We start from the raw sequence: 112,743 nt of genomic DNA on the forward strand, positions 1-112,743 counted from the left end.
CCGGTGCGCGCCTTCCGCGCCGTCGGCGGCACCCCCCGTTTCATGGTCTCCGGCAAGGGGGCCTACCTGACGGACGCGGACGGGCGCGAGTACGTCGACCTCGTCTGTTCCTGGGGGCCCATGATCCTCGGGCACTCGCACCCCGAGGTCATCGCCGCCGTCCAGGAAGCCGTCTCGCGCGGTACCTCCTTCGGCACCCCCGGTGAGGGCGAGGTCGCCCTCGCGGAGGAGATGGTCGCCCGGATCGAGCCGCTGGAGCAGGTGCGGCTGGTCAGCAGCGGGACGGAGGCGACCATGTCCGCCATCCGGCTCGCCCGCGGGTTCACCCGGCGCACCAAGGTGATCAAGTTCGCCGGGTGCTACCACGGACACGTCGACAGCCTCCTGGCCGCCGCCGGGTCCGGCGTCGCCACCTTCGCGCTGCCCGACACCCCCGGTGTCACCGGCGCGCAGGCCGGCGACACGATCGTGCTGCCGTACAACGACCTCGAAGCGGTGCAGGAGGCCTTCCACCGGCATCCCGGGGAGATCGCCTGCGTGATCACCGAGGCCTCGCCGGGCAACATGGGCGTCGTGCCGCCCGGGCCCGGGTTCAACCAGGGGCTCAAGAACGCCTGCCGCGAGAACGGCGCCCTGTACATCTCCGACGAGGTCATGACCGGGTTCCGGACCAGCCGGGCCGGCTGGTTCGGCATCGACGGGGTGGTGCCCGACCTGATGACCTTCGGGAAGGTGATGGGCGGCGGGTTCCCCGCGGCCGCCTTCGGTGGGCGGGCGGACGTCATGGCGCACCTCGCCCCGGCCGGCCCCGTCTACCAGGCCGGCACCCTCTCCGGCAATCCCGTCGCCACCGCCGCCGGCCTCGCCCAGCTGCGGCTGCTCGACGACGCGGCGTACGACAAGGTCAACGCCGTCTCCGCGCAGATCCAGGGGCTCGTCAGCGAGGCGCTGAACAAGGAGGGCGTCGCGCACCAGGTGCAGACCGCCTCCAACATGTTCTCCGTCTTCTTCACCAACCGCCCGGTGCGCGACTACGAGGACGCGCGGGGCCAGGAGTCCTTCCGGTTCACCGCCTTCTTCCACTCCCTCCTCTCCGGCGGGGTGTACCTGCCGCCGTCGTCCTTCGAGTCCTGGTTCGTGTCCACGGCCCATGACGAGCGGGCCATCCAGAAGATCGCCGACGCCCTCCCGGCGGCGGCCCGAGCGGCCGCGGAGGCCACGGCAGCATGAGCGAGCAGCAGGACATCACCGTCGTCCACGTGATGCGGCACGGGGAGGTGGCCAATCCGGAGGGGGTGCTGTACGGGAGACTGCCCGGCTACCACCTCTCCGAGCTCGGCCGGCAGATGGCCGACCGGGTCGCCGAGCACCTCGCCGCCCGCGACGTCGCCTACGTCGTCGCCTCCCCGCTGGAGCGCGCGCAGGAGACCGCGACCCCCATCGCCAAGGCGCACGGGCTCGACCTCGCCACCGACGAACGGCTCCTGGAGGCCGAGAACATCTTCCAGGGCAAGACCTTCGGCGTCGGCGACGGCGCGCTGAAGAACCCCGCCAACTGGAAGTACCTGGTCAACCCGTTCCGGCCGTCCTGGGGCGAGCCGTACGTCGACCAGGTCGTCCGGATGAAGGGCGCGCTGGACACGGCCAAGGACCGGGCGCGCGGGCACGAGGCCGTGCTGGTCAGCCACCAGCTGCCGATCTGGATCCTGCGGTCGTACGTCGAGAAGCGCCGGCTCTGGCACGACCCGCGCAAGCGGCAGTGCACTCTCGCCTCCCTGACGACTTTCACATACGAGGGTGACAGGATCGTTTCCGTCGGGTACAGCGAGCCGGCCCTCGACCTCGTCCCGGCCCACCTCCGCGCCGGCGCCAGGCCGACGAAGGGGAAGGACAAGGCCTTCGGGGCCTGAACGGCCGTGAACAGGCCTGCGTGAAGCTGCGTAATTCGCAAGTGATGTACGCCACTTGAACTAACCGTCACCATATGTGTTACGAAACATCCCAGACGTGAAGGAACCTGTCCGTTCGTCATGTCCTCTGATTAGGTGACCACCAGAGGACATGACGAATCGGGGAACCATGCGGACCATCACGCGACGGGGAATGCTCGGCGTCGGCGCGGGCGCCACGGCCGGACTCGCGTTCGGCCTCACCGGCTGCGGCGCGTCCGCCGGTTCGGACGACGCGCCGCATGCCGCCGGTTCCACCAAGGGGCCGTCGAAAAACCCGTCGAAGACGCCCAACGCCCGCCCCCTCGGCGACGGCTCCACCTCCCGCACCGGCAGGCAGCCGCACCAGCCCGCCGCCCCCGAGCCCCTGGAGTCCGGCCAGACCCCGCCGCAGTTCGTGATCTTCTCCTGGGACGGCGCCGGCGAGGTCGGCACCGGCCTCTTCCCGCGCTTCCTCGACCTCGCCAAGGAGCACGGCGCGTCCATGACCTTCTTCCTCTCGGGGCTGTACCTCCTCCCCGAGTCGAAGAAGCGGCTCTACAACCCCCCGAACAACCCCCGCGGCGCCTCCGACATCGGCTACCTCACCGACGAGCACATCAAGGCGACGCTCACCAACGTCCGCCGGGCCTGGCTCGAAGGCCACGAGATAGGCACCCACTTCAACGGGCACTTCTGCAGCGGCCACGGCACCGTCGGCAACTGGACGCCCAAGCAGTGGCGCAGCGAGATAGACCAGGCCAAGGCGTTCGTGAAGGAGTGGCGGACCAACACCGGCTGGACCGACCTGCCCTCGCTCCCCTTCGACTACGACAAGGAACTGGTCGGCAGCCGCACCCCCTGCCTCCTCGGCCAGAACAACCTGCTGCCCACCGCCCGCGAGCTCGGCTGGCGCTACGACGCCTCCTCGCCCGGCGGCCGCCAGGTCTGGCCGGAGAAGAAGCTGGGCGTCTGGGACCTGCCGCTGCAGCAGATACCGTTCCCGGGCCGCTCCTTCGAGGTCCTCTCCATGGACTACAACATGCTCGCCAACCAGTCGGTCAACTCGACCAAGGCGCCCGCCTACAACTACCCGGGCTGGCGGAAGCAGTCGGCCCAGGCGTACATACAGGGATTCGAACGGGCATACACGACAAACCGGGCGCCGTTCTTCGTGGGCAACCACTTCGAGCATTGGAACGGCGGTATCTACATGGACTCCGTCGAGGAGGCCTTCAAGCACATCGCCCGGGAGAAGGAGAAGGGCGCCGACGTCCGGCTGGTCTCCTTCCGGCAGTTCGTGGACTGGATGGACGTACAGAAGCCGGAGGTCCTGGCGAAGCTGCGCACGCTGGACGTGGGGCAGCGGCCGGCCGGGGGCTGGAAGACCTTCCTGAAGCAGGGCGCGGCCGCCTGAAAACGGGCGCGTCCCGGACGGAGGGGGGTGCGCAAGATCCCCAGAACGGGCATGCGAAACTTTTCACATGAGTACCCGTAGCCGCGCCCTCCTGATCGGCGCCACGGCCGCCGCGGCGGCCCTGACCCTGTCCGCGTGCGGCAACGGCGGCACCTCCGGCGGAGGCGGCAACACCAACTTCATCACCGGCAGGGACGGCATCGACACGGTCGCTCAGGGCCACCGCGCGGCGGCCCCCGACCTGTCCGGCAAGACCATCGACGGCGGCACCCTGGACGTCGCCGACTACAAGGGTAAGGTCGTCGTCGTCAACGTCTGGGGCTCCTGGTGCAGCCCCTGCCGGGCCGAGGCGCCCAACTTCGCCACCGTCTCCAAGGAGTACGCGAGCAAGGGCGTCCAGTTCGTCGGCATCAACACCCGCGACACCAGCACCGCTTCGGCGGTCGCCTTCGAGAAGCAGAACGGCATCGACTACCCGAGCCTGTACGACCCGATGGGCAAGCTGATGCTCCGCTTCAAGAAGGGCACGCTCAACCCGCAGGCCATCCCCTCCACCCTGGTACTCGACCGGCAGGGGAAGATCGCGGCGCGCTCGCTGGCGGCGCTCAGCGAGGAGAACCTGCTCAAGATGATCAAGCCGGTTGTCGCGGAGAAGTGACGTGAGCGCACTCGTCACACTCGCGGCCGACGGCAACAACGCGACCGTCCTCAACGGCGCCCTGGTGCTCGCCCTGCCGATCGCGCTGCTCGGCGGACTCGTCTCCTTCTTCTCCCCGTGCGTGCTGCCCCTCGTACCCGGCTACCTCTCGTACGTCACCGGGGTCGCCGGCACCGACCTTGCCGACGCGCGGCGGGGCCGGATGGCCACGGGCGCCGCGCTGTTCGTGCTCGGCTTCACCGCCGTGTTCGTGTCGGGCGGTGCGCTCTTCGGCTACTTCGGCTCGACGCTCCTGGAACACTCCAGCGAGCTCAGCAAGGTGCTGGGCGTGCTGATGATCGCCATGGGCGTGTTCTTCATGGGCCTGATGCCCTGGTTCACCCAGCGCGAGTTCCGCTTCCACAAGCGGCCGGTGGCCGGACTGATAGGGGCACCTGTGCTCGGTGCGCTGTTCGGCATCGGCTGGACCCCGTGCATCGGCCCGACGCTCTCCTCCGTGATCGTCCTGTCCTCCCAGCAGGGCAGCGCCGGTCGCGGCGCCATACTGACCGTCGCCTACTGCCTCGGACTCGGCGTCCCCTTCGTCATCACCGCCGTCGCCTTCCGCAAGGCGCTCGGCGCCTTCGGCTGGGTCAAGCGCCACTACGTCTGGGTGATGCGCATCGGCGGCACGATGATGATCGTGACCGGTGTGCTGCTGCTGACCGGCGCCTGGGACAGTCTCGTGCAGGACATGCAGTCCTGGTCCGCCGGCTTCACTGTGGGGATCTGATCCATGAGCAAGACCGAAACCGACAACAGCGAGCAGGACCGGCGGGAACTCGGCGCGGCGGGCTCCCAGCTCTCCACCGCCCCCGTCGAGGAGCCGCCGATCGCCCCCGGCCTCGGGGTCGTCGGCTGGGCCCGCTGGTTCTGGCGGCAGCTCACCTCGATGCGGGTCGCGCTGCTGCTGCTCCTGCTGCTGTCGCTGGGCGCGATCCCCGGCTCACTGATCCCGCAGAGCGGCGCCGACATCAACAAGGTCGCCGCGTTCCAGAAGACCCACAAGACGCTGGCGCCGATCTACGACAAGCTCGGCCTGTTCCACGTCTACAGCTCGGTGTGGTTCTCGGCGGTCTACATCCTGCTCTTCGTCTCGCTCATCGGCTGCATCATCCCGCGTGCCTGGCAGTTCGTGGGCCAGCTGCGCGGCCGTCCGCCGGGCGCCCCGAAGCGCCTGGACCGGCTTCCCGCGTACACGACCTGGCGGACCACGGCCGAGCCGGAGGAGGTCCGCGAGGCGGCGCTGAAGCTGCTGAAGAAGCGGCGCTTCCGGTCGCACATCGCCCAGGACGCGGTCGCCGCCGAGAAGGGCTACGTCCGCGAGTTCGGCAACCTGGTCTTCCACATCGCGCTGATCGTGCTGCTGATCGCCTTCGCCTCCGGCCAGATGTACAAGTCGGACGGCACCAAGCTGGTCGTCGAGGGCGACGGGTTCGCCAACTCGATCCTCCAGTACGACGACTTCAAGTCCGGCTCCATGTTCAGCACCGACGACCTGGTGCCGTTCAGCTTCGACCTGAAGAACTTCCACGCCACCTACCAGACCAGCGGCCCCAGCAGGGGCACCCCGGTCACCTTCGCCGCGGACGTCGACTACAGCGTGGGGGCCTACGGCAAGTCGAAGCGGACCACCATCAAGGTGAACGAGCCGCTGGAGATCGACGACGCCAAGGTCTACCTCGTCAGCCACGGCTACGCGCCCGTCATCACCGTCCGCGACGGCTCGGGCAAGGTCGTCTACCACGACGCCGTCCCGCTGCTCCCGCTCGACAGCAACGTCAGTTCCCAGGGCGTGCTGAAGGTGATGGACGGCTACCGCAACGCCGAGGGGGTCAGCGAGCAGCTCGGCATCTCGCTGTTCTTCCTGCCGACGTACGCCGGCGGTGCCTCGGTGCTCTCCAGCTTCCCGGCGCTGGACAACCCGGTGCTGAACCTGGCGCCGTACCACGGCGACCTCGGCGTCGACTCGGGCATCCCGCAGAGCGTGTACCAGCTCGACAAGACCCACATGAAGGAGTTCAAGGACTCCAAGGGCCAGCAGTTCCGGGACAACCTGAAGCCTGGCGAGACCATGCAGCTGCCGAACGGCGCCGGGTCCGTGACCTTCGAGAAGGGGGTCAAGGAATGGGCCGGCTTCGAGATCGTCCAGGAGCCCGGCAGCGGCTGGGCGCTGGCCGGTGCCCTCGCCGCGATCTTCGGCCTGGCCGCCTCGCTGTTCATCCAGCGCCGCCGCGTCTGGGTGCGCGCGGTGCGCGGTGCGGACGGCGTCACGGTGGTCGAGATGGCGGGGCTGGGCCGCAGCGAGTCCGCGAAGGTGCCCGAGGAGTTGGGCGACCTCGCCGGAATCCTCTATGACCAGGCACCGGGTGCCCCCGACTCCGGCGACACCACCGACCACGACCCCGCACAATCCCCCGACCCCGAAGTCGTACCTGCCGAAGGGGCTGAGAAGCGATGACTTCCGCCGCCGCAACCGCGCTCGACGCGACCACCCTCGCCGCGACCAACGAACATCTGGCGAGTATGAGCAACACGCTCATCTACTCGTCGATGGCCGTCTACACGCTGGCGTTCTTCGCCTACATCTTCGAATGGCTGCTCGGCAGCCGCAGCCGGGTGGCGCGCACCGCGAACGCGCTCACCGCCACGAACGCCGTGGCGGCGAAGGCGCCCGCCGTCGCGGTCAAGAAGGCCGGCGGCGGTACCGCCGTGCTGGAGCGACCGCGGGTCGTCGTCCGCTCCGCGGCGGGCTCGCGTGACGTGCCGGACGGCCCCGGCGCGCACGGCGGCGACGAGCAGGGCGACCTCTACGGCCGGATCGCGATCTCCCTCACGGTCCTCGCCTTCCTGGTGGAGCTGGCGGGCGTGGTCGCCCGCGCGGCCTCCGTGCAGCGGGCGCCGTGGGGCAACATGTACGAGTTCAACATCACGTTCTCCACGGTCGCGGTCGCCGTCTACCTGACCCTGCTGGCCCTGAAGAAGAACGTCCGCTGGCTCGGCCTCTTCCTGATCACCACGGTCCTCCTCGACCTCGGCCTCGCGGTCACCGTCCTCTACACGGCGAGCGAGCCGCTGGTCCCGGCCCTGCACTCGTACTGGCTGTACATCCACGTCTCCACCGCGATCTTCTGCGGCGCGGTCTTCTACGTCGGCGCGGTGGCGACCATCCTCTACCTCTTCAAGGACGCGTACGAGAGCAAGCTGGAGAACGGCGGCAAGCCCGGCGGCTTCGCCACCTCGGTCCTGGAACGCCTGCCCGCCTCCGCGTCCCTGGACAAGTTCGCCTACCGCGTCAACGCGGCCGTCTTCCCGCTGTGGACCTTCACGATCATTGCGGGTGCGATCTGGGCGGGCAGCGCCTGGGGCCGCTACTGGAACTGGGACCCCAAGGAGACCTGGTCCTTCATCACCTGGGTCGCCTACGCCTGCTACCTGCACGCCCGCGCCACCGCCGGCTGGAAGGGCCGCAAGGCCGCCTACCTGGCGATGATCGCCTTCGGCTGCTGGCTCTTCAACTACTACGGCGTCAACATCTTCGTCACCGGCAAGCACTCCTACGCGGGCGTCTGACCCGGCCAGGGGCGACACTGGTGCCATGGCCGGTTCCACAGAACCCAGAGAACACGGCACCAGTCAGGCCCACGGGAGAACGCACATCCTCCACTTCCTGGTGCGGCTCGCGAAACCGACGGAACAGGTCTGGCCGAGGCTCTCCACAGCGGAGGGCCTGGCCGCCTGGTTCACCCCCGTCGACGTCCTGCAACCGAGACTGGGCGGCACGGTCACCCTCGGTGATCTGGGCACGGGCAGTGTGACCGCCTGGGACGTCGACCGGGTCGCGGAGTACACCGTGGAGGGCGGCGGCAGGTTCCGCTTCCACCTGGAGCGCGACGGGGAGTCCGGCAGCGCCCTGCGCTTCACGCACGAGTTCAGGGGCGAGGTGGAGACGGAAGAACGCTGGCGCACCCGATTCGAACGATTGATCCACTCCATGGAGTGAGGCGCGGAGCGCCCAGTCCCGCCCTCCCCCCTCCCGCACCCGCCTACGACGGCGGCAGACACTCCCCGCTCGGCGGCTTCCCCTCCGGCCAGGCGATGGTCACGAACCGTGACCCACCCTCCGGCCGCAGCTCAACGATCGGCACCGCCTTGTCGTACGGATTCCCGTGCGCGTCCAGGCAGATCCACCCGCTCGCCCCGTCCACCCGCAGCGACCCCTTCACCTGCGGCCACTGCAGCCCCACGTCGGCCAGCGCCGGCACGGACCTCCCCGCCGGCACCGCCTCGCGGATCCCGTGCACCGCGAGCCGCGTCGCGTCGTAGGCGATGATCAGCTGGCCGTCCTCCAGGGCCACCGGCCCGATCGGCCCCACCGGCGCCTTCCCGGCGCTCGTCAGCAGCCCGGTCAGCGTCGCCATGTCCGCCGCCGAACCGCCCGTTCCCGGGCTGCCCCTGCCCCACGCGTCCGGGTGGGCGAGGGCGGTGTAGCGGACGGAGAGGTTGTGCCGCAGGGCGCTGCGGTCGAGATCCTTCTCGCCGGTCAGATACGACCCCTCGTCCCCGGTCAGCACCGTGAACCTCCGGTCCTGGCAGCCCCGTCCGCCCAGTGCGTTGATGAACTGCCGCAGCTGGGTGTGGCGGCCGGCGAAGAGAATCGTGTCCGTCGACCGCGAGGTGTCGCAGACCAGGTTGGTGATCTGCCGGAACGTGTTCGCGGTCGTCCCCTCCTGACTGCGGTCGGCCGGCGGCGTGAACGGCTGGGGCTCGTAGGGCGAGCCCTTGATCAGCGCCGCGAACGACCTCTGGAGTGTCCGCGTGTACGGGTCGCCCGGCTTGTCGTAGACGAGCAGTGCCCGGCCCGCGCTCACCTTGGCGAAGGAGGCCAGGGCACGGGCCTCGTCGGTGTTGGTGGGGGAGACCCGGGCCAGGCCGGGGAAGGGGTCCGTTCCGTTCTGCCCGTTGGCGAGGTCGTCGGCGGTGATCGACGACCCCACCACCGGAATGCCCAGCCGGGTCAGCTCCTTGACGGCCTTCTTGTTGTTGTCGGTGCTCTGCCCGACCCCGGCGACCGCCCGCAGCCGGTCCGCGCCCCCGGTCATGCCCGCCAGTCGCGTGACCATCCGCTCCCAGTACTGGCTGGTCGACCCGGGGTTGGCCAGGACCAGCCGGATCGCCGGGGACTGTCCGTTGGAGTCGTGGTTGGCCTGGTACTGGGCGAGGTAGGCCCCCTGGAGCTCGTGCTGGATGTCGGTGACGCTGGCCGCCGCCGTCGAGGTGTACGGCAGCATCACCGCGACCGTCACATAACTCCCGGCTCTCAGACGGGCGTTCTCGCGGGCGATCGCCCGGACGGTGCTCCGCAGCCGCGGCTGCCCGAAGTCGTAGGCGGTCGTCGCCACGCCCACGCACTCGTCGCTGCCCTCGGGCCGGGCCACCCCCGGCGCGCAGGACCGGTCGTCATGGACGGCCGCCCGCACCCCCACGACCGCCCCGGCGATCACTGCGGCCGTCACCAGCAGGGCGATGTAGCGGCGCAGCGGAATCTCCCAGACGCCCTCACGCAACCACGTGCCCAGGCCCCGCCCTGCCGCCATCACGCCACCCCGTTCCGCTCGTCGTCGCCCTCGTCGCCCTCGTCGTCGTCCTCCGGATCCGTCGGCGGGCGTCCCGCCAGCGCGGCCGCGGGCCAGTCCCGGGAGGCCCGCCACAGCAGCGCGTTGCCGGCCGGCCGCAGGTTGGACAGCTGTTCCAGTTCGAAGCGCAGCCGGTCGCCCACCTTCGGGTCGGGCAGCACCAGCGGGTCGGTCAGCAGCCACACCGCGTGCAGCAGCCGTCGTATCCGCAGGTGCAGCACGCCGTCCACGCCGTCCGGCACCCGCTGCTGGGCGTCCGTGCGGCCGAGCGCCACCGCCGCCCGCCGGTCGCCGGGGCCGGTGAAGTCGCGGCCCTCGGCGTCGTGGGCGTGGAAGTAGGGGGCGGAGGCGATGAACCGCAGGGTGCGCAGCCAGCCGCGGGTGTCCAGGACCGGGAAGCTGTCGCGCAGGTGGGCGACGGCCGGTCCGGTCCGGCCCAGGGCCAGCTGGTGGTGCAGCCGGAACCGGGCCTGCCCGTCCGGCCGGTCCCGCGTGTAGTGCGCGATCAGCGTCTCGTGGGCGGTGCGCCAGCCGCTGTGGTCGGCGTCCCGCAGATGCAGCCGGAGCAGCAGCAGAGTCCGTACGAAGGGGTCCCCGACGAACTGGCCGGGCACGGCGGGCAGTCCCTCCCGGGCGAGCCGGTTCTGCAGGGCGCGTACATCGGCCGGGCCGAAGTCGTCCGGGAGCAGCGCGGCGGCCAGCGCGCACGCCGAGTCGTGGTCGTGGGCGGCGGCGAGGACCGTCAGCTCGTCGAGGCGGTCGGGGGGGACCAGCCGGTCGAGGAGCTGGCGGTAGGCGGGGGCGGCGGGGCCGTCCTCGACGGGCCGTACGTCGGCGGTGAGCAGGTCGCCCAGCGAGCCGGCCCGCTCCGGATGCTGTGCCGCGGACTCGGCGAGCAGGGCGATGCCCAGCGGGTTGCCGCCGGTCAGCCGGTGGAGGGCGTGCGGGAGCTGGGGTGCGGCCGGGGCGCCGACCAGGTGCAGGGTGTCGTCGGGGGTCAGCGGCGGGAGCGCGACCAGCAGTGCCCGCGAGGAGGGCACGGCCGGGTCCGGCGTCCACTCGCTGCGCCGGGCGACCCCGGCCAGCTCCCGCCGTGTCCCGCCGCGCAGCAGCTCGCGGCCGTCGCCGCGCAGTCCGGCGACGAAGGCCACCTGGTCGGCGATGCCCTCGGCGCGGTCCCTGAGCACCGCCTCCACCAGGCCGGGCCCCGGCCCGGTCTGGACGTTGTCGACCAGCACCAGCGGCCGGCCGAGCCGCTGCATCCGCGGCAGCACGCCCGCGTACGCCTCGGTCAGGTCGGCGAGCAGGGCCCGTACGAGGTACCGCTCGGCGTGCTCGCGGGAGGTGCCACCGGCGCGGAAGTGCCCGGAGAGCAGGATCAGCCCGCGCTGGGCGTGGCCGCCGGCGTTGGGATAGGCCCGGTACCAGACCGACGCCTTCTGGTGGCGGCGGCTGGCGAAGCCCTCGGCGATCGACTCCAGGGTGGCCTCGATGGCCCCGGAGACCAGCGGCCCGGTGCCGGTCGCGGCGGCGACCACCTTCGCCGCCACCTTCCCGGCCCACCGCCCGGCGAACCCGCTGATCCACGAACCGCTCTCGTTCAGCAGCAGGATCCGCTCCACCTCGCGCCGGATCCGCTCCGAGTCCGCGTCGCCCCAGCCGCCGGCGGCCACCGCGACCAGGCCGGACATCAGCCGGGGAAACGTGATCCGCCCGGCGCCGGTGACCGGTTCGGCGAGCTGCTCGGCGACGACCAGCAGCGCCTGCGCGACCGGCGACCAGGACTCGGCGGGCCGCTCCGGCGGCGGGCCCGCGAACTGCGCGTCCGCACAGTCGACGAGCGCGACCGGGGTGTGCCCCTTGTAGGCGTCCCGCAACTCGCCGAGCACCGCGCTCTTGCCGAGCCCCCGCGCCCCGGTCAGCACGACGAACGGCAGTTCGCCGGGGTGTTCGAGGGTAAGGGCACGATGCTGGTACGGCCGTAGCCCGACGACTCTCGGCACGAGCCCGGCCGGCTCGACGTCGAACAGCGCCCCACGCCCGTGCAACCGTCTGTGCAAGGCAGTCCCCCCTCAACGCAAGTGTAAGAAGGGGGAGTTGCTTCGGGCCAGGTCGCGTGATGACTGTTGGGTCACGAATCCTGACTCTGTGAGATCAGCCGACGGTGATGGCGTCCAGTTTCTCCCGCAGGTAGACGTGCGAGTCGACCGGCGGGTACCCGACCCTGCCGACCGGTGCCGGGACGGACTCGACGGTCGTGCCCGGGGTGCACTCGCCGAAGTAGACCAGGGACATCAGCTCCTCGGCGGGCGCGTCCGTGGGCGGCGGCAGCACCCGGTGCCGGCCGGAGCGCCACCGGTCTCCGGTCCAACGGGCCATCAGGTCACCGATGTTGATGGTGAACGCGGCCGGGTCGAAGGGCGCGTCCTGCCAGCCGCCCTCGTCCGTGTACACCTGTAGCCCGCCCTTGCCGGCCTGCCGGTCCAGGATGGTCACCGTCCCGAAGTCGGTGTGCGGCCCGATCCGGAACTGCCCCGGCTCGGGCTCGCCGAGCACCTCGGTACCCGGATACCAGTTGATGTTGAAGCCGTACGTCGGATGGTCCATGTGCCGGGAGAAGAAGTCCTGTTCGAGCCCGAGCGCGTACCCGAGGAGGGACAGCAGCTCCTTCTCCAGGTCGGCCATCCGGGCGAGGTACTCCTCGCAGAGGGTGCGCAGTTCGGGCACTTCGGCCGGCCACACGTTGGGCGCGTACCACTCGGCGTTGACCACCGGGTCGTCGAACGGCTCGTGTGTCGCGAAGGTCAGCGACTCCTTCAGGTCGGGCGGGGTCTCGGTGCCCTCCGAGTAGCCGTTGGCCTCCGCGCCGGGCCCGAGCCAGCCGCGTCCGCCGACCTTCGCCTCGTACGCCCGCTTCACGCCCGCGGGCAGTGCGAAGAACCGGCGGGCGGCCTCCCGGACCCCGCCGCGCAGCTCCGCGTCGACCCCGTGCCCGGTGACGAGCAGGAAACCGGCGGTCTGCAGGGCGCTGTCGACGGTCCGGGCGATCGCCCGCCGCTCGTCCTCGCCGCCGTCCAGCCAGGGGCGCAGGTCGACGGTGGGGATCCGGGGGCTGCTGCTCATGTCATTCACCGATGTCCTCGTTCCACAGGGCCGGGTTGTCCTTGATGAAGCCGCGCATCATCGCGACGCACTCCGGGTCGTCCAGGAGCACGATCCGCACGCCGTGGCCGGCGAGCCAGTCGTGGCCGCCGTGGAAGGTGGCCGCCTCACCGATCACGACCCGGGAGATACCGAACTGGCGGACCAGGCCGGAGCAGTACCAGCACGGTGACAGGGTGGTCACCATGGTGGTGCCGCGGTAGGTCCGCTGCCGGCCCGCCGCGCGGAAGGCGGCCGTCTCCGCGTGCATGGAGGGGTCGTCGTCCTGCACGCGCCGGTTGTGACCGCGGCCGAGCAGGGTGCCGTCGGCGCCGTAGAGCGCGGCGCCGATCGGGATGCCCCCCTCGGCGAGTCCGGCGCGGGCCTCGGCGACGGCGGTGGCGAGCCAGGACCGGGCCTGTGTCCGGTCCAGGGGGTCCAGAGGGGCCAGGGGGTCCGGCGGATCCATGGGCGTGGGCTGCATGACTTCACTCTCCTGTGGCCGAAACACGAGGGCAACGTGCGGAAAGTACCCTCCGGGCAACCCCCGGCCGGACGAAATGTCAGCGGCCGTGCCCGTCCCCTGGAGGCCGCCGTGCCCGCACTCACCCTCCGCGAAGTCCTCGCCCTCGACCCGGTGCGGGCGGCCCGCCCCGAACTCCTCGCCGGCGAGGGCGCCCTCGACCGTCCCGTCCGCTGGGTCCACTCCAGCGAGGTCTACGAGGGCGCCAACTTCCTCGACGGCGGCGAGCTGCTCCTCACCAACGGCTTCGGGCTGACCGACACCGGCGACGAGGTCCGCCGCCGGTACGTGCGGGAACTGGCGGCGCGCGGCGCGGCCGGGCTCGCGGTGGAGGTCGGGCGGGCGCTGCCCAGCATGCCGCCCGAGGTGACCGACGAGGCCTGCCGTCTCGGCCTGCCGCTGCTCGCCCTGCACCGGGTGGTGCCGTTCGTGCGGATCACCGAGGCCGCCAACCGGGCGATCGTGGCCCGGGGCCTGTCCGGCCGCCGTACGGTGGTCCGGCCCTGGGGCGACGACCACGCGGCGGCGCTGCTCGCCGACCTGGCCGACGGGCAGGCCCTCAACCAGCCCGAGGTGGAGGCGCGGGCCGCCCTCGCCGGGTTCCACCCCGGCCCCGGCCCCGGCGCCCGGCTCCTCGGCGTCTCGCTGCACGGCAGCCGCGGCGTGGGCGCGGTGGACCGGGCGGTACGGGCGCTGGGCGGGGCCGGGGTGCTGCGGGCCGTGTTCCCGGGGGACGTCCTCGCGCTGCTCGCGGTGCCGGCCGCGGTCCCCGGCGATCCCGTGCGGGCCGTGCAGGAGGCGTTCCGGGGCGCCGCCGAGCCGGGGGCCACGGTCGCCGTCGGCCACGCGGTCGGTCCCGGCGGCTGGCTGCACTGGAGCGAGACCCTGCGGGCGGCCCGGACCACCCTGGAACTCGCGCTGACCGTGCCGCCCGCCGAACCGGCCGTGCCCGAGGGCCCGGCGGTGACCTCGGCCCGCGCCCTCGCCCTGGAGCGCGAGCTGACCCGGGGCGGGGTCGCCGCCAACCGCGACCGCCTCGCCGCCCGCGTCCAGCACACTCTCGGCCCGCTGCTCGCCTGGGAGGCGGCCCACCCCAGCGATCTGGTCCGCACCCTGGAGGTGCACCTGCGGCACGGCTGCTCCCCGACCCGCACCGCCGCCCTCCTGCACATCGGCCGCCAGTCCCTCTACCAGCGCCTGGAACGCATCGAGTCCCTGCTCGGACTGGAGATCGACGACCCCGACCTGCTCGGCGACCTCCTGACGGCGGCCTGCGCACACCGGGTGGTACGGGGGACGGGGACGGCTCGGGCCCGGGGGCTGCGGACGGTGGCCTAGGGGCGCCCCCCGCATCCGGGGCGGCGCGGCCCCGGGCACCATGCCCTACCGGGCCGCCCCCTCGCCCGGACGGCCCGCACCTGGTCGGCGGCAGCGGGTGCGCGCGCGGCGGGCCGCACGCACGCTGGGAGCGTGGTGATGATCGTGACGGTGGTGTCGGTGCCGGACGGGGGCACGAGGCGGGTCTCCGTGCGGGAGGCGCGTCGGCGGCTGGCCACGGACACCTTCCTGCTCCTCGATGTCGAATTGCAGGAGCGGCAGAGCCCGGAAGAGGAGCCGGTGGCCCGCAGTCTCGGCCTCCCGGAGGAGGAACTCGAATGGTTCGGCAGCCCGGACGAGTCCGCGCGCGCCGACTACCTGGGGCAGGTCGCCGGATTCGTCGTGCCGCTGGTCCACGACGGCGAGATCGCCCATGTGCACGCCCTGGCGGGCGACCGCTTCCTGGTGCTCGCCCACTGGGGCCTGCGGGCCGCTCTGGAGCATGACATCACGGCGCAGGTGCGGCGGGAGCGGCCCGCCGACGCCGTGGCCATGCTGTTCCTGCTGCTCCAGGACGCGCTCGCGACGTTCCGCCGCGCCGCGGTGGCCGCGCTGATCCAGGTGGAGGAGCTGGAGGACGACATGTTCGAGAGGCGGCGGCCCGAGCAGTTCTACCTGCTGTCCCGGCTGCGCCGCCACTCCGCCGTCCTGCACCACTCGCTGCTGCCCTACCTCCAGGCGGTCGAAGAGGTGATCACCCGCAGGATGATGAGCCGCGACTTCCCGGAGGAACGGCAGCGGCTCGCCCGGGAGTTCCAGCGCGCGGCGCGCGTGGTCCTCGCGGACATCGAGTCCCTCCAGGACGCCACCCGCCGGGCCTTCGCCAGCTACGGCTCCCTGGTCGCGGGCGAACAGAACGGCGTCATCAACCGGTTGGCCATCGTCTCGGTGATCTTCCTGCCGCTGTCGTTCCTCACCGGGTTCTTCGGCATGAACTTCTCCTTCCTGACGAACCGGCTGGAGACCAGGGACGAGTTCTGGCTGCTCGCCGTGGGACTCCAGCTGGTCGCCGTGGCCGCCTCGCTCTTCCTGCTGCACCGCACCGGTGTCTGGCGCAGGCTGCGGGACGAGGACTAGCAGGAGGGGGGACTAGGAGGTTCGCCGGCGCATCCGCAGCGCCGCGTACAGCAGGGCGCTCACCGCGAAGCCGACCAGCGGGGTGATGTCGCCGAAGGCGGGGTGGTGCTCGGGTACCCAGCCCACGTAGTCCTCCTGGTTGGAGAAGAGCGGGACGGAGACCGCGACGCCGATCAACAGGGCGGCGAGCCCGGGCCAGTTGGTGAAGGAGCGGTCGGCGAGGCGGGCGGCGAGCTCCTCGTCGGTGGCGGTACGGCCCTGGAGCCACCGCTCCACCAGCACGACCCCCAGCCAGGGCGCCACCCAGTACGCGATGACCAGCAGGAACGCCTCGTAGGCCGCGCCCGCGTCGTCCAGCGAGGCCCAGGCGGCCGCTGTCCCGGCGAGGCCCGACACCACGACCAGGGCGCTGCGGCTCAGCCAGGTGGGGAGCTTCAGGCCGAAGGAGGCGATGGAGATCGCGCCGGAGTACACGTTGAGGGCGTTCGCCGAGACCCCGCCGAGCATGATGGCGAGCAGGACGAGGTCACCGAGCCAGCCGGGGAGGTGACCGGTGAAGGCGGCCGTCGGGGTGGCGTCCTTCGGGGCGATGATCGTGGCCGAGGCCGCGCCGATGACGGCGACGATCGAGACCGACACGAACAGGCCGACGGCCGGCCACAGGACCGTCTTCACCTTGTTCGCGGTGCGCGGCAGGTAGCGGGAGTAGTCGGTGGCGTACGGGTTCCAGCCGGCCGCGTAGCCCCAGGCGGCGCTGAAGGCGAGCAGGAAGCCGCCGACGCCGCCGCCCGAGCCGCCCCCGCCGAGGTCCGCGTCCTTGAACGTCCACACCCCGGCCAGCAGGAAGACCACCGCGAGTGCCGGGAACGCGTACTTCTCGAAGGTGTGCACGAAGTTGTGGCCGATGAAGCCGATCAGGATCTCGGCGACGACCACGAGAAGGAGGGAGGGCAGGGGCCGCAGACCGGTCAGCGTGTTCAGGGCGAAGGCCGCGCTCACGCTGTTCACGGCGAACCAGCCGACGCCCGCGAGCAGGCCGTTGGCGGCGGAGGGCAGGATGTTGCCGAGGAAGCCGAAGGAGAAGCGGCCGATCACCATCTGCGGGACGCCGAACCGCGGGCCGTCCAGCGACAGCACGCCCTGGGTGACCGCGCCGAGCGCGGTGCCCAGCAGGATCGCGGCGGTCGCCGTCCAGAAGTCCAGGCCGAAGAAGAGGACCGCGATCACGCCGATGTAGACGGTCGCGAACTCGATGTTGGGGGACGCCCAGGTCCACAGCAACTGGAGCGGGCTGCCGTGGCGTTCGGCGTCGGGGATCGGTTCCGAGCCCGCCGCCTCCACGGCGATGACCCGGTCGCCGTACTCGGGCGCGATACTGGTGGTGGAACCGGCGGGAGCAGTCGTCATACGAGGTAAGTGTCGGGATCGCTCCCGGTGCGGCCCAGGGGCGCACTGTCCGCTTCGGGCGGCTCACCGGCGTACAACCTGCACGTACGGGGGAACTTCCGAGGGCCCGGAGCCCTCGGAAGCTCCCCGCGTCAGCGCGCATGACGGCCTCCGGCGTGCCGGGAAGCCAGAACGCGTCCGTCACCACCACCACCGCCCGCCGCCAGAGCCGCATGTGCCGGGGCCGAGCGGCGCAACCCGCCCCGCGCGAGGGGACCGCGGGCCGGTGCGTACGTTACGCGGCGAGACGGTCCGCCAGTTCCTTCGCCTTGCTGGCCGCGTCCTGGAGGGCGCGGTCGCGGGAGGCCTCGTAGAGCGGCACGAGCTCGGCCATCGCCGGGTTCTGCGGGGCCATGGTCAGCTCCGGCACGATGAAGTCGACGTCCAGGCCGAGACCTTCGGACAGCAGCGCGGTCAGGTAGTTCTGGACGTACTCGAACTGCTCCCGCGGGGTGCCCGGCGCGTACGAGCCGCCGCGGCTGGCCACCACGGTGACCGGGGTGCCCTTGGCGGAGGGGTTCTCGCCCATCGTGCGGTTGAACAGGACCACGTTGTCCAGCCACGCCTTGAGCGTCGACGGGATCGTGAAGTTGTACATCGGGGCGCCTATGAGCACCGCGTCCGCCTGCTCCAGCTCCTCGATCAGCTTCAGCCGCGCCGCGAAGGCGTCCGCCTGCTCGGGGGTGTGGGTGGCGGGGTCGGCGAAACCGGCCGTGTGGGCGGCCGCGGTGAGGTGCGGCACCGGGTCCGCCGCCAGGTCGCGGTAGACCACCGTGCCGTCGGGGTGCTGCGCCAGCCAGGCGGTGCGGAAGGCGTCCGTGACGGCACGGGAGGAGGAAGCCCCGCCGGGGAGGAGGGACGAGTCGATGTGGAGAAGAGTGGCCATGAGAGGTCTCCGGATACACGGGCCCGAGGCAGGGCCGCAGCAACTAAGAATTCGTACTCGACTATAGATAGCACAGGTGCTTACTTTTTTTCAGTCCCCCTCCCGGAGGGCTGTATCCTGATCCCATGGCGGTGGAGCAGGCGCATGACCCGGAAGCGTGCAAAGGCGTCGACGCCGGCATCACGCGCGTCTTCCATGTGCTCGGCAAGCGCTGGAACGGCCCGATCCTGTCCGTCCTGCTGGACCGGCCGACGCACTTCGCCAGCCTGCGCCGCGCCATCCCCGGCATCAGCGAACGCATGCTGTCCGACCGGCTCGCCGAACTCGGGGCGGCGGGACTCGTGGTCCGCGAGGTCGACGAGGGCCCGCCACTGCGGGTCTCCTACCGGCTGACCGCGGCGGGGGCGGCGCTGGAGCCGTCGCTGAAGGCGCTCGGGGACTGGGCGCGGGACCACTTGCCGGACTCGCCCTGCTGAGCACTGCTCAGTCGGGGAGCCGGTCCAGGACCCAGCTGCCGAGTTCCTCGGTCATGAGGGCGTGCGCCTCGTTGGCGGAGGAGAGCAGGAAGTCGTCGGCCTCCGAGTCCTCCGGCGGGAGTTCGCCGATGTCCGCGTAGAGGTCGGCCTGCTGGTCGAGGTCGCGGATGGCGACGGCGCTGACGGAGGGGACGAAGCACACGCTGCGGTGGGCGGCCTCGGTGTTCTCGCCGGCGGCGGCGAGCGCGTCGGCGAGGAGGCCGAAGGACTCGAGGGTGCCGCCCGGTGCGCCGTCGAGTTCCGGGAAGCCGTCGGTGGTGATCGCATGGGGGCCGCCGAGGACGCCGTGCACCGCGGCCACCTCGGCCTGCCGGCCCTGCGCCTGGGCGAGGAAACGGGTGCCGTCGAAGAGCGGGCCGGCGCAGCTCAGGGTCTTCGCCCCGGCGCGGACACCGTTGCCGGTGCCGTCGCCGCGGCCGCTGGAGACGGCGAGGACGCGGGGAAGGCAGGGCCAGCCGCCGACGTCGTGGAGCTTCCGCTTGAACTCGGTCCGCAGCGGGCTCTCCTGGGGGGTGGCGCCGATGCCGTCCAGGTGGCGCCAGAGGAGTTGCCGGGCGGCGGGGCTGCTGATCTGCCGGAGGTAGGTGTCGTCGTACGGGGCGAGGTGGTGGGCGAAGGCCTGGAGGCCGATCGGCAGCCAGGCGCCCCGGTGCGGGCTGTCGAACGAGAGGTAGACGCCGGTCCGGTGATCGAGGCGCTGTGTCTCCATCCTGGCCAGCGCGTACCGGGCGACCAGGCCGCCCGTGCCGAACCCGCCGACGAGCAGCCGGGCGCCGCCCAGTTGCTCGGCGACGGTCCGCATGACCGCGGCGGTCATGGTCTCGGCGTTCTGGAGGACGGACGCGCCGCGCTCGGCGAACCCGACGAGGACCAGCGTGCGTCCACGGCGCCGCAGTTCGCTCACGAACGGGAACGGGCCGTCCTCCATCCTGTTCCAGAGCCAGTCGAAGTCGGTCGGCCCGAGGCCCAGTCCGTCGGCCAGGACGACCGGCCGCACCATGCCCTTGGGGCCCGCCCCGTAGTACACCCGGGCTCTGCCGCCGGGCAGTTCCCACTCCTCGTCGGCCGAGGGCGCCGGCGCGGCCGCCCGTGCGCCCATCGGGGTCACGAGTCCGAACGACCCGGCGGCCCGCCTCGCCCTCTCGACCATGCTGTCGGCCACAGACATCCCTCTCCACGCTGCCGGCAACGGTTCAGGGAGCATCCTCCGCGTGCGAACCCGGCAGCATGCGCTTTCGCCGTGTTTTCACCAATGCGTGTTAAATGGTGCGATTTGTGCGCGGTGGAGTGTCAGGACGTCGGCTTGTCCAGCGGCAGGCCGAGGCGCTCGGGCGATCAGTCGGTGCGTGGATCGTCCGGCTTCAGGGACTTCAGGAACTCCGGGTTGTCGTCCGGTGCGACCCATCGTCCGTGTGGTTGCCGGGACCGGCCCGCGATCAGCCAGGCGACCGGGCCGACCAGGACCTCGCCGAAGAGCAGGATGACGAACACCCACGCCAGTTTCGGCAGCGCGCGGATCTCGTCCTCGGGGGTGTTCAGGCAGTCCACGAAGGCGTAGATCCACAGCGCGAGGACCAGCAAGTAGGGCAGATACCTGAGCATGGCGGCCAGACTAGCGGGTGGCCGAGGCCGCGGATCGGCACCCGGGCATCATGGTTCCCCGCTGACGGGAGGGGAAGCGGTGCGGGTGCGCGGGTGGTCTCGCAGGGGCCGGGTGGCGGCCGGGCTGGCCGGGGTGGGGCTGGTGGTCGGGGGCGGGCTGGTGGCCGGTGAGCTGGACTCGCCGGTGTTCGGCCTGGCGCAGGGGCCGTTCGCGCCGGACCCGGCCTGTGCGCGGCTCGCCGACCGGTACCCCGGCCGGCTCGGGGGCAGCACGCGGGACCGGGTCACCTTCGAGGGCCTCGCGGTGTGGGGGCACGGAGCGGTGGAGCTGCGGTGCGGTGTGAATCCGCCGGCACCGACCACGCAGGCGTGCGTCAGCGTGGACGGCGTGGACTGGGTGTGGCGCGAGACGGCGACGGGCGGCCGCAAGAAGCTGGTCACCTACGGCCGCAGCCCCGCCGTGGAGGTCTCGATCGCCGGCTCCGTTTCGAGCCCGGACGCCGTCCTGGTGGACCTGAGCCGCCTGGTGGCGCCGATCCGGGAGGGGGACAAGTGCCTCGCCGGCGGCGCGAGGTGACGACGCCCGCTACTCCGCCAGCAGCGGCCGGGTGATGGTGCGGACGTCGGCCTCCGTCAGGGGGCTCAGGTACTTCGCGGCGATCTTCCCGTCCCGGTCGATGAAGAGGGTGTACGGCAGCGCCTGCGGCAGGTACCCCTTGGGCAGCCGGACGAGCTTGCGGCTGCCGGCGTCGTGCAGGCTCGGGTACGTCAGGTGATGCTCGTCCTGGAACGCCCGCCCCTTGTCCTGCCGGGCGTCCGTGTCCACCCCGAACACCTGGACCCCCTGCGCCGCCAGCGCCTGCTGCGCCCTGGACAGTTCGGGCGCCTCGGCCCGGCAGGGCCCGCACCAGGACGCCCAGACGTTCAGGACGACGACCCTGCCCCGGTAGGCGGCGAGGCTGACCGGCCTGCCGTCGAGGCTGCTGCCGGCGAGGTCGGGTGCCGTCCTGCGGTCGGCGGCCGGCACGCGGGTCAGCGGGGAGACCGGCGAGGCGCCGGCCTCCCGCGGCGGCGCACAGGCCGCGGCGAGCACGAGCAGCGGCACGAGCAGCGGGGCGAGCAGCGGTAACCGGCGATGACTTTTCACGGCCGACCAGTATGCAGGGGGCGGTGACCGGCCCCGGACCCCGGGTGGCCGATACTGGGACCCATGGCTTACGACGATCTTCGCTCCCTGCTCCGGGCACTGGAGCGCGAGGGTGACCTCAAGCGTGTCAAGGCCGAGGTCGACCCGTATCTGGAGGTCGGGGAGATCGTCGACCGGGTGCAGAAGTCCGGCGGACCGGCCCTGCTCTTCGAGAACGTGAAGGGGTCGGGCATGCCCCTCGCGATGAACGTGTTCGGCACCGACCGGCGGCTGCTGAAGGCCCTGGGCCTGAAGTCGTACGGCGAGATCTCCGAGAAGATCGGCGGACTGCTGCGCCCCGAACTTCCGCACGGCTTCGTCGGTGTGCGCGAGGCGTTCGGGAAGCTCGGCGCGATGGCGCACGTGCCGCCGAAGAAGGTCAAGTCCGACCACGCGCCCGTCCAGGAAGTGGTCCTGACCGGGGACGACGTCGACCTCGACCAGCTCCCGGCGCTGTTCACCTGGCCGCAGGACGGCGGCTCCTTCTTCAACCTGGGCCTCACCCACACCAAGGACCCCGAGACCGGCATCCGCAACCTCGGCCTGTACCGCTTGCAGCGCCACGACCGGCGCACCATCGGCATGCACTGGCAGATCCACAAGGACAGCCGCAACCACTACCAGGTGGCCGCCCGGCGCGGGGAACGCCTCCCGGTCGCGATCGCCTTCGGCTGCCCCCCGGCGGTCACCTACGCCTCCACGGCCCCGCTCCCCGGAGACATCGACGAGTACCTGTTCGCCGGGTTCATCGCGGGCAGGCGGATCGAGATGGTCGACTGCAAGACGGTCCCGCTCCAGGTGCCCGCGCAGGCCGAGGTCGTCCTCGAGGGCTGGCTGGAGCCGGGCGAGATGCTGCCCGAGGGCCCGTTCGGCGACCACACCGGCTTCTACACCCCCCAGGAGCCGTTCCCGGCCCTGACCATCGACTGCGTGACGATGCGGAGGCGCCCGCTGCTCCAGTCGATCGTGGTGGGCAGGCCGCCGACGGAGGACGGCCCCCTCGGCCGCGCCACCGAACGCTTCTTCCTGCCCCTGCTGAAGATCATCGTCCCGGACATCGTGGACTACCACCTTCCCGAGGCCGGCGGCTTCCACAACTGCGCGATCGTCTCGATCGACAAGAAGTACCCGAAGCACGCGCAGAAGGTCATGCACGCGATCTGGGGGGCGCACATGATGTCCCTCACCAAGCTGATCGTGGTCGTCGACTCCGACTGCGACGTCCACGACCTGCACGAGGTCGCCTGGCGGGCCCTCGGCAACACCGACTACGCCCGTGACCTCACGGTCGTCGAAGGCCCCGTCGACCACCTCGACCACGCTTCCTACCAGCAGTTCTGGGGCGGCAAGGCGGGCATCGACGCGACGAAGAAGTGGCCCGAGGAGGGCTACACCCGCGACGGCGGGTGGCCGGACATGGTCCTGTCGGACCCCGATACGGCGGAACGGGTGACGCGGCGTTGGAAGGAATACGGACTGTGAGGGCCAGGGCGATGACGATGCGTGGCAGCGCGGCGGCGGACCTGCTCCGCCGCGGCGGAGCAGGTCCGGTCGATCACCGGCGGACGGAGTCCGTCCTGTGAGCGCCTCTGCCGCCGCGGTGCCCCAGCCGGGCAGGACCCGCGCCTTCCTGCGCCTGGTGATGATCGAGCACTCGGTCTTCGCGCTGCCCTTCGCGTACATCGCCGCGCTGACCGCGATGTTCGAGCTGGACAAGAACATCCACTGGGGACGGCTGCTCCTGGTCACCGTCTGCATGGTCGGCCTGCGCACGTTCGCCATGGCGGTGAACCGGATCATCGACCGCGAGATCGACGCCCGGAACCCGCGCACCGCCCACCGTGAGCTGGTCACCGGCGCGATGAGCGTCAAGCACGCCTGGACGGGCGCGCTGATCGCGGTGGCGGTCTTCCTGGGCTCGGCGGCCCTCCTGAACCCCCTCTGCCTGGCACTCGCCCCCGTCGCCGTGATCCCGATGGTGGTCTACCCCTACGGCAAGCGGTTCACGAACTTCCCCCAGGCCATCCTCGGCCTCGCCCAGGCCATGGGGCCGATCGGCGGCTGGCTGGCGATCAGCGGTGAGTGGTCCTGGGACGCGGTGATCCTCGGTCTCGCCGTCGGCATCTGGATCGGCGGCTTCGACCTGATCTACGCCTGCCAGGACATCGAGACCGACCGAGAGATCGGCGTCCTGTCGGTCCCGGCCCGCTTCGGCGTCCCGGCGGCGATCTGGGGCGCGCGGGTGTGCCACGCGGTGACGACGGGGCTGTTCGTCTGGTACGCGGTCCTCACCGGTGCGGGCGCGTTCTTCTGGCTGGGGCTGGTGATCGTGGCGGGCGCGTTCGTGTACGAGCACACCATCGTCCGCCCGCACGACCTCTCCCGCCTGAACCGCGCCTTCTTCAGCGTCAACGGGTTCATCGGGATTGCCCTGTTCGTGTGCGCGCTCCTCGATCTCGTGGTGCGGGGGCTCACCGTCTGAATACGGTGCGGCCTGCCATCGTGCGCAGAAAGAGGGAGGCCGACGTGACCGTCTCGGACAGCGACCGCCTGCACTCGCAGCTCGCCCGGTACGAGGACATGTTCCGCGGGTACCGGACGGATACCTCGGCCGGGACACGCTCCCCTACGGGGGCAGGCTGACCGTGGAGACGAAGCTCGGCAGCCTCACGGTGGACACCTCCCGCCTCCGCGTCGGCCCCAAGGCCCCCCACCCGGCCTGAACCTCGGTCGGCGCGCCGGTACGCTCAAGATGTGAACGCAGGAGAAACGCAGCGCGTGCCTTGGATCGTGGGGGTGTCCGGGGCGTCCGGAACGCCGTATGCCGCTGCTGTGCTGCGTGCCCTGCTGGACGCGGGGGAGAGCGTCGACCTGGTGGTCAGCCGGGCCTCGCGGCTCACCCTGCTGGACGAGACCGGGATCTCCTTCCGGGACGCGCACTGGAGGGACGACCTGGGGGAATGGCTGGCACGGGGGGCCGACGGCAAGCCGGTGGCCTTCCAGGGCGACCTCGCCCGGGTGCGGTACTGGAGCGCCGGGGACCTGGCCGCCGGGCCGTCCTCCGGGTCGTATCCGACGAAGGGCATGCTGATCGTGCCGGCGTCCACCGCCGCCGTCGCCGGGGTCGCGATCGGCCTCTCCAAGGACCTGCTCCAGCGGGCCGCCGGCGTCACCCTGAAGGAGCGCCGGCCGCTCGTCGTCGCCGTCCGCGAGACCCCGCTGAACGGCCAGACCCTGCGCCACCTGGTGACCCTGGACGACCTGGGGGCGGTCGTCGTCCCCGCCTCACCCGCCTTCTACGCGGGCGCGACCCACATCCAGGACCTCGTCGACTTCGTCGCCGGGCGGGTGCTGGACGCGGCCGGTGTGGGGCACCGGCTCTACCGCCGCTGGGAAGGGGAGCTCGGCGGCGCGAGCGCGCACGACGCGAACGAGTAGCACCCACCCCCGGCACCACCTCTGCATCACCTCTGCATCACCTCTATCTACTTCGGGAATCTTCAGCGGAAGGCTTCGATCGCATGGACGCCGTGGACAGGCAGCTCATCCAGGCCCTGAGGGAGAACGGCCGGGCCTCGTACGCGGAGCTGGGCCGCCTCGTCGGACTGTCGGGACCCAGCGTCACCGACCGCATCAACCGGCTGGAGGCGGCCGGGGTCATCACCGGCTACCGCGCCACCGTCGACGCGGCCTCGCTCGGCCTCGGCGTCACCGCCCTGATCGGTATCTCGCTCTCCGACGCGGCCGACCACGAGGACGTGGCACAGCGGCTGCGGGACCTGCCGGAGATCGAGGACTGCTGGTTCATCGCCGGTGACGACTCCTTCATGCTCAAGGTGCGTTCGACGGATGTGGACGGCCTGGAGAAGACCATCCGGCGGCTCTCCGGGACGAAGGGCGTCTCCCGGACCCGTACCACGATCGTGCTGTCCACGAAGTGGGAGAACCGGGTGGGGGAACTCCCGGAAGAGGTGTAGGCGCGAAGCACCGTTCGGGGGCGCCGTCCGCCCGAAGGGCGGGGGAGTAGTCTCGGTCAGGCTGTCGTAGAAAGGTTGAGGCATGGACGTCGGGCTCAAGCGTGAGCTGGAGGAGAAGGTCCGTTCCGGTGAGCGGCTGACCCGCGAGGACGGCATCGCGCTGTACGAGTCGGACGACCTCGCATGGCTCGGCGGCCTCGCCCACGAGGTGCGGACGCGCAAGAACGGTGACGTCGTCCACTTCAACGTCAACCGGCACCTCAACATGACGAACGTGTGCACCGCGTCCTGCGCGTACTGCTCGTTCCAGCGCAAGCCGGGCGAGAAGGACGCGTACACGATGCGCATCGAGGAGGCGGTCAAGCTCGCCAAGGCGATGGAGAGCGAGAACCTCACCGAGCTGCACATCGTCAACGGCCTGCACCCGAACCTGCCGTGGCGGTACTACCCGCGTTCGCTGCGGGAACTGAAGGCGGCCCTCCCGCACGTCTCCCTCAAGGCCTTCACGGCGACGGAGATCCACCACTTCGAGACGATCTCCGGTCTGTCGGCCTCCGAGATCCTCGACGAGCTGATCGACGCGGGGCTCGAGTCCCTGACCGGCGGCGGCGCGGAGATCTTCGACTGGGAGGTCCGGCAGCACATCGTGGACCACCGCACCCACTGGGAGGACTGGTCCCGGATCCACCGCCTGGCGCACGAGAAGGGTCTCAAGACCCCGTGCACCATGCTGTACGGCCACATCGAGGAGCCCAAGCACAGGGTGGACCACGTCCTGCGGCTGCGCGAGCTCCAGGACGAGACCGGCGGCTTCCAGGTCTTCATCCCGCTCCGCTACCAGCACGACTTCGTGGACATGAAGGACGGCAAGGTACGCAACCGGCTCCAGGCGCGGACCCAGATGGCGACCGGCGCGGAGGCCCTGAAGACCTTCGCGGTGTCGCGGCTGCTGTTCGACAACGTGCCGCACGTCAAGGTCTTCTGGGTCATGCACGGCGTCCAGACGGCGCAGCTGGCGTTGCAGCACGGCGCGGACGACATGGACGGGTCGGTGGTCGAGTACAAGATCACCCACGACGCGGACAACTACGGCACGCCGAACAAGCTCACCCGTGAGGATCTGCTGGACCTCATCCGCGACGCGGGCTTCCGGCCGGTGGAACGGAACACGCGGTACGAGATCATCCGCGAGTACGACGGCCCGGACCCGGCGCGCAGGGAGTCCCCGCAGCCGATGCGGGTGTGAGCGGGCCGCCGGTGCGTCGTGGCTGATCGCGCCCACGCGGCGGAGCCGCATGTCGATACAGCCCCGCGCCCCTGAAAGAAGGGGCCGCTGCGGTGCGCCCCTTTGGGGGCGCGGGGAACTGCGCGATCAGCCACGACGCACCCGCGGCCGGGACGGGTCCGCAGCCCCACGACGGGTACCCGGACCTCATGTCCACCGCCGGCGCCCCGGCAAGGGCAGCGCGCACGCCCGGGTCATGCTCGTCGGTGAGCAGCCCGGTGACCAAGAGGACCGGCAGGGCGAGCCCTTCGTCGGGCCCGCCGGGCGGCTGCTCGGCAAGGCTCTGGAAGAGGCCGGTCTCGACCCCGCGGACGCCTACGTGACCAACGCCGTCAAGCACTTCAAGTTCACCTGGGCCGCAACCCGTGAGCGCCGCGTCCACAAGCCCCCCACTCTGCGCGAGATGTCGGCCTGCGCCCCCTGGCTCGCCGCCGAGCTGACAGTCGTGGCGCCCGAACTCGTCGTCGTCCTCGGCGCCACCGCCGGAAAGGCGCTGCTCGGGCCGTCGTTCCGGGTGGGCGAGATGCGCGGGACCGTGCTGGAGCGGGAGATCCACGGCCGGCCGGAGCGGCTCGTGCCCACCGTCCACCCCTCCTCCGTCCTGCGCGCGGACGACCGGGAGCATGCCTACCAGGGCCTCGTCGCCGATCTGGAAGTGGCTGCGCAGGCGCTGTCGTGATCGCTGCCGTCATCGCTGTCGCAGTGACTGTCGCAGCGACTGTCGTAATGGATACGATGCGGTCATGCCCCTTACCTTCACCCTCGACCCCGCCGTCACCCCCGCCCTGCGTGACGGCGTCCTCGACCTGTGGACGGACGTGACCAACGCCGGCGGTGCCGTCGGTTTCGTCGCCCCCGTGACCTCCGAGGAGATCCGGCCGGAGCTGGTGAGGCACTTCGTCGCGATGGCCGAGGGCCGGCACCGCCTCCTCGTCGGGCACGACGCGGCCGGCGAGGTCGCCGCCACCGCCTTCTTCTCCTTCAACACGCACCGGCTGATGAAGCACTGGGTGTGGCTGTACACGGTGATGGTGCACCCGAGGCACCAGGGGCGGGGACACGGCCGCGACCTGCTCGCGGCCGCCGCCGACGCGGCCCGCGGCTTCGAGGGCATCGACGCCATACGGCTCGGCTGCCGCGGCGGTCTCGGCCTGGAGGACTTCTACGGCTCCTGCGGATACAAGGAGGTCGGCCGGGTCCCCGCCGCGGTCCGCGTCGCACCCGGCGACGACCGCGACGACATCACCATGCTGCTCCCGCTCACCTGACCCGACCCCGGTGCAAGATCGGCCCCGCGGCGTGCTTCACTGGACGGTGCCCCTTTTCGTCATCGGAAGACTGGATTGAGATGCTCCGCTACACGCTGATGCGCCTCGGTATCTTCGCGGGCTGCCTCCTCGTCGTCTGGGGCCTCGTCTACGCCGGGGCGTTCCCGCGTGGCTTCGGCGACTCCAACTTCCTGTGGGTCCTGCTGCTCTCCCTCGTCCTGTCGGCGCCGATCAGCTTCGTCGTGCTGCGCAAGGAGCGGGACCGCGCCTCGGTGCAGGTCTCGCAGCGGGTCGAGCGGATGAAGGCCAACATCGAGGCCAACCGCAGCCAGGAGGACGAGGCGGTCGACCAGGTGGCGGAGACCCCGGAGCAGGCCCAGGCCTCTTCCTGAGCGACTCCCTCGCTTCCGGTCCCAACTACGCTTTGTCCCATGGGGACCGTCAAGACCAAGCGGATGCCGCGCGCGGTACGTGAGCAGCAGATGCTGGACGCCGCCGTGCGGACCTTCGGCCAGCGCGGCTACATGGCCGCGTCGATGGACGAGATCGCCGAACTCGCCGGTGTCTCCAAGCCATTGGTGTATCTGTATCTCAACTCGAAGGAAGACCTGTTCACGGCCTGCATCCGCCGTGAGGCCGGGGCGCTGACCGAGGCGGTCCGCAGCGGCGTCGACCGTGATCTGCCGGCCGACCGGCAACTGTGGGACGGGCTGCGGGCGTTCTTCACGTACACCGCCGAACACCCGGACGGCTGGTCGGTGCTGCACCTCCAGGCCCGCACGCACGGCGAGGGGTTCGCCGCCGAGGTCGCGGCGATGCGCGAGGAGATCGTCGCGTTCGTGACCCAGCTCATCGTCGCCGCCGCCCGCGAGGCGCACCGCGACCCCGACCTGGGCGAGGGTGAGGTCGCCGGCCTCGCCGAGGCCCTGGTGGGCGCCGCCGAGTCCCTCGCGGCCTGGGCCAACGCCACCCCGGGAGTGACGGCCCGGCAGGCGGCGGCGACCCTGATGAACTTCGCCTGGGCGGGTCTGGGCAACCTGATGGAGGGCCGGCCGTGGTCCCCGCCGTGACCGGCCCGGTCCGGCACACGACGCCCGGCGGCGCAGGTTCTTGTACGGCGTTGGCGGATCACCGGGCAACGCGCGGGCGCACACTGCCCTCCACCTGCACCCGGTCTCCGCTGCGCAGCTGGAACCGGCCGTTCTCGGCGGCGTATCCGACCGTTCCCGGCAGCAGTACCGGCGCCCGGAACTCGGCCCGCACGTCAGCCGCCGTCGGCACCCCGTGTGCGGCGAGGCACCGGGCCACCGTCCACATGCCGTGCGCGATGGCCCGGGGGAAGCCGAAGAGACGGGCGGTGAGCGGATGCAGATGGATCGGGTTGCGGTCTCCGGAGGCGGCCCCGTAGCGGCGGCCGACGTCCCCGGCGATGCGCCACTCCTCGACGAGGGGCAGCAGGGTCCCGGGCTCGGTCCGGCCCGTCTCACCGAAGTGCCGCGTCCGGTGCCGCGCCAGATACGTGCTCCGCGACTCCCACACGACGTCCTCACCGGCCCGCATCCCGGTCACGACGGTGGCCTCGGTGCCCCGCCGATGCGGACTCAGCTTCTCGACGTGCACGGAGACGTCGTACGTCCCGTCCCCGGGAAGTTCGGCATACCGCGCGATCTCGATCGAGGTGTGCACCAGCCCGAGCAACGGCAACGGAAACTCCCGCGCACTCATGAGGCGCATCGCCAGCGGAAACCCGAGCACGTGAGGGTACGTGATCGGCAGCCCGTCGTCCCCGGGGCCGAACCCGCAGACACGTTCGTAGGCGGCGAGCCTTTCGAGGTCGGGGCGGAGGCGGAGGAGGAGGCCGGTGCGGGGGAAGGGGGCATCGGCGTCCGGCTTCTTGAGGGGCGACCGCAGCGCGCCGAGAGCGAGCAGAGGACCCAGGGAAGGGGCCCGGTCAAGGATGATCACAGAGGTTGCCTTTCACCGCCGGTGACGGAAGTTCCCTGCTCGCAGGGGCACGGGGCGCTGTCTGACATGCGGCTGCCGCCGTGCGGGCGCGACCGGCCCCCAGGCGCCCGCACCCGCCGCACGATCGTCACGCCCCCAGAAGACTCTGCCCGCAGACCCGCACCACCTGGCCGTTCACCGCCCCCGACCCCGGCTCCGCCAACCACCCCACCGTCTCCGCCACATCCCCCGGCACCCCACCCTGCGCCAGCGAGTTCATCCGCCGCCCCGCCTCCCGGATGAGAAAAGGCACGGCGGCCGTCATCCGCGTCTCGATGAACCCGGGCGCCACCGCGTTCACGGTCACCCCGAACTCCGCGAGCGCCCGCGGCGCAAGGCTCCGCACCAGCCCGGCGATCCCCGCCTTGCTCGCCCCGTAGTTCGTCTGCCCCGCGTTCCCGGCGAGCCCGGCGATGGACGCGGTGCCCACGATCCGCCCGCCGGGGTGCACAACGCCCCGCTCCAGCAGCGCGTCCGTCGTGCGCAGCACACTCCCGAGGTTCACCTCCAGCACCGAACTCCACCGCTCGGCAGGCATGTTGACCAGCCGCCGGTCGCGGGTGATCCCCGCGTTGTGGACGAGGACGTCCAGCCCCTGCGGCAGCGCGTCGGCGATCCGCGCTCCCGCGTCCGCGTCGGTGATGTCGAGCGTGAGCGCGGTTCCGCCCAGCCGCTCCGCCACCGCATGCGCGTCGGCCGCCGCGGCCGGTACGTCGAGGACGACGACCCGCGCCCCGCCGCGCGCCAGCGTCTCGGCGACGGCGGCCCCGATCCCGCGCGCGGCCCCGGTGACCAGCGCGGTGCGCCCCGCGAGCGGCCGTTCCCAGTCGCCCGGGACGGTGAAGTCGCCCGCCCCGACCTCGATGACCTGCCCGCTGACGTACGCCGACCGGGGGGAGAGGAGGAAGCGGAGCGTGGACTCGGCGGCCACCGCGGTTCCGGCGAGCCGGACCAGGTTGACGGTCCTGCCGCGCCCGATCTCCTTGCCCAGGGACCGGGTGAACCCCTCCAGCGCCTGCTGCGCGGCGCACTGGTGGTGGTCGGCGGGGTCCAGCGGCGCGCCCAGCACCACCACCCGGCCGCTCGCGGCGACGGACCGTACGACGGGGTGGAGGGCCGCGTGCACCTCGGCCAGCGCGTCGACGTCCCGCACCCCGGTGGCGTCGAGGACGACGGCGGCCGGGGTGCCCGACTCGTCCGGGGCGAGCCCGGTGCGGGCAAGGACCGGTGCCAGGTCGAGGGCGGACTTGCCGGCGGTGAGGTGCAGCACCTCACCCGCTGGGGACGGCCCCTGCCCGGGCCGGACCAGTCGGGCCGGCTGCGGCAGCCCGAGCCGGCGGGTGAGGAAACGGCCGGGTGCCGTGCCGGCGAAGCTCAGATAGCGGTCCGTCATGTCCGTCCCCGATGTCGCCCGATTCCTGACTCTGGAGTAAGGTTACCGTAGGTAAGCCTATGTCACAGCTGTCAAGTACCGGGAAACGGGCCGAACGTGAAGGACCCTCACGTAACCTCCGGGATTGCACAGGCCCGTCCCCGGACAACCTCCGAATGCCCACAGGCCCGCCACAGCGGCCCCGTACGATCTCCAGCCTGAACCGCCGGTAACTCCTTTCCGAGGGCCGGTGCCGGTGAACGCCTCGGTGCGCGAGGCACGTACGTCATGCAGCAAGCAGTTCACCGCTGCGCGCCCGAGGAGCCGCCCCGTGTCCACGTTCTCCGAGTTCTCTCATCCGAACACCGCCCCCGTCGCTCCCGGCGTGGCGATCCAGGCCACGGACTACGACGGGAACCCGATCCTGGTCGAGCCCCTCGTGCAGCGGCTGGACGGGGTGGTGCGGGAGGCGTACGTACCGCCGTTCGCGCCGCCGGTGCGGCACGGGTCGCTGGCCGACCTGCCGTTCGACAACGCGGAGGCGGAGCCGGGCGCCGTGGTGCTCAGCCGCAAGCCGGCCGCGGGCGAAGGGGATTGGGAGCATGTGACGGCGGAACGGTTCGCCGAGCAGGTGCTGGCGGTGGCCAAGGGCCTGATCGCGGAGGGGCTGGTGCCGGGCGACCGGATCGCGATCATGAGCCGGACGACGTACGAGTGGACGCTCCTCGACTTCGGCGCCTGGGCGGCCGGCCTGGTGACCGTGCCGATCTACCCGACCTCCTCGGTCTTCCAGACCCGCTGGATCATGCACGACTCGGGGGCCGTCGCCCTGGTCACGGAGAGCTCCGCGCAGGCCGCCGCACTCGGCCCCGAGCTCGACCGGCTGCCCGACCTCAGGCACCTGTGGGTGATGGAGAAGGGGCACGTGGACCGGCTCGCGGAGGCCGGTGCTCAGGTGCCGGACGCCGAGGTGGCCGTACGGCGGGGCATGCTGGGCCCCGACACCCTCGCCACCCTCATCTACACCTCGGGCACCACCGGCCGCCCCAAGGGCTGCGCCCTCTCGCACGGCAACTTCTTCGCCGAGGTCGACAACGCGGTCGAACTCCTCCACCCGGTCTTCAAGGCGCGCAACAACGAAGAGGTCTCCATCCTCCTCTTCCTGCCCATGTCCCACGTCTTCGGCCGCATGGTGGCGATCGCCTGCGTCCGCGCCCGGGTGCGCCTCGGCCATGCCCCCAGCCTCAGGGCCGAGGAACTGCTCCCGGACCTCGCCGCCTTCAAACCGACCTGTCTGCTCACCATCCCCTACATGCTGGAGAAGGTCTTCAACACCGCCCGCGCCAAGGCGGAGGCGGGCGGCCGGGTCTCGATCTTCGACCGGGCCACCGGGGTCGCGCGGCGCTACGGCGAGGCGCTGGAGGCGAAACAGACCGGCACCGGCAGCGGGCCCGGCCGCGCCCTGAAGACGGCCCGCGGCTTCTACGACCCGCTGGTCTACCGCCGTATCCGCACCGCCATGGGCGGCCGCGTCCGCCACATCATCTGCGGCGGCTCCCCGCTGGGCCGCCGCCTCGCCGCGTTCTACGCCGGGGCCGGCATCCAGATCTACGAGGGCTACGGCCTGACCGAGACCACGGCGGCCAGCACCTGCACCCCGCCCCTCAAGCCCCGCCTCGGCACCGTGGGCTGGCCGATGCCGGGCACCAAGGTCCGCATAGCCGCCGACGGCGAGATCCTCATCGCCGGTGACCACGTCCTGCGCGGCTACTGGGACCCGCAGGCCGGCGGGGTCGTGCCGGCGACCCGGGACGGCTGGCTGGCCACCGGCGACCTCGGCGAACTGGACGACGAGGGCTACCTGACCATCACCGGCCGCAAGAAGGAGATGCTCATCACGGCCGGCGGCAAGTCCGTCGCCCCCGCCCCGCTGGAGAACTGGCTGCGCTCGCACCCCCTCATCTCCCAGGTGATGCTGGTCGGCGACGGGCTGCCCTACGTCAGCGCCCTGATCACCCTCGACCGGGACGGCCTCACCCACTGGCGCCAGATGAACGGCAAGCACCCGGTACCGCCGGAACTCCTGATGGACGACGTCGAGTTGCGGGCCGTCCTGCAGCGCGCGATCGACGAGGCCAACAAACTGGTCTCCCGCCCCGAGTCCATCCGCCGCTTCGAGATGCTCCCCGCCGACTTCACCGAGGAGGCCGGGCACCTGACCCCCTCCATGAAGCTGCGCCGGGAGGCGATCATGAAGGACTTCGCGACGGAGATCGAGAGCCTCTACCCGAAGTAGGTCACACGACGTCGGCTGTGGTTAGGCCACCTGGCCTCACTGCCGGGCGGAATCACGGCTCCCGGATATCCCCCGTGCTTCCATCGCGGATGGAGGTACACCATGGCTGACAACCGACAGCGGATCATCCTCGCCCGACCACCCGCCACCCGGCGCGGCTTGCTCGCCGCGGGTGCCGAGGCCCCCGTACTCGTGGGCTCGGCGGCCCCGGCCGTCCGCGCGCTGCCCCGCCGGGAACGCCCGCGCGCCCTGAGCGAACCCGTGCTGACCGAGCCCGCCGACCGGACCGAGGCCACCAGGACCCCGGGCCGGCCGGGTGAGATGAAGCGGTACACGCCCCACACCGGCCTGCCCCGCCGGGACCTCGACGTGGTCCTGCGGGGTGCGCGGATCGACACCGCGGTCCCGACGGCGGGGGTGACCGGCTGATGACGACGCACCGCGACCAGACGGTCACCTGCCCCTTCGCGTTCAGCGAGGCCCTCGACTTCGACCCGGTTCTCGCCGATCTCATGGAGCGCGAGTCCCTCGCCAGGATCCGGCTGCCGTACGGAGAGGGGGACGCCTGGCTGGTCACCGGATTCGAGTCGGTGCAGAAGGTGACCACGGACCACCGCTTCAGCCGGGCCGCGATCATCCAGCACGACTATCCGCGCCTCACGGCGGAGCCGATCATCTCCCCCGAGTCCATCAACGTGATGGACCCGCCGTACAGCAGCCGGATCCGGCATCTGGCCACCCAGGCCTTCACCCCGCGCCACGTGGACCGGATGCGGGAGCGGATCACCCTCCTCGCGGACCGGCTGATGGACGAGATGGAGTCCGCGGGCCCGCCGGCCGACCTGGTCCGCCACCTGTCCGACCCCCTTCCCCAGCACACGATCCTGGACCTGCTCGGCATCGAACGCGCCGAGTGGCCGCGGATGCAGGAGGGTGTCCACCGCCTGCTGGTGGTCGGCGCGGGCAACCGGGACGTCGCACGCGCGGCGAAGGAGGACCTGACGGCGTACTTCATGAAGCTCGTCGCCGAACGCCGCGACAGCCCCGGTACGGACATCATCAGTGTGCTCGCCGAGGCACGGGACGGCGAGGACCAGCTCGACGACAAGGAACTGGCCGTCCTCGCCCTGACGTTCACACTCAGCGGACAGGACACGGCGACCTGCCAGATCAGCGACATCGTGTATCTGCTGCTGACCCGGCCGGAACTGGCCGAGTACGCCCGGGCGCACCGCGAGAACCTGACGGACTTCCTGCACGAACTGCTCCGGTACATCCCCTTCCGCAAGGGGGTGGGCATTCCCCGGGTGGCGTTGGAGGACGTCGAGATGGACGGCGCGCTCATCCGGCGCGGCGACTTCGTCCACGTGTCGTACCTGACGGCCAACCGTGACCCGGCCCGCTTCCCGGACCCCCACGAGATCGTGCCCGGCCGTCCCGACGCCCTCCACATGGCGTTCGGCTGGGGCGGCCACCGGTGCATCGCGGTGCCGTTGGCGATGGCCGAACTGGAGGTCGCCGTGGGCCGCCTCCTGGACCGCTTCCCGGCACTCCGCCTCGCGGTACCCCCGGAGGAGGTCCGCTGGGACACCAAGACCATCCGCCGCTTCCCGCTGGAGCTGCCGGTCGCCTGGTAGGCCCCGGGTCTCTCGGCCGCCTCAGCTCTCGTCGGCCAGACGGTCCAGCCACTCGCGCAGCAGGTGCTGCTCCGCGCCGCTGAGGACCGTCTGGTCGGGGAGGGCGGCGCGCAGCGCCCGGGCCGACCCGGCCGGGCCCGGGGTCCGCACGGCCGGCTTCTCGGTGGTGACGGCGGTGACCATCGCCTCGCGGAGGGTGGTCAGCAGGGCCGGGTCGCGGTCGGCGCCCGGCATGGAGAGCCAGGTGAGGACCGCGCCGCGGGCCGTGGCGTGGATGACGTTGGCCGCGAGGGTCTCGCTGACCCGCAGCAGCCCCCCGGCGGCCAGCCGCCGCACCCGGCCTCGCAGGATCCCGAGCCCGGCCTGGAAGGCGGCCGAGCCGCTGCGCGAGGTGTCGCCGTACATCAGCGCGTAGAGCGCCGGGTTCTCCAGGCCGAACCGCACGGCCAGGTCCCAGCTGTCCCGCAGGTCCTGGATCGGGTCCTCGGGATCCGGAACGACCCGCTTGCTCGCCAGGAACGTGGCGAACCCGTACTCCGCCACGGCCTCCAGCAGCCCCTCCTTGTCCCCGAACAGCCGGTAGATGGCCGGGGGTTGCAGCCCCGCGGCGACGGCGACCGCACGGGTGGTGACGGCATCCCGTCCCTCCCGCTCCAGCAGCCCGATGGCGGCGTCGATGACGCGCTGCCGGGTGTCGGCGGAGGCGGCGGTGGCGGTCGTGTCACGTGGTCCCGATGGCATGTATCAACGATATCGCGTGCTTGATTCCAGCGTTAGTATCAGTGTTACTGTGTACGCGTTTCCATTGATACTGACTGTTGACCGCTGGAGGGCATAGTGATCGTCGTGACCGGAGCCACCGGACAGCTCGGAAGCCGGATCGTGGAGAGCCTGCTGACCCGCGTACCGGCGGACCGCGTCGGCGTCAGCGTCCGTGACCCGGAGAAGGCGCGGGCCCTCGCGGACCGGGGAGTGCGGGTACGGCGGGGCAGCTTCACCGAACCGGCCGGCCTGGCGCACGCCTTCGAGGGCGCCACCCGGATACTGATCGTCTCCGTCGACCGGATGGGCGAGGAGACCGTACGGCAGCACCGCACCGCCGTCGACGCGGCCGTCGCGGCCGGCGTCCGCCGCATCGTGTACACCGCCCAGATGGGCGCGAGCCCCACCTCCCGCTTCCAGGCCTGCCGCGACCACGCGGCCACGGAGGAGGCCCTGGCCGCCTCGGGCGTCCCCTGGACCTCACTCCGCAACGGCTTCCACGCCTCCAGCGGCCTCGACTTCCTCGCCCCGGGCCTGGCCTCGGGCGAGGTGGTCCTGCCCGCCGACGGCCCGGTCTGCTGGACGGCCCACGCCGACCTGGCGGAGGCGGCGGCGGTGATCCTCGCGGACGAGAGCCACCGCTTCGAGGGGCCGACGCCCCCGCTCACCGGGACCGAGGCGCTCACCTTCGCCGACCTCGCCGCCCTCGCGAGCGAGCTCACCGGCCGTACGATCACCCGGACCACCGCACCGGACGACACGTTCCGCGCGCACCTGGCGGCCGGCGGCGTCCCCGCCGAGACGGCCGACCACCTCCTGAGCATCTTCACCGCGGCCCGCGAGCACGAGTTCGCGACCACCGACCCCACCCTGTCCCGGCTGCTCGGCCGCCAGCCCGTCTCCGCGCGCACCCTGCTGCGCGAGCGACTGGCTTAGGCGGCTCGGGGCTGTCCGGCGGACGGATCATGCCGCAGCGCGGGGTCTGGCACGCCCTCCCCCGGAAGGGGTGCCCCACCGCGTCGCCCGCCGCGAGGGGGGTGCCCCCGCGCGCGATCCCGCTCACCTCGGCTGCCAGTCACCGCTGCGGTCCTGCGACTCGATCCGCAGGACAGCCCCTGGCCCCGGCGGGCGTCCGCCGATCAGGAGGTGGCGATGAGGTACGCCTGCGGACTCGTCTCCCCGAGCCCCGCGTCCGCTGCCCGCACCGTGCTGGAGTGGAGTCGGAAACCGGCCTCCGTCAGCAGTCTCGTCATCTGCTCCGGCCGCCGCCGCTCGAAGTCCAGCGCCACCGGGTGCCCCCAGGGGTCCTCGAACCGGCGGGCCGCGTCCCCCACCTGGAAGGCGAGGAGCAGCCGGCCGCCGGGCCGCAGCACCCTGCGGAACTCCCCGAACAGCGCGGGCAGATGGTCGTCCGGGGTGTGGATGGACGAGTACCAGCACACCACTCCGTCCAACGCGCCGTCCGCCACGGCCAGTTCCAGCATCGAGCCCTGCACGAAGCGCAGGCCGGGGTTCTCGCGGCGGGCGACGGCGAGCATCGACGTGGACAGGTCGAGCCCGAAGACGGACAGCCCCAGTCCGGCCAGGCGGCCCGTGACGCGGCCGGGGCCGCAGCCGAGGTCGGCCACCGTGCCGCCGGCGCCGACGAGTTCGGCGTAGGTGGCCAACAGGGCCCGGTCCAACGGCCGGTTGGCGACATCTTCGCGGAAGTGGTCGGCGTAGTCGTCGGCGATCGCGTCGTAGAAGGTGCGGGTGGCGGTGAGGAAGTCGGCGGTCATGCTCGCGGACCCTAGCGGGCGGTACCGACAACGGCGCGCTGAGCGGGGCAGGCCCCACCCGCCATGGTTCGGCAGCGCCCTGAACGGCGCGGGCCGTATCCGATCCGCGGCTGCCGTCGCGTGGGCACGACCGGCCGCGCGGCGGCAGCCGGCGGACGGCGTGCCGCGGCACTTCCAGCGGAGCGCTCAGCCGACTCCGGCCGCCCGCAGCAGTGCCGTCGCCGTCGCGGCCGCCAGGACCACGACCGCGAACGGGGCACGGAGCCAGGCGAGTACGCCACCTGTCAGCACCCCGGCCGGGCGGGCCCAGCCCGCGAAACCGCCGTTCTCGGTGAGAGCGCCGGTGGCCAGCAGGGCCACCAGGAGGACCACCGCGGCCGCCGACGCCAGCTCCTGGACCCGCGCCGGGATCTCCACCCGGCCGTGCAGCGCCGGGCCCACCAGGCGGAAGGCGTACGTGCCGAGGGCGAGCGCGAGGATCATGAGGACCGTCGCGTTCATCGCCGTACCGCCGGCAGGGTGACAAGAGCGGCGAGGGCGAGCAGGACCGGGAGCCCGGCGGGCGCGGCGGGGGTCACCGCGAGGGCGATCGCCGCGCCGAGCAGGGCCGCGCGCCGTACCCCCCGGTCCGAGCGGAGCGCGGGCAGCACCAGGGCGGCCAGCACCGCGGGGAACGCCGCGTCCAGGCCGTAGCGGCCGGTGTCGCCGAGGGCGGTGCCGGCGAGGGCGCCGGCCAGCACCCCCGCGTTCCACACGGCGAACAGCCCGAGCCCCGAGACCCAGAACGCGGCACGGCGCCGGGCCAGGTCCGGCTGGGCCAGGGCGAAGGCGACCGTCTCGTCGGTGACCAGGTGGGCGCCGAGCAGACGGGTGACCCGGCCGGGGCCGAGGAGGTCGGCGACGGCCAGGCCGAAGGCCGCCGTGCGGGTGTTGAGCAGCAGGCCGGTGGCCGCCGCCGCCAGCGGGCCGCCGCCGGCGAGCAGCACGCCGACCGCGCTGAACTGGGCCGAGCCCGCGTAGACGACGAGGGACATCACGACCGGGACCCACACCGGCAGGCCGCCGGCCACGCTGACCGCGCCGAAGGAGACGCCGACGATCCCGCCGGCCAGCCAGACGAGTGAACTGTCCCGGACCAGGGAGGTCCTCCTCCAGGGCCGGATTGTTCGGTTTGGCGAACGCATGTTCTCTACAGTGAACGAGTAGAGTGGCGTTCGTCAAGGTGAACGGTCGTACCGATGGAGCGAACGAACCAGATGTCCGAGACACCCGAACGGCCCGACCGGCTTCCGATGGAGTGGATCGCCGGGGCATTGAAGCGTGAGCGCGCCCGGGTCGGGCTCTCCCTGTCCGAGCTGGCCAAACGGGCCGGCGTCGCGAAGTCCACGCTGTCCCAGCTGGAGGCGGGCGTCGGCAACCCGAGCGTGGAGACGCTGTGGTCGCTGGGGGTGGCGCTGGGCGTGCCGTTCAGCGTGCTGGTCGAGCCGCCGGTGTCCGGCGTCCAGGTGATCCGGGCGGGGGAGGGGCCCACGGTCGCGTCGGAGCGGGCCGACTTCGCCGCCACCCTGCTGTCGGCCTGCCCGCCCGGCGCCCGCCGGGACATCTACCACCTGCGGATGGAGCCCGGCGTGCCGCGCGAGTCCGAACCGCACATTCCGGGAACGGTCGAGCACCTCGTCGTATGCGGCGGGCAGGTGAAGGCGGGGCCACGCGGAGAAACCGTCGAATTGAACCCCGGGGATTATCTGACCTATCGCGGAGATGTTCCGCATGTGTACGAGGCGCTGGTGCCCGGCACCACATTCGTGCTGGTGATGCAGCACGTGTGAGCACGTTGTGCACCGGAGTGGCGGGGCGGGGCGGAAAAGGCAGGAGCCCCGTCGCCTGACGGCGCGGGGCTCCTTGGGTACTGCACTCAGTCTGCGATCAGACTTGGTTTGTCTGGGATCAGACGGGGGTGACGTTCTCCGCCTGCGGACCCTTCGGGCCCTGCGTGACGTCGAAGCTCACCTGCTGGTTCTCCTCCAGGGAGCGGAACCCGCTGGCGTTGATCGCGGAGTAGTGAACGAAGACGTCGGGGCCGCCGCCTTCCTGGGCGATGAAACCAAAGCCCTTTTCGGCGTTGAACCACTTCACGGTTCCGGTAGCCATAAGCCCTCCTTGGGCTCAAAGGGTCGCCCTGCTCCAGAACCTGCAAGTGTGAAAACAAACTAAGTGCCGCACAACTGCATTCGTCTGAAAACGACGAGAGCCTGCGGTTACATGCTCCGCAGGCTCTGTACTGCAAGGAAACCAAACTGCAACTTGCGGCGAGCCTAGCATGTAGGCAGCGGAAAGCAACAGAGGGCAAGATCACGTCACCCGAACGTTTGAATCGGCTCGCGGGTGGGTTGACCCGACGGACGGTCGAGACGTCAAGACACCGAGGGCGGGGGCGGTCCCAGCACGGTACCCCATGGGGTCTAGTCTCGCGATGTGGACAATTCTCGCACCCGGCCGCGCGTCGGACACATCCAGTTCCTGAACTGCCTTCCCCTCTACTGGGGGCTCGCGAGAACCGGCACCCTCCTCGACTTCGAGCTGACCAAGGACACCCCTGAGAAGCTCAGCGAGCAGCTGGTGCGCGGCGACCTCGACATCGGGCCCATCACCCTCGTCGAGTTCCTGCGCAACGCCGGCGACCTGGTCGCCTTCCCGGACATCGCCGTCGGCTGCGACGGCCCGGTGATGTCCTGCGTGATCGTCTCGCAGGTGCCGCTGGACCAGCTGGACGGCCGCCGGGTCGCCCTCGGCTCCACCTCGCGCACCTCGGTCCGCCTCGCGCAGTTGCTGCTCGCCGACCGCTATGGCGTCCAGCCCGAGTACTACACCTGCCCGCCCGACCTCAGCCTGATGATGCAGGAGGCGGAGGCGGCGGTGCTGATCGGCGACGCGGCCCTGCGCGCCAACCTGCTGGACGGCCCGCGCTACGGCCTTGAGGTCCACGACCTCGGCACGCTGTGGAAGGAGTGGACGGGCCTGCCGTTCGTCTTCGCCGTCTGGGCGGCGCGCCGGGACTACCTGGAGCGCGAACCCCGCATCACCCGCGACGTGCACAGCGCCTTCCTCGACTCCCGCAACCTCTCCCTGGAGGAGGTCGCCAAGGTCGCCGAGCAGGCCGCCCGCTGGGAGGCCTTCGACGAGGCGACCCTCGCCCGGTACTTCACCACCCTCGACTTCAGCTTCGGCGCGCCGCAGCTGGCGGCGGTGGCGGAGTTCGCCCGCCGGGTCGGCCCGACCACCGGGTTCGCGGCGGATGTGAAGGTCGACCTGCTGGAGGCCTGACAGGCAATGGGCTGCTGCCCGGACTGACTGGGGGGTGGGCGCATGCAGCCGCTCGCGGGCGACGAACCTGCGGCCGTCGGGCCGTACCGGCTGCTCGGCCGGCTCGGCTCCGGCGGCATGGGCCGCGTCTATCTGGGGCGTTCGGCCGGCGGCCGGACCGTCGCCGTGAAGATCGTGCACCCGCACCTCGCGCTGGACGAGGAGTTCCGTGCCCTCCCCCACGCTCGAACAAGCTCGCGCGGGGGGACCCCCATCGCCGCGAGGTGGCGGCCGCCCGGCGGGTCGGCGGTGCCTGGACGGCACCCGTCCTGGACGCCGACCCGGACGCGCCCGTGCCCTGGGTCGCCACGGCCTACGCGGCCGGTCCCTCCCTGACGGCGGCCGTGGCCGACGGCGGCCCGCTGCCCGCGCACACGGTACGGGCGCTGGGCGCGGGGCTGGCCGAGGCGCTGGCGGCGGTGCACGAACTGGGGCTGGTGCACCGGGACGTGAAGCCGTCGAACGTGCTCCTGACCCTCGACGGGCCGCTCCTCATCGACTTCGGCATCGCCCGGGCCACGGACGGCACCGCCTCGCTGACGTCGTCGGGTGTCTCGATCGGGTCGCCGGGATACATGTCGCCCGAGCAGATCCTGGGCAAGGGGGTCACCGGCGCGGCGGACGTCTTCTCCCTCGGCGCGGTGCTGGCGTACGCGGCGAACGGACAGCCGCCGTTCCCGGGTGACTCCTCGGCCGCCCTGCTCTACAAGGTCGTCCACGAGGAGCCCGAACTCGGCTCGCTGAGCGGTGAGTTGCGGGAGATTGCCGAGGCGTGCCTCGCGAAGGAGCGGGGGCTGCGGCCCGGCCCGGCGGAGGTGGCCCGGCGGCGGGCCGAGCAGTGACGCGGGCGCGGCCGCCAAGTCGCCCTCGGCGGGCACGACTTCCGGCGGCGGGAAGATCCCGGCCGCCTACCTCGGCACCTGGCAGGGCTCGGCGACCGCCCTGTCCGGCAACCTGCCCGTCGGCACCTTCCGGGTCACCGTCGAACAGGCCGCCGTCGGCCAGGAGCTGGGCCGCCTGCGGCAGACCGACCAGCTGGGCGGGGTCTGCACGGACATCCTGACCCTGAGGTCGGTGACGGCCACGAGGCTGGTCGCCTCCTCGACCGGCGCCGAGGGCAACCACGACGGCTGCGACCCCGGCACCAACACGGTCTACCTGACCCCGAGCGACGGCGACCTCGTCTACACCTCGGACAGCTCGGCGGAGGGGAATCCGGTGGTGGTGATGTCGAGGTCGGGAGGCTGAGGATCCCTGGGGCCCTGGGGCCCAGGGGCCACAGCCTCCCTTCGCTCCCGCCGGACGCGCTTCCGCCGGTCGCTCCTGGCGGTGCGCTCCCGCCGGTGGGCTACTGCGGGGTCGTCACCGTGACGTGCTCCCCGCTGCCCAGGTGCAGCATGCCCTTGCCGGGCTGGATCGGTCCGCCCACCATGGCCCGGGTGGTCCGGATGCCGATCAGCTCGCCGGAGCCGGACTCCTGCGGGGAGAGCAGGATGCCCCGGCGGGCCTTCTTGGCGTCCACCTGCCAGCCGGAGAAACCGTCGCAGATCTCGTCCTCGTCACCGGCGATGACGACGGCGAGCCCCTCCTCGGTGCCGCGTTCCACGATCCGCTTGAAGACGTCCTCGGCGTCACAGTCGTCCAGCACCTCGGCGTCGTCGACCAGCACGACGATCGGCTCGGCCGGGGACGCCGACGCGAGCACCTCCGTCAGCTCGTCCTCGTCCACGTCCCGCCCGGTGAAGACCTTCAGCACGCCGTCCCGGCCGTCGAGTTCACGCAGCGGCGACTGCCGGGGCGCGGCGACGACGATCCGCACGCCGCTGGCGAGGTAGGAGCGGGCGAAGCCCAACAGGGCCGTGGAACGGCCGGACTTGGCGGGGCCGCCGATCACGAAGGCGGGCACGCCCTGCGCCAGGTCGGGTCCGAAGGCGGTGAGTTCGTCGCCGCCGACACCGACGAGGGCCCACAGCGGGGAGGCCGCCGCGGCCGGGTCCCGCATCGCCCAGGCCTCCTCGAAGGAGATCCGGCTGGGCAGCACGTCCACCCGGAACGGCCGCCGGGAGCGCTCCACCCCGGCGTCCCGGGCCTCGGCCGCCTCGCCGATCGCGGCGATCGCCGCGGCCTGCCCCTGACCGGTGGTGTCCGCGGAGAGCAGCGCGAACTGCGTCTCGGCGGCCGTCTCGCTGCGGAAGGCGCGACCGGGCGGGATCTCCTCGGGCACCTTGCGGGAGTTGATGTCCAGCATCGAGAAGTCGGCGCGGTCGGCGAGCCGCAGACCGTACTTGTCCTCGGTGAGGGAGGAGATCCGGCCGGCCAGGATCTGCCGGTCACCGGTGAGCACGAGATGGATGCCGACGCTCGCGCCCTCCCGCATCATCGCCATGATCTGGTCGGTGAGGTCACCGTGGTTCAGCTCGCCGAGGGTGGGCAGCCAGCCCTCCCAGCGGTCCAGGAGCAGCACGATGTGCGGCAGCCGCTCCGCCTCCGGCACGGCCGCCCGCTGCTCCCCGATGTCCGCGAACCCGCGGTCCGCGAGCAGCTCCTGACGGCGGCTCAGCTCCCCGGAGAGGCGGGCCATGAGCCGTTCCACCCGCTCGGTCTGGTTACGGCCCACGACGGCACCGCAGTGCGGCAGCCGGGTCAGCGCGTTGAGCGCCCCGTTGCCGCAGTCGATGCCGTACAGGTGCACGTCGGCACAGGAGTTGGTGCGGGCCAGCGAACCGGCGATGGTGCGCAGCACCTGGGACCGGCCGGTGCGCGGGGCACCCGCGACGATGAGGTGCCCGAAGGTCGCGAAGTCGACGGCGACCGCGCGCCGGGCCTGGTCGGCGGGCAGGTCCTCGACACCGTACGGGGCGGCGGGCAGCGTGCCCTGCGCCTGGACGGCCGGCACGTCGTCGAGCAGCAGCGTGTCGTCGAGGGCGGGCAGCCACGGCGAGTGCTGGGCCGGGATCCGCAGCGCGGTGTTGGCCTCGCGGACGGCGTCCACCAGCACCTTCAGGTCGGTGATCTCGTCGTCCTCCTTGGTCTCGGACTTCGGCTTGCGCAGCGCGGCCCGCCCGAGGTCCTGCCAGGACAGCGCCCCGGCCCAGGGCGCGAGCGTGGCCGGATCCGCGGCCCCCGGCCGCCGTCCTCCGACCCGGCCCGACTGGAAGGGGATCAGCGAGGCGTGCCCGAGCCGGACGTACGCCCGTCCCGGCGTGCTCTTCGCGATGTGCCCGGCGTCGGGCGCGTCGATGACGTCGGTCGACTCACCGGCGTCGGTCACGCGCAGCGCGATCCGGAGGTTGGTGTTGGCGCGTATCTCGGGCGACACGACACCGGAGGGCCGCTGCGTGGCGAGGAGCAGGTGGATACCGAGGGACCGCCCTCGCTGGGCGATATTGACAAGTCCCGTGACGAAGTCGGGCAGATCGCGCACCATGGACGCGAACTCGTCGATGACGATGAGCAGTCGGGGAACGGGGGAGCGCGAGGGATCTCTCCTGACGAGGTCCTGGTAGTCCTCGATGTCCTTGGCGTCGGCGGCGGCGAGGATGTGCTCGCGCCGCTTCAGCTCCGCACCCAGCGACTCCAGCGCCCGCTCCACGAGGTGGGCGTCGAGGTCGGTGACCATGCCCACCGTGTGCGGCAGCTTCACACAGTCCTTGAACGCCGAGCCGCCCTTGTAGTCGACGAGGACGAAGGTCATGTTCTCGGGGGTGTTGGCGACGGCCAGCGCGGCCACGATGGTCTGGAGCAGCTCGGACTTGCCGGAACCGGTGGTACCGGCGATGAGCCCGTGCGGCCCGTCCCGCCGCAGGTCGATGCCGAACGGCCCGTCGTACGACTCCCCGATGACCGCCATCGTCGACTGGCCGCCCATCCGCCAGCGCGCGGCGATCGCGTCCCGCGTGGGCGGCTCCAGCTGGAGCACGTCCAGCAGCCGGCTCGCGGCGGGCAGGGCGGAGTCCTCGCTCTCGCCGCTGATGTCCCGGAGCGGGGAGAGCGAGCGGGCCAGGCGCCCGCACCAGGCGGCGGAGACGAAGTCGGGCCTCACGTCACGTTTGCGCAGCGCCCCGCTCTGCTCGACACGCAGCCGCAACTCCAGGTCCTGCGGGGCCTGTTCCTCACCACCGCCCTGCTGGGGATGCCAGGCCTGGAAGGACGGGAAGCCGCCGACCGCCTGCTGCGCCACGGGCGTTGCCTGAGCCGCCCCCTCCTGGCCGGCTCGCGGCTCCGCGACCACGACGCCCTGGCACTCCCCGGGAAGGAAGCGCTCCTCCGCGTCGAGGCAGATGGAGCGAATGGCGACGCCCGGCCCTTCCTTCAGCAGCCGTACGACACCCGGCATGGACCGCAGCCGCCGCGACCCGTCCCACACCACCACGATGTCCGGGTCGGAGAAGGCGGGTCCGTCGATCTTGCCGCGGCCGCCCTGCTGCAGGGCCTTCTGCCGGCCGTCGAGGAGCTGGGTGAGCTCGCCGACCCGGGCGCCGACGGTCTCGGAGTCGGTGCCGATGAGGACGTTCACGTCCTGGCCGCCGCTCGGGCGGGCGTGCGGCAGCCAGCGCACCCAGTCCCAGCGGCCGCCGGCGTCGTTGTCGGTCAGGACGTAGAACTGCACGTCCATGGGGCTGTGCAGGACGGCGGTCTGGGCGACCGCCCACCGCCCCAGCGCATGCGCCGAATCCCCGGGCCCGGCAACGCCGATCACCCCGAGGTCGCGCAGCGAAAGCCCCACCGGGGCGTCCTCGATGTACCAGCGGACCTTGCGCTTGTGCTCGTCCTGTTCGGGGTCGTCGAGTTCGACCTCGGAGGGCACGCGCCCGGTGCCGAAGCGGATCAGCAGATGGTCGGCGTCGGTGCGCCGCCGCTCCCACAGGCGGGTCCGCGGCCCCGTGCCGTACGTCAGCACCGCCGCGGGATCCGGCACCGCCGCCCGCCGCTCGGATCTCTCCGCGACAAGCGCCTCCTGCGCCTCCCCCTCGATCCGCGCCTTGTGCTCCTTGTACTCCTTGAGCTGCTTGGCGTGGGACTTGCGCCCGTGCTTCTTGTCCATGAAGTAGTTGCCGAAGAGCATGAGCGGGCTCATCAGCGCCATGATCAGGTAGTACCAGCGCCCGAACATCATCACGGAGACGACGGCGCCGACGAGCGGCAGCAGCGCCATCAGCCAGGGCAGCGGCCGGGCCTCGTAGTCACCGGGCGGGTTGGGCAGCGAGAAGTGCGTCTGCCGGTCGGCGGGGCGCAGCCGCGGGGGCCGGTTGTAGTCGAGCCCGGCACCGTCGTCGGACCACTTGAGGGCGGCGTTGGGCGGGGTGTACCCGGTGATCTCCAGGAGGGTGTTGCCGAGGGCGAGTTGGGAGTTCAGCGGCCAGTCGGCACCGCTCTTGAGCTCCTCCCCGTCCAGCCGGGCCCCTTCGGTGTGCACCTCGACTTTGCAGGTGCCGTCGATGGCGATGCTGAGGGTGGCGGCGCGGGCGGGCAGCTCCGGGTCCTCGACACGGAGGTGGGAGGCGGGGCCGGTGCCGATGTCGTACCGCCCGACGCCGAGCCGGTGCACGGCGCCGGCGGCGGGTCCGCCGGCGACCCGGAACTCCACGACACCGGTGGGTTCGCCGAGCAGGCACCCGGCGGGGTCGTGGAGGCTGACGACGACACCGTCGCGCAGGGGCGAGCCGACGACGGTGGCGGCGGGGTCCAGTGCGTACCCGTCGACGTAGGCGTGCGGCCCGGAGAACTCGACGGCGGGGGCCTGTTGGCGGTGCGCGCCGATGGGGATGACCTGGGCGCCGCCGCCCTCGCCGCCGTCCGAATACACCAGACCGACCTGGCGTGCCAGCTCCCTGGCGACGTCGCCGACGGTCGACTCGGGATCCGCGTCGAGCACCACGTCGGCGGTAGCACCGCCGACCGGATCCACGACGGTCAGACTCAGGCGCACGTTCCGTCCCCCCACACACCGAGAACACCCAACACAGTGGAAGTGACCTTAGCCGTCCGCTCTTTCCCGGGTGCAACGGGACGTGTACGGTTCACGATTCCGCCGCAGAAGGACCGTGCGGTCGCACGCGTCGCCCCCGTAGGATCTTTGCTCGTGCGGACGGCCATGCCATGGCCAGGATCCGCGCAACGGTGCCACGGGGGAAGGCCCTGCGGCCACATCAACGGGAGGGAGCCGTCATGGCCGGCAAAGACACGGATCTCACATATGCCGAGATGGAGAAGGTCGCGGGCGACCTGATCAAGGACATGCACGAGCTTGAGGACAGGATCAAGAACGTGGAGAAGCGGGTCAGCGCCCTGGTGGAGAACGGCTTCACCACCCAGAAGGCCTCGGGAGCGTACGACGACTCCATGAAGGACTTCACCAAGGGCGCGACCAAGACGATCCAGGGCCTGCACGGCCTCTCGGACTTCCTGAAGAAGGCCAAGGAAGCGTACGAGCAGCTGGACGAGCAGCTGGCCAAGCAGGCCAAGGGCTGATCACCGCCTCGGCAGGGGATGGTTCACGTCGGTGCGATGGAGCGGTCGGCCATCGCACCGACGGGCTTTGCGGGGACGTTTCACGAGTCTTCTCGACGGGGGTAGTTGTGTCGGATCAGACTGCTGATCTCTCACGTATCAAGGAGAGTGCTCGCTCGCTTTCCAGGATCCACCGGGAGTTCGCCGGAAACGCGAACCCGGCCAAGGGGCTGGGGGTGCCCGTCTTCGGCGAAAAGGGCCTGGTCGACGTCTTTGACGACTTCGGCGACAACTGGCGGGTCCACCGCGGGCGTCTGCTGGACGAGTTGGAGAAACTCTCGAAGATCCTCACCGCCGCGGCACAGGGCTACGAGGACATCGATCACCAACTCGCCGACGCCCTGCGCGGCACGGACGCCAAACCGGCCGGCCCCGGGGGAGGGGCCAGGTGACGCGCCCCCGGGCCGAAGAGTGGTCGGTGATCGGGGAGTCGGCCGATCCGGTACCGGGCGATCCGGACGAAGTCGCCGCACTCGGCAGGGAACTACGGAAGACCGCCGAATCCATCAAGAAACAAGCCGCCGAGATCAAGGCTCTGTCCTCGGTCGAAGCGTGGAAGAGCAAGGCGGCGGAGGAATTCCGGCAGCAGGCGGCAGAGGCCGAGGGAAAACTGCGCAAGGCTTTCCAACGCTACGACGCGGCGGCCGACGCGCTGGGCGAGCGGGTCCTGGACGGTTCATCCTCCACCGAGTACGCCTCGGAACTCCACCGTGCGCAGCAGATGGCCGACAAAGCACTCCGGGACGCCCGGACTGCGGACGACGAGCACCGGGCGAGCGGCGGTGCCCTCGACAAGCTGCCCAAGGACACTCCCGACGACGATCCGAGCCGCAAGAAGCTGCAGAAGCGCCAAGAGGCGGCCAGTTCGGCGCTGGAGCGGGCCAAGAAGGACCTGGAGACGGCGAAGGACGTCCGGGACGCGGCGGCCAAGCGAGCCCGCGACGCGATCCGGCACGCCATCGACCATGACGGCCTCAAGGACAGCGGCTGGGACAAGTTCAAGGGGTGGGTGCACGATCACGCCGGGGTGATCCAGTCGATCCTTGCGTGGAGCGGGTGGATCGCCACGATCTGCGGGACGCTGTCCTTGATGGTGGGGTGGATCCCCGTCATCGGCCAGGCGCTCGCCGGCATCCTGGGCAGCATCGCGCTTCTCGCCACCCTTGTCTCGCTCGTGGGGCACCTCCTGCTGGCCCTGTCCGGTGACGGCAGCTGGTTCGATGTCGCCCTCGACGTCGTCGGCCTCGTCACGCTGGGCATCGGCCGTGGTGCCATCGCGGGAGCCAAGGGGGCGTCGCTGGCCGCGAAGGCCACCGCGAGGTCCGCGGCGGGCCGGGCGCTCAGGGCCGGCATCAGGGCGAAGCCCGGCACGGCCGCTTACCAGCGGGCCCTGAACCAGACATGGAAAAGGGCCAACAAACTCAGCGGCGGTGCTCTGCGCGGCAAAGCCGGCATCGAGGCCATCGCCGGCGCGCCGAAGGGATGGAACCCGGGAACCGCCCGGCTCATGGACGCCTTCAGCCCGAAGTCGATCGGCAAGGAAACATGGGAAGGGCTCAAGGGCGTCAAGGACCTCAATTGGAGCAACCTGCGGCAGCTGGGGGACGGTTCCGCCTGGGCTGGAGCATGGCCACGGGTCGGGGACAGCGGCATTGCCGGGCTGGAGAAGAGCATGGGGCAGATCTCCGAGTCCCTGCGGGCCGACGACGCGGTGAAGGCGGCCAGCGGAGTGTTCAAGACACAGACCCGGATCTGGGCGGGCTCGACCTTTGTCGCCTCGGCTACCGACCTTCTCGACAAGGGCGAGATCACGGGCTGGATCGGCGATCATGTCGGGATCGGCGGGCTGGACGACGGGGTCTGGTCCGCGACCGGAATCAAGGACGCCACGACGACGGGCGACGGGTGAGCGGACAGATGAAGGCCGAGCAGCGGGCAACGGAAGAGGCGCCGGGCAGGCCGGGCGCCCTGGTGCGACCCAGACGTATGCGCCCGCACAACGCCGACGTCGTACGCCAGGCTCGTCTCTACGCCGACGGGAAGACTCTCGTCGTACGCGACCGGCGACTGCGTGAGCGCCGGTATCCGGTCGGTGCCGGAGGCATTCGGCGAGCCGTGTTCGTCCAGCCGCCCCCCGACGCGTGGGAAACCGTCACCAGGCGGCCCGCGGAACGCTGGGGTGTGCTCGTCTTCGAGAACGAGGACGGGCGGGACGTCCTGTCCGTCCCACTCGCCGAGTGGCTGCCGGAAGCCGGTGTCGTGGGGATCCTGCACCTGAAACCGGCGAAGTGCCTGGACCGGACTGGCCTGCGGGAGCTGGCCGCGGCTCTCGGTATCCCGGTGGAGGAGAAACCATGTTCCGTGTCCGGTGAACGTGAACTGCCGGAGACAGGCTCGGGACAGGCCCCGGACCGTGCGGTCCATCGCGAACTGCCCCTCTGGCACAGCTGGATCAGAGGACTCGGCTTCTTCGGCTGGCTCGTCGCTCTCGTCGTCGCCTTCGCGGCTGATCTCGACTGGTGTCTTCCCGTCGCCGCGGGTGCTCTGTTCGTCGTACCGGCAGCCGACTCCGTGGTGCGTGTCGGAGCGTGGTGGCGAAACCTGCGGGACGATGACCGGCGCTTCGCCGAGGCTGTGGTGATCACGCCCGATCCGTTGGCAGAGGAGGGAGTCGCGCCGAGGTTCCGCCGTACGGCGTCCGTACGCGTGCTGCCCGGTGCCGTGGTGCTGACCGACACCGTCGGCCAGGAGCGCTGGCTTGGACGCGATGGCGCGCACGGCATCGCGCGGCTGGTGCGCCTCGTGTCTGCGGGAGACCGACAGCCGCTGGGCGTCGAGTTCAGGGACCGCAGTGGCGAGGCCCGCGCTCTGCTGCCGTGGCGGCACTGGTTCGCCGGTCCACAGGGCCGCGATCGCTGGGAGGAGATGATCTCGGCACTCTCGGTTTCCGCGGCTGACGAGGAGGTGCGAAGCACCAGGCAGCCCGCAGGAGTCACCAAGCTGTGGTGGAACGGCCACCCCCTCGCCGCGGACGCCCGCATGATGTCGCCTCTGCCGTCGAAGGACGCCCGGGCCGAGACGAGTTGGCACAGCTCGGTGGTCGGCGGAAACGAGTTGCTGCTGGTTCCCCTCTTCAGCCTCCTCCTGCTCGCCGGACTCTTCGGCGACACCCTCACCGCGCGCCTGGCCGGTCTGTTCTCCGTACTGACCATCGTGGCCGAATGGGCCCCGGCCGCGGCGAAGTCTCTGTTCAGCCGCTTCCACTACGACAAGCCGTACAAGAATGCGTGACGCCACCGGCCGGACCGACGACACCGGAGCCACTGTGACCGCGACCGTGGGCAGCACCCGCTCTCCCGCTCCCCCCGCCGACTACCGGCTGTTGCTGCCGGACGGCTGGTTCCGGGTACGGATCGACCCGAAAGGGCGTGCGCGCTCGATCGACGCACTGGTCGACCGGAAGTTCGAGGGAGTCGACAACGCGCCTCACCTCAAACGCCAACTGCGCGACGAACTCCTCGCACAGGCCACCGCGGCCTACCGGGACGGAGGAATCGAGCTGTATCTGAGTCTCCAACAGGCGGGTCCCCTCACGATTCCCGCGTCCCTGCTGATCACGTTGGTGCGACCGGCACCCGGCACAGCCCCGTTGGACCCAACCGAACTGGCCAGGCGTCTTTCGGCCGACCCGGACGCGGAGGCCACGGTCACGGAGCTGGCAGCGGGTACGACGCTCCGCGTACGCCGCCTGACAGGGCAACCGGACACCCCCGCGCCGGCCGGGGCGCCGGGAAGCGCCGACGAGGCGCTCCCCTCGGTCACGGTGGACTACCAAGTGCCCGTGCCGGGAACCGCGGCGCGCCTCCTGCTGACCTTCTCCACTCCACTCGTGCAGATCGCCGACGCCATGGTCGAGCTCTTCGACGCGGTGGCCGGCTCCCTCACCTGGCTGGAGGGTGACGCCACCCATGAGTGACATCGAGACCTGCGGAATCGTCTGTCCGACGGACTGGGTGCCGCTCCCGCTCGATCCCTCGGACGACATCAAGGGCTGGGCGAAGGACACCGCGACGGAACTCTGCGAGCGCAGCCGCGCTGCGGGGTACGAGCTGGACGGCAGAGCCCTGCGGAAGGACCTGCGGGGCTGGGCCGAGGACAGCCGCAGTCGTGCTCCGCTGTACGGCTTCGCCTTCTACCCCGACGGGTTCGACACTGCCCTGGCCCTTCTGGAAGTCGAGGTCGTCAGGCCTGACGACACGGTCCCGCGGTTTTCTCTCGAGTGGCTGGCGGACACCTTCAGCGCCCACGACTTCGGGCCCCCGCTGATCTCGCACCCCGAACTGCCGATCGGTCCCGCCGTGCGCCTGCGCCAGAACTTCGCAGCGGACGGCATGCCCCGCCGCGGCCCCGGGGTGCTGCTGCAGACCATCACGTACGGAGTCCTACCGGAAGGCACCGACAACGCCGTCGTGCTCCAGGTGTCCTGGACCGTGCCGGGCGTCGACGAGGAGATCGAGGATGCCGCGGACAGCATCGCTCGGACGCTGACGGTGGGGTTCTGAGCGGAGGGGAGCCGAAGGGTCGGCGGAAAGAGGCGAAGCAGGGAGGGGCGTCGGTCACGCGACCCGCCCTGGGCGGGCCGTCTTGCGGTCTTCGCCCTGCACGAGGTTCAGCGCGACGTTTCGCCGCTCCTGCTCGGTCAGCTCCGGCGTCGCCTCGTCAGCTTCGGCCGGTAGTCCCTCCGCTTCGGCTCCGCCCGCGCGACCAAGGCCTTGACTTCCGAGAACTGCTCCCCTGCGCCGTCTCCGTCATCTGCCGTGTGGCGGCGTGCACCAGGGAAGTGACTCTGCCAGTGCTTCCGCCCCGAGGCCGGACGGAGACGTTCGACGCGCTCCGGTCAGAGAGATACATCGCTGAATTGCCTGTCGGCGGCCGGTTCGTCGGCTGAAACGGGGAACGAGACGGTCTGCGGGATGGCCGTCATCATGTTGCAGATCGGGCTGAATCCGACGATGGTGCGAACTCGCCGAGACGCTCGACGGGGTCAAGCCCGGCGAGATCGGCAAGGCGCTGTCCGAGGGGCCCACGAAGCGCCTGCTGCGGATGCGCTCGGTGGTCAAGGAGTCGCTGAACCTCAAGGCGTACGCGACCGACATCCGCGATGACCCCGCAGTGCACCGGGCGGCCGCGGCCTTCCCGGAAACGGCGCCCAAGCTGTCGGAGGCCGCGGACTCCTCGTTCAAGACCATGGCGGGTCAGGCCAAGGCCCTCTACTACGGCAGCCAGGTGCTTGCCGCTCTTCGCCGACTGGCCGAACCTGGCGCACACGAACCCCGGCGAGCCGTGGGTCACCGGGCCGAACGTCCTCCAGGGCGTGAAGGAGATTCCGGGCATCGGGGCCGCTGGGACACCGTTCTACAACTGGCACTGGAGCACCAGCGGCTGACCCGGGTCGGCTGTCAGGTGTCCCAGGGCGGAGAGAGCAAGGATCACGTGGCGAGTGAGGACGAGCGGTCCGTCGACGAGTTGTTCGCGGAACTGCCGGAGAAATGGCAACGGTCGCTGGAAGAAGTGGGCCTGGGGCTGCCGGAGCTGCGCCGTATCGCGGCCGGCCGGGACGGCATGCGGCGGGTACGCACCATCCTCGCCGAGTTCTCCGAGGCGACGAGCAACCCTCGTCCGGCGCGGGCCGGGTACGGTGGCGGAATTCCGGTGTGGCCGTGGGCCCGGCTGTTCCTGGTGGCCGTCGTATCGGCCGTCGTCTGTCTGGTCTGCAGCCTGTTCATCGGGAAGGCGGCGGCGTTCGTCGGCCTGCTGCTCGGGCTGCCGGTGTTCTGGGTGGCCCTCAAGACCCGTGACTCCCGAGGAGCCCCCGTGGCCCGGTATGTCACCGCGGCCGCCTATCTCGTACTGGTCCTGGTCGGCTCGTACTTCGCCAACGCCTGGTATTTGCGGCTGCGCGGGGTGGAACAGACGGTCACCATCGCCGCGCCGACCCGTCAATGGACGCACGGTACCCGTGAGACCTACTGCAGGGTCCGACTGCGGGACGGCTCCGTCCACGAGGTGATCGACAACAAGGAGAACTGTGCCGACCGGATCGGGCAGACGACCACGGCGGTCGTCGATCCTGCCGGTCACTACAAGCCTTCCCTCGGCGGCAAGTCCGAGATCGGCGGCGTTGTCGAGGGCTACATATGCCTGGGCGCCGCCGCGGTGCTCCTGCTGGCGCCGGTGACGGTCGTGGTCATAGGGCGGCGCGAGCGGTATGACCGGGCGATCGGGACGGCGGTATGAACGGCGAGAGGGCTGATGCGGCCGGTGGTGATGGAGACGTGCGCGTACGGCATCCGGGCCGACGAGGCGTGGGGGCTCGTCCTGCTCATGGCGCCGACGAGACGTGGGGGGGCTCGTCCTGCTCACGTCCTGGAAGGCGCTGGCCCGCACAGACGAACTGTGCGCTCTGACGGACGAGTTGGCCGACACCGTCCGGGTCACGGCCTAGCCGGCGGGCGGCCCGCGGTCAGGTGCCGGGAGAGAGGGGCGACCTCCAACGGCCTCAGGCGGCACCGAGAGCCTTCGCCCTGCCGGGTGATCCGTGATCCTTTTCGGGTCGCCGTCCGCCGTCCCGCGGTCCCCCACACACCGAGAACACCCAACACAGTGGAAGTGACCTTAGCCGTCCGCTCTTTCCCGGGTGCAACGGGACGTGTACGGTTCACGATTCCGCCGCAGAAGGACCGTGCGGTCGCACGCGTCGCCCCCGTAGGATCTTTGCTCGTGCGGACGCCCATGCCATGGCCAAGGATCCGCGCAACGGTGCCACGGGGGAAGGCCCTTGCGGCCACATCAACGGGAGGGAGCCGTCATGGCCGGCAAAGACACGGATCTCGCATATGCCGAGATGGAGAAGGTCGCGGGCGACCTGATCAAGGACATGCACGGCCTCTCGGACTTCCTGAAGAAGGCCAAGGAAGCGTACTAGCAGCTGGCCAAGCAGGCCAAGGGTTAGTAAAGTCCGAGGTCATTGAACGATCGGGTGCGACGGAGCGCGTGCTGTGCTCCGTCGCACCCGGCTGTCAGGCCTCGGTGGCTCTGGACGTGCCCGGCTGCGGTTGGCGTGCCAGGTAGGTGTGCAGCTCGCTGCGCCACTCCTCGGTCGTCAGCGTGAGCCATGAGCCGTCCCTGAACCGCAGGAGCAGCCTGTCGTTCTCGAACTCGGGAAGCGGGTCCGCGAGGACGGCGTCCCCGGCCGGAATCTCGGCGACGACCTGCATGAGGGCGTCCCGCCGGACGGACACGCGCTTGGGCGGAGCGGCCAGCAGAATGCGGTTCCCGGCAAGCGCGACCAGGCGTTGGTGGTGGGAGGAATGGCTGTACCACTGCAGGAGGAGGCGGCCGGCCGACCCGTTCCAGTCGCCGTCGAAGGGCTTGTCCAGACCGAGTTCGACGACGGCCTCGTCCCGCCGCTTCCTGTCGAGCTGCGCAGCGCGGTGACGTTCTTGCTCTCCGGTGGTCGACAGCATGCGTTTGATGGCTTCCTCGGCCGCGCCGAGGAGACTCAGCGACTTCCCGATCCACAGCAGGGGCGTCCCCAGAGCGACACCGAGCATGCCGAGCGGCCTCATCGTGGCGGGGCGCAAGGGCCCTGCTCCGGCTGCCCGTTGGACCTCGGCGGGTGGCTCGGGAATCTTGCCGATGGTGCACCAGGCTGCTGCGTCGGGTGTGACGCCGAGTCGGTCCCGTATGGTGCGGTCGGTGCTTGTGGACAAAACCCGTCCCACCTTCCAAGTCGTTTGCCGAAGGAAGTCTCGCGGCAGTGTCTCATGTCCATGATGGGGGATTTTTGCAATGGCGGACAGAATCAGATACGACCTCGACATGATCAAGGGGTGCTCACGCAAACTGGGCAAGCTCCACAATGAGTTTGATCAGCACGGGAACCCTGCGGACGGCTATGAGGGCGAACTGGGGCACGGCGGCCTGAAGGACGCTTTCGACGAGTTCAGTACCACTTGGAAGAAGACGCGCAAGAAACTGTCGAAAGAACTGAAGAAGCTGGCCGACTACACCGGAGCAGCGGCCCAGAAGTACGAAGAGATCGACCACGAGTTGGCCAAGGCAATTGCCGAGAACACGGGGAGAGGGAAGAAGTGAGCAGGCGCTCCAGTGATTGGCCGCCGCTGTGGGACGGGGATCCCACTCCGGGCGATCCTGACGAGGTCGCCGCCCTGGGGCGGAAGTTGCGGCAGATGGCGGACATGATCGACGAGCAGGCGCGCGTCATCAAGGCGCTGTCCTCGGTCGAGGGCTGGGACAGCGAGGCCGGCCGCGCTTTCAACGAGATCGCCGACGGTGCGGGAGACCGGCTCAAGAAGGCGTTCGAGCGGTACGACGAGGCCTCCAAGGCTGTGGGTACCAAGGTGGCCGAAGGCGAATCGAGGGAATTCGCCGGAGAGTTGCACCGGGCCCAGAAGAAGGCCGACAAGGCCTTGGCGGATTATCGTGAGGCCAAGTCCGACCACGACCTGGCCGACCGGGAGGTGAAGAAGTTCACGGACAAGTACCTCGTCAGCGAGATACCCGAGGCGGACAAGCCCGAGTACGAGCGCTGGGAAAAGAAGCGCGACGAGGCGCTGCACCGAATCGGTCAGGCGCGCAAGGAAGTGAAGGACGCCCGGGACATCTTCGACGACGCCGGAGACCGCGCCGCCCGCCATATCAAGGACGTCGTCCACCACGACGCGGTGCGCGACCCGGGCGGATTCATGAACTGGCTCGCCGACTGGGCGGACATGTTCTCCAACATCTCCGCGATCCTCTCCGTTCTGGCGGTCGTCTGCGCATTCATCCCCCCGCTGCAGTTCCTGGTCCCCGTCTTCGCCACCCTCGCGGTGCTCTCCAGCGCGGCGGCCCTGGCCGGACACGCCTACGACATGTCGGTGCGCGGCGCGAAGGTCAACTGGCTGAAGTTGGGGACGGACTTTCTCGGGGTCCTGCCCGGGCTCGGCGCCCTCAAGGGTTTCAAGGCAGTGAGCAAGCTCAAGGGACTGGCCAAGCTCAAGGCTTTCGGCAAGGTCGGCACCTGGGGCGAGGCCGGCCTTCGCGGGCTTGACGGAATCGGTCACAACTTCCTCAACGGTATGAGCGTGAGCTTGACGAACAAGGTCCTCTCCCAGGGCCTCAAACTCGGACAGCGCCTCAACGTCGCGGGCCTGCCGGAGAGGTTCGCGCCCATCGGGGGAAAGCAGATCACCGGGATCATCAAGGGCAACGGCCTCGCGAGCGCGCTGCACCGGATGTTCAGTGGTGACAACGGTGGGACCACCGGTTACCAGGAGCCGGAGCCCGCCAGGTCCACGCCGGCCCCTTCGCCGACCCCCTCACCGTCGCCACAGCCCTCGCCGAAGCCGTTCCACGCGGCTCTGGCCGCCTAGCCGCAGCGCTGTGACAGCGACGGACACCCCGGGAAAGGAGGGCGACACCAGTGGATGACACGACCGACCTCGGCGAATGGGAATTCGTCGGCCGCCGAGGTACAGACCCCGTGCGCCTGGTCCCAGGTGAGGTGATCGCCGGAATTCCCAGGGCCAGGACGGAAGCGGAGCGGCTGGGAGAGGAACTGCGTTTTGACTTTCTGGACGACCGGGCGGTTCTGCGGCTGCTCCGGAGTCGTCATCAGGACGAGGTCGCGATGTTCAACGCGGGGTTCAGAACCGGCGTCCCCCTGGCGCTCATCGGCTTCGGCGCGGCGGTGTACTGGGGCGGTGTGGTCCAGTACTGGGATTCGGAAGCGTCCCGTCTCGCTTTCGGGGGCGCGGCGGTCGTCGTCGTACTGGTCCTGCTCGCCGTCTACGTGCGCACCGCCGCGGTGCACTGGGGCGACCCTGTTCGCCAGAACCTACGGGCACGCGCCAGGGGATACCGCGAACTGGCGCATCTCGCACGCGGGGAAGGGGCGGACATCCCCGCTCACTATCCGCACTACGGCCCTTACCCGTTCGCGGCCACCTTCCGCCCCGAGGCGGACCGAGCAGAAACCACCGATGGAGAAGGCCTGTCGTGAGCGCCGTAACAGCAGAGGAGAACGTCCAGGGTTCTGTCGGCGGCCCGGGCATCGATGTCCGCTGGATCATGCCGGAGGGGTTCTTCGAGATCCCGATGGACGCGGAGAACCTGGACGAGACTGCCGAGCAACTCGTCGAGATGGCCCGTGCCGTGATGCCTGAGGCCACCTTCGAGGTGCAACTGCAGTGGGCGGTCATGGTCGCGGCGCATTATGACTCGTTCGCCGAGGCCGGGATCCAGTACTCCGGCTTCGTCATGACCGAGGTGGACGGCGAGCGGTGCACGGCCACGGTCACCGTGAGCATGATCGACCTGGACGAGAGGGCAGGGACCCGTCCCGTCGGCTTCCTGGGCTCGACGATGCGTCACCTCGACATGGGGCAGGTCAGCGAGATCGAGTTGCCCTGCGGTCCGGCCGTGTCCTGCATCGGGACCCGGAAGGCGAGCCTGCCCGGCAGTCTTACCGCGTCCGGGACAGACGAGCCGGTGGTGACCTCCTTCATCCAGGTCCAGATACCGCTGAGCAACGGAACGGTCCTGGTCCTGGAGATGGGCACACCCACCCCCCAGGCCTGGGATGTCTTCTCGGCCATGTTCGCCGGCGTCGTGAAGAGCGTCCGCCTGTTCAACGAGTCGGGCAAACCGATGGTGATGCCCGGATGACCACGGAGCCCGGCGCCACGGCACCGCCCAAGGACTACCGGCTTCTGGTCCCCCGGGACTGGTTCCGTATTGATCTCACCCAGGAGCGCTGGCGCGCCCAGCTGAAGACGTTCGTGGACCACCAGGCCGAGGGCAAGACCGTTCCGGCCGAGATCAAGCAGGAGGCCTGGGCGACCTTGCGGAACACCGCTGAGGCCGGGGTCAGGTCCGGTGCGCTGGAGTTCTTCCTGAGGCCGGAGCTGGAAGGCGGAGGCATCCTGCCCGCTTCGCTCATCGTCTCCCTGATTCCCCGGACCGGAGGGCTGGCTCCCCGGCAGCTCCAGGCGTCGCTGGAGACGCAACAGCGGCAAAACGCGTCTGCCGCGGAGGTCTCCACCGTCGTCCTGCCCGCTGGGGAGACGGTCCGCGTCCTGGGGCCGAGGACTCTGGACCTGTACGTGCAGATGCCCGGCGGCGTCGGCTACCTGGCCCTCGCGTTCGCGGTGCCGCTCGGCGGAGTTACGGGCCCGATGCGCAACCTGTGCGAGTCGATCTCGCAGTCGTTGCGATGGATCATGTGAAGGCACCGGGTGGCGCCGAGCCATAAAGGTCGCGCCGGTATCCCGTTCGCGTTGCACCATGGGCTCCCGGACGGCCGAGCGTCCGCGCCGGGAACAGCCGGCCCGGTCGGCACCGTTGCATCGACCGAGGCAGCGGCGTGGCACGGGCCGGGAACACGGAGACCACACAATTCTCCGCCCCACCAGGATCCGGGCCCACGATCGTGGTATGTCCGCCGCGCACTCGGACCAAGACGTAATTTCTGCAGGAGGAAGTGCTTCATGACCGACCGGCCGTTGACGCTCATGGCGGTACACGCCCACCCCGACGACGAGGCGACCGGAACCGGAGGGGTCCTCGCGCGGTACGCGGCGGAAGGCATCCGCACGGTTCTCGTGACGTGTACCGACGGCGGTTGCGGTGACGGACCGGGGGGTGTCAAACCAGGCGATCCCGGTCACGATCCGGCGGCGGTCGCCTTGATGCGCCGTCAGGAACTTGAGGCGAGCTGTGACGTCCTGAAGGTCAGCGACCTGGAGATGCTGAACTATGCCGACTCCGGAATGATGGGCTGGCCGAGCAACGACGCCCCCGGATCCTTCTGGCAGACCCCTGTGCAGCAGGGCGCGGCCCGACTCGCGGAACTCATGCGGCACTACCGACCTGATGTGGTCGTCACCTATGACGAGAACGGCTTCTACGGCCACCCCGACCACATCCAGGCCCACCGCATCACGATGGCGGCGCTGGAGATGACCGCGCTGACACCGAAGGTGTACTGGACCACGATGCCCCGCTCGATGATGCAACGGTTCGGCGAGCTCATGCGCGAGTTTCATGAGGACATGCCGGAGCCGGGCCCTGCCGAGGCCGCCGCGATGGCCGAGATCGGCCTGCCCGACGACGAGATCACCACGTGGGTCGACACCACCGAGTTCAGCGGTCAGAAGTTCGACGCGTTGGCCGCGCACGCCAGTCAGGGCGAGAACATCTTCTTCCTCAAGATGGGCAAGGAGAGGTTCGGCGAGTTGATGGGCTTGGAGACCTTCGTGCGTGTCCAGGACGCCACCGGCGCAGCCATACCCGAGAACGATCTCTTCGCCGGACTGCGCTGATCCACCTGCCCGACCGGCTGGGAAAGCGCATCGACCGCACGCCGCGATCGAGCGGGTCCCATCCCCGGAAGCTTGTCCACGCGAGATCCGCTCCGGCAGCCCGCGGCCCGGTCTTCGCCGTGGACGAGCTTCAGCGCGGCTTCGACGTCCCGCCGCTCCTGGTCGGTCGGCTCTGCCATCGCCTCGTCGGCTTCGGCCCGCAGTTTCTTCGCTTCGGCCGCCGCCCGCGCGATCAAGGCGTCGACTCCCGAGAACTCTTCTTCTATGGCCTCGGTCTCCGCCATCTGCCGCGTAGCGGCGTGCACCCTGTAGGCCGAGAGATCCATCCCGGCCCGCACAGCATGCCGTCTGATCTGCTCGGCCTGGTCATGGTCGCGGCTGATGCTGATTCTGGCCTTGGTCGTACGGAGAGCGTAAGACGCGTATCGGGGGACTGTAGATGTCCGGAAGGTCCCCCTCCTCGCGGGAAGACGGTGGCTGCAGGCAATCCGGAAGTCGTGGGGGAAGGCGCCAACGCCCTCGGCCCTGCACGTCAGGCGTGCAGGGCCGAGGCCTCAGTCGGAGGGGATCGCGGCTTCAGTCGTACTGCCAGGCTCGCCCGATCCGTAGGGCATCGCTTCCTGCCAGGAGCTCGTCAACGTGTGGCAACGAGTGGGCCCCCGATCGGCGTCGCCTTCACCGGAGCATGCTCACCGACATGGTCTCCCATTCGTATTCTGCGGGTCTTCCGCGTCATTCCGGTCGTCCTCGGTCCTGCCGTCGCCTTGTCCTGACGAGCCCATGTTGTTTTCAGGAACGGGGAAGGAGACAGTCCGTAGGATCGCCACCGTTCCGTCGCAGAACTCACCCCAGTATTCGGTGGATGCAGTACGAAGGGTGAAGACGGCGGTGTACGGGCCCGTCGGGAATGGAACATAGACCTCGATCTGACCGGTCAGCAGCTTCTTGGGCTGGCCGTCTGCCGTGATCGCGGGGTTGAGGCTCAGCTCGCGCAGGGTGACGCAGGAGACCGCAGGTCCACAGGGCAGGTCCAACCAGCGGGCATCGTTCAGAGGATCACTGCTCAGCGTCGCGAGGATGCCCTGCGCCGCGATCTCCGGATCCGTCTGATCGGTCTGGACGGCGGCCACGGTGAAGGCGCATTGGACGACACCACCGTCGTTCGTGGAGAACAGGCCCAGCGCGGAGTATGCGAGACCGCTGTCCGACAGATATTCGGCGATGGCCTCGAAGTAAGGAGCCGCGGGGGTCCAGATGGTCTCGTCGCCCCGGGAGTACAGCTCCCGCACGAAGGCGTGGGCGAGTTCGGCACGTTCCTCCGAGGTACCGGCGAGGGGGAGCGCGAAGAAGCCGTCGGGGGTGATGAAGTTCATCGGGGGTACAGGGCTGCCGTCCATGTCGCTGACGACGGGGGTGGCGTCCGTGGGCTTAGCCATGAAAGCTGTCCTGGGTGCGAGTCGGTCAGAAGTCGTGGTCGCCGGGTTGAAGCGGAACCTCTTCGCCGTTGAGGCCCATCAATCTCTGCACGGAGATGCGCCCGCCGACCGGCGGGTCCTCCGGACCCAGTTGTTCGGCGAGGAAGTTGCCGCTCGGTCGGCGGCTGACCACGGGGGGAGCGGAGAAGCCGCTCTCTGTGACCATGTCGTCGACTGTGCGGTGCTGGCCGGGGGTGAGTGCGTCGAGGGGGATCAGCTCGTTCGGGATGGTCAGGTAGCGGAACCACTCGCCGGTGTGTACGTGAAGGCGGCACCAAGAGCCGTCGGTGAAGCGGATGACGGTGTCCGCCTTGTCCCTGCTGTACGCCCTCCTCTCCACAGCCGCGATGTCACGGCGATCGCACTCCCACAGGACCTCGGCCTCGCTGCCGCGGCCACCCGGATACCCGATGAGGACGATTCGTTGGTCGGTGACGAAGGCTTTGGTCTGATAGGAGGCGCGCCTACGGCCCCGGTCGAGCTGCCAGGGCAGCGTGCGGGCGAGAGTATTCGGTGCAGCCCACATGACCGGGAAGTCCTCGACCTCGTTCTCGGGATCCTCCGGTGGTGTTTTGACAGGGCCGGAAGGCCCCTTGATGGCACTGCCCGATCCGGCCAGGGTCTCCAGCCCACCCACGACCACTGCGAAGAGTGCGGTCAGAGCGGTTCGGCCCGCGGAAAGCGCTCGACCGCCGCCCTCGCTGTGAGGCGTGTAGACCGGCCCCTCGGGCCAGTCCGGAAGCTCGCCCTGAATGTCATTCCGATCGGTGTCACGGAACCATTGCATGCCGGCGACTTTGGGAGCGATACCGGTGGCGAATGTCACGAGGCACCGGGCGAGCAGCAGCTCGCCCGGTCGCGGCTGCCAAGTAGTCATGGGGTGAGACCTTCGCTGTTCAGTGGGCAGTAGCGGCCTGGTTGAGGCGATCGCCCGCGTTGATGTGTTCCTTGGCCTGTGTGTAGATGCTGAACGCCTTCGGGGCTATCTTGAGCGTTCCGTCGATGCCTCGACCCAGTTTGCTCAAGGGATCGACGCTCAGTTTCTCCGGGGTGAGCAGGTTCCAGCCCTTGGTTCCCATGGTCTGCCCCTGCCGGTAACCGGCTTTCATGACTCCGGCCAGCCGATTCAACTTTGAGCTTTCGCTGCCCACCAGTTGCATTTCCTTCGTCCCCCAGAGGGTCACGGACTTCCCGAAGGCTGTCAGGGACTTGCCGCCGGCCACCGACTCCGCCTTCTCGCCGAAGGAGATCAGGTTCCGGCCCATCCTGGGACCCAGGTCCCTGAATCCCGCACCGAAGAGCTTGGCCTCGGCCGCTGCGTCCACACCCTTCTCGATCATGACACCTTCCTTGCCGAAGGCGCCGATGCCCGGCAGCAGACCGAGTGCGTCCGTCCCGAGCTCCATCCAGCTGACGTCCGCTCCGGCCGCCTTGGCAATCGAGTGGGACAACAGGGCCAGCCCACTGGTGAGGATGGCTGCCGCGCCGAAGATCGCCCCCAGCGGTTCGAAGGGGAGCGTGATGATGGCCAGGAGGGCAAGTACTGCCGTGAGATCGCTGAGGACGTCGCCGACCATCTTGATCAGGTCCGCGTGATCTTCCAGCCACTTCCCCGTGGCATTCCACGCATCCTCGATTCCGTGCCCCAGCTTGTCCCAGAATCCGGGCTCATCGGGAGCGATGTCACCGGCCTTGTCCAGCTCCTTGCTGACCTGGCGGGCCGCCGCCCGGTAGTCCGCCTCCAGTTCGTGGACCTTCTGGATGACGCCGTCAACGGCGCTGGAGGCTTTGGCGAGTTCGTCGCTGCCTTTGCCGTCCGCTTTTCCCTCGGCTTTGGCCTTCGCGTCGAGTTTGTCCCCGGCGATCTTCTCCAGCCGGTCGGCACGGTCCTGGAAGTCCTGGAGGTCGTCGGCCCAGCGGTGGAGTGCGCGCGACGCCTTGTCGAAGGAGTCGTGACTCTTGCGGATGAGTGGCGTGACGTCCCTGTCGATGTAGTCGGTGAACGCGATTGCAGTCTTGCCCTTCCAGGCCCCGCACTCGATACGCTCCAGCTCTCCGAGCGCCGTGCCCAGCTCCCCGGCGAGCTGACCGAGTTGCTTGGCGAGGTCACGGGTGTCCTCCACGCTCCCCGGCGTGGGATCCCAGCCTATGTGGGGGAAGGCAGGCCGCTGCCCAGCCACGTCACTTGCCCTTCTGCTTCGGAGCCTTGAGGGACTCGGCCAGGTCCAGATCGAGCTTGCCGAAGCTCTCCCCGATCTTGTTGATCATCTTCACGGCGCCCTGGGTGTGTTTACCGAGCTGCTTGATGCCGTAGCCCCAGTCGTCGGCGAAGTCCTGCACGTCTTCAATGAGTTGCTTCTCGCCGACGGCTGAGGCGTCCGCGCTGCGGAGCGTGCGGCGGGTCGTCTCCATGCGGTCGCTGATGGACGAGAAGGTCTTCTTCAGGTCCTGGAAGATCGTGTCTTCGAGGCGTAGGTCACTCATGTCGGATTCTGGTCTCCTGAAGCGACCCGGAGCCGGAACTCCGCAAGCCGCTCACGTCTCATCAGCGGTTGACCGCCTGGATTTCCTTCACTGTCACGTCCTGCTCGTACGTCGACAGGCCGTCAGGCAGGCCCGGCTGCTGGGCAGGGCCGTCCGGGTCGGCCGAGTCCGTCCACGTGACCTTCCAGGTGATCGACGCCTTGAAGGGGTAGGTGCCGGTGCCGGAGGAGCGGCGGTAGGTGATGTTGCAGGCCGCGTCCTTGCTGTCGACCGTGTAGCCGTTGTCGCCCTTCACCAGGTCGTACGTGCAGGTCTGCGGATCGGCGTCCGCCGTGCCTGCGTCGACTCTGAGGGCCACGGGAGTCGCGACGGTCGTCGCGGCCATCTCGACGCCTTTGTAGTTGATGCCGGCCGTTGTCCACACCCGGTCGAAATCCCCCTCGAACTTCACCCGGGTAGCCAGGTTCACCTTCAGTTGGTCCGGGCTCGGGCTGAGTACCACCGGAGGCTTCGGCAACTTCGTCGAGTTGTAGGCGAGTTTCGAGAGGATCTCGGGGGTCAGTTGGTTGGGATCCGCCTTCGGCTGAGCGGGCGGGACCCAGATCTCCCAGTTGGCCGGGGTCACCGGGCAGGCGTCGGTGTAGTTGTCGTTGCGGAACTGGACTTGCCACCAGAGACCTTTGTCGCCCTTGTGGTAGTCCTCATCGGCGCGCTTCTTGGCGTAGCTCGCGGCTGGTTCCTGGGCGCCCTTGTACGAGGACTTGATGAACTCCTCGTACTCGTCCGGGGTGTACATGGGTTCGTACCAGCAGACGGGGGGCTTCCAGTTCGCGTTCGAGGACGTGGCCTTCGAGGTGGAGTCGCTGGAGCCTCCGGTCTTGCTCTGGCTGATCCGGATGTGGGCGCCGATGGTTCCGGATCCTGAGCTGGCGCCCGAGTCGGTGCCGGAGTGGGGTGGTGTCGGTTGGACGTCGCCCTCGTCACCGCCGTAAGAAGGGTCGCCCGCATACGCCGGAGTGCCGGCTCCCAGCGCGATGACCAGGCTCACGGCCGCAGCCGTTCGAAATGTGGGACGTGCGGCTCGGACACCTACCCCTGCACGCACGAGGCATCACCCTTCTTCCAGCTCTGCCGCGTGACCTGCCAGTCGCCTGCCGAGTCTTTCGCGACCTGGAGCGTATTGAGGATGAAATCCTTGTCACTCGGTTTGGTGACCTGCACCTTTTGAGACTTGATGACCTTGCCGTATGCCTTGCTCTGGTCCTCGCAGTAACGGACCGCCGCCGTCTTGCCGTTGGCGATGTCGGTGACCTCGAAGTTGAAGTACCGATAGTGTCCCGTAAGGGTCAGCCCTTGCTTCTTGAGCTCCGCGACCCTGTCGATCCAGTAAGTGCGGGCGTATCCCGCAAAGTAGCGATTGAGATTGGCGGTCTGCCCGTTCCCCTTGGTGAAAGCTTCGAGCCGAGCCTCGGCCGCGTACGCCAGGTCGCGCAGAGCCGCGTCCTTGGTGACATCTCCCGTCGACTCCCGGTCGACGGTCACCGTGATGTCAGACGGGAAGTCGAAACTCGGCGCGTTCTTGTCGGCCGAGGCGGAGGCGGACGGCGATGGAGAGGTGGTGCCTCCCGTTCCGTTGGCCCCCGTGATCTTGTCGTTGCCCTTGGAACTGTCGTCCCCGCCTCCGCATGCCGTCAGCAGCAGGGCTGCGGTCGTGGCGAGCGCGGCGGCAACGGGCAAGGTGCGGCGCTTCACTGTGGACTCCCCCGTGAGAATGAAGTTCGTCAAGAGTGCAAACGGTATCCGTGGGATCCGGGGTTTCGCCACCGCGAACTTCGCTGTAGACGTGACGAATGACGGTATTCGGGACCCTCCTCGGGAGGGTGGCCCAGTGGTCGCAGCGAGGTGTCCCCTACCCCGGTCAGCCGCATGGGCATTGTGAAAATTGTGCGGGCATGGCGTGGATGCCGGTATGACCTGCTGGGCGCCGCCCCTCCTTTGGCCTCCCTTTGCGGTCCATTGGTTGTAGCCCCCGAAACCCTCGACACACAGTGACCCTGGCCTCCTGCGTGTCGCGGGGCGGCCGGGTAGGCAGGTGTTCACGGGGGTAGTGATGGCGGATCACGTCAGGGTGTCCACGAGCGAGTTGCGGGAGATCAGCCGGTCTGTCGCGAAGTTGAAGTCCAACTTTGAACATGCGAAGGATCTCGTCGACTCGTACGGCTCCGAGGTCGGGTCCGGTGATGTGGCCGACGCCCTGGGCGACTTCGCGGACGACTGGAAGAAGAAGCGCAAGCAGCTCTGCGACGGGCTGGAGTTTCTCGGGAAGACCGCGGGCGAGGCGGCGAAGGCCTACGACGGGGTCGACCAGCATCTCGCCGACGCGTTGATCAAGGCGCAGCCGGGGGACAAGTGAGCGACGACTTCTCCGGGGTCGACTGGCAGACGGCCCGGTATGACGACAAGGAGTTCACGCCGGGGGATCCGTACGAGGTGGCCCGGCTCGGCAAGCGGATCTCCGACACCGCCAAGCTGATCGAGGAGCAGGCCGGGAAGCTGCGCAATCTCGTCGACGGGAACGGGTGGGACTCGGACGCCGGGAAGGCGTTCGCCGCGAAGACCGGGGACACCGTCAAGCTGCTCAGCCAGTCGCATCAGCGGTACGCGGCGGCGGGGGCGGCGCTCGGGTCCTCCGTGCCGTACGAGCCCATCGCCGACCAGGTGCGGGAGAACTGGGCGACCGCTCTCAGCCACGCCCAGAACCGGGTGCGGACGGCGCTGAAGAAGGCCGCCGCCGCCGATGCCGACAGCAGCGGCTACCAGAAGCAGATCGATCAGCATCCGTCCGGGGACGACAGCCACCCGGACAAGCAGAAGCTGAAGCGGCAGAAGGAGGCGTCGGACGGGGAGCTCGACGCCGCGAAGCGGGAGCTTCGGGCGGCGCTCGACTACCGGGACACCCAGGCCGGGTACGCCGCCAAGGCGATACGGGACGCCATCGACCACGACGGGCTGAAGGATCCCAAGCACCACTGGTGGGACAACTGGAAGGACTGGGTCGCCACGATCGGCCACTGGGCGGGGGCCATCGCCGGCGTGCTCTGCCTGCTGGCGCTGGTGCTGAGCTGGGTACCCATCCTCGGCGAGGTGCTGGGGGCCCTGGCGCTGATCGCTTCCGTCGTCGCCCTCGTCTGCGACACCGTCTCCGCCCTGGACGGCAAGGGCACCTGGCTGGACGTCGCGATCGACGTGGTCGGCGTGTTGTCCTTCGGCGCCGGCCGGGTCCTCGGGACGACCTTCAAGGAGGCGGCCACCGCCGCACGCGGCTCGTCGGCGCTCAGGGAGTTCCTGAACCTGCGGGGGCTGGGTGTCGGCGAGAAGCTGGCCGGCGAGATCGCCCAGGCGAACTCGGGAGTCAAGGCGGGCAAGATCGCCGAAGCCCTCGCGAAGGGACCTGACAGTGTCCTGCCCAGAATGAAGTCGATCGTGAAGGAGTCCGTCAACTTCAAGGCGTACTTCAGCGACATCCGTACGGCCGTCACCGAACGAGGAGCCGAGGACCCGATCCTCACCAAGGACCTGCCCAAGTGGGGCGGTCTCTCCGATTCGGTGTTCAAGGGCAAGGCATGGTCGGCCGGCGGCCTCTACGCCGCGAGCCAGGTACTGCCCCTGGGCGCGGGCATCGTGAACCTGGCACCCGCGGCGGGCTGGGAACCGACCTCCATCGAACGCAACCAGTTCGACGGTCTCAAGCACACCGCCCCCGCCGGGGCGAGCGGCATTCCCTTCTACAACTGGAACTGGAAGGTCACCGGCGGCTGACCGAGTCCGCCGGGACCGAGTCGGCCGGCACCGGATCACGGCGAGGCCCGCAAGGGCGAGGAGAGAACGAGGAAAGTGGCACCTGGAGACGGACAGACCGTCGACGAGCAGTTCGCCCGGCTCCCGGGAAGCAGACAGCGTGAACTCGAAGCGAAAGGGCTCGGTCTGCCGAGGCTGCGCGAGATCGCCCTGGAGGAGGGTGGCGAGCCGGCCGTGCGGCACATCCTCGCCGAACACTCCCGCCCCTCCAGCGGCTGGGATTTCGACGGCGATCGGCGCACGGACGAGAGCAGAACGGTATGGCCGTGGATACGGCTGCTTCTGGCAGCCGTCATCGGCGTGTTCCTCTGCCTGCTGTCCACGTATGTCCTCAACTCCTCGGCGCTCTTCGTCGGTGCGGCCTGGGGCGTGGCCGTGGCCTGGGCGGGGTTCAGGACCCGCAGGTCCCTCGGAGGGCTCGTGGCCTGCGGCCTCGTCGCGGTCGCCTATGTCGCCCTGGTCTGGATGGGCTCGTACGCCGCCGACGAGTGGTACCTGCACCTGCGCGGGCAGGAGACCACGGTCACCTACGCGAAGCCCCTGCACGAACAGGCGTCGCACGGTGTTCGCGTCACGTACTGCCGTGTCACGCTCCCGGACGGAACCATCCGGCGCGTGTTCAGGAACGACAAGCGGTGCGCGGACGAGAGTTCGGTCGGCACCAGGACTCTCGCGGTCATCGATCCGTCGGATCACTACCGGCCGGTCCTCGGAGGCAGGTCCGCCATCGGCGGGACCTCCGCCGCGTACGGCTGTCTCGGTGCCGCCGCCGTCCTCGTCCTCGCACCCCTGACCGCCGCTGTGATGAGCAGGTCGAACGAGCGGCGCGGTCGGCAGGGCGAGACCGGCGGCCTCGTGAGCGGAACCGACGTATGACGGACCGTACGGAATCCCCCGTTGCGGCAGCCCCCGCCGCCCCATCCCCCTCCGACTACCGCCTGGCCGTCCCCGACGGCTGGGAGCGGATCGTGCTGGACAGCCCGGAGCGGTGGACCCACCGCATCGACAAGCTGGTCAAGCGGGGACTGCGGCGGACGCAGGCCACCCCGCAGCTTGAGGCCGCGCTCGCAGATCGGATGCGGGCGCAGGCCGAGGCGGCGCAGGCCAACGGCGGCGTGGAGATGTACGTCGTCAACCAGGTCCTCGGCCAGGTGCCGGTCTCCGCCGGTCTCGTCGTGACCGTCCTGCGGCCGTCGCCCGGCACCGAGGCCGGCGACCTCGGGGACATCGCCCGCTCCCTCGCCCTGCGCGCCGAGGCCCGTGCCGACGACGTCACCCTCGTCGACCTCCCCGCCGGCCCCGCAGTACGCCACCGCTACCTTCGCCGTCCCGCCGCCGACGATCCCGACGGCAACAAGCTCGCCGTCGCCCATCTGGACGTCTACCTCGCCGTCCCGCACAGCGGTCAGCGGGTGCTGCTCTCCTTCTCGACGCCGACCGCACCGCCGCTGGAGCCGCTGGTGGAGGCCCTGGTCACGCTGTTCGATTCCGTCGCCCGCACCCTGCAATGGATGGCCTGATGCCCGAGTTCGCCGCCGCCACGGTTCGTCTGCGGACGCCCAAGGACGCCGTCGTGCTGCCGGTGCGCGCCTCCGTCGAGCTGGGCGCCTGGGCCGGGGAGGCCGCCCGGCGGCTCGTCGAATCGGACGACGGCGAGCCGAAGCTGCTCGATGCCCTCGCCACCGAACTCCGTGAAGCCGCCGCCGACTCCCGTGAGCGGGGACCGATCGCCGCACTGTCGTACGTCCCCGAGCCCCGTCTCGGGGAACTCGCCCGGATCGAGTTGTCCGCGCTGGTCGCCGACGACACCCATCCGGTCCTGACCGTCGACCTCCTGCGGCGCTACCTCGCCGCCCCCACCCCGGTCTCCTACCGCCCGCCCGAGGCCGAGTTCCGTACCCTTCCCACGGGTCCCGCGGTGCGCGTGCGGCACGCGTACGTGCAGGACGTCGGCCGGGACGGGCTGGGGACGGTGATGGAGACGTGCGCGTACGGCATCCGGGCGGACGAGACGTGGGGGCTCGTCCTGCTCACGTCCTGGAAGGAGCTGGCCTGCACGGACGAACTGTGTGAGCTGACCGACGAGTTGGCCGAGACCGTCCGGGTCACGGCGTAGCCGGCGGGCGGCCGGCGGTCAGGTGCCGGACGAGCGGCTCGCCCTCCAACGACGCCAGGCGGCACCAGGAGCCGTCCGTGAAGGTGATCCGGAAGTCGCGCTCGCCGACGCTGAACGGCCGTCGCTCGACCGTGGCGACCGTGCTCAGGTCCGTCTCCCAGAGGACTTCCTCCCAGGGGTCCCTGGGGTCCCGCAGTCCGCCGAGGACCAGCAGCCGGCGGTCGGTCAGGACCAGGTGCGTGATGTCCGTGTCGGGGCGGCGGGCCGGGTCGAGTTCCCAGGGGAGGGTGCGGGCGATCGTGCCAGGGGCGGCCCACAGCACCGGGAAGTCGGTCTCCTCGTCGTCCGGGTCCTCGCTCTTGCCCAGGGAGCCCCCGCCGCCGGGGCCGCCGCCCGTCGGGCCGTTGCCTCCGGAGACCACGGTCAGGACGAAGAGGCCGAGGAGGAACGCGGCCGTCAGTACCGTCCACACCACGGGGCCGACCCGTGACCTGAGCCGATAGGCCGGGCCTGGCGGCCAGCCCGCCAAATCGGCCTGTATGTCCCGCCGTTCGGTGTCCCGGAACCAGCGCCGGCCCTGGACCCGGTGCGCCGCGCCGGTCGCGAAGGACACCGGGGCGCGCGCCACGAGCTCCTCACCCGCCGGGGGCTGCCAGGAACGGCGCTGCGGCACGGTCACGGTCCGCCATCCTCAGAGTCGGGCGTCGCGGTCGGGCGTCGCTGTCGGTCGTGTCGTCAGGGGTGTTCACGGCGGCGAACCCCTTCGCCCGGCCGGGTGATCCGTGATCCTACTCGGGCCGCCGTCCAGGACCCGGCGCCCGTCGGCCCGCGTGAGCACTTCGTGCAGACCTCATGGGCGCGCGGTGAGGGCGTCGGGCGTGGACTCGGCCGTGGACAGGGTGCTGACAGGGTGTTGTGGATTCGCCTGCGCACAGTTCGGAATCCCTTCCCGTCTCCCACATCCCAACCGCCGCACAGACCACCGCAGTTGCAGATCGCAACGACGATTTCGGTGAGGTCAAGGAGTCCGGGCGTGCCTTGAGGGGCTTATGCACGGCTGATACGGTGCGATCGCTTGACACTCGCCCTGCGGCCGAGTATTTGGCCGGGTCGGGGTGATTCGTGTGGAGTGTCCGCTTTCGCTGTACCGGCAGGCACGGCGACAGGCGTTGACAGGTTTTCAGAGTTCTCGACAGAGACTGTCTTGGCTGTAACGGGGAGCGGTTGCGTGAAGATCCAAGAGCGTACGGGGGCGGGCGCCGGTCGTTCCGCGGGTCCGGCTCAACCCTCGGTCGGTGACCGGCTTCCCACCGCCCCCCGGGAGCGCAAGCCCGCGCTGGCCGCGCTCGCCGTGCTGCTGATTCTGCTGGGGGCGCTGGGGGCGACGACGCTCGTGCTGCAGGCCGGCAAGCGGATCGAGGTCATAAAGATCACGCAGGAGATTCCGGCCGGCTCGTCCGTGACCGGGAGCAACGTGACCTCCGTCATGGTCGCCGACGACTCCAGCATCCACTACGTCAGGTGGTCCCAGCTGGAGAGCCTGAAGAAGCTGAAGGCCACCAGCACCATCCCGGCCGGTGCCGTCGCCGTCGGTGAGATGTTCGGCAGCGGCAGCAAGCTTCCCGCCGGCAAGTCCACCGTCGGCCTGGCTCTCAAGGAGGGTCAGTACCCGAGCGGTCTCGAGGTGGGCGACACCGTCGCCGCCTACCGTGTCAGCAGCTCCTCTTCCTCCGGCGGCTCCTCCTCCGGCGGTTCGTCCTCTTCCTCCGGCGGCGATTCGCTGATCACGGGCAACGCCAAGGTCAGCGCCGTACCGGACGACAAGAGCAGCTCGGACCTGGTCAGCAGCACCAACTACGCCATCACGCTCACCGTCGACAGCGCCGACGCCGCCGCGCTGGCCCAGGCCGCCGCCACCGGTTCGGTCGCCCTCGTCCTCGTGCCCGGCGTATCCGGCAACGGCAACTAGAAGGCGGCCCGCACCCCATGGCGCTCATCGCAATCGCCGCCGACAAGGGTTCCCCCGGCGTCACCACCGCGGCCGTCGCACTGGCCGCGGTCTGGCCGCGCCGGGTCCTGCTCGCCGAGGCCGACCCGGCCGGCGGCGACCTCGTCTACCGCAGTGCCGCCGCGCACGGCGGACCGCTCAACCCCAACACCGGCATGCTGTCCATCGCCGCCACCGCGCGACGCGGGCTCGTACCGGACCAACTCTGGGATCACGTCCAGCCGTTGAGCGGCGGTCTTGAGGTGCTCGTCGGCCTCGGGATCGCCGAGCACGCCGCCGGGCTCGCCGGGCTGTGGCCCACCCTCGGGCACGCCTTCGCCGCGCTCGCCGACTCCCCGAACGCCCCGGCGGACGTCATCGCCGACTGCGGGCGGATCAGCGGCGACACCCCGGCCGTGGAGATGTTCCCGCACGCGGCGCTCGTCCTGCTCGTCTCGCGGACCGAGCCCGAGGCGCTCGCCCGGGTCCGGGACCGGGCCGCGGCCCTCGCGCACAAGCTGCACGGCGGTCCGCGCGGTGCCGCCGCCCTCGCCACCCCGCTGATCGGTGTCGTCCTGGTCGCCGACCCGGCCGGCGCCGGCAAGCTGGTGGGCCAGGTCAACGACATGCTCGTGCACGCCCAGACCGGCGCCCGCGTGGTCGGCACCATCGCCGACGACCCGGCCGGCGCCGACCAGTTGGCCGGCCGCAAGCGCGGGCGCCTCGACAAGTCCCTGCTCATCCGTTCGGCCCGCAAGGTCACCGCCGACCTCCACCAGCAGTACGGCGCCGCCTGGTCCGTACCGACACAGGCGCCCCACGCGGGGGCCGGCCGATGACCGCTGTCGACCACCAGTTGGTCAAGCGGTTCCGGCAGGACGCCGGCGACCGTATCGCCGAGCAGCGCCGCCAGGACCAGGCGTCCGGCGTGACGCCGATGTCCACCGAGGACGAACGGCAGTACGCCCGTGCGGTCATAGCCCAGATCCTGGAGGAGTACGCCCGCGCGGAGATCAACGCCGGACGCACCCCGCTGGACGCGGAGACCGAGGAGCAGTACGCGGCCGCCGTGCACGCGGCGCTGTTCGGCGTGGGGCGGCTACAGCCGCTGCTCGACGACCCGGACGTCGAGAACATCGACATCAACGGCTGCGACCAGGTCTTCGTCGGCTACAGCGACGGCCGCGAGGCCGTCGGGGAGCCCGTCGCGGAGACGGACGAGGAGCTCATCGAGCTCATCCAGGTGCTCGGTGCCTACTCCGGTCTGTCGTCCCGGCCCTTCGACTCGGCCAACCCGCAGCTCGACCTGCGGCTTCCCGACGGCTCCCGGCTCTCCGCCGTCATGGACGTCACCCGGCGGCCCGCGCTGTCCATCCGTCGCGCCCGCATGGGCAAGGTGTTCATCTCCGATCTCGTCGGCAACGGCACGCTGACACCCGAGGTCGCGCACTTCATGGCCTGCGCCGTCCGGGCCCGCAAGAACATCATGATCGCGGGGGCGACGAACGCGGGCAAGACGACCCTGCTGCGCGCCCTCGCCAACGAGATCCCCCCGCACGAGCGGCTCATCACCGTCGAACGCGCCCTGGAACTGGGGCTCGACACCTTCCACGACCTGCATCCGAACGTCGTGGCGTTCGAGGAGCGGCTGCCCAACTCCGAGGGCCAGGGCGCCATCAGCATGGCGGAGCTGGTCCGCCGCTCGCTCCGTATGAACCCCTCCCGCGTCATTGTCGGCGAGGTCCTCGGCGACGAGATCGTCACCATGCTCAACGCGATGTCGCAGGGCAACGACGGGTCGCTCTCCACGATCCACGCCAACAGCTCCAGCGAAGTCTTCAACCGTATCTCGACGTACGCGCTCCAGGCCTCCGAGCGGCTGCCCATCGAGGCCAGCCAGATGCTGATCGCGGGCGCGGTGAACTTCGTCGTCTTCATCCAGCGGCGCAACAACTACCAGGCCGGCGGCCGTCTCCAGCGCATGGTCACCTCGGTGCGCGAGGTCAACGGCGTCGACGGCCGGGTGCTGTCCAGCGAGGTCTTCGCGGAGACACCCGACGGCCGGGTCGTACCGCATGCGCCCATAGCCTGCCTGGAGGACCTGATGGCCTACGGCTACCAGCCGCACGGGGCCTGGGGGTGACGTGACATGAACCTGGACTCTCTGGGCTCCATGGGCGGGCTCTTCTCCACCACGGTCCTCTACGCCCTCGGCTGCGGAGTCGCCGCCGGCGGCGGACTCGCGCTGCTGATCCTGGCGATCCGCGGGCTGCCCGCCAAGCCCGACCACGAGAAGCAGAAGGCCGACCAACGGGCCGCCGAGCTCATCCGGTTCGCCGGTCAGCGCGGTTCGCTGGCAGCCATCATCGGGCTCGCCGTGCTCCTGCTGACCCGCTGGGCGGTGGCCGGCATCGCCGCCGGTGTCCTGGTCTTCTTCTGGGACAAGCTGTTCGGCGGCGCGGCGGAGGAGCGGGCCGCGATGAAGCGCGTCGAGGCCCTTGCCTCCTGGACCGAGTCGCTGCGCGACACCATCGCCGGCGCGGTCGGCCTGGAACAGGCCATCCCGGCCTCGGGCCGTGCCGCCGCGCCCATCCTGCGGCCCCACCTCGACGCCCTCGTCGACCGGCTGCGCGCCCGCACCCCGCTGCCGGACGCGCTCCAGCACCTCGCCGACGAGATCGACGACGCGTCGGCGGACATCATCGTGGCCGCTCTCATTCTCAACGCGCGGCTGCGCGGGCCTGGTCTGCGCCAAGTGCTGGGCGCGCTCGCCAAGTCGGCCCGCGAGGAGGTCGACATGCGGCAGCGCGTGATGGCCCAGCGGGCGTCCACACGGCGCTCCGTCCAGATCGTCGTCGCCGTGTCGGTCGCCTTCGTCCTCGGCCTCGCCGTCTTCAACCGCGACTTCGTGGCGCCGTACGGCACCGCCGTCGGCCAGCTCGTACTCGCCCTGGTCTGCGGCCTGTTCGCGCTCGGCTTCTGGTGGCTGCGCAAGCTGTCCACCATCGAGACCCCGGAACGGTTCCTGGTCCGCGACCAGTCCTCCGTGCAGTTCGTACGACCGCCCCGCACCGTCCCCGGCGCACCGGGCGTGCCGGGCGCACCGGGCCAGCAACAGCTCCCCACCGAGGAAGGAGTCCGCCGGTGAACCTCACGATGCCGATCCTCGTCGGCGTGATCCTGGGTCTCGGCGTCTACGCCCTGATCCGCGCCCTGATGCCGTCCCGGCGCAGCGCGGTCGCGCAGGTCGCCCGGATCGACGCGATGCGGGCGCGCGGCGCGGCCTACGAGTCGGCGCGGCCGACGCAGGACACCGGCAGGTTCGGCTCGCTGCGCGCCGAAGTCGGTGCGCGGGTCGCCGAGTTCTACCGCCAGCAGGGCTGGGAACAGCGCTCGCTCCGCGCCGACCTCGCCGTCCTCGACCGCAGCTGGGAGAGGTTCCTGGCGACCAAGGTGCTGCTCGCGGCGGCCGGGCTGATCTTCGGCCCCTTCCTCTTCGCCGTCGTCTACACGATGGGCTTCGGGCGCAGCCCGGTCGTCCCGGTCTGGCTGGCCCTGGCCTGCGCGGCCCTGTTCTTCTTCCTGCCCGACCTGGAGGTACGACGGGACGCGGCCGAGAAGCGCCGGGACCTCAGGCGGGTCATCGGGGCGTACCTCGACCTGGTGTCGATGAGCCTCGCCGGCGGCCGCGGCCTCCCCGAGGCCCTGATGGCGGCCGCCGAGGTCTCCGACGGCTGGGCCAACCAGCGCATCCGTAACGCTCTCTCCGACGCCCGGATCACCGGCGTCAGCCAGTGGCAGGCGCTCGGCGCGCTCGGCGAGGAACTGGGTGTGGAGGAGCTGAAGGACCTGTCGGCCTCCCTCGCCCTGGTCGCGGACGACGGCGCCAAGGTCCGAGAGTCCCTCGCCTCCCGCGCCGAGACCATGCGCCACCGCGAACTCGCCGAGATCGAGGGCAGCGCGGGCGAGAAGTCCCAGTCGATGCTCGTCGCCCAGCTGCTGCTGTGCGCCGGCTTCCTGGTTTTCCTGATCTTCCCGGCGGCGATGCGGGTGTTCCAGGTGTGAGCTGACCCGAGCTGAATCGAGAACCTTCGCCAACTGCTGTTTCGAGAGGACAAGACATCATGAACGCACGGAACTTCAGCACCGGGATCCCTGCGGTGGACTTCCTGGTCACCTTCCTCCAGGGCCGTGTGCAGCGCGCCCGCTCCGGCGAACTCGACCGCGGTGCCTCCGCCGTCGAGTGGGTCATCATCTCGGCGGTCGTCGTGGCGATCGTCGGCGTGGTGGCCGCCATCATCAACGCCGCGCTGAGCGACGGCGCCAACAAGGTCGGCAACTGCATCAAGGGCGCCAACGCGAGCGGGACCTGCTGAGCGGGCGTACGGGTACTTCTACGGGGTGACGGGGATGACGGGGATGACGGGGATGTCTGTGGGCGTGAGCAGAGGCCCGGGCGGCTGGGTACGCCGCCGGGCGGCCGTCGCGCGCGGTGACTCGGCCGACTCGGGCATGACGGCCATCGAGTTCGTGTTCCTCACCCCCGTTCTCTTCTTCATGATCTTCGCGACGGTGCAGTTCGCGCTGTACTTCTTCGCCGACCACGTGGCCCAGGCGGCCGCCCAGGCCGGCGCCCGCAAGGCCCGCGCCACCGCCGACGCCGAACCCGGCGCCTGGCGCGGCGAGGCCCAGGACGTGGTCGACTCCTACATCAGCCAGCTCGGGCCGCAGCTCGTCCTGTCGCCCGACGTGAAGACGGTCCAGCCGGAACAGCACACGGTCGGCGTCGAGATCACGGCCCGCATCCCCACGGTGTTCCCCGGCCTGGACCTGACGGTGCACGCACGGTCCGCGGGGCCGGTGGAGCGTTTCGTGGAGGACGGGAACTAGATGCCCTCCGCAGCGCAAAGACTTCGGCACGACGACCGGGGGCTGTCGACCGTCGAGGTCGTCATCCTCGCCCCGGTCATGATCCTGTTCATTCTCGTCCTGGTCGCCTTCGGCCAGCTCGTCGACGGGCGCGGCGCGGTCGACGGCGCCGCGCGCGACGCGGCCCGCGCCGGGTCCATCCAGAAGGACCACGCCACGGCCATGACGGAGGCCCAGAAGGCCGCCGAGGCGGACCTCTCGGACGTCTGCTCCGGTCCGGTCTCCGTCGTCCAGACCAGCGCGGGCTTCGAGCCCGACTCCATCTTCACGGTCGAGGTGAGCTGCCAGGTGCGGGGCCTGGCCATGCTCGGCCTGGACATCCCGACGAGGCTCACCGCGAGCTTCTCCTCGCCGCTGGACCCCTTCCGGAGGGCAGCATGAGCCTTGCGGTGCTGCGCAGTTGGTGGACCGCGCGCCGGCTCCGTCTCGACGACCGGGGCTCGGGCGCGGGAGCGGTCATCATCTTCGCCCTGGTCTTCCTCACCCTGTCCGCGTTCGTCATCGACGGCGGCCTGTCCATCTCCAAGCGCGAACGGGCCGCCGACATCGCGGAACAGGCGGCCCGTTACGCGGCCCAGGACATCGACCTGGACAAGCTGTACGAGAACCAGGGCGGCGCCCCGATCAACTTCCAGGACTGCGACGCCCGGGTGAAGACCTTCGCCCGCGAGATGGACATGTCCACCGCCGACGTCGCCGGCACCCACTGCGTCTCCGCCGACGAACAACAGGTCCAGGTCGAGGTCCAGTTGACGTACGACCCCGTCTTCACCGGGATGTTCTACGGCGGCGCGATCGTGGTGCACGGCCAGGCGACGGCCGAGAACGAGGTCGGCTAGGCGCTCCGCCGGAAGGGCCGCGACGCGCCGTCGTACCGCCGCCGCACATGCGAACAGCCCCGACCGTGCGTGCGTGCGTACGGCCGTTGCCGTTGCCGTTGCCGTTGCCGTGCTGGGCTGGGCTGGGATGGGCAGGTGTCGTCGGGCGGAGTGTGCGGATCCGGGTCGGCCGGCCTCACCGGACGGGGGTTGTGCGGGGTGTGTGGAGAGAGCGTGTGCAGGGTGGGCCTCGGCAACTCCGGCGAATCGGGAACCGGTTGGGGAAAGCGGAGGATTCGGGCGGTCGTTGGCCGTTCTCCCCCTTCGACGCTGTCGGTGCCAGTCAATAGGATCGGCAGGGGGACTTCGGCTGGCTCGATGTGCCCCCGGCCCACTCCTTCCACACACGACCACGGGACACCCGCCATGGCGCGACGCGGCACATCAAGCTCGACGGGAAGACCGACGGGGACCAGTCCGTCCGGTCCGCGGAACCGGACCCCGCAGCCGGTGCGGCTGCGCCGGCGCACGTTCGGGGACGTCGTCAAGGCGTTCCTCGCCTTCGTGGTGCTGCTCGTCCTCGTCGTGGGCGTCCCCGGCGCCCTCGCCGTGACCGTCGGCTGGCCCCTGCCGCGCAGCGCGCCCAGCATGGACTGGCTGTCGCAGCCGATCGACGTCCAGACGTTCCTGTACGCGCTGACGGTCGTCGTCTGGCTGGCCTGGGCCCAGTTCACGGCCTGTGTGCTCGTGGAGGTCAAGGCCGCCGTCTCCGGTGTCGGCCTGCCCGGCCGGGTCCCCGGCGCCGGCCCCAGCCAGCTGCTCGCCCGGCAGCTCGTCGCCGCGCTGCTGCTGGTCGGCGCCACCGCCGCCAGCCTCACCCCGGGCCTCTCGCAGCTCGGCCACAGCCTGGAGGGCAACCAGAAGGGCACGGTGGCCACCGCGCAGGCGACCCCCGGCATCCTCGCCCAGCAGCAGGAGCAGGCGAAGAACACCGCCGCCGCCCTCGCCGAGCAGGCCAGCCAGGTCTCGGCCCAGGCCGAACAGGGCTCCACCGCCACGCACGGCGCGACGAAGTACTACCGGATCCAGCCGCCCGAGGGCCGCCACCACGACTCCCTGTGGGAGATCGCGCAGCGCCACCTCGGCGACGGCCGCCGGTACAAGGAGATCTACGAGCTCAACAAGGACCGCATCCAGCCCGACGGCTCCCGGCTCTCCGAGGCCAGCCTGATCCGGCCCGGCTGGATCATGGAGATGCCCGGCGACGCGCACGGCGGCGAACTCGTCGAGAACCCCGACGCGCATGTCTCGCCGGAGGTCCGGCAGCAGATCGGCGACTACGCGAGGACCGGCGACCACGCCCAGCACCAGCAGGAGCAGGGCGGCGGGCAGCACGCCGGCGAGGAGGGCGCCACCGCGCAGATCACCGTGCCCAGCCCGCGCCAGAGCGGCGGCACCGGTGCCCCCGCCGCGCACGCTCAGGAGAGCTCCGGGCACTCCTCCTTCGGCCTCCCCGAGGCTCTGCTCGGCGCCCCCCTCCTCGCCGCCGGCCTGCTCGCCGCCCTCGGCCGCCGGCGCCGGCAGGCCCTGTGGCAGTCGGCGCTCGGTGCCGTCGGCGGCCGCCGCGGCATGGAGCCGCCCATCCCGACCGGCGACGCCCAGGACGTGCAGGACGCGCTGCTGGTCGGCGCGGACCCGGACGGCGTACGCCTGCTCGACCGGTCGCTGCGCGGACTCGCCGCCGCCCTCACCGCCGAGTCCCGCTCCCTGCCCGTCGTCTACGCGGCCTGGCTCAGCAACGGCGATCTGCATCTCCAACTGGCCCAGCCGGCCGGCAAACCCCCGGCGCCCTGGCAGCTCGGCCAGGACCAGACGTTCTGGACGCTGTCCCGCGCGGACGCCGAGCGCTACGAGGACACCGACGCCGCCGCGCCGTACCCCGGGCTCGTCAGCCTCGGCACGATGGACGACTCGCGGCTGCTGCTCAACCTGGAGGCCGTGCCCGGCATCGTCTCGCTGAGCGGCCGCGAGGCCGACCGGGCCGCCGTGTTCGCCTCGGTCGCCGCCGAACTCGCCACCAACGGCTGGTCGGACCGTATGACCATCACTCTGGTCGGCTTCGGCGCGGAGCTCACCCCGCTCGCCCCCAACCGGCTGCGCCATCTCGACGACGTGGAAGCGCTGTTCGAGACGATGGAGGCCGAGACCCGGCAGCGGCGCGGCGCGTTGGGCGCCGCCGACCACCACTCCGTCCTCACCGGCCGGACCGGGCCCGCCCAGCACACCCGCTGGGCCCCGAACCTCGTCCTCCTCGCCGGCCGGCCGTCCGACCAGGACGCCCTGCGCCTGGCCGAACTCGCCGCCGATGCCAGCCGACTGGGCATCGGCTACCTGGTCGGCACCGAGAGCGGCGACCTGCCCGGCGCCGCCTGGGCGATGGAGATCACCCCGGACGGCAGGCTCCTCGCCCCGCTCCTCGGCCTCGAACTCCAGGCCCAGCTGCTGCCCGCCGTCCAGCAGCGCGCGGTCGTCGAACTCTTCGTGGAGGCCGACCCCGAGCGCGACCCGGACGGGCCCACCACCACCCCGCCGTTCCTCGTCGACATCAGCGAACAGGGCCGTCCCGCGGTGTACGCGCGGCTCGTCGGGCCGTACGAGATCATCGGTCTGGACACCCCCGACGGGGAGCGCAGCGCCCTCCTCCACGAGGCCCTGGCCCTGCTCCTGCTGCACCGCGAGGGCGTGCACCCGCGCGTACTGTCGTCCGCGCTGTGGCCGCGGGGCGTGACGGAGGACGTCCGCGACGCCCTCCTGGAGCGGCTGCGCGCCTGGCTCGGCACCGACCCCGACGGCAGCCCCCGGCTGCGCACCGACGCGGCCGGCCGCCTCACGCTCGCCAAGTCGGTCGTCTCCGACCTGGACGTGCTGCGCTCCCTCTACCACGAGGCCACCCAGGGCAAGGGCGTCGACAGCCGCGCGGTCCGCGGCCGTCTGCTCACCGACGCGCTCGTCCTGGTGCGCGGCCCACTGCTCGCCGATCGTGCGGAGGGCCGCTACCGCTGGCTCACCCACGAGATCATCGACGCTCAGCTCCCGCTCCTGGTCGCCGACATCGGCCTCGCACTGTCCGCGTTCCACCTGGAGAAGGACCGTGCGGAGAAGGCGATCGAGGCGCTCGGCGCGGCGCTGAGGACGGCCCCGGCGGACGAGCGCCTCTGGAACGAGCTGCTGCGCGCCACGCACGCCACCGGCGACCCGGACCGGCTGCGCGCCCTCGCCGCCGACCTCGTCGCCCGCAGCGGCGCGCGCGGCCTGCCCCCGCGCACCGAGGCGCTCCTGGACGAACTCCTCCCGGCCTGGCGCGACGGCGCCGCCGCGACCGGATGACCGCCCTGGACCTCGCCCTCCCGGCCGCCGCCGCCCTCTGGGGCGCGACGGCCGGCGCCCTGCTGCCCCGCGCCGCGTACCGCTTCTCGGTGCCGGCGGGGGAGGAGTGGCGCAAGGCGTGCCCCGGCGGGCATCCGATCCGGGGGTGGCTGGGCCGGGGGGTGTGCGAGCAGTGTGCGCGGGGCGCGGACCCTCAGAACGCGCGGGGGGTGCCGTCCGACCAGAACGCGCGGGGCGTGCTGTCCGACCAGAAGGCGCGCGGGGTGCTGTCCGACGGCGGAGCCGCTGCCGCCGACGGCGAGGACGACCGGGAGGGGCCACCCGCGCCTGACAACGCGACCCGCACCGGTGCTGCGGGCGGGAACACCGAACCGGCAACCACCGACGAAGCCGCAACCACCGACGAATCGGCAACCACCGACGAAGCCGCAACCACCGACGAAGCCGCACCTGCCCCCCGCGCCACCAGCCGGGCCCCTCGCGCCACCGCCCGCGGCCCCCGCGCCACCTCCCTCGCCCTCGCCACCGCCCTCGTCTGCGCGGCCCTCGCCCTGGCCACCGGCGCGCGTCCGGAGCTGGCCGTCTGGCTGCTCCTGGCTCCCGTCGCCGTACTGCTCGCGGTCGTGGACTTCCGGGTGCGGCGGCTCCCCGACCCGCTCACCCTCCCCCTCGCGACCGCCGCCCTCGCGCTCCTCGGGGTCGCCGCCCTGCTCCCCGAGCACGCCGGCGACTGGCTCACCTCCCTCTACGCGGCCCTCGCCCTCGGCGGCGGCTACTTCGTCCTCTTCCTCGTCAACCCCGGCGGCATGGGCTTCGGCGACGTGAAGCTGGCCCTCGGCACGGGCGCCGTCCTCGGCTGGTACGGCTGGCCCACCCTGCTGCTGGGCACCTTCGCCGGCTTCCTGCTCGGCGCCCTGTACGGCGGTGCGCTCGTCGTCCTGCGGCGGGCCGGGCGCAAGACGGCGATCGCGTTCGGGCCGTTCCTGATCGCGGGGGCGTTCGCGGGGCTGCTGGTCGGCGCGTACACGGCCTGAGGCCGGGCCGTTCGAAAGGCGGACGCGGGGCTGGCGTAGGCTGGTTCGGTCCGTCCACAAGCCATTTCGAAAGGGACGCGCCCGGTGACCGAGAAGGCCGATCTCCAGTCCGTCCTCGACCGTGCCGCTGCCGGTGGGCGGATCACCCCGGAAGAGGCGCTCGACCTCTACCGCGACGCCCCGCTGCACGCGCTGGGCGCCGCCGCCGACGCCGTACGCCGCCGCCGGTACGCGGGCACCGAGCACATCGCGACGTACATCATCGAGCGGAACATCAACTACACGAACGTGTGCGTCACGGCCTGCAAGTTCTGCGCCTTCTACGCGGCCCCCAAGGACACCGCCAAGGGCTGGACCCGCGACCTCGACGACATCCTGCGCCGCTGCGCGGAGACGGTCGAGCTGGGCGGCACCCAGATCATGTTCCAGGGCGGCCACCACCCCGACTACGGCGTCGAGTACTACGAGAAGCACTTCAAGGCGATCAAGGACGCGTTCCCGCAGCTGGTCATCCACTCCCTCGGCGCGTCCGAGGTCGAGCACATGGCGAGGATCTCCGGCGTCTCCGTCGAAGAGGCCATCACCCGCATCCACGAGGCCGGCCTGGACTCCTTCGCGGGCGCCGGCGCGGAACTCCTTCCCGCGCGCCCCCGCAAGGCCATCGCGCCCCTCAAGGAGAGCGGCGAGCGCTGGCTGGAGATCATGGAGACCGCGCACCGGCTGGGCGTGGAGTCCACGTCCACGATGCTCATGGGCACCGGCGAGACCAACGCCGAGCGCATCGAGCACCTGCGCATGATCCGGGACGTCCAGGACCGCACGGGCGGCTTCCGCGCCTTCATCCCGTACACCTACCAGCCCGAGAACAACCACCTGAAGGGCCGCACCCAGGCCACGCTCTTCGAGTACCTGCGGATGATCGCCGTAGCCCGTGTCTTCCTCGACAACGTCGCCCACATCCAGGGCTCCTGGCTGACCACGGGCAAGGAGGTCGGCCAGCTCTCGCTCCACTACGGCGCGGACGACCTCGGCTCGATCATGCTGGAGGAGAACGTCGTCTCCTCGGCCGGCGCCAAGCACCGCTCCAACCGCCTGGAGATCATCGACCTGATCCGCAAGGCGGGCCGCGTCCCGGCGCAGCGCGCCACGACCTACGAGCACCTGGTCGTCCACGACGACCCGGCGAACGACCCGGTCGACGAGCGGGTGATGTCCCACATCTCCTCGACGGCGATCGAGGGCGGCACCGCGCACCCCGAGCTGAAGCTCCTCACCTCCAACTGACGCACCGGTGGAGACGATTCACGCGGCGGACCGGGTCTTCGTCACCTGGGACGCCGAGCCGATCGAGAACGGCGCCGTGCTGGTGGCGACCGACCGGATCGCCGCGGTCGGGACGTACGACGAGCTGCGCGCACGGTTCCCACGGGCGAGGCTCCGCACCTGGCCGGGTGCTCTGGGCCCGGCCCGCGTCCACGACGGCCCCCTCCCGGCCGCCCCGAGCCCGCGGGAGCGGGTGCACGCGGTGCTCAAGCGGGGAGCGGCGGCGGTCCTGGAGCGGTACGCCGACTCGCCCGAGCTGCGGGCGGCGGCGGACCGCAACGACGTGACGGTTCTTCCGGACCCGCCCCCGAAGCCGACGATCGTGCGGTCCGGCCGGGCCGACCTGGCGGTGTTCGACGGGGCGGGGGAGTGCATCGCGACCGTGTGCGCGGGCCGCCTTGTGCACAGACGGCGATAGGTGCGGCCCCTTCAGGGGCGCGGGGTGCTGTCCATGTGCGCTCCGCCGCGTGGGCGCGACCAGCCACGTACCAACCCACGCACCACCCTCGCACCAGCCACGTACCAACCCACGCACCACCCACGTACGACCCGCGCCGCGCACTCAGCCGGCGAAGGCCTTCCCGAACGCCCCCGGGCTCTGGCTCACCCCACTGCAGTCCGTCGCCGCGTCATCCTGCGAAGCCGTCCCGCTCTCACACGGCGCATCCCTGAACGTCGACCACATCGACACCCAAGCGATCCCCTCCTCCTCCGCGAACGCCCGCACATCCGTCGCGTCGGACAGCGAGAACGTCTCCCCGTCCACGTCGTTCACCCCGATCATCGAGGTCAGCGCCATCCCGCCCCACGCGCCCGCGTCCGACAGCCCGAACACCTTCTTCAGCTGCGCGTGCGCGGCCTTCGCCGAGGTGACCGCGTAGTCGCCCATGTCCCCGTCGTACGACTCGCCGTAGTTCATGGTCATGATGTTGACCGTCGAGACCTGCACGTCGTACTTGTTGGCGGACTCCAGCAGCGCGAGGCCGCCGGAGTCGAGCCCCGACGGCATCACGGGCAGGGTGAAGGAGACCTTCAGGTCCGGCCGTTCCTTCTGGAGCCGCGCGATCGCCTGCGACCGCAGGGCGACCGAGTCCGCGTCGGTCAGCGTGTCGCCCTCGATGTCGAAGTCGGCTTGGGAGGAGCCCGCGGCGTCCAGCGCGGCGCCGTACGCGGCGGCGAGTTTCGACGCGCTGGAGCACGTCGTCGCCAGCTCCTTGCCCGAGGCGCCGCCGAAGGAGACCCGGACCGTCGCGCCGTTCTCCTTCAGCTTCGAGATCCGTGACGTCACGGCCGAACTGCCGATCGCGTCCGTCCCGTTCCAGGCCGGGGTGCAGCTGCTGCCGTCGGCGATCACGAAGGCGAGGTTGTACGTCGAGGGCGCCCCCGCGGCGTCCGTGTCGGCGGCCTCCGTCGCGCTGACGTAGGGCGCGTACGCCGTGCTGGACACGTCCGAGCCGTCGGCCTCGCCCGCCGAGGCCGACGCCTTCTTCGACGGTGCGGGCGCCGCGTCCGACGTGCCGTCGGAGCCCGAGGAGCACCCCGTGACTGCCATGGCAAACAGGCAGGTAAGCCCGGCAGTCGACCTGAGGAAACTCCGCATTTAGATGCACCCGCTCTCGTGATGTGTGTCTCAAGCTCGAAACAAAGCCTGATTCAAGAGGAAAACGTCTCACACGGTCATGGTGTTCACCGGTTCGGTCAATACATGGAAACCTCGTGGAACAAAAGGCGTGAAACGGGTGAATGGTGCGGGGTGAAAGGGATGTTCAGGCTGTTTCTCCCTCGCGACGGCTGCCGCAGTCGTTCATGGAATCTCTCAGCGAAAGGACAGGGAAAGGGGATTCTCATGGGTGCCTCACATGAATCACGAAGACGATCACATAAAGCCTGCCTAATGTCCGGGGAATGCAATCCGAGCCTGCCATCGAAAGCCGCGCCGCGGGGCGCGGTCGCCGCCGCAAACAAGGCAACGGGTCTGTTGAGGGGCCCGTCTTCGTCGATTCCTCCGGGCGCCGGTCCAAGGTGCTGCGACGCGTCGGCCTCCTCCTCGGCGTCGTCTGCCTCGCCTACACGGGAGTGCTCGGCGCCGCCTTCATGGGCTGGGGAACCTCGCTGACCCCGGACTCGCTGATCCCGGACTTCTCGCGGGCCGGCAACGTTCCCGGTGGCGAGCGCCCGCAGGGCGGCATCGGCCGGCAGGCCGGCCTGCCCGGCGACCGCCCGTCGGCGACGTCCTCGACCACCGCAACTCCGTCCGCGACCCCGTCCGTGTCCGCAACCCCGTCCGCATCCGCATCCGCATCCGCATCCGCCTCCGGCACCGCCGACTGACCGGGAACGCAGGCCCTTTCCCATGACTGCACCGACGTCCGCACGCGGCCGCAGGCGCGCCCCCTCCCGCATCGAGCGGGCGGCGGGCAGGGCCGCGGCGCTGCAGAAACCACGTGTCATCCTCGCCCTGCTGCTCCTGCTGGCGCTGACCTGCGTGATGCTGCTCGACGGCTATCTGCGCGCAGAGGTCGGCGGCGACCAGCGGGTCCGCACCGGCGCCGGCTCCGGCAAGGTGCCGGACAAGGTCCTCGACGGCGGCCCGATCCTCACCTTCCGGGGCGGGCAGGCGACCACTGTCTCGGTCCCCTCCAAGACCATCGCCCTCACCTTCGACGACGGCCCGAACCCGACCTACACCCCCCAGGTCCTCAAGATCCTCGAACAGTACGACGTGCCCGGCACGTTCTTCCTGGTCGGGTCGATGGTGTCGCGCTACCCGAGCATCGTGAAGACGATGGTCCAGCAGGGCAACGAGGTCGGCATCCACACGTTCACGCACGTCGATCTGTCGTACCAGAGCGACGCCCGGATCAACCGCGAGATGGAGCAGACGCAGCTCGCGCTGGCGGGCGCGGCCGGCATCACCACGACCCTGTTCCGCGCGCCGTACTCCTCCGAGACGGACGCCATCGACAACTACAGCTGGCCGGTCTACAAGAAGCTCGGCAACGAGGGCTACACCAGTGTCTTCGTCGACACCGACAGCGACGACTGGAAGAAGCCGGGCGTCTCGAAGATCGTCAAGTGGGCCACACCGAGCGGCACCAAGGGCGCGGCGGTCCTCTTCCACGACGCCGGTGGCGAGCGCTCGCAGACGATCAAGGCGCTGCCGCAGTACATCAGGAAGATGAAGGCGAAGGGTTACACCTTCACCACCGTCAGCGGCGTCATCGAGAAGCGGAACGCCGCCAGCCGGCAGGCCGCCGCCACAGACACCGGCGCGACCGGCCAGACGACCGGCCGGACCAGCACCGGCGTCACCGACACCGGCGTGGCCGGAACCGGAACCGGAACCGGCTCGGGCACGGGTACGGGGACCGGAGCCGCCACCGTCTCCCGCCTGCAGGCCGCCCACCGCACGGCCACCGGCATGACCCTCTACGAGGGCAAGTCGCTCATCGTGGCGGTCGCGATAGCCGAATGGGCCCTCCCCGTCCTCTCCGGCCTGCTGTTCGTCGTCGGCGTCGCGGTGATGGGCCGCTTCGGGATGATGCTGCTCATCGCCCGCCGCCACTACAGACAGCGCAACAGACGCCGCTTCAGCTGGGGTCCGACGGTCACCCGGCCGGTGAGCGTGATCGTCCCGGCGTACAACGAGAAGGAATGCATCGCCAACACCCTGGAGTCGCTGGCGCGGAGCACCCACCCGATCGAGATCATCGTCGTCGACGACGGTTCCACGGACGGTACCTCCGAGATCGCCCGCGGCGCCGCCGACAAGCTCGGCATGGCCAACGTCCGGGTCATCCGCCAGGAGAACGCGGGCAAGCCGGCCGCCCTCAACAACGGGGTGCGCAACGCCAGTCACGACATAGTCGTGATGATGGACGGCGACACGGTCTTCGAGCCGGAGACGGTACGGCACCTCGTGCAGCCGTTCGCCGACCCCGAGGTCGGCGCGGTCGCGGGCAACGCCAAGGTCGGCAACCGCGACACGATCATCGGCGCCTGGCAGCACATCGAGTACGTGATGGGCTTCAACCTCGACCGGCGCATGTACGACCTGCTGCGCTGCATGCCCACCATCCCCGGCGCCATCGGCGCGTTCCGCCGCGAGGCGGTGCTCCAGGTGGGCGGCATGAGCGAGGACACCCTCGCGGAGGACACCGACATCACCATCGCCATGCACCGCGCGGGCTGGCGGGTCGTCTACCAGGAGCACGCCAAGGCCTGGACGGAGGCGCCCGGTTCGCTCAAGCAGCTGTGGTCCCAGCGCTACCGTTGGTCCTACGGCACCATGCAGGCCCTGTGGAAGCACCGCAAGTCCCTCACCGACCAGGGCCCTTCGGGCCGCTTCGGCCGCGTCGGCATGCCCCTGGTCGTCCTCTTCCAGATCGTCACACCGGTCTTCGCCCCGCTCATCGACGTCTTCACGGTCTACTCCATGATCTTCGTCGACTTCGAGGCGGCCCTGCTGGCCTGGCTCGCCGTCCTCGGCATCCAACTGGCCTGTGCGGCCTACGCGTTCCGCCTCGACAAGGAGAAGTACCGTTACCTCGCCATGATGCCGCTGCAGCAGCTGGCCTACCGCCAGATGATGTACCTCGTCCTCATCCACTCCTGCATCACCGCCCTCACCGGCGGCCGCCTGCGCTGGCAGAAACTCAAGCGCACCGGCGAGGTCGGCACCCCGGCGGGGGTGGGCGGCCGATGACCTGGGACCAGCAGAACCCGTACCAGCAGAACCCGTACCAGCAGAACCCGTACCCGCAGGGCTGCGAGGGCTACGAGGGCTACGGCTACGGCCCCTACGCCGGCGGGCAGCAGTACGCCCAGCAGCCGTACCCACAGCCACAGCAGTACGTCGACCACAGCCACCCCCCGGCGGCCGAGCAGACGGCACGGCTGCCGCCGGCGGAGCCGGATACGACCGCTGTGTCCACGACTCCGGGCACCGAACACGCCGGCGCCGAGGAGTCCGCCCCGAACCCGCGGCCCGGCAAACCCGCAAGGGACCGTTACTTCGACACCCTCAGGGCCGTCGCCCTCATCCGCGTCGTCACCTACCACACCTTCGGCTGGGCCTGGTGCGGCATGGTGTTCCCCTCCATGGGCATCATGTTCGGCCTCGCCGGCACCCTCATGGCGAAGTCCCTGGAGCGCCCGGCGCCGAAGGTCGTCAGGAGCCGCCTCCGCCGCCTGCTCCCGCCCTTCTGGTTCTGGGGCTTCTTCGTCGTCCTGGCGATGCTGGTCCACGACTGGATGCCGGGCTGGCAGATCGTCTACTGGATCGTGCCGCTCGGCGACCCGCCGGGCAACGCGTGGGGCACGCAGGCCTGGGAGATCCTCTGGTACCTGCGCACCTACCTCTGGTTCGTCCTCCTCTCCCCGGCCCTGCTGTGGATCTTCCGCAAGGCCCCGGTGCCGGTCCTCCTCCTCTCCCTCGCCCCGATCCTGGTCCTGAACTTCGTCTGGTCGGGCCCGGACAACCGGTTCGGCTCCGCCCTGTGGGACCTGTCGACGTACCTCTTCTGCTGGATCCTCGGCTTCGCGCACCGCGACGGCGTGCTTCAGCGGATGCGGCCGGCCCTGGTGGTCGTGGGCTCGCTCGCCGCCGTCGGCTACGGCGGCTGGTACGCCTTCTCGCACCAGGCCGACTTCGGTACCTACGACCTGGACGAGAACCCCCTAGCCCAGGCCTTCTGGTCGGCCGGTTTCGTGATGCTGCTGATGTGGGCGAAGGCCTACTTCACGATCGACTTCGGCTGGCTGGCCCGCTTCAGGAAGCTCGACCGGACGGTCACGATCTTCAACGCCCGCGCGGTGACGATCTACCTCTGGCACGAGATCGCCCTCGTCCTCGCGGTCCCGCTGATCGACCAGATGTGGAACGTCCCCGCGTTCGAGAAGTGGCTCCCGCTGGACAGCCAGTGGTTCATGTTCGGCGTCGGCTGGATCCTGATCGCGGTGTTCATCGTGGCGTGCGGCTGGGTGGAGGACGTGGCCGCGAAGAAGAAGCCGAAGCTCGTCCCCTGAGGGCGTGCTGCAAGAATGGCGAGCGTGACCCGCGCCTCCCTGAACAAGCAGCCGCACGAAGTCGCCTCGATGTTCGACGACGTGGCGGAACGGTACGACCTGACCAACGACGTCCTCTCGCTCGGCCAGGACCGGCAGTGGCGGAAGGAGGTCGCCAAGGCGGTCGACGCGCGCCCCGCGCAGAAGATCCTGGATCTGGCGGCCGGCACGGGCACCTCCTCCCAGCCGTTCGTCCGGGCCGGTGCCTACGTCGTGCCCTGCGACTTCTCCCTGGGGATGCTCCAGGTCGGCAAGCGGCGCAACGCCTGGATGCCCTTCACCGCGGGCGACGCCACCCGGCTGCCGTTCGGGGACGACACCTTCGACGCCGTGACGATCTCCTTCGGGCTGCGCAACGTCCAGGACACCGACGCGGCCCTGCGCGAGATGTACCGGGTGACGCGGCCCGGCGGCCGGGTCGTGATCTGCGAGTTCTCACATCCGACCTGGGCGCCCCTGCGGACCGTCTACACCGAGTACCTGATGCGCGCCCTGCCGCCGGTCGCCCGTGCGGTCTCCTCCAACCCGGACGCCTATGTCTACCTCGCCGAGTCCATCCGCGCCTGGCCCGACCAGCCCGCCCTGGCCGGACGGCTGCGTGCGGCGGGCTGGTCGAAGGTGGCCTGGCGCAACCTCACCGGCGGCATCGTCGCCCTGCACCGGGGCTTCAAGGAGGCCTGAGCCCCGACCGGGGACTCACAGGCTGCTCACCTCGAAGGCGCCCCCGGGCTGGTCCAGTTCCCGTTGCAGCCCGCCCTGCGGCGGCCGTGGGATGCGTGGCTCGCGCACGCCCCCGCCGCCCTCGCCCTCACCGAAGTCGAACCACACGTACACCATCGAGTCCCGCGGCACCTCGGCACCGGCTTGCGGGAACTGGCGTACGACGTAGTCGACGACCGTGAGAGGGAAGTCCGGCCGGTCCGGCGCGTTGAGGAACAGACCCCGTGCCCGGGCGGTCTCGCGTGCGTCCACGGCCATCAGTCCGACCAGCCGTGGCACGCGCACTTCGGGTGTTTTGGGTGTTATACGCACAGATGTCACCCCCAGCGGTACTGGAAGGGTAACCCTCGGGATGCGGCGGCCGGAAGCGTCAGGTGTCTTTCTGTAACAGATCGTTACTCTGTGTGACCGTACGTCATGCCGTCACGCAGGTCGAGCCGGAAGCAGAGCGCCTCCTCCGGGAGCCGCGGGTGCGGGAACGTCTCCGCCAGTTCCATCCCGAGGCGCCTGGTGACCGCGACCGACCGCTCGTTCCCCGGCCGCACCATCGCCACCACCTTCGGCACGCCCGCCGCCCGCAGCCGTCCCAGCGTCATGTGCGCCGCCGCCGTCACATACCCCTTGCCCCAGTGGGCCCGCCCGAGCCGCCAGCCGATCTCGATCTCGCCCCGGGGGCCCCAGTCCGGCGCCCACGGCTGCGCGCCGGTGAAGCCGATGACCCGTCCCGACTCGTCGGTCATCGTCCACAGGCAGAAACCGAGCTCCGCGTCATGCCTGCGCTGGCGGGCGGTGAGCTCCTCGTAGACGGACAGCTCCGCGGACCTCCCGCCGTAGAACTCCATGACCTCGGGGTCGTCGAAGACCCGATGCCAGGCGAACGCGTCCTCGTGCGTGGGTACACGCAGCCGTACCGCGGGGAGAGCTCGGTTCACAGGGACAGCCCTTCAGCAGGGTGATCAGTACCGCTGAATAGACTGCCCATGTCCAGTGCCGGTCGGCACGCAGATTTCGAGCCTTGGGGAGCCCCCGCCGTGACCGAGCCCCTCTCCGAAAACACCGCCGATGTCATCGTCGTCGGCGCGGGGCCAGCCGGCTCCACGACGGCCTACCACCTCGCCAAGGCCGGCCTCGACGTCCTCCTGCTGGAGAAGACCGAGTTCCCGCGCGAGAAGGTGTGCGGCGACGGACTCACCCCGCGCGCGGTGAAGCAACTGGTCGCCATGGGCATCGACATCTCCGAGGAGGCCGGCTGGCTGCGCAACAAGGGCCTGCGCATCATCGGCGGCGGCACCCGCCTCCAGCTCGACTGGCCGGATCTCGCCTCCTTCCCCGACTACGGCCTCGTCCGCAAGCGCGACGACTTCGACGAACAGCTCGCCCGCCAGGCGCAGAAGGCGGGCGCCCGCCTCTTCGAGCGCTGCAACGTCGGCGCCCCCGTCGTCGACGACCGCACCGGCCGGATCACCGGTGTGCACGCCAAGCTCGGCGAGGAGAAACGCGAAGTCACCTTCCACGCCCCGCTCGTCGTGGCCGCCGACGGCAACTCCACCCGGCTCTCCCTCGCGATGGGCCTGCACCGCCGCGAGGACCGCCCGATGGGCGTGGCCGTCCGGACCTACTTCACCTCCCCCCGTCATGACGACGACTACCTGGAGTCCTGGCTGGAACTCTGGGACCGCCGCGGCCCCCAGGACCGCCTGCTGCCCGGCTACGGCTGGATCTTCGGCATGGGCGACGGCACCTCCAACGTGGGTCTGGGTGTCCTGAACACCTCCGACTCCTTCAAGGAACTGGACTGGCGCGAGGTCCTCAAGGCCTGGTGCGCCTCCATGCCCGAGGACTGGGGCTACACCCCCGAGAACATGACCGGCCCGATCCGCGGCGCCGCCCTTCCCATGGCCTTCAACCGCCAGCCCCACTACACGCGCGGCCTCCTCCTCGTCGGCGACGCCGGCGGCCTGGTCAACCCGTTCAACGGCGAGGGCATCGCCTACGCCATGGAGTCCGGCCAGCTCGCCGCCGACGTCATCGTCCAGGCCCACGCGCGGGCCACGGCCGGCGGGCGCGAGCTGGCCCTGCAGCGCTACCCGCGCGTCCTCAAGGACACCTACGGCGGCTACTACACGCTGGGCCGTGCCTTCGTGAAGCTCATCGGCAACCCGAAGGTCATGCAGATCGCCGCCCAGCGCGGCCTGACCCACCCGTTGCTGATGAAGTTCACCCTGAAGCTCCTGGCGAACCTCACCGACCCGACCGGCGGCGACGCGATGGACCGCATCATCAACGGCCTGAGCAAGGTGGCCCCGAAGGCCTGACCGCTCTCAGGAGCCGATCGCCTCGATGTTGGCGGCCCGGCGGGCGTAGACGTCCTCCCGCCGGTCCGCCACCTGCCGCAGCGCTTCCCGCCGCTCCCGCCGGGAGAGCCGGTCGAGATACACGCGCCCGTTCACATGGTCGGTCTCGTGCGCCAGGCAGCGGGCGAAATACCCTGTTCCCTCGATGGTGAGCGGATTGCCGTCCTTGTCCTGCCCGTGCACGACCGCCCGGTCCGGCCGCGGTACGTCCATCACAGCACCCGGCACCGACAGGCACCCCTCGCTGTCGTCCAACAGCCGCCGCCCGGCCGGGCCCTGCGCCACCAGCACGGGGTTGACGACATGCCCGACATGCCGGACACCGTCGTCGTCCGGGCAGTCGTAGACGAACAGCCGCAGATCGACCCCGACCTGGTTCGCGGCGAGACCGGCACCCTCGGCGATGTACATGGTGAGGAACATGTCGTCGATGAGTGCGGCGAGGTCGGGGCCGAACTCGGTGACGTCCCGGCACGGCTTGTGCAGGACGTCCTCACCGGTCTCGGTGATGCGGCGCACCGAACCGCGCCGGGCCTCGGGGGCGTGCCGGGGGTAGTAGTCCATGGGGTTCCCCTGGACGAAGACGCGTGGCATGGCGGTGTCTCCTTCTCGGATCTCGGGGCCGCCGCGCCGTGTGCGAGCGGCCTGCGTCGAGCATCCCAGGAGTCACCGGATCGCGGGCGAGCCTGTGGAAAACCCTCGTGCTGTCCTGTGGCCTGTGGACAACGGGGGAGAAGGGCGGGCACGCCGGAAGGGCCGCTGCCCCCGAGCGGCTGCGGCCCTACCGTGCTTGTGCGATGCCCGAGTTGTCGCTGTTGCCCGTCTTGTCAGAGCACCCGCACCGCACCGGTCGGCGGGTCGTACGACAGCGGGTGCTCACCGACGCCGCTGGAGGGGTTCTGCGCGCCGACGAACATGCCGTCGCCGACGTACACCGCCACGTGGTACGCGCTGCCGGCGCTGCCCCAGTAGAGGATGTCGCCGGGCTGGAGGTTGCTCAGCGAGACCTGGGTGCCCTGCGTCGACTGGTCCTGGGAGACGCGCGGCAGGCTGACGCCGACGGACTTGAAGGCGGCCTGGACGAGACCCGAGCAGTCCCACGAGTTGGGGCCCGTGCCGCCGGAGACGTAGGCGTCGCCGATCTGCGCCTTCACGAAGGCGACCACCGCGGCGGCCGAACCCGTCGCCGTGGACGTGCTCGTGGAGGCGCTGGAGCTCGTGGAGGCGCTGAGAACGGTCCGCTCGGTGCTGCGCGAGGCGGCGCGCTCCGCGGCGGCCCTGCGGGCCTCCTCGGCCTTCTTCTTCTTGGCCTCGGCCTTCTGCTTGGCATCGGCGAGGTCCGCCTTGGCCTGCTTCGCGGCATTCGCGGCGGCCGCGTCGCGCTCGGCCTGGAGGGTGTAGTTCGCCGCGGCCTGCTGTGTGGCGTCGGCGGACTGAGCCACCTGGGTGGCCAGATCGGCCGTCAGGGTGGGCAGTTCGAGCGTCTGCGTCACGGGTTCGGCGGCACTCGCCGAGGCCGCGCCCGCCGCTGCCATGCCGAGGACACCACTGGCAACTCCGGCGCGCACGGCGATGTTTGTCGTCGCGCTGCGGCGGGGCTTCCGGTGGTTGCGTATGTGAGCGGTGTGGGACATGAGAACAACCGGTATCAGGGGCTCCTTCATATCTACAAGAAACGTGTGCTGCGCCACAGTTGCTCAATCGAGACCGCAAATCCCTCGCATGTCTTTCTTTATTGACGCCGTAACGGACATTGCGGACGCTCGCGATCAAGCCCGTGATCACGTTCTTTCGCTGTTACGTCCGGATTGCCCCCGACCTACCATCGGTTGCGGTGGTTGGCCAAGCCCGGTTCTCAGGCGCCTCTCATCAATGTGGCGGAGGTCACGGAACGGTCACCGGGAGGGGTGCGTCTCGCGCGGGGGGTCGAGCCGGCGCCGAGCCCGTCCGGGTTCGTGAACGCGTGCACGCGTCCACATCGCCTTCCGCGCCTCCCCCTGATGTGCGAACGCGACCCACTATCAAGGCGCCCGGTCCATCGCCAATTTGCATGCAAAGGAACTCTCTTGATATGGAGACGCCCGCCCGAAACCCCCTCCTGTCTGCATCAACGGTCGAAAACGTCACTTCTGGTGATCAGCTGAACGCTTCGCGTGTGAAGATCACCGCTCATCCGACTTCATGATCGATCGTCAGGTGGTGGAGATCACAAAGCTTGTGCAATACCCCGTGTCGCAGATCACAGAGCGGCGGGCATAAGATGCGAGGCAGTTGGGCTTGTGACCTGCTTCACATGTTCGCGATCTTCGCCCGGGACGTGCGGGGTTCGCGTGACGGACGAGGCAGGTGGGGAGCCCGATCCGAACCGCCACCAGTCAGTGCCGACTGAGAGGAGCGAGGAGCGGTGAACGCCTATGCGCCCATCCTCGTACTGGGAGCCCTCGGGGCAGGCTTTGCGATCTTCTCCGTGGTCATGGCCACGCTGATCGGTCCGAAGCGGTACAACCGCGCCAAGCTCGAAGCATACGAGTGCGGAATCGAGCCGACCCCCACGCCGGCCGGCGGCGGGCGTTTCCCGATCAAGTACTACCTGACGGCGATGCTCTTCATCGTCTTCGACATCGAGATCGTCTTCCTCTACCCCTGGGCCGTCACCTTCGACGCCCTGGGTGTTTTCGGGCTCGTGGAGATGCTGCTCTTCGTGCTCACCGTCTTCGTCGCCTACGCATACGTCTGGCGGCGCGGCGGCCTGGAATGGGACTGAGGGGCCTTTAGACATGGGACTCGAAGAAAAGCTGCCGAGCGGATTCCTGCTGACCACCGTCGAGCAGGCCGCGGGCTGGGTGCGCAAGGCGTCCGTCTTCCCCGCCACCTTCGGCCTCGCCTGCTGCGCCATCGAGATGATGACCACCGGCGCCGGCCGCTACGACCTTGCCCGCTTCGGCATGGAGGTCTTCCGCGGCTCACCCCGCCAGGCCGACCTCATGATCGTCGCCGGCCGGGTCAGCCAGAAGATGGCGCCGGTGCTCAGGCAGGTCTACGACCAGATGCCCAACCCCAAGTGGGTGATCTCCATGGGCGTGTGTGCGTCCTCGGGCGGCATGTTCAACAACTACGCGATCGTCCAGGGCGTCGACCACATCGTGCCCGTCGACATCTACCTGCCCGGCTGCCCGCCGCGCCCCGAGATGCTGATGGACGCGATCCTCAAGCTCCACCAGAAGATCCAGACCTCCAAGCTCGGCGTCAACGCGAGGGAAGCGGCCCGGGAGGCGGAGGAGGCGGCGCTCAAGGCCCTGCCCACGATCGAGATGAAGGGGCTGCTGCGGTGAGCGACGCGAACGGCCACAACGGCGTCAACCCGGAGAGGGACCTGGCCGCCGACAACCTCCCGGGACAGCGCGGCCAGGGCGGTGAGGAGATCCGCGTCCAGCGCGGCATGTTCGGCGCCAACAACGGCGGCGACACCTCCGGCTACGGAGGTCTGGTCCGCTCGGTCCGACTCCCGGGACCGGCGGCCCGGCCCTACGGCGGCTGGTTCGACGAGGTCGCCGACGAGCTGGAGGGCGCCCTGGAGGAACAGGGCCTCCTCCCCGAGAACGCCATCGAGAAGACGGTCGTCGACCGCGGCGAGCTGACCTTCCACATCGAGCGCGAGCACCTGCCGCGCGTCGCCCGCACCCTGCGCGACGACCCCGCCCTGCGCTTCGAGCTGTGCACCGGCGTCAGCGGCGTCCACTACCTCCACGACAAGGGCCGCGAGCTGCACGCCGTCTACCACCTGCGCTCGATCACCCACAACCGGCTGATCCGCCTGGAGGTCAGCGCCCCGGACGCCGACCCGCACATCCCGTCCCTGGTCTCCGTCTATCCGACCAACGACTGGCACGAACGCGAGACCTACGACTTCTTCGGGATCGTCTTCGACGGTCACCCGGCCCTGACGCGGATCATGATGCCGGACGACTGGCAGGGCCATCCGCAGCGCAAGGACTACCCCCTCGGCGGCATCCCCGTCGAGTACAAGGGCGCCCAGATCCCGGCTCCGGACCAGCGGAGGTCGTACTCATGAGCACGCAGCACGCAACTCCGCGGGAGACCACCGAGGGCACCGTCTACACGGTCACCGGTGGCGACTGGGACGAGATCGTCCAGTCCGCGGCCCGCGCCGACGACGAACGCATCGTCGTCAACATGGGTCCCCAGCATCCGTCCACCCATGGAGTGCTCCGCCTGATCCTGGAGATCGACGGCGAGACGGTCACCGAGGCCCGCTGCGGCATCGGCTATCTCCACACCGGCATCGAGAAGAACCTCGAGTTCCGCACGTGGACGCAGGGCACCACGTTCGTGACGCGCATGGACTACCTGACGTCCTTCTTCAACGAGACCGCCTACTGTCTCGCCGTCGAGAAACTCCTCGGCATCGAGGACCAGGTCACCGAGCGCGCCAAGATCATCCGGGTGCTCCTGATGGAGCTGAACCGGCTCTCCTCCCACCTGGTGTGCATCGCCACCGGCGGCATGGAGCTCGGCGCCACCACCATCATGATCTACGGCTTCCGTGATCGTGAAATGATTCTCGATCTCTACGAACTCATCACCGGCCTGCGGATGAACCACGCGTACATCCGCCCCGGCGGCCTCGCCCAGGACCTGCCGCCCGGCGCGGTCGACCAGATCCGCGAGTTCGTGAAGAAGATGCGCAAGAACCTCCCGGAGTACGACAAGCTCGCCACCGGGAACCCCATCTTCAAGGCCCGCATGCAGGACATCGGCTACCTCGACCTGGCGGGCTGCATGGCCCTCGGCGCCACCGGCCCGATCCTGCGCTCCGCCGGCCTGCCGCACGACCTGCGCAAGGCACAGCCGTACTGCGGCTACGAGACGTACGACTTCGAGATCCCGACCGCCGACACCTGCGACGCCTACGGTCGCTTCCTGGTCCGCCTTGAGGAGATGCGCCAGTCGCTCGGGATCGTCGAGCAGTGCCTGGACCGGCTCCAGCCAGGGCCGGTCATGGTCGCCGACAAGAAGATCGCCTGGCCCGCCCAGCTCGCCCTCGGGCCGGACGGACTCGGCAACTCCCTCGACCACATCAAGAAGATCATGGGCACCTCCATGGAGGCCCTGATCCACCACTTCAAGCTGGTCACCGAGGGCTTCAGGGTCCCGGCCGGGCAGGCCTACGCGGCCGTCGAGTCGCCCAAGGGCGAACTCGGCGTGCACGCCGTCTCCGACGGCGGCACCCGCCCCTACCGGGTCCACTTCCGTGACCCGTCCTTCACCAACCTGCAGGCCATGGCGGCGATGTGCGAGGGCGGCCAGGTCGCCGACGTCATCGTCGCCGTCGCGTCCATCGACCCCGTGATGGGAGGCGTCGACCGGTGACCACCTCTTCCTCGGAGCGCGGTGTCAGCCTGGGCATGCCCGGGCTGCCCGCACCCGCGTATCCGGACGACGTCCGGGCCCGCCTGGAGGCGGACGCGCGCGACATCGTCGCCCGCTACCCCGACTCCCGGTCCGCCCTGCTGCCGCTGCTGCATCTCGTACAGGCGGAGGAGGGCCACGTCACCCGCACCGGGATGCAGTTCTGCGCGGACGTCCTGGAGCTGACCACGGCCGAGGTCACCGCGGTCGCCACCTTCTACACCATGTACCGGCGCAAGCCCTCCGGCGACTACCAGGTCGGCGTCTGCACCAACACGCTGTGCGCGGTCATGGGCGGCGACGCGATCTTCGAGACCCTCCAGGAGCACCTCGGCGTCGGCAACGGCGAGACCACCGGCGACGGCAAGGTCACCCTGGAGCACATCGAGTGCAACGCGGCCTGCGACTTCGCGCCCGTCGTGATGGTCAACTGGGAGTTCTTCGACAACCAGACCCCGGCCAGCGCCAAGCGCCTGGTCGACGACCTGCGTGCGGGCCGGGACGTCGAGCCCACGCGCGGTGCCCGGCTGTGCACCTTCAAGGAGACCGCGCGGATCCTGGCCGGCTTCCCCGACGAGCGGCCCGGGGCCGTCGAGGAGAGCGGAAGTGCGGGACCCGCGTCGCTGACGGGCCTCCGCCTGGCAAGGGGCGAGGCCGCACCCGCGCGCGTGGTCCATCCGCGCGGAGGTCCGCAGGAGGCGCAGAGCCGGCAGGACCGGCCGGTGCACGAGCCGTCGCCGGCCGAGCACCTCAGTTCCCATGACGCACCGCAGGAGACCTCGGCCTCCGACCCGTCGCACCCGGCAGGGCCTGCCGCCGAGGAGGGGGAGTGATGACGGTGGTACCCGACCTCAAGGACACCAGCCCCGAGAAGCTGCTCGCACCCGTGCTGTCGGCCTTCTGGGACGAGGACCGGTCCTGGACGCTCGACGTCTACCGGAGGCACGAAGGATACGAGGGGCTCCGCAAGGCGCTCGCCATGTCACCGGACGACCTGATCGCCTACGTCAAGGAGTCCGGGCTGCGCGGCCGCGGCGGCGCGGGATTCCCCACCGGGATGAAGTGGCAGTTCATTCCGCAGGGAGACGGCAAACCGCACTATCTGGTTGTCAACGCCGACGAGTCGGAGCCCGGGACCTGCAAGGACATCCCGCTCCTGTTCGCCAACCCGCACAGCCTCATCGAGGGCATCGTGATCGCGTGCTACGCCATCCGGTCGTCGCATGCCTTCATCTATCTGCGTGGTGAAGTCGTCCCCGTCCTGCGGCGGTTGCACGAGGCCGTGCGCGAGGCCTACGCGGCCGGCTACCTCGGCGAGAACATCCTCGGCAGCGGACTCGACCTGCAACTCACCGTGCACGCCGGCGCCGGCGCGTACATCTGCGGTGAGGAGACCGCACTGCTCGACTCGCTCGAAGGCCGCCGCGGCCAACCGCGGCTGCGTCCCCCCTTCCCGGCTGTCGAAGGGCTCTATGCCTGCCCGACTGTTGTGAACAACGTCGAGTCCATCGCCTCGGTTCCCGCCATTCTCAAGAACGGCAAGGAATGGTTCAGGTCGATGGGGAGCGAGAAGTCACCCGGTTTCACGCTCTACTCCCTCAGCGGCCACGTCGCGAGCCCCGGACAGTACGAGGCACCGCTCGGCATCACCCTGCGCCAGCTCCTCGACATGAGCGGCGGGATGCGCCCCGGCCACCGCCTGAAGTTCTGGACCCCGGGCGGCTCCTCGACGCCGATGTTCACCGAAGAGCACCTCGACGTCCCTCTCGACTACGAAGGAGTGGGCGCCGCGGGTTCCATGCTCGGCACCAAAGCACTCCAGTGCTTCGACGAGACCACCTGCGTCGTCCGCGCCGTCACCCGCTGGACCGAGTTCTACGCCCACGAGTCCTGCGGCAAGTGCACCCCCTGCCGCGAAGGCACCTACTGGCTCGTACAACTGCTGCGCGACATCGAGGCCGGCAAGGGCGTCATGTCCGACCTCGACAAGCTCAACGACATCGCCGACAACATCAACGGCAAGGCCTTCTGCGCCCTCGGCGACGGCGCGGCGTCCCCCATCTTCTCCTCGCTGAAGCACTTCCGCGAGGAGTACGAACAGCACATCACGGGCCGGGGCTGCCCCTTCGACCCGGCCAAGTCGACGGCCTGGGCGGACCGCCCGGAGGTGAACGCATGACCGTGACCACGAGTTCCCCCTCGTCGGGGGGAGCGGCGGCGGTCCCGCCGCAGGACCTCGTCACGCTGACGATCGACGGCATCGAGATCAGCGTGCCCAAGGGCACCCTGGTCATCCGCGCCGCCGAGCAACTCGGCATCGAGATCCCGCGCTTCTGCGACCACCCCCTGCTGGACCCGGTCGGCGCCTGCCGGCAGTGCATCGTCGAGGTCGAGGGCCAGCGCAAGCCCATGGCGTCCTGCACGATCACGTGTACGGACGGCATGGTGGTGAAGACTCAGCTCACCTCACCCGTGGCCGAGAAGGCCCAGCACGGCGTGATGGAGATGCTGCTCATCAACCACCCGCTGGACTGCCCGGTCTGCGACAAGGGCGGCGAGTGCCCGTTGCAGAACCAGGCGATGTCGCACGGCAACGCCGAGTCTCGCTTCGACGGCAGGAAGCGCACCTACGAGAAGCCCGTGCCGATCTCCACCCAGGTGCTCCTCGACCGCGAGCGCTGCGTGCTGTGCGCGCGCTGCACCCGGTTCTCCAACCAGGTCGCCGGCGACCCGATGATCGAGCTTCTGGAGCGCGGCGCGCTGCAACAGGTCGGCATCGGCGAAGGCGATCCGTTCGAGTCGTACTTCTCCGGGAACACCATCCAGATCTGCCCGGTCGGTGCGCTGACCTCGGCGGCGTACCGCTTCCGCTCCCGCCCCTTCGACCTGATCTCCTCGCCGTCCGTGTGCGAGCACTGCTCGGGCGGCTGCGCCACCCGTACCGACCACCGGCGCGGCAAGGTCATGCGGCGGCTCGCCGCCAACGACCCCGAGGTCAACGAGGAGTGGATCTGCGACAAGGGACGCTTCGCGTTCCGGTACGCGCAGCAGAAGGACCGCCTGGAGACCCCGCTGGTCCGAGGCGACCAGGGCGTGCTCGAACCCGCCTCCTGGCCGGAGGCCCTCGAAGCGGCCGCGCGGGGACTGGCCGCCGCCCGCTCCCGGGCCGGCGTCCTCACCGGCGGCCGGCTCACCGTCGAGGACGCCTACGCGTACAGCAAGTTCGCGCGCGTGGCCCTCGACACCAACGACATCGACTTCCGCGCGCGCGTGCACAGCAGCGAGGAGGCCGACTTCCTGGCCGCCCGGATCGCCGGCCGCGGCTACGACCTCGACGGTACGGGCGTCACCTACACCACCCTGGAGAAGGCGCCCGCCGTCCTGCTCGTCGGGTTCGAGTCGGAGGAGGAGGCACCCGGCGTCTTCCTGCGGCTGCGCAAGGCCTGGCGCAAGCACAAGCAGCGGGTGTACTCCGTGGCCACGTACCCCACACGCGGCCTGGAGAAGGCAGGCGGCACGCTGCTGCCGGCCGCTCCCGGCACCGAGACCGAGTGGCTGGACGCCCTCGCGAGCGGCGTCGGCCTGGAAGAGCCCGGCACCCAGGCCGCCGAGGCGCTGCGCACCGACGGCGCGGTGATCGTCGTAGGAGAGCGGCTGGCGTCGGTCGTCGGCGGACTCACCGCCGCCGTACGGGCCGCCACCGCCACCGGCGCCCAGCTGGTGTGGATCCCGCGCCGGGCCGGTGAGCGGGGTGCGATCGAGGCGGGTGCGCTGCCGTCGCTGCTGCCGGGCGGCCGTCCGGCCACCGACCCGCGCGCGCGTGCGGAGGTCGCCGCCGCCTGGGGCGTCTCGGAACTCCCGCTCCGCTACGGCCGCGACACCGGCCAGATGGTCGAGGCCGCCGCCCGCGGCGAACTCTCCGCCCTGCTGGTCGCCGGCGTCGAGATCGCCGACCTGCCCGACCCGGCACGCGCGCGTGCGGCACTCGAAGCCGTCGGCTTCCTGGTCTCGCTGGAGCTGCGGCCCAGTGAGGTCACCGAACACGCCGACGTCGTCCTGCCGGTCGCCGCGGTCGCCGAGAAGGCCGGCACCTTCCTCGACTGGGAAGGCCGGGCGCGTCTGTTCGAGGCCGCCCTCAAGCCCGACCAGATGACCCGGCGGCTCCCGCCCACCGACGCGCGCGTGCTGCAGATGCTCGCCGACGCCATGGACGTCCACCTCGGCCTGCCCGACCTGCGTACCACGAGGGCGGAGCTGGACCGGCTCGGCGCCTGGGACGGGGCGAAGGCCTCCGAGCCGCGGGAGACGGCGGGACCGCTGCCACGGCCGGCGGCCGGGGAGGCGGTGCTCGCCGGGCACCGGCTCCTCCTCGACCAAGGTGTCCTCCAGGAGGGCGACGAGGCGCTGGCAGGCACCCGGCACGCCGCCCACGCGCGCGTGTCCGCGGCGACCGCCGCCGAGGCGGGCGTCGAGAACGGCGGCCTCATCGCCGTCACCGGGAGCTCCGGCACCGTCGAACTCCCGGTCCACATCACCGAGATGCCCGACCGGGTGGTCTGGCTCCCGCTGAACTCGGTCGGCGGCGGCGTCGCCTCCGACACCGGAGCCCGGCCCGGCTCCCTCGTCCGCATCGGCCCGGCGGCCACCGCCGGTGAGGCACCCAAGGAGGTGGAGGCATGAGGCTGTACCTCGCCGCTGAGGACCTCTCCATGTTCGGCCGCGACCCCTGGTGGCTGGTCGTCCTCAAGGCGGTCTTCTGCTTCGCCTTCCTGATGGTGACCGTGCTGATCTCCATCGTCATGGAGCGCAAGGTCGTCGCCTGGATGCAGCTGCGCATCGGCCCCAACCGGCACGGCCCCTGGGGCATGCTCCAGTCGCTCGCCGACGGCATGAAGCTGATGCTCAAGGAAGATGTCGTCGTCAAACGCGCCGACAAGGCCGTCTACATCCTCGCGCCGATCGTCGCGGCGATCCCGGCGTTCATGGCCATCGCGGTCATCCCGTTCGGCCCGGCCGACAACGAGATCTCCATCTTCGGCCACCGCACCACGATGCAGCTCACCGACCTGCCGATCGCGATGCTCTACATCCTCGCGGTCGCCTCCGTCGGCATCTACGGCATCGTCCTCGCCGGCTGGAGCTCCGGCTCCACCTATCCGCTCCTCGGCGGCCTGCGCTCCTGCGCCCAGATGATCTCCTACGAGATCGCCATGGGCGCCGCGTTCGCCTCCGTGTTCCTCTACTCCGGCTCGATGTCGACGTCCACGATCGTCGACCAGCAGCAGGGCCGCTGGTACATCCTGCTGCTGCCGGTCTCGTTCATCCTCTACGTCGTCACCATGATCGGCGAGACCAACCGCGCCCCCTTCGACATGCCCGAGTCCGAGGGCGACCTGGTCGGCGGCTTCAACACCGAGTACTCGTCGATCAAGTTCGCGATGTTCATGCTCGCCGAGTACGTCAACATGGTGACCGTCTCGGCCGTGTCGACCACCCTGTTCCTCGGCGGCTGGCGGGCCCCGTGGCCGATCAGCACCGTCTGGGCGGGCGCCAACCACGGCTGGTGGCCGATGCTCTGGTTCGTCGCCAAGGTCGTCCTGCTGCTGTTCGGCTTCGTCTGGGTGCGCGGCACACTCCCGCGCGTGCGCTACGACCAGCTGATGAAGCTCGGCTGGAAGGTCCTCATCCCGGTCTCCGTCGTCTGGCTGATGCTCGTCGCGACCGTCCGGACACTGCGCAACCAGAACTACGACTTCGCCGACATCGCCCTCTACGTCGGCGGCGGAGTCCTCGCCCTGCTGCTCCTGTCCTTCGTCGTCGACATCCTCCGCGACAAGGGCAAGGAGGCCCCGCAGCCCGCCGCCGAGCCGGCCGCGTTCGACCCGATGGCGGGCGGCTTCCCCGTACCGCCGCTGCCCGGACAGGAACTGCCGCCGGTGCCCCGGCGCAGCCCCCGCCGGGAGCGGGAGCTGATTGTCAGTGGCGGACCGGACACTGTCAGTGACGGATCTACGGATGGAAAGGAGGCGTCCGATGGCTGAGGAGCCCAAGGAGACCAAGCCCGGTTTCCAGAACCCCGTGGCCGGCTTCGGCGTGACCTTCAAGGCCATGTTCAAGAAGCGGCTGACCGAGCAGTACCCGGAGCAGAAGAAGACCACGGCCCCGCGGTTCCACGGACGGCACCAGCTCAACCGCCATCCGGACGGCCTGGAGAAGTGCGTCGGCTGCGAGCTGTGCGCCTGGGCCTGCCCCGCCGACGCCATCTACGTCGAGGGCGCCGACAACACCGACGAGGAGCGTTACTCGCCGGGCGAGCGCTACGGCCGCGTCTACCAGATCAACTACGCCCGCTGCATCCTGTGCGGCCTGTGCATCGAAGCGTGCCCCACGCGGGCGCTCACGATGACCAACGAGTTCGAACTGGCCGACAGCAGCCGCGCGAACCTCATCTACACCAAGGAACAGCTCCTCGCCGGTCTCGAAGAGGGCATGGTCGACACGCCGCACGCGATCTTCCCGGGGACCGACGAACAGGACTACTACCGGGGCCTGGTCACCGAGGCAGCGCCCGGGACCGTGCGCCAGGTGGCCGTCTCCAAGGGCGAGAAGCCCGAGGAGCAGGAGCGGGAGGTGGGCGCATGAGCCAGCAGTTCGCCGCCTACGCCACCTCCACCGGCGAGGCCTTCCAGTTCTGGGTCCTCGGCACCGTCGCCGTGATCGGCGCCCTGTCCACCGTCTTCATGAAGCGGGCCGTGCACAGCGCGTTGTCACTGGCCGGAACCATGATCGTCCTGGCGGTGTTCTACCTCGCCAACGGCGCCTACTTCCTGGGAATCGTGCAGATCGTCGTCTACACCGGCGCGATCATGATGCTGTTCCTCTTCGTGGTGATGCTGGTCGGCGTGACCGCCGCGGATTCCCTGAAGGAGACCATCAAGGGCCAGCGCTGGCTGGCTCTTCTGTGCGGGGTCGGCTTCGGCGTCCTGCTCCTCGCGGGCATCGCCAACGCCTCCCTGAAGAACTTCGACGGCACCGGCCAGGCCAACGCCAACGGCAACGTGCAGGGCCTCGCCGCCCTCATCTTCACCAAGTACGTGTTCGCCTTCGAAATCACCGGCGCTCTGCTCATCACCGCCGCCGTCGGCGCCATGGTGCTCACCCACCGGGAGCGCACCGAACGCCCCAAGACCCAGCGCGAGCAGTCCGAACAGCGCGTCCGCGAGGGCAAGCACCTGCCGCCGCTGCCCGCCCCCGGCGTCTACGCCCGGCACAACGCCGTGGACATCGCCGGCCTGCTCCCCGACGGCACCCCGTCCGAGCTCACCGTCAGCAAGACGCTCCGCGACCGAGGCCAGATCCGTGACGTGTCCGCGCAGGCGCTGGGCGACCTGCGGGCCCTGGAACAGCGCTCCGAGGAACGGCTGGAGCGGACCCCGGTCGAGCCCGTGAACCTCAAGCGCAGCGAGGAGGCGTCGAAGTGAACCCTGTCTACTACCTCTATCTCGCCGCTCTGTTGTTCACGATCGGCGCCACCGGTGTGCTGATCAGACGGAACGCGATCGTCGTGTTCATGTGCATCGAGCTGATGCTGAACGCCTGCAACCTCGCGTTCGTCGTCTTCTCCCGGATGCACGGCAATCTCGACGGCCAGATCATCGCGTTCTTCACGATGGTCGTCGCCGCCGCGGAGGTCGTGGTCGGGCTCGCGATCATCGTGTCGCTGTTCCGTACCCGCCACTCGGCCTCGGTCGACGACGCCAGCCTGATGAAGCTGTAAGGGGTCGCTGAATCGTGGAGAACCTGATTGCGCTGCTGATCGCGGCGCCTCTGCTCGGAGCGGCCGTCCTCCTGGTCGGCGGCCGCCGCCTGGACGCCGTGGGCCACTGGATCGGCACACTCCTGTCGACGACGTCCTTCGTGTTCGGCGTGATCCTCTTCGCCGACCTGCTCGGCAGGAACGCCGAGGACCGCACCCTGATGCAGCACCTGTTCACCTGGGTCCCGGTGGCCGGCTTCCAGGCGGATGTCACCTTCCGCCTCGACCAGCTGTCGATGACGTTCGTCCTGCTGATCACCGGCGTCGGCTCACTCATCCACCTGTACTCGGTCGGGTACATGGAGCACGACGAACGCCGCCGTCGCTTCTTCGGTTATCTCAACCTGTTCCTCGCGGCGATGCTGCTGCTCGTCCTCGCCGACAACTACCTGCTGCTGTACGTCGGCTGGGAGGGCGTCGGCCTCGCCTCCTACCTGCTGATCGGTTTCTGGCAGCACAAGCCCAGCGCGGCGACGGCGGCCAAGAAGGCCTTCCTCGTCAACCGCGTCGGCGACATGGGGCTGTCGATCGCGATCATGCTGATGTTCACGACGTTCGGCACGTTCGCCTTCGGCCCGGTCCTCAGCCACGCCACCGACGCCTCCGAGGGCAGGCTCACCGCGATCGGCCTGATGCTGCTGCTGGCCGCCTGCGGCAAGTCCGCCCAGGTACCGCTGCAGTCCTGGCTCGGAGACGCCATGGAAGGCCCCACCCCGGTCTCCGCCCTCATCCACGCGGCGACCATGGTGACCGCCGGCGTCTACCTCATCGTCCGCTCCGGAGCCGTCTTCAACGCGGCCCCCGACGCACAGCTCGTCGTCACCGTCGTCGGCGCCGTCACCCTCCTCTTCGGTGCGATCGTCGGTTGCGCGAAGGACGACATCAAGAAGGCCCTCGCCGGCTCGACCATGTCGCAGATCGGCTACATGGTGCTCGCCGCCGGCCTCGGCCCGATCGGCTACGTCTTCGCGATCATGCACCTGGTGACGCACGGCTTCTTCAAGGCCGGCCTGTTCCTCGGCGCCGGCTCCGTCATGCACGGCATGAACGACGAGGTCGACATGCGCAGGTACGGCGGCCTGCGCAAGTACATGCCGGTCACCTTCGTCACCTTCGGCCTCGGCTACCTCGCCATCATCGGCTTCCCGGGCCTGTCCGGCTTCTTCTCCAAGGATAAGATCATCGAGGCGGCGTTCGCCAAGGGCGGCACCGAGGGCTGGATCCTCGGCACCTGCGCCCTGCTCGGCGCGGCCATCACCGCCTTCTACATGACGCGCGTGATGCTGATGACCTTCTTCGGCGAGGAACGCTGGCGCAACCAGCCCACCCGCTCCCCGGAGGCACCCAGCGCCGAACCCGCCGCCGAACACCGCGGCGAGCACGCTGAACCGCACCCGCACGAGTCCCCGAAGGTCATGACCATCCCGATGATCGCCCTGGCGATCGGCTCGGTCTTCGCCGGCGGCTTCTTCAGCATCGGAGACCGCTTCCTGCACTGGCTGGAGCCGATCACCGGGCACAGCGAGGGCGACTCCCCGCTCAGCGCGGGCGCGGTCACCGGCGCCACCATGGTCTGCCTGGTCATCGGCGTCGGCATCGCCTACCTGCAGTACGGCCGCCGTCCCGTCCCCGCCGTCGCCCCGCGCGGTTCGCTGCTCACCCGCGCGGCCCGCCGCGACCTCCTCCAGGACGACTTCAACCACGCCGTCCTGGTCCGCGGCGGCGAACACCTCACCCGCTCCCTGGTGTATGTCGATCACACCCTGGTCGACGGCGTCGTCAACGGCACGGCGGCCGGCTTCGGCGGGCTCTCCGGCCGGCTGCGCAGACTGCAGAACGGCTACGCGCGCTCGTACGCGGTCTCGATGTTCGGCGGCGCTGCCCTCCTGGTCGCCGCGACCCTGCTCATGAGGGCGGTCTGATACCGATGTCCTTTCCCCTGCTGACAGCGACGGCGGTCCTCCCGGCCGCCGGGGCGGTCGCCACGGCCGCCGTACCGGCCGCCCGGCGCACCGCCGCCAAATGGCTCGCGCTGCTGGTCTCGCTCGCCACGCTCGTCCTGGCGATCGTCGTCACGGTCCGCTTCGACCCTGGCGGCGCCCGCTACCAGCTCACCGAATCCCACGCCTGGATCGCGGACTTCGGAGTCAGGTACGAGCTGGGTGTCGACGGCATCGCGGTCGCCCTGCTCGCGCTGACGGCCCTGCTGATCCCGTTCATCATCCTGGCGGGCTGGCACGACGCCGACCCCCTGGAGACCGGCAGCAAGCGGTGGCGGCCCACCCAGGGCTTCTTCGCCCTGATCCTGGCCGTCGAGGCGATGGTGATCATCTCCTTCGAGGCCACCGACGTCTTCCTCTTCTACATCTTCTTCGAAGCCATGCTCATCCCGATGTACTTCCTCATCGGCGGCTTCGGGGACCGCGCCCACGCGCAGGGCGAAGAAGCGGCCTCGACGCAACGGTCGTACGCCGCCGTGAAGTTCCTCCTCTACAACCTGGTCGGCGGCCTGATCATGCTGGCCGCGGTGATCGGCCTGTACACCGTCGCCGGGAACTTCTCGCTCACCGAGATCGCGCAGGCCCGCGCGAACGGCACGCTGCACATGGCCACCAGCACCGAACGCTGGCTCTTCCTCGGCTTCTTCTTCGCCTTCGCGGTGAAGGCGCCGCTGTGGCCGCTGCACACCTGGCTGCCCAACGCCATGCAGGAGTCCACCGCCCCCGTCGCCGTTCTCATCACCGCGGTCGTCGACAAGGTGGGCACGTTCGCGATGCTCCGCTTCTGCCTCCAGCTCTTCCCGGAGGCCTCGAAGTGGGCGACGCCCACCATCCTCGTCCTCGCCCTGATCAGCATCATCTACGGGGCACTGCTCGCCGTCGGGCAGCGCGACATCAAGCGTCTGGTCGCCTACGCGTCCATCTCGCACTTCGGGTTCATCATCCTGGGCATCTTCGCGATGACCAGCCAGGGCCAGTCCGGCGCCACCCTCTACATGGTCAACCACGGCATCTCCACCGCCGCGCTGATGCTGGTCGCCGGCTTCCTGATCTCCCGGCGCGGCTCGCGGCTCATCGCCGACTACGGCGGTGTGCAGAAGGTCGCCCCGGTGCTCGCCGGCACCTTCCTGATCGGCGGCCTGGCCACCCTGTCCCTGCCCGGCCTCGCCCCCTTCGTGAGCGAGTTCCTCGTCCTGGTCGGCACGTTCACGCGCTACCCGGTGATCGGGATCATCGCCACCTTCGGCATCGTCCTCGCCGCGCTCTACACTCTCGTCCTCTACCAGCGGACGATGACGGGCCCGGTGAAACCGGCGGTCTCCGCGATGCCCGACCTGAAGGTACGCGAACTCGTCGTGGTCGCCCCGCTGATCGTCCTGCTGATCTTCCTGGGCGTCTATCCGAAGCCCGTCACGGACATCGTCAACCCGGCGGTCAAGCAGACCATGTCGGACGTACACAAGACCGACCCCAAGCCAGCAGTGGAGGCGGCCAAGTGAGCGCAGCAGCCGTCCACAGCCTGTGGACAACCGCGGCCGAACCGATCTCGAAGATCGACGCGCCGAAGATCGAATACGGGCAGTTGTCGCCCACCCTGATCGTCATCGGCGCGGCGATCGTCGGCGTGCTGGTCGAGGCGTTCGTCCCACGCAAGTTCCGCTACTACGCGCAGGTGTTCGTCTCCGCAGTCGCCCTGTGCGCCGCCTTCGCGGCGGTCGTCGCCCTGGCCGCCGACGGATACGGCACCACCAAGGCACGCATCGCCGCCATGGGCGCCATCGCCGTCGACGGACCGTCCCTGTTCCTCCAGGGAACGATCCTGCTCGCCGGCCTCGTCGGCCTGTTCACCTTCGCCGAACGCCGCCTCGACCCCGCCGCCCACGGCAACCGGGTCGACTCCTTCGCCGCCCAGGCCGCCTCCGTGCCCGGCAGCGACAGCGAGCAGGCCGCGGTGAAGGCCGGCTTCACCACCACCGAGGTCTTCCCGCTCCTGCTCTTCGCCATCTCCGGGATGCTGGTCTTCCCCTCGGCCAACGACCTGCTGACGCTCTTCGTGGCCCTGGAGGTCTTCTCCCTCCCGCTCTACCTGATGTGCGCCCTGGCCCGGCGCAAGCGCCTCATGTCCCAGGAAGCCGCCGTCAAGTACTTCCTGCTCGGCGCCTTCGCCTCCGCCTTCACCCTGTTCGGCATCGCCATGCTCTACGGCTACGCCGGCTCGGTGTCGTACGCCACCATCGCCCAGGTCGTCGACGGCACCGTCACCAACGTCGACCCGGCCCTCGCCAACACCATGGGCAACGACGCGCTGCTCCTGATCGGCGCCGCCATGGTCGTCATGGGCCTGCTCTTCAAGGTCGGCGCCGTCCCCTTCCACATGTGGACGCCCGACGTCTACCAGGGCGCGCCCACCCCGGTCACCGGCTTCATGGCCGCCGCCACCAAGGTCGCCGCCTTCGGCGCCCTGCTGCGGCTGCTGTACGTGGTCCTGCCCGGCATGCGCTGGGACTGGCGGCCGGTCATGTGGGGCGTCGCCATCATCACCATGCTGGGCGGCGCGATCGTCGCGATCACCCAGACCGACATCAAGCGGCTCCTCGCGTACTCGTCGATCGCGCACGCCGGATTCATCCTCGCCGGTGTCATCGCGACGTCGAAGGACGGCGTGTCGTCGGTTCTCTTCTACCTGGCCGCGTACTCCTTCGTGACCATCGGCGCGTTCGCCGTGGTCACTCTGGTCCGCGACGCGGGCGGCGAGGCGACCCACCTGTCCAAGTGGGCAGGCCTCGGCCGCCGCTCGCCACTCGTGGCAGCCGTCTTCGCCGTGTTCCTGCTGGCCTTCGCGGGCATCCCGCTGACCTCCGGGTTCGCAGGGAAGTTCGCGGTGTTCAAGGCGGCGGCGGAGGGCGGCGCGGTCCCGCTGGTCGTGATCGGTGTGATCTCGTCGGCGATCGCCGCGTTCTTCTACATCCGCGTGATCGTGCTCATGTTCTTCAGCGAGCCGAGCCCCGAGGGACCGACGGTCGCCGTGCCGTCACCGCTCACCATGGCGGCCATCGGCCTCGGCGTGGCGGTCACCCTGGTCCTCGGTGTGGCACCGCAGTACTTCCTGAACCTCGCCAGCCAGGCGGGAGTTTTCGTGCGCTGACAGATGCCGTACGGCCCCGGGCCCCGGTTCCTCGCAGCGGGAGCCGGGGCCCACGCGCGCGTACGCGGTCCCGGATGCCGGTGACCGTCCGCGGCCCCGGCCCCGGCCCAGGCCCAGGGCCAGGGCCACGGACATGGACACGGGTACGGGCACTACGAGCACGTCACCGTCGGGTTCCACGGCGCGAACAGACCGCTCGGATTCTCCTTCCAGATCCAGGCGCGCAACGTGTACACGGGCCCCTTGACACCGGGAACCGTCATCGGGCCCTGGAACGGCTGCCCGAACAACGTGGGCGGGGTGCCGCCGCTGTCCGCCCGCACAATCCACTCCACCCCGACCAGGGCACGCCCGCCGCCGGCGTCGGTCTCGTAGAGGAGACCCGCGGGCTCGGCCGGGTCCAGACTGCCGAGGCCGGCGGCCTTGACGTAGTGGTAGCCCGCGCCTCCCTGGCTGGTCCGGTCGCAGGTGTCGGCCCGTGCGTACCCGTCCGTGAGCGCGAACGGCTCGTACTGGTAGTCCGCCGTCGCCGTGTACGTCGGGGTCAGATCCGTCCACACGAACGGGTCGCGATCGGGGACCGGAACCGCGTCGGCGGGCACCGCGGCCAGAGCGAACGGCACGGCCACCGCCAGAGCGGCGCCGGCGGTGCGGGACGTGAGAGACATCCTGATGCTCCTTGGGGCGGAAGAGGCACGCGAACGCGACGCCTCCGTACAGCGCGGGCCTCCCCGGCCCCGCCCGTGCAGCATGGCCCGCGCCGGTTCCGGGCCGCCACGCGAGGACCGCCAAAGGGCTGAAGACTGCCAAAGGGCTGGAGACCGCCAAAGGGCTGGAGACCACCAAAGGCGTGAGGACACCGCCAAAGGCCTGAGGGCACCGCCGGACGGGGGAGCCCCCGCACCCCACAGCCCCTTCCCGGGCGGCCAGCCTGTGGATAACTCCGGCGCTGTCGGTCCGGACCCCTATCGTGGAGGCAGTGGTCGAAGGACGACGTACGGGGGACACGACGATGGGCGGGACAGGCGGAACCGACGAGATGCCAGGGACGACCGAGACGCCGGGGGCGCCACAGGCGCACGGACCGGCGGACAGCGAGGCACTGGCCACGCTGCACCGGGTCTTCGGGTACGACGCCTTCCGGGGCGAGCAAGAAGCGATCATCGAACATGTGGTGGCGGGCGGCGACGCCGTCGTCCTCATGCCGACCGGCGGCGGAAAATCGCTGTGCTACCAGATTCCCGCCCTGGTCAGACCCGGTACGGGCGTCGTGGTCTCGCCACTGATCGCCCTCATGCAGGACCAGGTGGACGCCCTGCGCGCCCTCGGCGTCAACGCCGGGTTCATCAACTCCACGCAGGACTTCGACGAGCGGCGCGTGGTCGAGGCCCAGTTCCTCGCGGGCGAACTCGACCTGCTGTACCTCGCCCCCGAGCGGCTCCGCCTGGACTCCACCCTCGACCTGCTCGCCCGCGGCAAGATCGCCGTCTTCGCCATCGACGAGGCACACTGCGTCTCCCAGTGGGGCCACGACTTCCGCCCCGACTACCTCGCCCTCTCCCTGCTCGGCGAGCGCTGGCCCGACGTCCCGCGCATCGCGCTCACGGCCACCGCCACCCACGCCACCCATCAGGAGATCACCCAGCGACTGCACATGCCGGCGGCCCGGCACTTCGTGGCCAGCTTCGACCGGCCCAACATCCAGTACCGG

At 70.3% G+C, this 112,743-nt stretch carries 108 protein-coding genes and 2 pseudogenes (2 of these 110 running past the window's edge); 79 read left to right on the forward strand and 31 right to left on the reverse strand.

The features are described 5' to 3' along the window. From hemL to AB0P24_RS15640, 8 genes are all read left to right on the forward strand, one after another. On the forward strand, nt 1–1,230 hold the 3' portion of the coding sequence (gene hemL, locus AB0P24_RS15605; RefSeq protein WP_365794118.1) for a glutamate-1-semialdehyde 2,1-aminomutase. It extends 99 nt beyond the left edge of the window; only the last 1,230 of its 1,329 coding nucleotides appear in the window; its start codon lies off the left edge, out of view; the stop codon is at nt 1,228–1,230. After that, on the forward strand, nt 1,227–1,910 hold the full coding sequence (locus AB0P24_RS15610; RefSeq protein ID WP_365794120.1) for a histidine phosphatase family protein: 684 nt from the start codon (nt 1,227–1,229) through the stop codon (nt 1,908–1,910). Before hemL ends, AB0P24_RS15610 begins: the two co-directional genes overlap by 4 nt. Nucleotides 1,911–2,079: 169 nt before the next feature. Further along, complete coding sequence (locus tag AB0P24_RS15615; RefSeq protein WP_365794122.1) at nt 2,080–3,345, forward strand: hypothetical protein; 1,266 nt, start codon at nt 2,080–2,082, stop codon at nt 3,343–3,345. Between the two features lie 67 nt (nt 3,346–3,412). Then, on the forward strand, nt 3,413–4,003 hold the full coding sequence (locus AB0P24_RS15620; protein WP_365794124.1) for a TlpA disulfide reductase family protein: 591 nt from the start codon (nt 3,413–3,415) through the stop codon (nt 4,001–4,003). 1 nt (nt 4,004) lies between these two features. Next, nucleotides 4,005–4,775: a cytochrome c biogenesis protein CcdA gene (locus AB0P24_RS15625; protein WP_365794126.1), complete on the forward strand. Its 771-nt coding sequence runs from the start codon at nt 4,005–4,007 to the stop codon at nt 4,773–4,775. Between the two features lie 3 nt (nt 4,776–4,778). Next, complete coding sequence (locus AB0P24_RS15630; RefSeq protein WP_365794128.1) at nt 4,779–6,503, forward strand: cytochrome c biogenesis protein ResB; 1,725 nt, start codon at nt 4,779–4,781, stop codon at nt 6,501–6,503. Further along, entirely contained in the window at nt 6,500–7,615 is a 1,116-nt protein-coding gene (ccsB, locus tag AB0P24_RS15635; RefSeq protein WP_365794130.1) for a c-type cytochrome biogenesis protein CcsB, read from the forward strand. Before AB0P24_RS15630 ends, ccsB begins: the two co-directional genes overlap by 4 nt. 25 nt (nt 7,616–7,640) lie before the next feature. Continuing rightward, entirely contained in the window at nt 7,641–8,045 is a 405-nt protein-coding gene (locus tag AB0P24_RS15640; RefSeq protein ID WP_365794132.1) for a hypothetical protein, read from the forward strand. Nucleotides 8,046–8,088: 43 nt separating this feature from the next. Here the strand turns inward: AB0P24_RS15640 and AB0P24_RS15645 are convergent, their stop codons facing one another. The 4 genes from AB0P24_RS15645 to AB0P24_RS15660 form a co-directional block, all read right to left on the reverse strand. Then, nucleotides 8,089–9,639 carry a hypothetical protein gene (locus AB0P24_RS15645; RefSeq protein ID WP_365794134.1) on the reverse strand — a complete coding sequence of 517 codons (1,551 nt, stop codon included), beginning with the start codon at nt 9,637–9,639 and terminating at the stop codon, nt 8,089–8,091. Then, complete coding sequence (locus AB0P24_RS15650; RefSeq protein ID WP_365794136.1) at nt 9,639–11,738, reverse strand: hypothetical protein; 2,100 nt, start codon at nt 11,736–11,738, stop codon at nt 9,639–9,641. Before AB0P24_RS15650 ends, AB0P24_RS15645 begins: the two co-directional genes overlap by 1 nt. Before the next feature lie 94 nt (nt 11,739–11,832). Next, nucleotides 11,833–12,801 (reverse strand): 2-oxoglutarate and iron-dependent oxygenase domain-containing protein, encoded by a 969-nt coding sequence (locus AB0P24_RS15655; RefSeq protein WP_365794138.1) that lies wholly within the window; start codon nt 12,799–12,801, stop codon nt 11,833–11,835. Between the two features lies 1 nt (nt 12,802). Then, nucleotides 12,803–13,303 carry a nucleoside deaminase gene (locus AB0P24_RS15660; RefSeq protein WP_365794140.1) on the reverse strand — a complete coding sequence of 167 codons (501 nt, stop codon included), beginning with the start codon at nt 13,301–13,303 and terminating at the stop codon, nt 12,803–12,805. 111 nt (nt 13,304–13,414) lie between these two features. On the opposite strand from AB0P24_RS15660, the gene AB0P24_RS15665 reads away from it, so the two are divergent. Further along, the gene (locus AB0P24_RS15665; protein WP_365794142.1) at nt 13,415–14,680 is read left to right on the forward strand and encodes a PucR family transcriptional regulator; all 1,266 of its coding nucleotides are present in this window, start codon (nt 13,415–13,417) and stop codon (nt 14,678–14,680) included. A 138-nt stretch (nt 14,681–14,818) separates the two neighbouring features. Continuing rightward, the gene (locus AB0P24_RS15670; RefSeq protein ID WP_365794329.1) at nt 14,819–15,796 is read left to right on the forward strand and encodes a CorA family divalent cation transporter; all 978 of its coding nucleotides are present in this window, start codon (nt 14,819–14,821) and stop codon (nt 15,794–15,796) included. 12 nt (nt 15,797–15,808) lie between these two features. On the opposite strand, the gene AB0P24_RS15675 is transcribed toward AB0P24_RS15670, so the two are convergent. Beyond that, nucleotides 15,809–17,203 (reverse strand): cytosine permease, encoded by a 1,395-nt coding sequence (locus AB0P24_RS15675; RefSeq protein WP_365794144.1) that lies wholly within the window; start codon nt 17,201–17,203, stop codon nt 15,809–15,811. 274 nt (nt 17,204–17,477) lie between these two features. After that, on the reverse strand, nt 17,478–18,128 hold the full coding sequence (locus tag AB0P24_RS15680; RefSeq protein WP_365794146.1) for an NAD(P)H-dependent oxidoreductase: 651 nt from the start codon (nt 18,126–18,128) through the stop codon (nt 17,478–17,480). A 125-nt stretch (nt 18,129–18,253) separates the two neighbouring features. Here AB0P24_RS15680 and AB0P24_RS15685 point away from each other — a divergent pair, with 125 nt between their 5' ends. Beyond that, nucleotides 18,254–18,604, forward strand: coding sequence for a helix-turn-helix domain-containing protein (locus AB0P24_RS15685; protein ID WP_365794148.1), 351 nt, complete (start codon nt 18,254–18,256; stop codon nt 18,602–18,604). Nucleotides 18,605–18,611: 7 nt separating this feature from the next. On the opposite strand, the gene AB0P24_RS15690 is transcribed toward AB0P24_RS15685, so the two are convergent. Both AB0P24_RS15690 and AB0P24_RS15695 read right to left on the reverse strand, forming a co-directional pair. Next, nucleotides 18,612–19,832: a hypothetical protein gene (locus AB0P24_RS15690; RefSeq protein WP_365794150.1), complete on the reverse strand. Its 1,221-nt coding sequence runs from the start codon at nt 19,830–19,832 to the stop codon at nt 18,612–18,614. 167 nt (nt 19,833–19,999) lie between these two features. Next, a complete protein-coding gene (locus tag AB0P24_RS15695) occupies nt 20,000–20,266 on the reverse strand; it encodes a PLD nuclease N-terminal domain-containing protein (protein ID WP_365794152.1) in 267 nt (88 codons plus the stop codon). A gap of 85 nt (nt 20,267–20,351) precedes the next feature. Here AB0P24_RS15695 and AB0P24_RS15700 point away from each other — a divergent pair, with 85 nt between their 5' ends. Continuing rightward, nucleotides 20,352–20,843, forward strand: a complete 492-nt coding sequence (locus AB0P24_RS15700) for a DUF3515 family protein (RefSeq protein ID WP_365794154.1) — start codon at nt 20,352–20,354, stop codon at nt 20,841–20,843. 9 nt (nt 20,844–20,852) lie between these two features. Here the strand turns inward: AB0P24_RS15700 and AB0P24_RS15705 are convergent, their stop codons facing one another. Continuing rightward, entirely contained in the window at nt 20,853–21,413 is a 561-nt protein-coding gene (locus tag AB0P24_RS15705; RefSeq protein WP_365794156.1) for a TlpA disulfide reductase family protein, read from the reverse strand. Between the two features lie 63 nt (nt 21,414–21,476). Here AB0P24_RS15705 and AB0P24_RS15710 point away from each other — a divergent pair, with 63 nt between their 5' ends. The 9 genes and pseudogenes from AB0P24_RS15710 (at nt 21,477) to AB0P24_RS15750 (ending at nt 29,052) form a co-directional block, all read left to right on the forward strand. Continuing rightward, nucleotides 21,477–22,934: a menaquinone biosynthesis decarboxylase gene (locus AB0P24_RS15710; protein WP_365794158.1), complete on the forward strand. Its 1,458-nt coding sequence runs from the start codon at nt 21,477–21,479 to the stop codon at nt 22,932–22,934. A 97-nt stretch (nt 22,935–23,031) separates the two neighbouring features. Beyond that, nucleotides 23,032–23,934: a menaquinone biosynthesis prenyltransferase MqnP gene (mqnP, locus tag AB0P24_RS15715; RefSeq protein WP_365794160.1), complete on the forward strand. Its 903-nt coding sequence runs from the start codon at nt 23,032–23,034 to the stop codon at nt 23,932–23,934. A 296-nt stretch (nt 23,935–24,230) separates the two neighbouring features. Continuing rightward, on the forward strand, nt 24,231–24,890 hold the full coding sequence (locus tag AB0P24_RS15720) for a UbiX family flavin prenyltransferase (RefSeq protein ID WP_365794162.1): 660 nt from the start codon (nt 24,231–24,233) through the stop codon (nt 24,888–24,890). 83 nt (nt 24,891–24,973) lie between these two features. After that, a complete protein-coding gene (locus AB0P24_RS15725) occupies nt 24,974–25,429 on the forward strand; it encodes an Lrp/AsnC family transcriptional regulator (RefSeq protein ID WP_103812702.1) in 456 nt (151 codons plus the stop codon). A gap of 82 nt (nt 25,430–25,511) precedes the next feature. Continuing rightward, the gene (mqnE, locus tag AB0P24_RS15730; protein ID WP_181803833.1) at nt 25,512–26,675 is read left to right on the forward strand and encodes an aminofutalosine synthase MqnE; all 1,164 of its coding nucleotides are present in this window, start codon (nt 25,512–25,514) and stop codon (nt 26,673–26,675) included. 208 nt (nt 26,676–26,883) lie between these two features. Then, nucleotides 26,884–27,393 (forward strand): annotated as a pseudogene (locus AB0P24_RS15735) (UdgX family uracil-DNA binding protein); the annotation flags it as partial. A 64-nt stretch (nt 27,394–27,457) separates the two neighbouring features. Beyond that, nucleotides 27,458–27,982 (forward strand): GNAT family N-acetyltransferase, encoded by a 525-nt coding sequence (locus AB0P24_RS15740; protein ID WP_365794164.1) that lies wholly within the window; start codon nt 27,458–27,460, stop codon nt 27,980–27,982. Nucleotides 27,983–28,062: 80 nt separating this feature from the next. Beyond that, the gene (locus tag AB0P24_RS15745; protein ID WP_365794166.1) at nt 28,063–28,374 is read left to right on the forward strand and encodes a DUF4229 domain-containing protein; all 312 of its coding nucleotides are present in this window, start codon (nt 28,063–28,065) and stop codon (nt 28,372–28,374) included. A gap of 39 nt (nt 28,375–28,413) precedes the next feature. Further along, on the forward strand, nt 28,414–29,052 hold the full coding sequence (locus AB0P24_RS15750; RefSeq protein ID WP_365794168.1) for a TetR/AcrR family transcriptional regulator: 639 nt from the start codon (nt 28,414–28,416) through the stop codon (nt 29,050–29,052). A 58-nt stretch (nt 29,053–29,110) separates the two neighbouring features. Here AB0P24_RS15750 and AB0P24_RS15755 read toward each other — a convergent pair whose 3' ends face one another. Both AB0P24_RS15755 and AB0P24_RS15760 read right to left on the reverse strand, forming a co-directional pair. After that, on the reverse strand, nt 29,111–29,947 hold the full coding sequence (locus AB0P24_RS15755) for a MaoC/PaaZ C-terminal domain-containing protein (RefSeq protein WP_365794170.1): 837 nt from the start codon (nt 29,945–29,947) through the stop codon (nt 29,111–29,113). Nucleotides 29,948–30,074: 127 nt separating this feature from the next. After that, nucleotides 30,075–31,379 carry a 3-oxoacyl-ACP reductase gene (locus tag AB0P24_RS15760; protein WP_365794172.1) on the reverse strand — a complete coding sequence of 435 codons (1,305 nt, stop codon included), beginning with the start codon at nt 31,377–31,379 and terminating at the stop codon, nt 30,075–30,077. A gap of 364 nt (nt 31,380–31,743) precedes the next feature. Here AB0P24_RS15760 and AB0P24_RS15765 point away from each other — a divergent pair, with 364 nt between their 5' ends. The 3 genes from AB0P24_RS15765 to AB0P24_RS15775 all read left to right on the forward strand — a co-directional run bounded on the left by AB0P24_RS15765 (nt 31,744) and on the right by AB0P24_RS15775 (nt 35,291). After that, nucleotides 31,744–33,654 carry a long-chain fatty acid--CoA ligase gene (locus AB0P24_RS15765; protein ID WP_365794331.1) on the forward strand — a complete coding sequence of 637 codons (1,911 nt, stop codon included), beginning with the start codon at nt 31,744–31,746 and terminating at the stop codon, nt 33,652–33,654. 102 nt (nt 33,655–33,756) lie between these two features. Beyond that, entirely contained in the window at nt 33,757–34,083 is a 327-nt protein-coding gene (locus tag AB0P24_RS15770) for a hypothetical protein (protein WP_365794174.1), read from the forward strand. Further along, a complete protein-coding gene (locus tag AB0P24_RS15775) occupies nt 34,083–35,291 on the forward strand; it encodes a cytochrome P450 (RefSeq protein WP_365794176.1) in 1,209 nt (402 codons plus the stop codon). The genes AB0P24_RS15770 and AB0P24_RS15775 overlap by 1 nt, the downstream gene beginning before the upstream one ends. Nucleotides 35,292–35,312: 21 nt before the next feature. On the opposite strand, the gene AB0P24_RS15780 is transcribed toward AB0P24_RS15775, so the two are convergent. Further along, nucleotides 35,313–36,032 carry a TetR/AcrR family transcriptional regulator gene (locus tag AB0P24_RS15780; RefSeq protein ID WP_365794178.1) on the reverse strand — a complete coding sequence of 240 codons (720 nt, stop codon included), beginning with the start codon at nt 36,030–36,032 and terminating at the stop codon, nt 35,313–35,315. Nucleotides 36,033–36,128: 96 nt separating this feature from the next. Here AB0P24_RS15780 and AB0P24_RS15785 point away from each other — a divergent pair, with 96 nt between their 5' ends. Then, a complete protein-coding gene (locus tag AB0P24_RS15785) occupies nt 36,129–36,989 on the forward strand; it encodes an NAD(P)H-binding protein (protein WP_365794180.1) in 861 nt (286 codons plus the stop codon). 203 nt (nt 36,990–37,192) lie between these two features. On the opposite strand, the gene AB0P24_RS15790 is transcribed toward AB0P24_RS15785, so the two are convergent. The 3 genes from AB0P24_RS15790 to AB0P24_RS15800 form a co-directional block, all read right to left on the reverse strand. Then, nucleotides 37,193–37,831, reverse strand: a complete 639-nt coding sequence (locus AB0P24_RS15790; RefSeq protein ID WP_365794182.1) for a class I SAM-dependent methyltransferase — start codon at nt 37,829–37,831, stop codon at nt 37,193–37,195. 186 nt (nt 37,832–38,017) lie between these two features. Continuing rightward, nucleotides 38,018–38,332: an AzlD domain-containing protein gene (locus AB0P24_RS15795; RefSeq protein ID WP_365794184.1), complete on the reverse strand. Its 315-nt coding sequence runs from the start codon at nt 38,330–38,332 to the stop codon at nt 38,018–38,020. After that, complete coding sequence (locus AB0P24_RS15800) at nt 38,329–39,015, reverse strand: AzlC family ABC transporter permease (protein WP_365794186.1); 687 nt, start codon at nt 39,013–39,015, stop codon at nt 38,329–38,331. The genes AB0P24_RS15795 and AB0P24_RS15800 overlap by 4 nt, the downstream gene beginning before the upstream one ends. Nucleotides 39,016–39,087: 72 nt before the next feature. Between AB0P24_RS15800 and AB0P24_RS15805 the strand changes: the two genes are divergently transcribed. After that, nucleotides 39,088–39,660, forward strand: a complete 573-nt coding sequence (locus tag AB0P24_RS15805; protein ID WP_365794188.1) for a helix-turn-helix domain-containing protein — start codon at nt 39,088–39,090, stop codon at nt 39,658–39,660. Nucleotides 39,661–39,778: 118 nt separating this feature from the next. On the opposite strand, the gene AB0P24_RS15810 is transcribed toward AB0P24_RS15805, so the two are convergent. Continuing rightward, nucleotides 39,779–39,982: a cold-shock protein gene (locus AB0P24_RS15810; protein WP_003992177.1), complete on the reverse strand. Its 204-nt coding sequence runs from the start codon at nt 39,980–39,982 to the stop codon at nt 39,779–39,781. A 324-nt stretch (nt 39,983–40,306) separates the two neighbouring features. Between AB0P24_RS15810 and AB0P24_RS15815 the strand changes: the two genes are divergently transcribed. Beyond that, nucleotides 40,307–41,155: a menaquinone biosynthesis protein gene (locus AB0P24_RS15815; RefSeq protein WP_365794190.1), complete on the forward strand. Its 849-nt coding sequence runs from the start codon at nt 40,307–40,309 to the stop codon at nt 41,153–41,155. A gap of 42 nt (nt 41,156–41,197) precedes the next feature. Next, a pseudogene (locus AB0P24_RS15820) lies at nt 41,198–42,442 on the forward strand (serine/threonine-protein kinase). Nucleotides 42,443–42,542: 100 nt separating this feature from the next. On the opposite strand, the gene AB0P24_RS15825 reads toward AB0P24_RS15820, so the two are convergent. Then, nucleotides 42,543–47,123, reverse strand: coding sequence for an FtsK/SpoIIIE domain-containing protein (locus AB0P24_RS15825; RefSeq protein ID WP_365794192.1), 4,581 nt, complete (start codon nt 47,121–47,123; stop codon nt 42,543–42,545). 239 nt (nt 47,124–47,362) lie between these two features. Between AB0P24_RS15825 and AB0P24_RS15830 the strand changes: the two genes are divergently transcribed. The 7 genes from AB0P24_RS15830 (at nt 47,363) to AB0P24_RS15860 (ending at nt 54,001) form a co-directional block, all read left to right on the forward strand. Then, a complete protein-coding gene (locus tag AB0P24_RS15830) occupies nt 47,363–47,665 on the forward strand; it encodes a WXG100 family type VII secretion target (protein WP_365706350.1) in 303 nt (100 codons plus the stop codon). Between the two features lie 215 nt (nt 47,666–47,880). Beyond that, nucleotides 47,881–48,096, forward strand: coding sequence for a hypothetical protein (locus AB0P24_RS15835; protein ID WP_365794194.1), 216 nt, complete (start codon nt 47,881–47,883; stop codon nt 48,094–48,096). Continuing rightward, nucleotides 48,093–49,613, forward strand: a complete 1,521-nt coding sequence (locus AB0P24_RS15840) for a putative T7SS-secreted protein (protein ID WP_365794196.1) — start codon at nt 48,093–48,095, stop codon at nt 49,611–49,613. The genes AB0P24_RS15835 and AB0P24_RS15840 overlap by 4 nt, the downstream gene beginning before the upstream one ends. Next, the gene (locus AB0P24_RS15845; RefSeq protein ID WP_365794198.1) at nt 49,610–50,995 is read left to right on the forward strand and encodes a hypothetical protein; all 1,386 of its coding nucleotides are present in this window, start codon (nt 49,610–49,612) and stop codon (nt 50,993–50,995) included. The genes AB0P24_RS15840 and AB0P24_RS15845 overlap by 4 nt, the downstream gene beginning before the upstream one ends. Further along, a complete protein-coding gene (locus AB0P24_RS15850; protein ID WP_365794200.1) occupies nt 50,988–51,680 on the forward strand; it encodes a hypothetical protein in 693 nt (230 codons plus the stop codon). Before AB0P24_RS15845 ends, AB0P24_RS15850 begins: the two co-directional genes overlap by 8 nt. After that, nucleotides 51,673–52,266 (forward strand): hypothetical protein, encoded by a 594-nt coding sequence (locus tag AB0P24_RS15855; protein WP_365794202.1) that lies wholly within the window; start codon nt 51,673–51,675, stop codon nt 52,264–52,266. The genes AB0P24_RS15850 and AB0P24_RS15855 overlap by 8 nt, the downstream gene beginning before the upstream one ends. Before the next feature lie 541 nt (nt 52,267–52,807). Further along, nucleotides 52,808–54,001, forward strand: a complete 1,194-nt coding sequence (locus tag AB0P24_RS15860; RefSeq protein ID WP_365794204.1) for a hypothetical protein — start codon at nt 52,808–52,810, stop codon at nt 53,999–54,001. A 782-nt stretch (nt 54,002–54,783) separates the two neighbouring features. On the opposite strand, the gene AB0P24_RS15865 is transcribed toward AB0P24_RS15860, so the two are convergent. After that, on the reverse strand, nt 54,784–55,317 hold the full coding sequence (locus tag AB0P24_RS15865; protein WP_365794206.1) for a hypothetical protein: 534 nt from the start codon (nt 55,315–55,317) through the stop codon (nt 54,784–54,786). Nucleotides 55,318–55,555: 238 nt separating this feature from the next. Here AB0P24_RS15865 and AB0P24_RS15870 point away from each other — a divergent pair, with 238 nt between their 5' ends. The 6 genes from AB0P24_RS15870 to AB0P24_RS15895 all read left to right on the forward strand — a co-directional run bounded on the left by AB0P24_RS15870 (nt 55,556) and on the right by AB0P24_RS15895 (nt 60,090). Next, the gene (locus AB0P24_RS15870; protein ID WP_365794208.1) at nt 55,556–55,861 is read left to right on the forward strand and encodes a hypothetical protein; all 306 of its coding nucleotides are present in this window, start codon (nt 55,556–55,558) and stop codon (nt 55,859–55,861) included. Next, on the forward strand, nt 55,858–57,141 hold the full coding sequence (locus AB0P24_RS15875; RefSeq protein ID WP_365794209.1) for a putative T7SS-secreted protein: 1,284 nt from the start codon (nt 55,858–55,860) through the stop codon (nt 57,139–57,141). The genes AB0P24_RS15870 and AB0P24_RS15875 overlap by 4 nt, the downstream gene beginning before the upstream one ends. 50 nt (nt 57,142–57,191) lie before the next feature. Then, nucleotides 57,192–57,770: a hypothetical protein gene (locus AB0P24_RS15880; RefSeq protein ID WP_365794211.1), complete on the forward strand. Its 579-nt coding sequence runs from the start codon at nt 57,192–57,194 to the stop codon at nt 57,768–57,770. Then, entirely contained in the window at nt 57,767–58,435 is a 669-nt protein-coding gene (locus AB0P24_RS15885; RefSeq protein WP_365794213.1) for a hypothetical protein, read from the forward strand. Before AB0P24_RS15880 ends, AB0P24_RS15885 begins: the two co-directional genes overlap by 4 nt. Beyond that, nucleotides 58,432–58,995: a hypothetical protein gene (locus AB0P24_RS15890; RefSeq protein ID WP_365794215.1), complete on the forward strand. Its 564-nt coding sequence runs from the start codon at nt 58,432–58,434 to the stop codon at nt 58,993–58,995. Before AB0P24_RS15885 ends, AB0P24_RS15890 begins: the two co-directional genes overlap by 4 nt. Nucleotides 58,996–59,256: 261 nt before the next feature. After that, complete coding sequence (locus AB0P24_RS15895) at nt 59,257–60,090, forward strand: PIG-L family deacetylase (RefSeq protein WP_365794217.1); 834 nt, start codon at nt 59,257–59,259, stop codon at nt 60,088–60,090. Nucleotides 60,091–60,779: 689 nt separating this feature from the next. Here AB0P24_RS15895 and AB0P24_RS15900 read toward each other — a convergent pair. The 6 genes from AB0P24_RS15900 to AB0P24_RS15925 all read right to left on the reverse strand — a co-directional run bounded on the left by AB0P24_RS15900 (nt 60,780) and on the right by AB0P24_RS15925 (nt 65,834). After that, nucleotides 60,780–61,526, reverse strand: coding sequence for a hypothetical protein (locus tag AB0P24_RS15900; protein WP_365794219.1), 747 nt, complete (start codon nt 61,524–61,526; stop codon nt 60,780–60,782). 25 nt (nt 61,527–61,551) lie between these two features. After that, the gene (locus tag AB0P24_RS15905; RefSeq protein ID WP_365794220.1) at nt 61,552–62,442 is read right to left on the reverse strand and encodes a hypothetical protein; all 891 of its coding nucleotides are present in this window, start codon (nt 62,440–62,442) and stop codon (nt 61,552–61,554) included. A 19-nt stretch (nt 62,443–62,461) separates the two neighbouring features. Continuing rightward, nucleotides 62,462–63,688, reverse strand: a complete 1,227-nt coding sequence (locus tag AB0P24_RS15910) for an enoyl-CoA hydratase/isomerase family protein (RefSeq protein WP_365794222.1) — start codon at nt 63,686–63,688, stop codon at nt 62,462–62,464. A 58-nt stretch (nt 63,689–63,746) separates the two neighbouring features. Continuing rightward, nucleotides 63,747–64,049 carry a hypothetical protein gene (locus AB0P24_RS15915; RefSeq protein ID WP_234533856.1) on the reverse strand — a complete coding sequence of 101 codons (303 nt, stop codon included), beginning with the start codon at nt 64,047–64,049 and terminating at the stop codon, nt 63,747–63,749. A 61-nt stretch (nt 64,050–64,110) separates the two neighbouring features. After that, complete coding sequence (locus AB0P24_RS15920; protein WP_365794224.1) at nt 64,111–65,097, reverse strand: hypothetical protein; 987 nt, start codon at nt 65,095–65,097, stop codon at nt 64,111–64,113. Between the two features lie 41 nt (nt 65,098–65,138). After that, nucleotides 65,139–65,834 carry a hypothetical protein gene (locus tag AB0P24_RS15925; protein WP_365794226.1) on the reverse strand — a complete coding sequence of 232 codons (696 nt, stop codon included), beginning with the start codon at nt 65,832–65,834 and terminating at the stop codon, nt 65,139–65,141. 325 nt (nt 65,835–66,159) lie between these two features. Between AB0P24_RS15925 and AB0P24_RS15930 the strand changes: the two genes are divergently transcribed. The 5 genes from AB0P24_RS15930 to AB0P24_RS15950 all read left to right on the forward strand — a co-directional run bounded on the left by AB0P24_RS15930 (nt 66,160) and on the right by AB0P24_RS15950 (nt 70,023). After that, nucleotides 66,160–66,462 carry a type VII secretion target gene (locus tag AB0P24_RS15930; RefSeq protein WP_365794227.1) on the forward strand — a complete coding sequence of 101 codons (303 nt, stop codon included), beginning with the start codon at nt 66,160–66,162 and terminating at the stop codon, nt 66,460–66,462. Further along, the gene (locus AB0P24_RS15935; protein WP_365794229.1) at nt 66,459–67,868 is read left to right on the forward strand and encodes a hypothetical protein; all 1,410 of its coding nucleotides are present in this window, start codon (nt 66,459–66,461) and stop codon (nt 67,866–67,868) included. The genes AB0P24_RS15930 and AB0P24_RS15935 overlap by 4 nt, the downstream gene beginning before the upstream one ends. A 75-nt stretch (nt 67,869–67,943) precedes the next feature. Continuing rightward, a complete protein-coding gene (locus AB0P24_RS15940) occupies nt 67,944–68,783 on the forward strand; it encodes a hypothetical protein (RefSeq protein WP_365794231.1) in 840 nt (279 codons plus the stop codon). Continuing rightward, a complete protein-coding gene (locus AB0P24_RS15945; RefSeq protein ID WP_365794233.1) occupies nt 68,780–69,427 on the forward strand; it encodes a hypothetical protein in 648 nt (215 codons plus the stop codon). The genes AB0P24_RS15940 and AB0P24_RS15945 overlap by 4 nt, the downstream gene beginning before the upstream one ends. After that, on the forward strand, nt 69,427–70,023 hold the full coding sequence (locus AB0P24_RS15950; RefSeq protein WP_365794235.1) for a hypothetical protein: 597 nt from the start codon (nt 69,427–69,429) through the stop codon (nt 70,021–70,023). The genes AB0P24_RS15945 and AB0P24_RS15950 overlap by 1 nt, the downstream gene beginning before the upstream one ends. Here the strand turns inward: AB0P24_RS15950 and AB0P24_RS15955 are convergent. After that, on the reverse strand, nt 70,013–70,702 hold the full coding sequence (locus AB0P24_RS15955) for a hypothetical protein (RefSeq protein ID WP_365794237.1): 690 nt from the start codon (nt 70,700–70,702) through the stop codon (nt 70,013–70,015). The genes AB0P24_RS15950 and AB0P24_RS15955 overlap by 11 nt on opposite strands. Before the next feature lie 549 nt (nt 70,703–71,251). Between AB0P24_RS15955 and AB0P24_RS15960 the strand changes: the two genes are divergently transcribed. From AB0P24_RS15960 to AB0P24_RS16020, 13 genes are all read left to right on the forward strand, one after another. After that, on the forward strand, nt 71,252–71,992 hold the full coding sequence (locus AB0P24_RS15960; protein ID WP_365794239.1) for a hypothetical protein: 741 nt from the start codon (nt 71,252–71,254) through the stop codon (nt 71,990–71,992). 17 nt (nt 71,993–72,009) lie between these two features. Further along, nucleotides 72,010–72,849: a hypothetical protein gene (locus AB0P24_RS15965; RefSeq protein WP_234533877.1), complete on the forward strand. Its 840-nt coding sequence runs from the start codon at nt 72,010–72,012 to the stop codon at nt 72,847–72,849. Further along, complete coding sequence (locus AB0P24_RS15970) at nt 72,846–74,153, forward strand: ATPase, T2SS/T4P/T4SS family (protein WP_365794241.1); 1,308 nt, start codon at nt 72,846–72,848, stop codon at nt 74,151–74,153. Before AB0P24_RS15965 ends, AB0P24_RS15970 begins: the two co-directional genes overlap by 4 nt. 6 nt (nt 74,154–74,159) lie before the next feature. Beyond that, entirely contained in the window at nt 74,160–75,158 is a 999-nt protein-coding gene (locus AB0P24_RS15975; RefSeq protein WP_365794243.1) for a type II secretion system F family protein, read from the forward strand. After that, entirely contained in the window at nt 75,155–76,075 is a 921-nt protein-coding gene (locus AB0P24_RS15980) for a type II secretion system F family protein (RefSeq protein ID WP_365794245.1), read from the forward strand. The genes AB0P24_RS15975 and AB0P24_RS15980 overlap by 4 nt, the downstream gene beginning before the upstream one ends. Before the next feature lie 59 nt (nt 76,076–76,134). After that, nucleotides 76,135–76,386, forward strand: a complete 252-nt coding sequence (locus tag AB0P24_RS15985; RefSeq protein WP_181801646.1) for a hypothetical protein — start codon at nt 76,135–76,137, stop codon at nt 76,384–76,386. A 52-nt stretch (nt 76,387–76,438) separates the two neighbouring features. Then, on the forward strand, nt 76,439–76,900 hold the full coding sequence (locus tag AB0P24_RS15990; RefSeq protein WP_365794247.1) for a TadE family protein: 462 nt from the start codon (nt 76,439–76,441) through the stop codon (nt 76,898–76,900). Further along, entirely contained in the window at nt 76,901–77,320 is a 420-nt protein-coding gene (locus AB0P24_RS15995) for a TadE/TadG family type IV pilus assembly protein (protein ID WP_365794249.1), read from the forward strand. Then, nucleotides 77,317–77,778: a pilus assembly protein TadG-related protein gene (locus AB0P24_RS16000; protein WP_365794251.1), complete on the forward strand. Its 462-nt coding sequence runs from the start codon at nt 77,317–77,319 to the stop codon at nt 77,776–77,778. The genes AB0P24_RS15995 and AB0P24_RS16000 overlap by 4 nt, the downstream gene beginning before the upstream one ends. Before the next feature lie 405 nt (nt 77,779–78,183). Then, a complete protein-coding gene (locus AB0P24_RS16005; protein WP_365794253.1) occupies nt 78,184–81,144 on the forward strand; it encodes a BTAD domain-containing putative transcriptional regulator in 2,961 nt (986 codons plus the stop codon). Beyond that, complete coding sequence (locus tag AB0P24_RS16010) at nt 81,141–82,178, forward strand: prepilin peptidase (protein ID WP_365794255.1); 1,038 nt, start codon at nt 81,141–81,143, stop codon at nt 82,176–82,178. Before AB0P24_RS16005 ends, AB0P24_RS16010 begins: the two co-directional genes overlap by 4 nt. Nucleotides 82,179–82,262: 84 nt before the next feature. Next, nucleotides 82,263–83,462 carry a cyclic dehypoxanthinyl futalosine synthase gene (mqnC, locus tag AB0P24_RS16015; RefSeq protein ID WP_365794257.1) on the forward strand — a complete coding sequence of 400 codons (1,200 nt, stop codon included), beginning with the start codon at nt 82,263–82,265 and terminating at the stop codon, nt 83,460–83,462. Between the two features lie 7 nt (nt 83,463–83,469). Beyond that, nucleotides 83,470–83,919, forward strand: coding sequence for a hypothetical protein (locus tag AB0P24_RS16020; RefSeq protein WP_365794259.1), 450 nt, complete (start codon nt 83,470–83,472; stop codon nt 83,917–83,919). A gap of 144 nt (nt 83,920–84,063) precedes the next feature. On the opposite strand, the gene AB0P24_RS16025 is transcribed toward AB0P24_RS16020, so the two are convergent. Then, the gene (locus AB0P24_RS16025) at nt 84,064–85,101 is read right to left on the reverse strand and encodes a chitinase (protein ID WP_365794261.1); all 1,038 of its coding nucleotides are present in this window, start codon (nt 85,099–85,101) and stop codon (nt 84,064–84,066) included. 305 nt (nt 85,102–85,406) lie between these two features. Between AB0P24_RS16025 and AB0P24_RS16030 the strand changes: the two genes are divergently transcribed. The 4 genes from AB0P24_RS16030 to AB0P24_RS16045 are packed head-to-tail and all read left to right on the forward strand — an operon-like array spanning nt 85,407 to nt 90,248. Beyond that, entirely contained in the window at nt 85,407–85,832 is a 426-nt protein-coding gene (locus AB0P24_RS16030) for a hypothetical protein (RefSeq protein WP_365794263.1), read from the forward strand. 22 nt (nt 85,833–85,854) lie between these two features. After that, nucleotides 85,855–88,206 carry a glycosyltransferase gene (locus tag AB0P24_RS16035; RefSeq protein WP_365794265.1) on the forward strand — a complete coding sequence of 784 codons (2,352 nt, stop codon included), beginning with the start codon at nt 85,855–85,857 and terminating at the stop codon, nt 88,204–88,206. After that, nucleotides 88,203–89,528: an acyltransferase gene (locus tag AB0P24_RS16040; protein WP_365794267.1), complete on the forward strand. Its 1,326-nt coding sequence runs from the start codon at nt 88,203–88,205 to the stop codon at nt 89,526–89,528. Before AB0P24_RS16035 ends, AB0P24_RS16040 begins: the two co-directional genes overlap by 4 nt. A 24-nt stretch (nt 89,529–89,552) precedes the next feature. Beyond that, complete coding sequence (locus AB0P24_RS16045; RefSeq protein ID WP_362747386.1) at nt 89,553–90,248, forward strand: demethylmenaquinone methyltransferase; 696 nt, start codon at nt 89,553–89,555, stop codon at nt 90,246–90,248. Between the two features lie 15 nt (nt 90,249–90,263). Here the strand turns inward: AB0P24_RS16045 and AB0P24_RS16050 are convergent, their stop codons facing one another. Together AB0P24_RS16050 and AB0P24_RS16055 are read right to left on the reverse strand one after the other, a co-directional pair. Then, nucleotides 90,264–90,572: a PASTA domain-containing protein gene (locus AB0P24_RS16050; RefSeq protein WP_365794269.1), complete on the reverse strand. Its 309-nt coding sequence runs from the start codon at nt 90,570–90,572 to the stop codon at nt 90,264–90,266. 110 nt (nt 90,573–90,682) lie between these two features. After that, on the reverse strand, nt 90,683–91,219 hold the full coding sequence (locus tag AB0P24_RS16055; protein WP_365794271.1) for a GNAT family N-acetyltransferase: 537 nt from the start codon (nt 91,217–91,219) through the stop codon (nt 90,683–90,685). 48 nt (nt 91,220–91,267) lie between these two features. Between AB0P24_RS16055 and AB0P24_RS16060 the strand changes: the two genes are divergently transcribed. Then, nucleotides 91,268–92,602, forward strand: coding sequence for a geranylgeranyl reductase family protein (locus AB0P24_RS16060; RefSeq protein ID WP_234533916.1), 1,335 nt, complete (start codon nt 91,268–91,270; stop codon nt 92,600–92,602). 6 nt (nt 92,603–92,608) lie between these two features. Here the strand turns inward: AB0P24_RS16060 and def are convergent, their stop codons facing one another. Beyond that, on the reverse strand, nt 92,609–93,235 hold the full coding sequence (gene def / locus AB0P24_RS16065; protein WP_365794273.1) for a peptide deformylase: 627 nt from the start codon (nt 93,233–93,235) through the stop codon (nt 92,609–92,611). A gap of 233 nt (nt 93,236–93,468) precedes the next feature. Further along, nucleotides 93,469–94,275: a C40 family peptidase gene (locus AB0P24_RS16070; RefSeq protein WP_365794275.1), complete on the reverse strand. Its 807-nt coding sequence runs from the start codon at nt 94,273–94,275 to the stop codon at nt 93,469–93,471. A 770-nt stretch (nt 94,276–95,045) separates the two neighbouring features. Here AB0P24_RS16070 and AB0P24_RS16075 point away from each other — a divergent pair. The 14 genes from AB0P24_RS16075 to nuoN are packed head-to-tail and all read left to right on the forward strand — an operon-like array spanning nt 95,046 to nt 111,032. Then, nucleotides 95,046–95,405 (forward strand): NADH-quinone oxidoreductase subunit A, encoded by a 360-nt coding sequence (locus tag AB0P24_RS16075; RefSeq protein ID WP_007383963.1) that lies wholly within the window; start codon nt 95,046–95,048, stop codon nt 95,403–95,405. A 13-nt stretch (nt 95,406–95,418) separates the two neighbouring features. Beyond that, nucleotides 95,419–95,973, forward strand: a complete 555-nt coding sequence (locus AB0P24_RS16080) for an NADH-quinone oxidoreductase subunit B family protein (RefSeq protein ID WP_152885510.1) — start codon at nt 95,419–95,421, stop codon at nt 95,971–95,973. Next, nucleotides 95,970–96,713, forward strand: a complete 744-nt coding sequence (locus AB0P24_RS16085; protein ID WP_365794277.1) for an NADH-quinone oxidoreductase subunit C — start codon at nt 95,970–95,972, stop codon at nt 96,711–96,713. Before AB0P24_RS16080 ends, AB0P24_RS16085 begins: the two co-directional genes overlap by 4 nt. Continuing rightward, nucleotides 96,710–98,032, forward strand: a complete 1,323-nt coding sequence (locus AB0P24_RS16090) for an NADH-quinone oxidoreductase subunit D (RefSeq protein WP_365794279.1) — start codon at nt 96,710–96,712, stop codon at nt 98,030–98,032. The genes AB0P24_RS16085 and AB0P24_RS16090 overlap by 4 nt, the downstream gene beginning before the upstream one ends. Continuing rightward, nucleotides 98,029–98,904 carry an NADH-quinone oxidoreductase subunit NuoE gene (nuoE, locus tag AB0P24_RS16095; protein ID WP_365794281.1) on the forward strand — a complete coding sequence of 292 codons (876 nt, stop codon included), beginning with the start codon at nt 98,029–98,031 and terminating at the stop codon, nt 98,902–98,904. Before AB0P24_RS16090 ends, nuoE begins: the two co-directional genes overlap by 4 nt. Further along, on the forward strand, nt 98,901–100,250 hold the full coding sequence (gene nuoF, locus AB0P24_RS16100) for an NADH-quinone oxidoreductase subunit NuoF (RefSeq protein WP_365794283.1): 1,350 nt from the start codon (nt 98,901–98,903) through the stop codon (nt 100,248–100,250). Before nuoE ends, nuoF begins: the two co-directional genes overlap by 4 nt. Next, nucleotides 100,247–102,751 carry an NADH-quinone oxidoreductase subunit G gene (locus tag AB0P24_RS16105; RefSeq protein WP_365794285.1) on the forward strand — a complete coding sequence of 835 codons (2,505 nt, stop codon included), beginning with the start codon at nt 100,247–100,249 and terminating at the stop codon, nt 102,749–102,751. Before nuoF ends, AB0P24_RS16105 begins: the two co-directional genes overlap by 4 nt. Then, nucleotides 102,748–104,112 carry an NADH-quinone oxidoreductase subunit NuoH gene (gene nuoH / locus AB0P24_RS16110; RefSeq protein WP_365794287.1) on the forward strand — a complete coding sequence of 455 codons (1,365 nt, stop codon included), beginning with the start codon at nt 102,748–102,750 and terminating at the stop codon, nt 104,110–104,112. The genes AB0P24_RS16105 and nuoH overlap by 4 nt, the downstream gene beginning before the upstream one ends. Next, a complete protein-coding gene (gene nuoI, locus AB0P24_RS16115) occupies nt 104,105–104,713 on the forward strand; it encodes an NADH-quinone oxidoreductase subunit NuoI (RefSeq protein ID WP_365794289.1) in 609 nt (202 codons plus the stop codon). The genes nuoH and nuoI overlap by 8 nt, the downstream gene beginning before the upstream one ends. Beyond that, nucleotides 104,710–105,552: an NADH-quinone oxidoreductase subunit J gene (locus tag AB0P24_RS16120; RefSeq protein WP_365794291.1), complete on the forward strand. Its 843-nt coding sequence runs from the start codon at nt 104,710–104,712 to the stop codon at nt 105,550–105,552. The genes nuoI and AB0P24_RS16120 overlap by 4 nt, the downstream gene beginning before the upstream one ends. After that, nucleotides 105,549–105,848 carry an NADH-quinone oxidoreductase subunit NuoK gene (gene nuoK, locus AB0P24_RS16125; RefSeq protein ID WP_046726439.1) on the forward strand — a complete coding sequence of 100 codons (300 nt, stop codon included), beginning with the start codon at nt 105,549–105,551 and terminating at the stop codon, nt 105,846–105,848. The genes AB0P24_RS16120 and nuoK overlap by 4 nt, the downstream gene beginning before the upstream one ends. Before the next feature lie 14 nt (nt 105,849–105,862). After that, nucleotides 105,863–107,809, forward strand: coding sequence for an NADH-quinone oxidoreductase subunit L (gene nuoL / locus AB0P24_RS16130; protein ID WP_365794293.1), 1,947 nt, complete (start codon nt 105,863–105,865; stop codon nt 107,807–107,809). 5 nt (nt 107,810–107,814) lie between these two features. Continuing rightward, complete coding sequence (locus AB0P24_RS16135) at nt 107,815–109,386, forward strand: NADH-quinone oxidoreductase subunit M (protein ID WP_365794295.1); 1,572 nt, start codon at nt 107,815–107,817, stop codon at nt 109,384–109,386. Beyond that, nucleotides 109,383–111,032: an NADH-quinone oxidoreductase subunit NuoN gene (nuoN, locus tag AB0P24_RS16140; RefSeq protein WP_365794297.1), complete on the forward strand. Its 1,650-nt coding sequence runs from the start codon at nt 109,383–109,385 to the stop codon at nt 111,030–111,032. The genes AB0P24_RS16135 and nuoN overlap by 4 nt, the downstream gene beginning before the upstream one ends. Before the next feature lie 152 nt (nt 111,033–111,184). Here nuoN and AB0P24_RS16145 read toward each other — a convergent pair whose 3' ends face one another. Then, a complete protein-coding gene (locus tag AB0P24_RS16145) occupies nt 111,185–111,700 on the reverse strand; it encodes a hypothetical protein (protein WP_365794299.1) in 516 nt (171 codons plus the stop codon). 371 nt (nt 111,701–112,071) lie between these two features. Here AB0P24_RS16145 and recQ point away from each other — a divergent pair, with 371 nt between their 5' ends. After that, a protein-coding gene (recQ, locus tag AB0P24_RS16150; protein ID WP_365794301.1) for a DNA helicase RecQ crosses the window boundary here: on the forward strand, nt 112,072–112,743 show its start. The gene runs 1,329 nt beyond the window's last position; the window shows 672 of its 2,001 coding nt (coding positions 1–672); the start codon lies at nt 112,072–112,074; its stop codon lies beyond the right edge, outside the window.

Source organism: Streptomyces sp. NPDC086519, assembly GCF_040686075.1.
Lineage (GTDB): Bacteria > Actinomycetota > Actinomycetes > Streptomycetales > Streptomycetaceae > Streptomyces > Streptomyces shenzhenensis.

Excerpts from the sequence above, each read along its gene's own strand:
- AB0P24_RS15610 (WP_365794120.1), top strand. The coding sequence starts at position 1,227 with ATGAGCGAGCAGCAGGACATCACCGTCGTCCACGTGATGCGGCACGGG.
- AB0P24_RS15615 (WP_365794122.1), top strand. The coding sequence starts at position 2,080 with ATGCGGACCATCACGCGACGGGGAATGCTCGGCGTCGGCGCGGGCGCC.
- AB0P24_RS15620 (WP_365794124.1), top strand. The coding sequence starts at position 3,413 with ATGAGTACCCGTAGCCGCGCCCTCCTGATCGGCGCCACGGCCGCCGCG.
- AB0P24_RS15630 (WP_365794128.1), top strand. The coding sequence starts at position 4,779 with ATGAGCAAGACCGAAACCGACAACAGCGAGCAGGACCGGCGGGAACTC.
- ccsB (WP_365794130.1), top strand. The coding sequence starts at position 6,500 with ATGACTTCCGCCGCCGCAACCGCGCTCGACGCGACCACCCTCGCCGCG.
- AB0P24_RS15640 (WP_365794132.1), top strand. The coding sequence starts at position 7,641 with ATGGCCGGTTCCACAGAACCCAGAGAACACGGCACCAGTCAGGCCCAC.
- AB0P24_RS15645 (WP_365794134.1), bottom strand. The coding sequence starts at position 9,639 with ATGGCGGCAGGGCGGGGCCTGGGCACGTGGTTGCGTGAGGGCGTCTGG.
- AB0P24_RS15655 (WP_365794138.1), bottom strand. The coding sequence starts at position 12,801 with ATGAGCAGCAGCCCCCGGATCCCCACCGTCGACCTGCGCCCCTGGCTG.
- AB0P24_RS15660 (WP_365794140.1), bottom strand. The coding sequence starts at position 13,303 with ATGCAGCCCACGCCCATGGATCCGCCGGACCCCCTGGCCCCTCTGGAC.
- AB0P24_RS15670 (WP_365794329.1), top strand. The coding sequence starts at position 14,819 with ATGATCGTGACGGTGGTGTCGGTGCCGGACGGGGGCACGAGGCGGGTC.
- AB0P24_RS15675 (WP_365794144.1), bottom strand. The coding sequence starts at position 17,203 with ATGACGACTGCTCCCGCCGGTTCCACCACCAGTATCGCGCCCGAGTAC.
- AB0P24_RS15680 (WP_365794146.1), bottom strand. The coding sequence starts at position 18,128 with ATGGCCACTCTTCTCCACATCGACTCGTCCCTCCTCCCCGGCGGGGCT.
- AB0P24_RS15685 (WP_365794148.1), top strand. The coding sequence starts at position 18,254 with ATGGCGGTGGAGCAGGCGCATGACCCGGAAGCGTGCAAAGGCGTCGAC.
- AB0P24_RS15690 (WP_365794150.1), bottom strand. The coding sequence starts at position 19,832 with ATGTCTGTGGCCGACAGCATGGTCGAGAGGGCGAGGCGGGCCGCCGGG.
- AB0P24_RS15695 (WP_365794152.1), bottom strand. The coding sequence starts at position 20,266 with ATGCTCAGGTATCTGCCCTACTTGCTGGTCCTCGCGCTGTGGATCTAC.
- AB0P24_RS15710 (WP_365794158.1), top strand. The coding sequence starts at position 21,477 with ATGGCTTACGACGATCTTCGCTCCCTGCTCCGGGCACTGGAGCGCGAG.
- AB0P24_RS15725 (WP_103812702.1), top strand. The coding sequence starts at position 24,974 with ATGGACGCCGTGGACAGGCAGCTCATCCAGGCCCTGAGGGAGAACGGC.
- mqnE (WP_181803833.1), top strand. The coding sequence starts at position 25,512 with ATGGACGTCGGGCTCAAGCGTGAGCTGGAGGAGAAGGTCCGTTCCGGT.
- AB0P24_RS15740 (WP_365794164.1), top strand. The coding sequence starts at position 27,458 with ATGCCCCTTACCTTCACCCTCGACCCCGCCGTCACCCCCGCCCTGCGT.
- AB0P24_RS15745 (WP_365794166.1), top strand. The coding sequence starts at position 28,063 with ATGCTCCGCTACACGCTGATGCGCCTCGGTATCTTCGCGGGCTGCCTC.
- AB0P24_RS15750 (WP_365794168.1), top strand. The coding sequence starts at position 28,414 with ATGGGGACCGTCAAGACCAAGCGGATGCCGCGCGCGGTACGTGAGCAG.
- AB0P24_RS15760 (WP_365794172.1), bottom strand. The coding sequence starts at position 31,379 with ATGACGGACCGCTATCTGAGCTTCGCCGGCACGGCACCCGGCCGTTTC.
- AB0P24_RS15770 (WP_365794174.1), top strand. The coding sequence starts at position 33,757 with ATGGCTGACAACCGACAGCGGATCATCCTCGCCCGACCACCCGCCACC.
- AB0P24_RS15775 (WP_365794176.1), top strand. The coding sequence starts at position 34,083 with ATGACGACGCACCGCGACCAGACGGTCACCTGCCCCTTCGCGTTCAGC.
- AB0P24_RS15780 (WP_365794178.1), bottom strand. The coding sequence starts at position 36,032 with ATGCCATCGGGACCACGTGACACGACCGCCACCGCCGCCTCCGCCGAC.
- AB0P24_RS15790 (WP_365794182.1), bottom strand. The coding sequence starts at position 37,831 with ATGACCGCCGACTTCCTCACCGCCACCCGCACCTTCTACGACGCGATC.
- AB0P24_RS15795 (WP_365794184.1), bottom strand. The coding sequence starts at position 38,332 with ATGAACGCGACGGTCCTCATGATCCTCGCGCTCGCCCTCGGCACGTAC.
- AB0P24_RS15800 (WP_365794186.1), bottom strand. The coding sequence starts at position 39,015 with ATGCGTTCGCCAAACCGAACAATCCGGCCCTGGAGGAGGACCTCCCTG.
- AB0P24_RS15805 (WP_365794188.1), top strand. The coding sequence starts at position 39,088 with ATGTCCGAGACACCCGAACGGCCCGACCGGCTTCCGATGGAGTGGATC.
- AB0P24_RS15810 (WP_003992177.1), bottom strand. The coding sequence starts at position 39,982 with ATGGCTACCGGAACCGTGAAGTGGTTCAACGCCGAAAAGGGCTTTGGT.
- AB0P24_RS15830 (WP_365706350.1), top strand. The coding sequence starts at position 47,363 with ATGGCCGGCAAAGACACGGATCTCACATATGCCGAGATGGAGAAGGTC.
- AB0P24_RS15850 (WP_365794200.1), top strand. The coding sequence starts at position 50,988 with ATGCGTGACGCCACCGGCCGGACCGACGACACCGGAGCCACTGTGACC.
- AB0P24_RS15855 (WP_365794202.1), top strand. The coding sequence starts at position 51,673 with ATGAGTGACATCGAGACCTGCGGAATCGTCTGTCCGACGGACTGGGTG.
- AB0P24_RS15860 (WP_365794204.1), top strand. The coding sequence starts at position 52,808 with ATGCGCTCGGTGGTCAAGGAGTCGCTGAACCTCAAGGCGTACGCGACC.
- AB0P24_RS15865 (WP_365794206.1), bottom strand. The coding sequence starts at position 55,317 with ATGCTCGGTGTCGCTCTGGGGACGCCCCTGCTGTGGATCGGGAAGTCG.
- AB0P24_RS15870 (WP_365794208.1), top strand. The coding sequence starts at position 55,556 with ATGGCGGACAGAATCAGATACGACCTCGACATGATCAAGGGGTGCTCA.
- AB0P24_RS15890 (WP_365794215.1), top strand. The coding sequence starts at position 58,432 with ATGACCACGGAGCCCGGCGCCACGGCACCGCCCAAGGACTACCGGCTT.
- AB0P24_RS15895 (WP_365794217.1), top strand. The coding sequence starts at position 59,257 with ATGACCGACCGGCCGTTGACGCTCATGGCGGTACACGCCCACCCCGAC.
- AB0P24_RS15900 (WP_365794219.1), bottom strand. The coding sequence starts at position 61,526 with ATGGCTAAGCCCACGGACGCCACCCCCGTCGTCAGCGACATGGACGGC.
- AB0P24_RS15905 (WP_365794220.1), bottom strand. The coding sequence starts at position 62,442 with ATGACTACTTGGCAGCCGCGACCGGGCGAGCTGCTGCTCGCCCGGTGC.
- AB0P24_RS15915 (WP_234533856.1), bottom strand. The coding sequence starts at position 64,049 with ATGAGTGACCTACGCCTCGAAGACACGATCTTCCAGGACCTGAAGAAG.
- AB0P24_RS15930 (WP_365794227.1), top strand. The coding sequence starts at position 66,160 with ATGGCGGATCACGTCAGGGTGTCCACGAGCGAGTTGCGGGAGATCAGC.
- AB0P24_RS15945 (WP_365794233.1), top strand. The coding sequence starts at position 68,780 with ATGACGGACCGTACGGAATCCCCCGTTGCGGCAGCCCCCGCCGCCCCA.
- AB0P24_RS15950 (WP_365794235.1), top strand. The coding sequence starts at position 69,427 with ATGCCCGAGTTCGCCGCCGCCACGGTTCGTCTGCGGACGCCCAAGGAC.
- AB0P24_RS15965 (WP_234533877.1), top strand. The coding sequence starts at position 72,010 with ATGGCGCTCATCGCAATCGCCGCCGACAAGGGTTCCCCCGGCGTCACC.
- AB0P24_RS15970 (WP_365794241.1), top strand. The coding sequence starts at position 72,846 with ATGACCGCTGTCGACCACCAGTTGGTCAAGCGGTTCCGGCAGGACGCC.
- AB0P24_RS15975 (WP_365794243.1), top strand. The coding sequence starts at position 74,160 with ATGAACCTGGACTCTCTGGGCTCCATGGGCGGGCTCTTCTCCACCACG.
- AB0P24_RS15985 (WP_181801646.1), top strand. The coding sequence starts at position 76,135 with ATGAACGCACGGAACTTCAGCACCGGGATCCCTGCGGTGGACTTCCTG.
- AB0P24_RS15990 (WP_365794247.1), top strand. The coding sequence starts at position 76,439 with ATGTCTGTGGGCGTGAGCAGAGGCCCGGGCGGCTGGGTACGCCGCCGG.
- AB0P24_RS15995 (WP_365794249.1), top strand. The coding sequence starts at position 76,901 with ATGCCCTCCGCAGCGCAAAGACTTCGGCACGACGACCGGGGGCTGTCG.
- AB0P24_RS16000 (WP_365794251.1), top strand. The coding sequence starts at position 77,317 with ATGAGCCTTGCGGTGCTGCGCAGTTGGTGGACCGCGCGCCGGCTCCGT.
- AB0P24_RS16005 (WP_365794253.1), top strand. The coding sequence starts at position 78,184 with ATGGCGCGACGCGGCACATCAAGCTCGACGGGAAGACCGACGGGGACC.
- AB0P24_RS16010 (WP_365794255.1), top strand. The coding sequence starts at position 81,141 with ATGACCGCCCTGGACCTCGCCCTCCCGGCCGCCGCCGCCCTCTGGGGC.
- AB0P24_RS16025 (WP_365794261.1), bottom strand. The coding sequence starts at position 85,101 with ATGCGGAGTTTCCTCAGGTCGACTGCCGGGCTTACCTGCCTGTTTGCC.
- AB0P24_RS16030 (WP_365794263.1), top strand. The coding sequence starts at position 85,407 with ATGCAATCCGAGCCTGCCATCGAAAGCCGCGCCGCGGGGCGCGGTCGC.
- AB0P24_RS16035 (WP_365794265.1), top strand. The coding sequence starts at position 85,855 with ATGACTGCACCGACGTCCGCACGCGGCCGCAGGCGCGCCCCCTCCCGC.
- AB0P24_RS16040 (WP_365794267.1), top strand. The coding sequence starts at position 88,203 with ATGACCTGGGACCAGCAGAACCCGTACCAGCAGAACCCGTACCAGCAG.
- AB0P24_RS16060 (WP_234533916.1), top strand. The coding sequence starts at position 91,268 with ATGTCCAGTGCCGGTCGGCACGCAGATTTCGAGCCTTGGGGAGCCCCC.
- def (WP_365794273.1), bottom strand. The coding sequence starts at position 93,235 with ATGCCACGCGTCTTCGTCCAGGGGAACCCCATGGACTACTACCCCCGG.
- AB0P24_RS16070 (WP_365794275.1), bottom strand. The coding sequence starts at position 94,275 with ATGTCCCACACCGCTCACATACGCAACCACCGGAAGCCCCGCCGCAGC.
- AB0P24_RS16080 (WP_152885510.1), top strand. The coding sequence starts at position 95,419 with ATGGGACTCGAAGAAAAGCTGCCGAGCGGATTCCTGCTGACCACCGTC.
- AB0P24_RS16090 (WP_365794279.1), top strand. The coding sequence starts at position 96,710 with ATGAGCACGCAGCACGCAACTCCGCGGGAGACCACCGAGGGCACCGTC.
- AB0P24_RS16105 (WP_365794285.1), top strand. The coding sequence starts at position 100,247 with ATGACCGTGACCACGAGTTCCCCCTCGTCGGGGGGAGCGGCGGCGGTC.
- nuoH (WP_365794287.1), top strand. The coding sequence starts at position 102,748 with ATGAGGCTGTACCTCGCCGCTGAGGACCTCTCCATGTTCGGCCGCGAC.
- nuoI (WP_365794289.1), top strand. The coding sequence starts at position 104,105 with ATGGCTGAGGAGCCCAAGGAGACCAAGCCCGGTTTCCAGAACCCCGTG.
- AB0P24_RS16120 (WP_365794291.1), top strand. The coding sequence starts at position 104,710 with ATGAGCCAGCAGTTCGCCGCCTACGCCACCTCCACCGGCGAGGCCTTC.
- AB0P24_RS16135 (WP_365794295.1), top strand. The coding sequence starts at position 107,815 with ATGTCCTTTCCCCTGCTGACAGCGACGGCGGTCCTCCCGGCCGCCGGG.
- AB0P24_RS16145 (WP_365794299.1), bottom strand. The coding sequence starts at position 111,700 with ATGTCTCTCACGTCCCGCACCGCCGGCGCCGCTCTGGCGGTGGCCGTG.